The sequence below is a fragment of the Salinactinospora qingdaonensis genome, assembly GCF_039539445.1.
Classification (GTDB): domain Bacteria; phylum Actinomycetota; class Actinomycetes; order Streptosporangiales; family Streptosporangiaceae; genus Salinactinospora; species Salinactinospora qingdaonensis.
Genome location: NZ_BAABDD010000001.1, coordinates 346,030 through 461,372, shown reverse-complemented (window position 1 = coordinate 461,372; position 115,343 = coordinate 346,030). Strand labels below are relative to the sequence as shown.

The following is a 115,343-nucleotide window of genomic DNA, read 5'->3' as shown; positions in this document are numbered from 1 at the left end:
GGTCAACGGTGTGGGGATCGCCGTCGTCGCCCCCGGTTCCTGTTCACTGACGTCGCCCCTTGGCGGAGCCGCCGCAGACCGCTCGATCTCGTGGCGCAGTACCTGTTCATGCAGCCGGCCCAGCGCGGGCGAGGGGTCCACCCCCAACTCGTCGCGTTGACGCTGCTGGAAGTCGCGGTAGACGCGTAGCGCTTCGGACTGGCGGCCGGTCAGCGACAGTGCCCGCATGAGCTGGCCGTGCGGACGTTCCCGTAGCGGGTGAGCCGCCACCACGGCGCCGAGTTCGCTTACGGCCCGCTCTGGCTCCCCTGCTGCCAGCAGCGCCTCGCACCGCTCCTCGCGAGCAGCGCGCCGGAGCTCCTCCAGGCGCACCGCCGCAGCTTGCGCGAACGACTCTGCGAACTCGGCGTAGGCCGGGCCGCGCCACAATGTCAACGCCGCGTTGAAAGTCTCGGCCGCCGCAGTGGGAGTCTCGGCCAGCAGGGCGCGTGCCCGCTCGATCGCAGCTTCGAAGCGCCGTGCGTCGACCGTCTCGGGGGCTACGGGGAGGGCGTAGCCCGGCGGCTGGGTCACCACGAGTTCACAGGCCGGGGCGAGCAGGCTACGTAGTCGCGATACCTGGGTGTGCAGGGCGTGCTGCGCCCGCCGCGGGGGATCGTCCTCCCACACGGCCGTGATGAGGTCGTCGGCGGGCACCACACGTCCGTCCCCTACCAGTAGCCGAACGAGCAGGGCTCGTTGCCGACGGCTCGGCACAGGCACCCGCACACCGTCGCGGGTGATCTCCAACGCGCCGAGCACGCGGAACTCGAACATGGCCGTTCTCCTGGATCAACCGACTCTAGCCAGCTTAGTCCGGCGAGTTCGCCCGTTCCCACTCGACAGCCGTGGCTGCGCCGCCCGCTCCACCCCCATGGTCGCGCCGTGGTTCAGGTGTCTGCCCCGCAGCCTTGGTGCCTACTGCGACGGTTCATTGTGGGACAGCGCCGGCGGCCTTTCGGGAAGGCCGCCGCCATCGTGACTCGACTGGAGGGTCAGTACACGCAGGGGAGTTGGCTCAGCTTCTGCTGGGTTCCGGTGTCGGTGCCTCCGGGGCCTGACGCGCTCACCCACCACCTCACCGACTCGCCGAACGGCAGCCCGCCGACTGTGGCGCTCCACACTCCGGGCTCAGCACCCGTACTCATTGGCTGCTGGCCACTCGCCGACGCTGACTCCCAATTCACCACCACCGACGTCGCGCCCATGCTCGTCTGCGCCGAGACGCTCATGGTCCAGGGGCCGCCGCACCCCTGCGAGACGTCTTCAGCCGTGGCCCCGAGCACCGACACCGGCGCCTCAACCGTGGCCGATTCCGATACGGACCCGCTCACGCCGTCGTCAAGCGGCTCCTCACTCGTGGGCGATGGGGGCTCTTCGGGAGCTGCTACCTGGCCCCCAGGAGGCGAGCCGGGGGTATTCTCCCGAGCGGGAGTGGAAGGGGCTGAGGTTTCGGCCGCACTCGCTCCGGCTACTGTCGAGGATTCGCTAGCTCCCGCCGGGGACGGTGCCGGCTCCCCAGCCGAGGACACCGAAGGCGCCGCTATCGGATCCAACGGCGCGACGTAGGACCTCCACAACCCCGGCAGGAGGAGCAGTCCACCGATCAGCATGAGCAGTAGCCCGCCGACGGTCACGAACATCGCGATCGTCGAGTAGCTGCCACCGCCGCCCAGCCCCGCCTGCACGGGAAAACCATCCCGGTCGTAGGTGCCCGCCTTCTCCGCGAACTCGCTGTTGTGGCCGGCCAACCCCGTATCGCTGGTGCTGGACATGAGCTGCTCGTACAGTTCCGGCGGTGCCGCTACGAGAGGCAGCGCGTTGAGGAGAGACGCCGGGGTGAGGAGGGCACCGCGCTGCTCCTCACAACGCCGGCACGACTTCAGGTGCCGGTTGATGCGCTTACGCCACAGCGGCGTGAACTCGCCATCCCAGTCAGCGAGCAAGGTGCGCAACTCCGGGCAGTCCTTACCGCGGGTGCGGGCCACCAGTAGGGTTCCCAACGCACGCTCTAGTTGGGCGCGGGCCGTGGCTGCGACCGCGTTGGCCTGCTTGGCGGGAACCCCCAGCACTCCCGCCAGTTCGGTGCCGCTCAACTCGTGACGCAGCGTCAAGTCGATGACCTCACGTTCGCGCGGGTTGAGCCCGGCCATCGCCGCGCGCACCAGGGTGCGAACCTCCTCGCGGTGGAGGCCGCGTTCGGGGGTCTCCTGAGATTCGTCGGTCATCTCCGGTATTTCCTCTAACGAGGCGGCGAAGCGAGAGCGGCGGCGCAACACCCGGTGACACTGAGATCGGGCGATTGCGTACAGCCACGGCCGCAGCGCATCGGGGTTCCGGAGACGACCCACACGTTCTCCAGCGATGATGAACGTGTCGTGGACGGCGTCGGCTGCCGCCTCGTAGTCGTCGAGCAGTCTCAAGCAGTAGTCGTGGAGACGGTCCGCATAGTAGCGGTAGGCTTCCGCCAACCCGTGTGGCTCTCCCGCGAGCATCGCGTCCACGATCTCAGCGTCCCGCATACGCCGAACCTAGCCTCGCCACTGGATAGTGGTCAGTGCCGATTGGGTAACAACATCTTGGGTCCGGTCCCCTGTCGGCCCGTGGCCGGCAGGGGCGGTGACACCCCGTGAGCTTCTCAGTCGAGAAGCGCGTCGTCGTGGTCCTCGCGGCGCCGAAAGATCCAGAAGGCGGCCCCGCCGCAGATCACCAGTCCGGCGCCGCCTACGAACAGAAAGGCTGCTCCAGGACCGGTCACCGGCAGGCCCTGGAGACCGTCTTTACCGTCGGGCGTGGTGGTGCCGTCCTCGGGAGTGCGCTCGTCATCCGGAGTGGGTTCGTCGGAGGGTTCATCTGAAGGCTCGTCGGAGGGTTCGTCGGAGGGTTCATCTGAAGGCTTATCTGAAGGCTCGTCGGAGGGTTCGTCGGAGGGTTCATCTGAAGGCTTATCTGAAGGCTCGTCGGAGGGTTCGTCGGAGGGTTCATCTGAAGGCTCATCTGAAGGCTCGTCGGAGGGCTCATCCGAGGGCTCGTCGGACGGTTCCTCCGAAGGCTCCTCGGACGGCCAGAAGGTAGGCCAGTCAGTGGGGAAATCGGTAGGGAAGTCGGTAGGCAGGTCCGTGGGGAGATCGGTGGGAAAGTCCGTCGGCGGGTCGGGAGGGCAGTAGCCGGGAGTCTCAAACCAGCAGCCGTCCTCGACGAGATCGTCCGGCATGGGCAGTTCCTCGACGGGAACATCCGCGAGGCCCGAGTCTTCGCCCGAGGGTTCGGGACCGCTGGGAACGTCCGTGGGGATATCGATCGACGGGTTACCGCCCAGGCCGCCGGGGCCGGGAAAGTCCTCCCCGATGGGCCAGGAGGGGGAGGCAGCGGCCGGCACAGCGGTCAGCGGGCTCAGCAGGGTGGAAGTGGCGCACAGCGCGGAAAGGGCGATGGCGCGGGAGGTGAACTTACGCACGAGTGCTCCTCGGTGTGGACGGTTGTTGCGCGTACACCTGTAAGAGCCACCGACCCTGCCGGGGACAACGATTTTTCGCCGAAAAATTTCCACCGGCTCTCTAATCCCCGTTGACCAGCGAATAAGCGCTATTTCGGCCCAGGGGCCCCGCTTCCAGCCATAAGCATGGAGCTGCCCGCTCCGCAGGGGAGTGCCCGGCTCACTGGTGGGAGTGAGAAACAGGGTGCAGACGGTGCCCGGCACGGAGTCCAAAGCGCCGGGCCGGCTGTGCGAGGCGCCGGCGGTGAAAGGGGAGCGCTGGCCGACATCGCCGCCCAGCTACACGCCCTTTGGAGCACGCCGCCGATGGTGTGGTTCGGGGCTCGCCTTCCGTGCTTCGGTGGGAGGTCGCTGTTGTCGTCGCACGCCCCAAAGTCCTGGTGGCGCGCGCTTGGCCGGGACGGCACAGGAGGTACCGTCCCGGCCGATGACCGCTCTGCCGTGAGGAACCGGCCGTGTCGCTAGAGGATGGAGTCCAGCGCGTCGAACCAGTCCTCGGCGATCTTCTCGTTACCGGAGTCGTTGGGGTGCACCCCGTCGTAGGTGTCGGTGGCAGTGTCGAAACCGGTCCACTGGTCCACCACCACGACCGGGGACTGCGTCGTGCTCTCGGCGGCTGCCCAGTCGGGGATGGCGGCGTTGAGCTCCTGAACACCTTGGGCACAGGTCGAGCAGCTCTGCGCGGAGTCCATCGGGATGATCTGGGCCACCAGGATCGTCATGTTCGGGTTATTCGCCCGCATCTGGGCCACCAGCGTGCTGTAGGCATCCAGGATGGTCTGCGTGTCCACCGCACTCCAGACATCGTTGGTGCCGAAGTGCATCATGACGATGTCGGGATTGGTCTGGTCGAGCCAGCCCACCAGTTGTCCCTGGTTGGCGACGTTGGTCACCAGCGCGCCCCCGTGGCCCTCGTTGTCGCCGTCGTGAGCGACACCACAGCCCTGTTCGGGCAGGCTGCCTACGAAGTCGATGTTGGTGTAGCCACTGTTTTGCAGCTCCTGCCAGAGCAGCGCGCGCCAGCAACCGGGAGAGCCGGTGATGGAGTCGCCCAACGGCATGATCCGGGTGGCGGTGTCACCCCCGTCGTCTCCGCCGTCATCGCCTCCGTCGTCTCCACCATCGTCACCTCCGTCGTCTCCGCCGTTGGCGAAGGTGCAACTGACATCGGCGGGTGCGGTGTTGGAGCCGGAGTAGGTCGCCTGGAACCCCAGCGATGCGCTGCTGCCTGGGGCGACCTCGCTGTTCCAGCCGGCGCTCGTCGCGGTCACCTCCTGGCCGTCCTGGGTCACCGAACCGTTCCATGGGTTGGTGATCTGCTGGTCGCCGGGGAAGGTCCAGGTGACTGTCCAGTCAGAGCCGCTGGCGTCGCCGGCGTTGGTGACAGTGACCTGGGCGGTAAAGCCGCTGCCCCAATCGTTGGTCACCGTGTAGTCGGCCTCGCACTGGGCCGCCGCCGAGGCCGCCGGGGTATACAGCAGGCCGGCGCCGAGCGAGAGAACGGCCACTGCCGCTAACCGGCCGAACCCCGCTGCGGCCCATCCGGATTTTTCGCGCATCCATCTCTCCTTGCGAAAGATTTGCTGGGGGATGATGAGAGCCCTATTGGGAGCGCTCCCAAAGCTTGGCAATAATAGCGATTGAAAGTCTGTGTGTAAAGGATTACGGCGATATTCCGCTGTTTCTTATTGTGCAACTTATAGCTGCTGCTGACGGGGATTTTTCGACAGCGCGGCTTTTGAGCACCGACAAACGACGCGCTTCACTGGGGTGTCATCGCCACCCGCGGCCAGATTTCTCACCACCCGTTGCCGGGGCCGGCGCCACCTCTGCCGCAGGCGGCTACCGCCCTTAGCTCAAGGCGAGCGCCGCCGAGGCTTCCGCCACCCAACTCGCCTCCGGCACGGCCAGAGCCGCTCGGCTGTCTCAGGAACCGGAAGCGGGCGCCGTGTCACCGGTGCAGCGCAGCGTCATCGCCGCGCACAAGTGCCCCGAGCACAACCGTGGCACCATGCTCCGCCCAGACAGCAGCCCCGACAGATCACCCGCGGCAAAGGCATCACCTGCGCCCACCGGTTCGATCACCTCGACCTGTGGGGAGGCCACGTGGCTGCGCGCATCCGCCTCGAAGCCAGTGGCGCCGAACTCGGCGTCCTTGACCACTAACTGGGCCACGTCAGGCAGGAGCCCGCGGATCTCATCGACGGTCGTGGTTGCCCAGAGAGTCTCGGCCTCGTCGCGCCCCACGAGTACCACGTCGGCGGATCGAGCCAACTCCAGCAACCGTTCTGGCGCCCGTGGGCCCGGACTCACTCCCGCGCGGCCACAGTTTCGGGCGGTAGTTGACGTCGAAGCTCACCAACGGCCCGCTGTCGTGGCGCTCCAGCAGCAGCAGGTCCAGTGGCGCGGCGCACTCCCGCGACAGCACGGGGGGACAACCGATGGGACACCGCAGAACCGTCGGCTGGCGCAGGCCGGCCCGATATTTCGGATCACCGGTTGATCAGGCGGAGGAGTCCCTACCGTACATCGGCCCCCTTGGTGACCGGGCACCGCCGCCACGACAGCACCGCGTGCGACCGCTGCGAGGCCGGCTGATGATTTGACGCCGCAACGAAAGCATCGCATCGGCCACCGGGAATCTGGCACTTTGCTTGTTATGGGAGAGAAACACAGTGAGATGCAACATCTTCTCCTGGCTAGCGCCGAAATCTTCGTTCCCGCAACCGCAGAGGAAACCTATTCCGTGGTGAGCGACCTTCCTCGCAGTGGGGAGTGGAGCCCGGAATGCGTAGGCGGGGAGTGGGTTCTGGGCGAACCCGCAGCGGTGGGGTCGGTTTTCCGCGGCGAGAATGTGCGCAAGGAGGATGTGGTCTCCTGGGCGCCGGTGGTACGCGGTAGGTGGCACACCGAATCCGAGGTGATCGTCGCCGATCCCGGGCGTAGTTTCCACTGGGCGATGCGCACCAATTCAGGGGAAAAGCAGGACAGCGTGTGGGCCTTCGAGCTCGAGCCCGCCCAGGGCGGATGCGTGCTTACCCACCATTTCCGTATGGGCAGGGCCACCGAAGGAATTCTGAATATCACGGCCGAGATGGACGAAGCGCAGAAGCAGCGCTTTTTTCGCGAGTGGAACGTCAAGATCGAGCAAGATCTCGAAAGCACGCTCCACCGCATTAGAGATGTGATCGTCAACGACCGGACAGCGCGCCCCCAGCTTCCGTAACCATTTCTGACACCGGAGCCCCACCCGTCGTCTCAAGCAGTGTGAGAAGGGCAGGAACATGCTATTGCAGCGCCTTGGCAACAAAGGAATTCGCTTGGGAACGGTCTTCGACCGTGTGGCCGCCCGCCACCCGTCGAACGTTGTCATCCTCGATCACGATCTCGATGTCGCTCCGGAGCGCAACCGTCGACTGACCGCGGCTGAGGTGGCCGACCTGGTAGCCGATCTGGCTTCCCGACTATGGGCCGCGAAGGTGCGCCCGGGAGAGCGCGTGGTGGTCTACAAGTCCGACGGCTTCGACATCTCGCTCTTGGCCTGTGCCGTGGCCCGCATCGGCGCCGTGCCGGTGATGCTGTCCCCCAAGCTCGACGGGGAGTCGGTCACCGAACTGCTGCGCCGAGCGACCCCGGCGTACTTCCTGACCGACCAGGCCAAGCTTGACAACGAACTCACGGACACGGTCTTCCAGATCGCTGAAAAGGTGCTGCTGGCCTCCGGAGACCACCCCGACGCCCTCCCGATGCACGCCCTCGCCGGAGCCCAGCGCGTCGACCCCATCACGATGCCGGCCAACCACCCAACCTTGGTGACGCACACCTCCGGCACCACCGGCCTGCCGAAGCTGGCGGTGCACACCGGCTACAGCCTCATGGCACGCTACCGCCCGCAAGCCTCCGCGGTCGCCCTCGTACGCAAGCGCGAGACAGTGGCCATGCACGTGTCCTTCGTCCACTCCAGGGTCGTCAGCGCCATGACCATCGCCCTGTCCCGCGGCTTCCCACTTTTGGTCCTCAGAGACTCCGACCCCGAGAACGTCGCGGAGCTGTTCGCCCGGTTTCGCCCAGGCATCATCGAGGCTCACCCCAACTCGTTCATGGAGTGGGAGCAGCTCACCGAGGACTCCCGCCGCCCCCTTGCTCACGTGAAGTACTTCTCCAGTACGTTCGACGCCATCCATCCGCGCACCGTGCACCGTCTCCTGCACGCCAGTAACCGCCAGATGCCGCTGTTCGCCCAGTTGTACGGCCAGAGCGAGACCGGGCCCATCGTTGCCTCCTCCTTCACCCGAAGCCAGCTCCCGGAGTCCAATGGGCGTCGGGTTGGTGTTCCCTTCCCGGGGATGACCGATGTGCGTGTCGTCAGCCGCAACGGCGCCCCGCCCTCGGAGTCCAACCCTGGATATATCGAGGTGCGTAGCGACGGTCGGGCGATCACCTTCCTAGGGGAGCCCGAGCGCTACGCCAAGCAAGTTACCGAGGACGGCTGGTGGCGTATGGGCGACGTAGGCTATCGAGACCGGTGGGGGCGCCTTTACCTGCTCGATCGCGAGGTCGACGTGATCGAGGGGTTCGGTTCCACCCTGGCCACTGAGGACACGCTGCTGGCCCGCCTTCCCGAGCTCACCGAGGTGATCATCGTTCGGGGGGCGGACGGTACCCCGGTCCCCGTGGTAAGCACCCACGACGACACGCCGCTGGACACCACCGCCTGGCAGCGTGCCACACGGGAGCTCCCCCCCATGGCCGAGCCCGTGCAGTGGCGGATCGACGACCTGCCCCATACGGCCACCACTAAGATCAAGCGGCTCGAACTCGCTCGTGTGCTGGCTGAGAACGGTCACGGGACAGCGGGGCACGCTCTTCGTTCCCAATCCTGACCTCTCCCCACACCCGCCCCCACCATGGGGGCGGGCCCGTACCGCATCCCCATCGCCGGTCCCCTGAGCAGGAGAGTACAGTCATGCGCGCCGCCTACATCGAGCAGCTCGGCCCACCGGAGGCCATCCGCTGTGGTGAGCTTCCCGCGCCACGCCCGGGGCCTACCGACGTGTTGGTGGATGTTTCAGTCACCACCGTCAACCACGTGGACACCTTCGTACGGTCCGGGCTCTTCCGCACCCCCACCCCTTTCCCGTTCGTCATCGGGCGAGACGCGGTCGGCACCGTTGCCGAAGTCGGTCCAGGCGTGTCCGGGTTCGCCGTCGGTGACCGGGTGTGGTGCAACAGTCTCGGGCACGGTGGCCGGCAGGGAGCAGCGGCAGAGCGGGCCGTGGTCCCGGCGGAGCGGCTCTATCATCTGCCGGCGGGGGTTGGTCCCGTGGAGGCAGTGGCCACGGTGCATCCGGCCGCCACGGCCTATCTGGCCCTGTTCGTCCACTGTCGGCTCACTCCCGGAGAAACGGTGGTCGTCACCGGCGCCGCCGGCAACGTCGGCAGCGCGCTAACCGTACTCGCGGCCCAGGCGGGGGCCCGGGTGGTCGCCGTCGCCGCCGCGCGTGACGCCCAGTATTGTCGTAGGCTGGGCGCGGCCCACGCCCTCGACTACCGTGACGCTCGTCTGTGGGACGAGCTGTCCGAGAAGTGTCCGCAGGGGGCCGCCCTCTACCTTGATGCCGCCGGTGTCAACAATCTCGAGATGGCCGTCGACCTACTTGCCCGGCGCGGCAGAATCGTCCTGCTCGCCGGGGCCCGGAGCCGTCCTGTCCTGCCGGTGGGGGCGCTGTACATGAAGGATTGCCAGGTAGGCGGATTCGTCATCTCCCACGCTGCGAGCGCTGACCTCGCCGAGGCCGCGGCCGTCATCAACCGCCTACTCGCAACCGGGCGGCTCCGCCCGCGGAGCACCGAGACACTCCCGCTGAGCGCCGCGGCCCAGGCTCATCGCCTAGTCGAGAGCGGTAAGGCCAGCGGCAGACGTCTGGTGCTCCACATCGGAACTCAGGAGTAGGGGCCGTGGCTTCGCTCCACGGCAACGGGGGCCAGCCCGCCCGCGATCTGGGGGCACTAGCCGGGTTTAGGGATACCCATCTCCCGGAACCGCGCGTTGGCCTCGCGGATGTAGCGAGTCTGGGAGGCGATGTCTCCGCGTGCCCCGTAGATCTCGGCCATCGTGTGGCAGATGAGGGCATAGCACCGCGGATCGTTCAGGTGCTCACCGAGGTCCAGCGCGGCGATTCCCTTCTCGTGGGCGGTCTCGACGTCGCCGGCACGCAGCAGGGCCGCGGCCAGATCCCGCAACAAATGAGCCTGACCGTTGAGGTCCGAGCCGTCGCAGACGAACTCGAACGCACGGGTGTAGGCATCGACAGCGCCGCGGAAGTCCCCACGCGCCCCACACAGCTCGGCTCTGCGACGCCAGAGATGTGCAGACAGGTCCCAGTGAGAGGGATCACGAGCTGTCTGTTGGGCACAGTCGAGGTCAGATTCGGCGCCGTTCAGGTCGCCGAGCTCGATCCGTATGCGGGCCAGGTGGAAGAGCACCTGGACTTGGCTCTCGTTGTCACGGGCGTCGCGAAGCGCTTTCAACGCCTGCGAGTCGAGGTCCAGTGCCTGCCACAGCTCGCCCCACATGCGCTTCTCCACAGCGTAAGCGGCCAGCGCCAGGCCGCGCCCGTGGTCATCGCCGATCTGGGCGAAGATTTCGATGGCTCTGTGGAAGAGCTCGCTGGCGGGCCTGCCAGTATGGTTGTGTAACTGGCCCAGACCGCACAGCAGTGCGGCTTCCCCTCGCTGGTCACCGGCACGTCGTACCACCTCCAACGCCTTCTCATGGGTCTCGCGCCAGTCCTTGATCTGGCTGTTGTATAGGAAGAACTGGGCGCACGACGTCGCGAGGTTCCAGGCCAGCTCGCTCAGGCCGTAGTCGGCCGCCTGCCTCACAGCGCTGATGAGGGGGCGGCGCTCTGTCAGGTACCAGTTGACCGGTGAGTTCAGCAGTGCCGCCACATCTGCCGGATCTGGTGACCAGAGCGGGAATTCCGATCGCACCATATCGGCCTCGCGCCCTGTGCTCCGGCGCCTGGCTTCCCTGGCCAGGAAGAGCCAGCCGCCCAGGCACCGTTGCAGCACGGTGCGGCGGTCGGACTCAGTCTCTTCCGCCAGTGCACGTTCCCGGGCGTAGAGCCGCACGAGGTCGTTCATCCGGTACCGCATCTGGCCGAGATCGTCCTCGCATGCGATCTCCACCAAGTGGGCGTCTAAGAGTTCCTGTAGCAGATCGTTGCCGCTTAGCGAGTCGGTATCCAGGAGCGCGCACACGGTCCATTCCGGTAGGTCGGGCATGTCGACCAGTCCCAGTAGCCGGAACAGGCGGGCCGATTCCGGTCTGAGCGCGCCATAGCTGAGGGCGAAGTTGGCGGCTAGGTTCACCTCGCCACAGCTCAGCTCGGCCAGTCGGCGCTGCTCGTTGGCCAAACGTCGGGTGAGGTTCGCAACGCTTTGTCCGGGGCGGACGGTGATCCGGGCTGCGGCGATCCGCAGCGCCAGGGGGAGACCGTCGCATAGCGCGGCGAGTTCCCCCAGCGCGGCGTCGTCCATGCCGCAGGCCGTGGTTCGTAGTTCCAGGACAGACTTGAGAAGGTCGATCGCCTCGCCACGGTTCAGCGTCGACAGGTGCAGATGGCTTACTCCATGGGTGACGGCGAGCCCCTCAAGGGCGTTGCGACTGGTGATCAGCACCGCACTCCCCGGTTCGGAGGAGAGCAGCGGTCGGATTTGCTCAGAGCTGTGGACGTTGTCCAGCAACATCAAGATCCGTCGTCGCGATAGTTCGGCGTGGAAGAGGCTCTCTTGCTCCTTGAGCTCGGTCGGGATGAGCTCTCCCGAGATGCCGAGCGCGCGCAGGAACGTGTGGAGGACGTCCGAAGCGGACAGAGGGGTCGCCCCCTCGGTGAAGCTACACATGTCGATGTAGAGCTGACCGTCGGGGAAGCGCTTGGCGACCTGATGCGTCCAGTTCAGGGCCAGTGCCGTCTTGCCAACGCCGCCCATCCCCGTGATGACGATCCTGGGGGTGATGTTCAGTTTCGTGCGCAGCTCGAACTCTTGGTGTAGCCGGCTGAGTTCGTCGTCGCGCCCGCGGAATCCCACAGGAGGTGGCGGGAGCTGTTGTGGGATGGTCCCACTACCCGTGCCCTGTGAAACGGTGCCGGTTCCGGTGCTTTCCCAGCTCAGGGGTGCACTCTCTACAGAGTAGGCGGGCAGGGCGCGGGGCGGGGGGACGGCGGCGCCGCGCAGGATCATCCCATGAGTTTCTTGGAGCTCGGCCCCCGGATCGATCCCCAGCTCCTCAGCCAGCAGTTTCCGGGTTTCGCTGAAGACCGCCAGTGCCTCGCTGCGCTGCCCCATCCCGTAGAACGCACGCATCAGCAGCGCACGCAGATGCTCTTGATAGGGCTCGTGGTCCACCAGGAGCGTCAGCTCGTTGACGGCATCCTGGTACCAACCCTGCTCGATCTCCAGTTCGAGGCACTCCTCCTGAACCGAAGCGCGCCACCGTTCGATGCGAGCCGCCTCGGACCGCAGCATCAGGCTAGAGAGGTCGCCCAAGGTGGTGCCTCGCCACAGGGCGATGGCCGAGCGTAGGTGGCGCACGGCATCTTCGTCACAGGAGGCGCTGCGGGCGGCGCGGGCCTTGTTGATCCGCTGTTCGGCAAGCCGCAAATCGGTCGTCACCGATGCGGCCTGGAGAGTGTAGCCCGCCGGGGTAGTCGCGATCAGGGAGTTCTTGGGAGCGTACAGCTCTTTACGCAACGAAGAGACGCATATGGCCAGTTGGTTGCGTGCCGTCTGTGGTGGGTTGCCCGACCAGACAGCATCGATAAGGCTGTCAGCAGCCACTGGACGTCCGAGATTGAGTGCAAGTAGGGCCATGACCGTGCGTTCGCGCTCGGAGCGCAGTGGGACCATGTCATTGCCGACGAAGATTTCAAGTGGTCCCAGAAGGTTGACCTTGTGCTCCATATATCGATCTCTATATATTACGAGAGTAGGGACCTGCCTAGGTTTTGCGCTTTTCTTCTGGTTCGGGGCGTCTTTTTTCTATCAGAAGAAGTGTGAGAAGTCGACATAATTGTCGTTGCTGCTTGTGAAGATAGCTTCTTTGCTGGTGAGGGATGTTTTAAGCGGTCAGTCGAAATCTTTGCCCCTTGTTCGGCTTCTCGTCGTCGGTACGTGCGTACCGAGCGCTGGGTGCGCTTGGGACACGGCGGTTCACCTGGTGCGTGTCTGTAGCAGGGCAGATTAGGATTTCGGGGGCTCTCGGGGGTATCGCGGCAGGTTTACCCTCACACTCGGCCGCTTTTAGAGTCACATAGCCGAGTGCGAGATTTCTTGATCATGGCAGATACTATCGCAACAAATAAGATGATCTTCAGATGGGGGAGCGGTCAGGGGCGGCCGCAAGGGCGTCATCGGAAACGAGCCACGGATCGGAACGTGGCTACCCATCCGAGAGCACAGCTCACATCACTGCGGCGTCGGATGTGAGGTTTGCCCGAACATCCCCCACAGGGCGGAGGCACCTACCGCTGTGCCTTTCCTGCCCCTGTTGGAGAGTTCGGTCACCTCCTCCGGGCCGTGTTGGTACCCCTGACTTCCAGGCAAGAAATCGACAAGAAATCTGGGAGAAACAGGCACGAATTATTTTTGTCGGTGGATGGTGTGTGCAGTGGCCCCAGCAATACTTCCGAGGCCCAGTGATTGTGTATTTCGATTTCGAACTATGTTTCCATGTCGAGAGATTCGATAGTATTGGGTGTATCAATTTAACAGGAATTAAAATTTCAAAATCGACATGATTTGTAATATATTTCCCTTTTGGTTTTGCGTGTTTTCTGTTTTAATTTTAGGGTGGCAACGTCCCCTTCGATTTTATTGTACGTTTCGTAGGTACTGCCTCTTGTTGGGAATATCGAAAACAAAGTGGAGGGGTGTCATTTTAAATAAAATATGAACCTCTGTTGCGAGATTTTTCGATTATATTTTTGATGGTTCGAGAGATTCGTGGAGAGTGTTTCCTTATTTTTTATTGGCTTCCTTTATTGGTGTATGGGCTTCGGAGTCCTCTTGAGAAAGAGGGGGCTCTAGGTAAGTCACTGCGGCTGTGAGGATCGTTATGAATGTCACAGGCGAAAAACTGAACCGGAGGCGGTTGATGAAATCCCCCCGCTCCTTGTCCGCTACGACCGAGGGCGCCGCCAGAGCACAGCCCTCTGAGAGCGCACTGCTTTGGATGCTGCCCGCCCAGCAGCAACCAGAGTGGTCCGACCATCCACGGATCTCCCACGTACGTGACGAGCTTTCCCGCCTGCCTGGTCTGGTGGGGTTCCAAGCCGTGCTGCGACTCAAAACGATCCTCGCCGAAGTGGCCAGGGGCGAGCGCCTCGTCATTCAAGCTGGTGACTGTGCCGAGGACTTCGCCGACTGCGGTTCCGAAGCCATCGCCGCCAAGAGTGAGCTGCTCGCCGGTCTCGCGGCCACCATGTCTGCGGGCTCGGATATGCCAGTCACTCCCGTCGGACGTATCGCCGGCCAGTTCGCCAAGCCGCGCTCGCGCCCCACGGAGCACTACGACGGGATCGAGCTGCCCGTCTACCGCGGGCACATGGTCAACAGTCCTCTTCCCGACCCGCGGTCGCGTCGCCCCGATCCCAACCGACTACTGCTGGGCCACCGCGCCGCCCGCCACGCCGCTGCTGCTATCGAGGCTTCCGCCGTAGCGCAAGAGGAGGTGTGGACCAGTCACGAGGCCCTCCTGCTCGATTACGAAATCCCGATGCTGAGGTGTTCCTCCGACGGCAGGACTTTCCTGGCCTCGACCCACTGGCCCTGGGTCGGTAACCGTACTCGGCAGTTGGACCACGCCCACGTCGCACTCCTGTCGAGCGTAGCCAACCCCGTCGCCTGCAAGATCGGCCCCACCACCGCCCCAAGCGAGCTACTGGAGCTGTGCGAGCGCCTTGATCCACAGCGCGAACCGGGACGACTCACCCTCATCTCCCGCATGGGGGCCGACCTGGTCGGCGACCGGCTGCCGCCCTTGGTCGAAGCGGTCGCCGAGGCGGGGCATCCCGTCGTGTGGCTGTGCGACCCCATGCATGGAAACACACTTAGCTGCCCGACCGGGCACAAGACCCGTTTCGTCACCGCGGTGATCCGTGAGGCGAACAGATTCCAGGACGTGCTCGCGGCGAGGAACGCCGTAGCCGGCGGCCTCCACCTGGAGACGACCCCAGAGCCGGTGACTGAGTGCGTCGTGGACAGCGACCGTCTTGCTCTGGTGCCTGAGCGCTATACGACGCACTGTGACCCCCGGCTCAACCCTGAGCAGGCATTGACCGTGGCCTCGGTGTGGCGTCTGGCGGGGGCGCCTTCCCACCACCGGCGGTTCCTGACAGTGGGTACGGCCGAGGCGTCGACGGACCGGTGAGACGTCCCTGGCCACGAGCCAGGATTTCGAGAGGAGCCGCATGATGCACAACCGAGGGATCGCGGGCACGACAACTCTGGTGACCGGCGCGGCGGGTGGCATCGGCACAGCCGTTGTGCAGACGTTGGCCGGTCTGGGCGCCACCGTGGCCGCTGTCGACCATGATGCCGAGCGACTGCACGAAACAGCGAAGAGCATGGCCGACGACGGTCTGGCCACCCTGCCCTACCCCGCCGATGTGACCGACAGCGCAAACGTCAACGACACCGTTGCCCGCGTGGAGCGTGAGCTGGGGCCCATCCAGCATCTCGTCAACGCCGCCGGAGTGTTACTGCCCCGGAAGGTTTGCGACCTCACCGACGAGGAGTGGGCTGCCATGTTCGCGGTGAACACCACCGGTGTCTTCTTCACGTCACGTGCCGTGCTCGCCCGAATGACGCAGCGTTCGTCGGGCTCGATGGTGACTGTGGCCTCCAACGCCGCCGGCACGGCCCGCACGGAAATGGCCGCCTACGCCGCGTCCAAGGCCGCCGCTACGGCGTTTACCAAGTGTCTGGGCCTAGAGGCGGCCCACCACGGCATTCGCTGCAACGTCGTGGCACCGGGATCGACTGACACCCCCATGCTGTCCTCGCTGTGGGGAGACTCTCGGGAGGCGGGCGAGCGGGTGTCGATCGAGGGGGCTCCTGAGGCATACAGAGTCGGGATTCCGCTGCGTAAGCTCGCGACCCCCTCCGATGTGGCCGAGGCGGTCGCCTTCCTCCTCTCCGACCAGGCATCCCACATCACCATGCAAGACCTGATCGTCGACGGCGGTGCCACACTCGGTGCCTGAACAGGAAACGGGGTCAACAGTGACAGGAATACCCGAGATCGTCCCTCATCCGATGCCCACGGCGGAGGGGCTACCCGGCAACATCGCCACCTGGAAGGCCGATCCGCGTCGGGCTGTCCTCCTAATCCACGACATGCAGCGCTACTTCCTCAGGCCGTTTCCCGTCGCCCGTTCTCCCCTCACCGAGTTGACGCACAACAGCGTCCGGCTGCGTGACCGCTGCGCGCAACTGGGGATACCCGTGGCCTACACTGCCCAGCCCGGTGCCATGTCCAGTGCCGAGCGGGGATTGCTCAAGGACTTCTGGGGCCCCGGGATGACGGCCTCCACACACGATCGCCAGATCATTGAGCCCTTGGCACCGGCAGCAGAGGACTGGAACCTCACCAAGTGGCGCTACAGCGCCTTCTTCCGCACCGGGCTGCTGGAGCGCATGCGCGAGGCCGGGCGCGACCAGCTCCTGGTGTGCGGAGTGTACGCACATGTGGGAATCCTCGCGACCGCACTGGACGCCTACACTAACGACATCCAGCCGTTCCTGGCTGCTGACGCCATCGCCGACTTTACTCCCGAGTACCACCGGATGGCGATCGAGTACACAGCACAAAGATGCGCGGTCGTCGCCACCACCGATGAGCTACTCGCCCAGGTCTGTGCAGCCAAAGGGAGTGCCGCCTGATGGCCGATCGCGAGCTCCAGCCCGGCCTGGACCTGATAGAGCGACTCGTGGGAGAAGACCCGCCGCCGTTTGCGCTGCTCAACCGGCCTGAGAGCAGTGGAGCTGACCGTATCGAGGTCCTGCTCGGCGACGTGACGACTACGGACCTCATCGGTGCGATCCCGCTACCAGCCGAGGAGGACACCGTTGCGGAGGGCGGTACGCCACGCCAAGACGTTCTAGTCCTCATCCCCTTCCGCCAGCTCGCGGAGCGCGGTGACCCATGCCCCGACGACGGGACGCCACTGCTGACCATGCGGGTGCGCGAGCAGGCAACACTGGACGTCTCCACCGTGCTACCACGGCTGCCCGACCCCGCGATCCGGCTAGACAACGCCCACTTCGACGTCTCCGACGAGGACTACGCCGCGATCGTGAGCAGAATCGTCGCTGACGAGATCGGGACCGGAGAGGGAGCCAACTTCGTCCTCAAACGTTCCTTCACTGCCGACATCACCGGTTACTCGCCCCAGAGCGCACTCGGTTTCTTCCGTCGCCTGATGAGACGGGAGACCGGCGCCTACTGGACGTTCATCGTCCACACCGGTGAACGCACCCTGGTCGGTGCCAGCCCCGAGCGCCATGTCAGCCTCAGCGGGGGCACCGCGGTGATGAACCCGATCAGTGGAACCTACCGTTACCCCCCGGCCGGCCCCTCGTTGTCGGGCCTCCTGGAGTTCCTCGCCGACCCCAAGGAGACCGACGAACTCTACATGGTCGTCGATGAGGAGCTGAAGACGATGGCCCGCGTGTGCAGTGCCGGGGGACATCTCGTTGGGCCCTACCTCAAAGAGATGGCCCGGCTGGCCCACACCGAGTACTTCATCGAAGGGCGTACCGACCGCGACGTTCGGGAGATCCTGCGGGAGACGATGTTCGCGCCCACCGTGACGGGTAGCCCTGTGGAGAGCGCCTACCGGGTTATCTCGCGCTACGAGCCGCAGGGGCGCGGCTACTACAGCGGTGTGATGGCGTTACTCGGTCGCGGCCCCACGGGGGAGCGCACCATGGATTCCGCCATCCTCATCCGTACCGCCGATATCGAGCGCTCCGGGCGGCTCCGCATCGGGGTGGGCGCCACCTTGGTTCGCCATTCCGACCCCGCCTCGGAGGTGGAGGAGACGCGGGCGAAAACCTCGGGACTGCTCGCAGCCCTGGAATCCGACGAGCCCAGAGCCCTCGGAAGGCATCCCGAGGTCGTCCGTGCCTTGGCCACACGCAACCTTGGCCTGTCGACCTTTTGGCGGGAGAGTGCAACGGACCGGAACAGCCCCGAGTCCTCGCTCCTCGGCCTACGTATCCTTGTGGTGGACGCCGAGGACGCCTTCACCGCCATGCTTGGCCACCAGTTGCGCTCCCTTGGACCAGCCGTAACCGTGTGTCGCTACGACGAGCCCCATGACTTCGAGGCCTACGATCTGGTTGTCATGGGGCCGGGACCCGGTGACCCTCAGGCGAGCGAGTCCCCTAAGATCGCCCGTCTGCGCTCCGACCTCTGCCAGTTGTTGGGAGGCGACCGCCCCTTCCTCGCCGTGTGCCTGAGCCACCAGATCCTCAGCAGCCTTCTCGGCCTGCCGGTGGTGCGCAAGGAGACGCCTAACCAGGGGCTGCGAGAAGAGATCGATCTGTTCGGAAGGCGCGAGCAGGTGGGGTTTTACAATACCTTCGCCGCCGTGGCCGAAACCGACACCATCACCGGCCCCACCGGCAGGGTGGAGGTCAGCCGTAACCCGGAAACCGGGGAAGTATACGCCCTGGGCGGGCCCGGGTTCCGCAGCGCGCAGTTCCACCCGGAGTCGGTGCTGACCTCGGACGGTGTGCGGATCATTCGCGACATGCTCACCGATCTGCTCCCTGTCTCGGCGCTGTCGTCACCGTGAGTCGACGGTGCCCCCGTGCCGGCTCCGCTCCTCTTCCAGCGGAGGCTGCGCGGGGGCATCACCGGGGTGACTCCAGGACACGCCCTGGTCTGCTGGCGTTGGTCCACATCGAGCGCACCCGGTATGCGCATGTGGTGCGATCAGCGGTGTTACGAACGCCGGCGGAGCGCTGTTCTCCCCGCCAAATCAGGGGGCTCTCCGAGCGCTCTTTTCCCTTACGTCGCGACGCCGTGGTGCTCCTCTGCCCGGAAGTCACGTCCGGAGCAGCCGGCGACGTGGCGAGACTGTCGCTGAGCTGCTTCAGCGTGGACTCTCAGACGTCGCTGTTCACGCACACGTTGGCCTCGGTAGAGTCGCGGTTTGGAGCTCGGGCGCCACCGTGCCGCCACGTCGTTGGCCTATGCCCTCCTGGGAGCTCGCTGCTAGGGCTTTGCGTTGGCAGTGGTGCTGTCGTCGCTGCTCGACACGGCCAACATCAGGCGGGGCGACCTCTACAGGAACGCCGATTCGGCGCTGTGGCCGGTCGATGAGGCCCGCCGTTCGTAGTCCCCAAAGTCGCGGCAGCAACATCAGTACCCAATAAGTTTTATAAATCGGAAGAAAAGCAGCAGAAAATCTACGCTCCGTAGCCTCTTACTCGGTTCGCCGGAGCGGCGACCGAGGCGACCAGTAAGAGGTAGGAGAAATGCTCGAACACGTTTTCCCATCCGTCACCTCCGGCTCTACCTTCCTTCTCAGCGCCGCGGCCCTTGCGGCCAGGCGCGGCGACCGGGGCTGGTGACCAATCCCGTCCCCGCGTTACCCACGCCGCGACACCCCCGGTGCACGCCGTCACATAGTGGCAACTGGGACGGTCGCACGGCCCGGGGGCGCTCTACCTCCTCGGGGCCAGTAGCGGAAACCGCCAGAGCTTCGCCACATGGTGGCGCTACCTGCGGCGGTCATCTCCAGCACGTACCTTTCCTCGAGCCAAGGAGACCCCCATGACCACCGTGGACTCCCCAACCACCGCGATCTTTCCGGCCGCTGAAGGGGCGCGCTGGCCACCCACCACACCCTCACCTCCCCTCGCGAGGGCCTGGACCGGTTCCCCGTCCCATCTCCCAGCCCACTACGGCAGTACCGCCACCGTGCTCGCGCTGGACGCCGTGGCGCTGTCCCGGGCCCATTTCGCGGTTTCCCCGATGAGCGAGCTTCTCGCCATAATCGCCCGCCACGCCGGCGCACTCGGCCCCACTGCGGCCCGTGCCTACCGTAGGTCCGGTTCACGCTTCACGTCGGCGGACACCATGGTGCTACGCGGGCTGCTCGGTGCCCTACGAAGGACGCGGTGGTCGATGGCCGACCTGCTCTCCCCGAGCCTGCTGGACCGATCCGGTCCCCTTGACCTGGACGAGGAACTGAAAGCGCTCCGCGTTCGGATGCTGGGCGGGGACGCCCCCGGCCAGCATCCGCTCCCGGTCGATCATGCCTCCGCGGTACTCGCCGCGCTTCGCACGGCCTTTGCCGCATGGCTCGCCGACGACTGGTCGGTGGTGCGTAGGACACTCGAAGATGACGTGGTCCACCGCGCTCACGTGCTAGCCCGGCGAGGCACGGCCCATCTTCTCGACACCCTTCACGAGAACGTGCACTACGCTGATCAGCGGCTGTACGTGAAACCGCCCTCTCGATGCGGGTCCGCTTCCCACTTTGCCTGGCCTGCCGAGCGCGCGGTGGACAGACTACTGCTCGTGCCCAGCACGGTGGTCCCCCATCCCACCGTGCTGGGAGGGGACGACACGCCGATGCTGTGCTATCCCGTATCGGCGGGCTATGCCCAAAGCCAGGAGTGCGCTGGGGAGGAGATTCGCCCGGCCGCGGAGCTGATGGGTCGCGCCCGCTCCAACGCGCTGGCCGCTATCGGTACTGGCTGTAGCACGACAGAACTGGCCGAGCGGTTGGGGGTGGGCCCGGCCACCGCCTCCAGCCACGCCGCCACGTTGCGCCGGGCCGGCCTGCTGGCCACACGTCGTCGAGGCAAGCGGGTGGAGCACCGGTTAACCGAGCTCGGCGTACGGTTGCTTGAGGCCAACCGCTCCTGAGCTGCTGATACCCACCCCATTACGACGATGGGAAACGCCCGGAAAGCGCAGAGAGGGACAAATCACAGTCAGGCGAAACATCGGCCAAGGAAGGGCAGCTTCCCGTTTGGGGGCAGGTCACAGAGAGCGGTAAGCGCATCGAATTGTTGGTGCTGACCACCGGGCCAGCCGGCTGTCCTCTGTAGCTGCCGAGCAGGAGCAACGGGAGTGCTGGATTCTCCTGAGCGGATAAGCGGAGAAGACGAGGGCAAGCGCGCTAGGCGAAGCAAAACATCGAGGCGTACTTTATCCTTTACAATAGGTAAAGAGTGGGACGCTGCGCGGAACATGCCTGGTGTCCGTATCGGCGATAGGTCCATCTGGAAAGACCGCAACTTTCGGGCCATGTACAGCTCGGTTTTATGGCGCTCCGGTATTTACCAGCATCTTTTATTTCGACGACCCATGTTTCGATGAGTTTCGTTGGCCAGCGCCGTGTCTTTTCAGGGCCGCGTCGGAAGCATCGTGTCGCGAGACGGGTTGGGACTCTTCTCACCTTTCATTCCAGCTCCTCCTGAGCCGCTGTAGGGGTAACTCGCTGGCCTGTGGAGGTATGGCATGGAGGGAAAGAGTAAAAGTCCCGGTTTTCTCGTGGCTGACGGGGCCTGGATGTACTGACCGATCCGGTTGCTTTGTCGTGATGCTTGTCAACACACGCGAACCACACCCGCAGGAAGGTTCTGGATGTCAGACAGTACGGAGTCGACTCGCCAGTCACGGGGGAGTGCGGCCCCACCCACCGCTTCCGCTGCGCACCAGCGTGGTCTACCCTCCACGTTCGTACTGGCGCTGGGAACGTTTGCGGTAGGCACGGACGCGTTCGTCCTTGCCGGCTTCCTGCCGTCGATGGCCGAAACGTTGCAGGTCCCCGAGGCCGCGGCCGGGCAGTCGGTGACGATCTTCGCGATCGCCTACGCCGTTCTCGCCCCTGTGATCGCCACTCTTACCGCACAACTTGAGCGCAGGACCCTGCTGGTCGCCGCGTTGGGGCTGCTCGCCCTGGCAAACGTAGGATCGGCGCTCGCACCTAATTTGACCATGCTGCTCGTCACCCGTGTGATCGCCGCGGCCGGCGCCGCAGCTTACACACCTAACGCCGGTGCGGTCGCCGCCATCTTGGTGCGTCCTGAGCTGCGTGGGCGTGCCCTGGCGGTTGTTGTCGGAGGATTGACGATCGCCACCGCTCTTGGTGTCCCCTTGGGAAGCCTGGCGGGTCAATGGTTCGGATGGCGCACTGCGTTGGGTCTGGTGGCGGCGTTGTGCCTGCTTGCAGCCGGAGGCGTGTTCGCGATCATGCCGCGGTTGCCGGGGAACCCGCGGGTACCGTTGCGGGAGCGCCTCTCGGTGCTCGGCCGGCCGGCCGTGCTCGCCGTGCTCCCTCTCACAGCGCTGGGTATGGGCGCCAGCTACACCGTCTATGCCTACAGCGTCCCGGTGATGAACGCTGTCGGCGTCCCCACCGTCTCGGTGGCGGCCATGCTGTTCCTGTATGGCTTGGGCGCTGTGGTGGGCAACCTCCTCGCCGGGGTTGGCACCGACCGTTGGGGAGCGGTGCGGATGCTCACCCTCGCCTATCTGGCAATGACCGCCTCACTCGCCGTACTCGCCTGGATTTCGACCATCGGCGGTGTTCCTATGTACGTGGTGGGGGTTCTGGTTCTGGTATGGGGTGGGAGTAGCTGGTCGCAGACCCCGCCCCAGCAGCACCGCCTCATAGCGGCTGCTCCGGACAACTCCTCGCTGGTCGTTTCGTTGAACTCCTCAGCCATCTACCTGGGGATTGGCCTAGGGACCGGCTTTGGGGGCCTCGCCCTGAACTCGGGACCCACAGCCGCCTACATCCTTGGCGCGGTCATAGCCGCGGGTGCTGCGATCTTCCTCGGGGTAACTTCCCGCAGGTAGTTTCCACGGCGGCTCGGGCATCTCCGAGCCGCCGGCTTAGTTTCGTTTCCACCTCTTGTCTGAAACAGCCCTTTCCGTTGCCTCATGGCTCGATGGGGAGCACCGGTTGCCAGGCGGCCGTGACGGCTTTTCCCAGCCCATCAAGCTTGAAAAGCAAGAAAAAATCAGGAAGAAATGTCCTTGGCCTAGTTTTGGCATTGGATCGTGCGTACAGCGCTATCAAACAAGGTCACGGAAAGGCGAGTCTGCGGTGAATCGCGAAAATCTCCCCCAAGTTTTCATGTAACGGTAAGAGTGAGATCGCTTTCCGGGAGGGGCAACGCTCGCCCAGGTTATCTTGTCGCTACCGAGAACTGGGCAGATCTTCGACCGTACGGTCGCTACAAGTGCTGCGCAGAGCCGGAGGGATGCAATTCATGGCCATCGTGACGGGTTCTCGCCGTTTAGGTGGACGTTGGATTTCGCACTGGACTCCCGAAGACGTAGCCTTTTGGTGCGCTACGGGCAAGCAGGTGGCGAATCGTAACCTGTGGTCGTCGATTTTCGCCGATCGTATCCGTGGGCTACCGCGAGGCCGACGAACTCACCGACACCGACGGCTACGTCGAAGTCCACCCCGACACCGCCCAACGCCCCGGCCTAACCGAGGGCGATTGGGCGCGGGCGATCTCTCGGCGCTGCACCACCACCGCCCGCGTGCGTCACAGCCCCCGCCCGCCTAGACACCGTCTTCCTGTCGTTTCACTACGGCGGGGATCAAAGCGCCAACCTGCTCACCAACCCGGCACTCGACCCCGCTAGCCGCATGCCCGAATTCAAGGTCAGCGCGGTGCGGCTCGAACCCAACGCCCCTGCGGAAAAAGCGGGGGAGCCCTGTTGCGATCCCGTCGACGTCAATAAGTAGCTCCACTCCACGACCTCATCCGACCCTCCGGTTCCGGGGCCTCGGGTGGTTGTGGGGTTGCGACACCGGAAGTTCCCGGTGGCCACAGGTGATGGCAGCGGCCCTGCTAACCGCTCCGCGCAGCGGTCCCACGAGCAGTTTGACAGGAGGCATCACCGTGCCCGCTGATGGCCAACGAAACGAGCAGGCACCGCGAGGCGCCTGCCAGCAGCAAACAGCCCTGCCCGCCGCTGGACACGGTGCCCGCCGGATCGTGGTCGTCGGGCACGGCATGGTCGGTTCCCGATTCGCCGAGGAAGTGGTGCGCCGCGATCCCGGGGGGCAGCGGGTGCGGGTGACTGTGGTCGGCGCTGAGCCCGAACCCGCCTACAACCGTATCCTCATGCCCGAGCTGTTGTCGGGGCGGTTGGAGGCCGAGGAATTGCGCCTGCCCGGCGGTGAGGCTCCGGCGGTGACCGTGCGCACCGCCACTGCCGCCACTGCGATCGATGCGCGTGCCCGCCGGGTGAGTCTTAGCGACGGCGACGCGCTCGACTATGACGAGTTGGTGCTGGCTACGGGGGCGCGGGCCACGCTGCCGCCGGTGCCTGGACTGGCCCAGGAGGGGGGTCAGCCTGCCCCGGGGGTGGCGACGTTGCGTGACATGGCCGACTGCCGTCGGGTGCTCTCGGCGGCGCGGCCCGGCGCGCCGATGGTGGTGCTGGGCGGGGGATTGCTGGGTTTGGAGACGGCGCGGGCGCTGACCGAGCGGGGCGCGCGGGTGAGCGTGGTCGAGTCCGCCCCCTGGATCATGCGCCGTCAGCTCGACCGAGCAGCCGCCCAGATCCTCACCGAACTTTACGCACGCTTCGGCATCGAGGTGTACTGTAGCCGCAAGGCCAACCGCTGGATTCCCGGTACCGGCCTGGAACTGGATGACACCTCCGTTCTCGCGGCCGAGGCCGTGATCGTCACCGCTGGGGTAAGCCCCGACACTGAACTTGCCGAGAAGGCCGGGGTCGAGGTGGCAGATGGCGTTCTCGTCGATGATCGACTCAGCACCAGCCGGCCACGTATCCACGCCATCGGTGACTGTGCCCAGCACAAGGACGGCGGCGCGGGTCTGGTGCAGCCGGGCTGGGAGCAGGCTGCGGTCCTGGCCGACCTGCTGACCGGCACCGCCCCCAACGCCCGCTACACCGGCGTACGTACGGTCACTCGGCTCAAAGCCGACGGTATCGAGCTCACCACCATGGGAGAGATCGAGGAAGAAGCCACAGAGCACAGCGTGACGGTCAATGACTCACGGGGTGGTCGTTACGCCAAGCTGACCCTCCGCGCCGACCGAGTAGCCGGCGCTGTGCTGCTCGGCTTCCCTCAGACGGCGCCGGAGGTGTGCCGGCTTTTCGAGACCGGCGCTCCGGTTCCCGATGACAAGCTCGTACTGTTGCTGAACCCGCCTGGGGGGAGCCAGCACATCCATGAGGACTCCGCTGATCCGCTGGTGTGCCAATGCAATACCGTCACCCGTTCGGAGATCGAAGCGGCGTGGCGCGACGGGGCACGCACGCGCATCGCGATCGCTGAACGTACCCGTGCTACGACCGGCTGCGGTGGCTGCGCTCGCGATATCGAGACCCTGATGTCGACATGGTAGCCCCAGCAGCGCGAGTCCCAACCCAGCCGGTGAAGGCAGCGACTCCCCGCTTCTCCCCACGAGGGAACCCTTATACGGGGAACCGATGCCGGCTGCGTGAGGGTGTGGAGCGCACTGGGGGCGCTGGTTTCGACAAGCGGCCACCGTCGTTCGAGGGGCGCGAGCCGCCCCGGGGAGCGCCACCCCGTGCCACTCCACCGGCGTGAGACCCTCCAGGCTATGGCAGGTAATGGGCATGGTCGCCGCCCCCTCACGTTCATCAGCCAGGGCCGGCCTCGGTGGCCTCCCCGGCTGGTACGAGCTCCCGCTCTGGGGTGGTGCGGTCCAGCAGCGCCCGCATGGCAGCGTCGGCGGCGGCCTCGTCGCCGCCCGCGATCGCGTCGATCACCGCTGCGTGGCTGGGCAGCGCCTCATCTTGGCCCGCTGCCTCGCTCGGGTGTTGCTGGTGCGACAACCCGGCGGCGAGGAAGACGTCCATGCGGCTGAACATTTCGTTGTGGGTCGCCGCGAGGAGGGTACGGTGCCAGGCCAGTTCCGCCCGCGCGGCGGCTTCGGGGGAGGCGTCGGCGGCTTCTCGCACCGCCCGCAACGCTGCGCGCAGTTCGCCCACGTCGCTGTCGGTCCGTCGCCGCGCCGCCAGCCGGGCGGCAGCCGGTTCCACGGCCATCCGTAGTTCGGATAGGTCCCGGAAGAAGGTGCCCGCGGCGCCGGTGGCGAGCTGCCAGCCCAGCACGTCAGGGTCGAGCAGGTTCCACTGCGACCGTTCCCGCACAAACGTTCCCCGTTTCTGCCGGGAGTCGACCAGGCCCTTGGCCGCCAACACCTTCAGTGCCTCTCGTAGCGCGGTGAGGCTAAGGTCCAGTTCCTCGCTCAGTGCTGTGAGGTCGATCGTCGCACCTTCGGCGATCTCCCCTGACACGATCCGGGAACCGAGGAGCTGCACGATCTGGCCGTGTACCCCGCGCCCGACGTAGGCTGCCATCGCGTTGTCCGTCCTTAAGCTCGTCGCGGTTGGCCCGCCGCTGCGGCTGTTTCGAGGACACCGGGGAACGGCGCCGCTGTGCCCTCGACGGGGCGGGCCTGCTGTTGACCGTCCGGTAAGTGTGCGACCGTGATACAGGTCACGTCAATATTAAAACCTAATTAAACTAATAATTATTGGGCTGTGAGTCGGTGTGGAAAACGCGGAAAAGGGTCGCGTCGCCGCCGGCCGATCACTACCCGTCTCGCCTGCCCGCACGCGACGTCAACGACGTCAGCCACGTGACAGCGCGGCTGACGTCTGAGGGAGTGACGATGCCGACGAGCCTGCCGTCGTCGATGACCAGCCAGCGCTGATCAGGACTTGGTTCAAGGCGGTCGAGGAGGTCCGCCAACGGCTCGTCGGGGCTCACCGTGATGCTGTCGTCGAGCGGGAGCATCACGTCCGCCACTGTGGTCGAGGAGCGGTTCGCCACTGCCACGTCCTGGATCTGCGCCACGGTCACCAGTCCCACCGCGGTAGTCCCATCCTCAGTGACCGGAAACGCCGAATGCCGGTACCTGAACAACGGGCCATAGAGGAAATCCGCGATCGTGGTGCCGGCAGGCGCCATGACGGGGTCGGGGGTCATCGCCTCCCGGACCGTTACGCCGGCCAGCATGTTGCGCACCTGCACCTGCCGGCCTTCGCTCGTGGCAACGGCGATGAGGAAGCTTCCGATGAGGGCGATCCATATTCCGCTCAGCGTGGCTCCCCGCAGGAACACGTAAAGCCCAAGTAGCACCAGAAACCACCCGAGGAAACGCCCAGCCGTGGTCGCGCCGACGGCGGCGCGGACCCGGTCCCCGGTGCGCCACCACAACAGCGCGCGCAGCAACCGGCCACCGTCAAGCGGTGCGGCGGGAATGACGTTGAATACCGCCACTACAACGTTGATCGCAGCGAGCCAGGCCACCGCCTCGACATCCAGCCCAACCGCCGACACCAGGCTTAGCAGCCACGCCACAACGGCGAACAGCATCCCCAGCAGGAAGCTGACAGCCGGACCCACCCCCGCGATCCGTAGCTCGGCACCCGGGGTAGGCGCCTCGTCTCGCATCCGGGCGACGCCGCCCAGGAGCCATAAGGTGATCCCGTCGACGACAACCCCGTTGCGGCGGGCCACAATGGCGTGGGCGAGCTCGTGGGCCAGCAACGAGGCGAAGAATACGACAGCGGTGGCGATTCCCACGCCCCAGTAGAGCCAGGCCGGACGATCGGGGTAGACACTGGGCAGCCGCCCCTCCGCCAATCCGAAGACGATGATGGCGAAGATGACCAGAACGCTCCAGTTGAGCCCCACCCGTATTCCGGCGACACGCCCCAGCGAGAACGTCTCCTGCACGGCGCCCACCTTCTTGGGCAGTTACCCCACGGTCATTACCCCGGTACCGCTACCCACCGCCCCTGCGCGTACACAGCCCCACCCCCACCGCCCGCTGCGCCGGCAACGGCGGTCACGCCGCCATTGGAAGCGGGCCGGCATCGACCGTCACCCGCGTGTCCAGCCACCGAGCCCGGCCCCGTCCTCGACCCCAGGCGGGGACCGCGCCTATCCTTCGCCAGAAGATGTTTTCGTCCCGTTTCGAGACCAGCGGCGCTTCCTCTCCGTTACGCACCGCGACCCCAATCTTTCCCGTTGTCCTGCCCGTGTCGCCCCGTAGGGCGGCCCCAGCAACAGAAAATCCCTCATGAGTCATGATCCCCTCGCCAATAGCGGCAGCGATGGCTACACACCTCCCCTGATCAGCGCGGACACTCCCACACCGGCGCGCATCTACGACTACCTGCTCGGAGGTAAGGACAACTTCGCCGTCGATCGCGATGCGGCGCGTGCGCTTGAGCAGCACGCCCCCCACTCCCGGGCGCTGGCGCGCGAGAACCGTCGGTTCCTGGAACGTGTGGTGCGCTACCTCGTGGCCGAGGCGGGTATCCGCCAGATCATCGATTTGGGATCGGGATTGCCCACTCAGGACAACGTGCACCAGATCGCCCAACGCCACGCCCCCGAGACCCGCGTCGTCTACGTCGACCACGATCCGATCGTGCTCGCCCATAGCCAAGCCCTGCTGGCGGAAAACGATCGCACCGCCGTGATCACCGCCGACATCGCCGAATCCGAGCGCATCCGCAGCCATCCCGAAACTCGGGCGCTCATCGACTTCACCCAGCCATGGGCACTGCTGTGCATGGCGCTGTTCCACTTCGTCGAGGACCCTTCCGACATCGTTGCGGCCTTCCGCGCGCACATGCCCTCCGGCAGTTTCCTGGCGCTCTCGCACGGTACTCACGAGAGCACCGAACCCGAGGACGTCGATAACGTGAAGCGGGTCTACCAGAGCACCACCTCCTCGCTGCTGCTGCGCACCCCAGCCGAGATTGCCGCGATCTTCACCGGGTTTGAACTGGTCGACCCCGGTCTGGTCCCGGTCATGGAGTGGCGCTCCGATAGCGAGCCGCTCCGGTTCGACAGTGCCGGCGGTTACGGGGGCGTCGCGGTGCTGCCATGAGCCCTGCCCGCGTTTTTCGCCCCGGTGGTGGCCGCCGGGGCGAAAAACGGCGGTGTCTGCGGTCCACTAGGACGTTTGTGCGATGCGCGGAATATCTCCGACCGAGCTGTGGACACCCCCTTGCGCCGTCAACTCCGCCGCGAGCACGCTATTGAACGTGAGTGTGCGCGAGTATGACTACGACCTGATCGTCATCGGCTCGGGACCCAGCGGACAGAAAGCGGCCGTCGCCGCTGCCAAGCTCGGCAAACGTGTTGCCGTCGTCGACCGCCACGACATGGTGGGCGGCGTGTGCGCCAACACAGGCACCATCCCGTCCAAGACACTACGCGAAGCTGTGCTCTACCTGACCGGGATGCATCAGCGCGACCTCTACGGCGCCAGCTACCGTGTCAAGCACGACATCACCATCTCCGATCTCCTCGCCCGTACCCGCCACGTGGTCGACCGCGAGGTGCAGGTGGTGCGCTCCCAACTCCTACGCAACAACATCGAGCTCGTCACCGGCGCTGCACGGTTCGTCGACCCGCATACCGTGGCCGTCGAAGGGCCGCGGGGCGAACGCATCTCGCTGAGCGCCGGCAACATCGTGGTTGCCAGTGGCAGCCGTCCCGCCCGGCCACAGCAGGTCGACTTCGACGAGGCGCGCGTACTCGACTCTGACGAGGTCCTGCGTCTCGAAGAGGTCCCCTCCTCCCTTGTGGTGGTGGGGGCCGGCGTCATCGGTATCGAGTACGCTTCCCTTTTCGCCGCCTTGGGAACTCGGGTCACCGTCGTCGAGCAACGTGAGCGCATGCTCGATTTCTGCGACCCGGAGATCGTGGAGTCGCTCAAGTTCCACTTGCGCGACCTCGCAGTGACCTTCCGATTCGGCGAGAAAGTCATGGACGTGGCCGTCTCCGAACACGCCACGGTCACCACCCTGGTCAGCGGTAAGCGCATCCTCGCCGACGCCGTCCTCTACTCGGCCGGACGCCAGGGCATGACCGAAGAGCTGGACCTGGAAAAGGCCGGTCTGGAAGCCGACGGCCGCGGCCGTCTCGCAGTCGACGAGCACTACCGCACCTCGGTAGAGCACATCTATGCGGTGGGCGATGTCATCGGGTTCCCGGCGCTGGCGGCCACCTCCATGGAGCAGGGACGGCTCGCCGCCTACCACGCTTTCGCGGAGCCCACCAACGAGATGACGGGGCTACAGCCGATCGGGATCTACACCATCCCCGAGGTCTCCTACTGCGGCGCCACCGAGGCCGAGCTGACCTCCTCGGCCGTGCCCTACGAGGTGGGGATCTCCCGCTACCGCGAACTCGCGCGCGGCCAGATCGTCGGTGACTCCTACGGCATGCTCAAGCTGCTGGTCTCCACCGATGACCGCAAGCTGTTGGGGGTGCACGTCTTCGGTACCGGGGCCACTGATCTGGTCCACATCGGTCAGGCCGTGATGGGGTGCGGCGGGACCGTCGACTACCTCGTCGACGCCGTTTTCAACTATCCGACGCTGTCGGAGGCGTACAAAGTCGCAGCTCTGGACGCTACCAACAAGATCCGCGCCCTGGAGCGGTTCGAGCTCTGAGCCCAGCAGGCCGGCCCGCTTTCGGCGGCCACGGGCCGGACCACACGATACCTGTGGCCGGACCCCGACAAGCGGGGGCCGGCCACCGGCTGGCGCAACGGTTTGTGGAGATGCTGGGACCTCTCCGGTACGGCTGGGCCGTCTCGAAGCGTGTCCCTTGGTTCGTTAGCTAGCCGAGCAGCTCAGCGACGGTGTTTCGTTGGTGCCCGAGGCGGTGAATCCGAACGAGGTGCTCTGTCCGGCGCTGACGTCACCGTTGTAGCTCTTGTTGGTGGTGGTGATGTCCGAGCCGCTGCTGGTGACGTTGGCGTTCCACAGCGAGTTGATGCTCTCGCCGTTGGTGAACGTCCAGTCCACCTGCCAGCCGCTGATGTCTGAATCACCGGCGGTGACCGTGATCTCGGCCTGGAAGCCGCTGCCCCACTGGTTCACGAGCGAGTACTCGGCCGAGCAGCCACCCGCCGGCGGGGTAGTGGGGTCGTCGGTCGGCTCGTCGGTGGGCTCATCCGTCGGCTCATCCGTCGGCTCGTCGGTGGGGTCGTCAGTGGGGTCGTCGGTGGGGGTGGGGTCGACGCCGTCGTAGACGGATGCCTCCACGGCGGTCTCGTCGATGCCGTTGGCGCCGTAGAAGATCCGCTCACCCCACGAGGTGAGGCTGTTGGCGTTAAAGTCGTTGACCATGTCCAGGTAGTCGACTCCGCCGCTGTTACCGCTCCACGACCAGCCGATGTAGCCCACGCCCAGGGACTCGGCGTTGGACATGATCGCGTCTTCGGCGGGGTCGCCGTCGGAGTGGTTGTGGCCGAACTCGCCGATCATGATCGGCAGTCCTCGGTCGACGAAGCTGTTGAGGTAGCTGCTGACCGCGGAGGCGGTGTCGAAGACCCCGTACATGTGGATGGACAACATCGTGTTGCCGGTCGGGTCGCTGTTGTAGACCGTCTCGGCGTTGTCGCGCATGGTGTAGGACCAGTCCTGGCCCCAGTTGGGCGCGTCGACGACGAGCGTGTGCTCGAAGCCGGCGTCACGCAGCCGGTTGATCGCATCCGAGGTGTCGCTGGCCCACGAGGAGTAGGTGGCCTCGTCGTTGCCGTAGGGCTCGTTGCCGATGTTGATCAGGATGTACTCTTCTTCGCCCTCGATCGCGCTCTGGATGCTCTCCCAGTAGTCGACGGCCTGGTCCAACGTCGCGGCTTCGCTCTCCTCGCCGTAGCCGGTCGTGTCGTGGACCTCAAGGACGCAGATCAGTTGGTTGGCCTTGCACTCTGAGACCACGTTGGCGACGTCGCTGGCGTCGTTGCGGGTCCAGCGGTCGCCGCTGCTCAGTACCACCCGAACGGTGTTCGCGCCGTGGGATTTGATGCCGGCGAACGCATCGGTCTCATTCGGGAACCACGTGTGAGGGTGGCTCACGCCCCGCATGATGAACTCATTGCTATTGGCGTCGTAGAGACGCCCGTTCTCCACATAGAAGCCGGTCGCAGCCTGCGCAGGCTGGACGAAGGCAAACATCGAGAGCAGGAGAGCGAACAGTGTCGTTCCCGCTATCGCGAATCTTGTTTTCATGCTTAACCTCAGCGAAGAATTATCGAATCGAAGGGGGGATATGCGGGCGGGATAGTTGTAGTCGCCCGACAACGAAACCTGAGGCGCCGCTGCCATAGTAGATTAAATGTGGCTAGCAACACAACCGGTTAAGTTAATTCAGTCGCCAGGTCGCGTCGTAGGGAATCGGCCAGCTCAGAGCGGGTAAACCATGATCTCGCCCCATGATCGTCCCCTCGGCCCGCCCTGCCGGTCCCGAGCCCGGAATCGCCGGTTAGTGACAGCGGGCAATGTCGGCTTCACGATCGCTGCGGCCCGCCCCCGGTGTGCCGACCGTGTCACCCCACTTTTGCGTGATCCCACCTCTAATGGGCCAACTCCGCGCATAACCGGGCCGCGAATCGCGTATTGGGCCCCGGGCCACGGGGCGTGGCGCGCGGGTCGGGCGCCTGCGTCTTGGCCACGATGGGCACAGCGGCGCCCGATATCGCCTCGTAGCCATCCCGACACCGAGCCGCACATCGACACGGGGACGGCACCCCTTGCTCTCCCGGCGCGGGTACAGGAGACTGCGACCGGTCGTGCCCATTGGAGCTCGCGACTACCCGCTCCGAGAACACCGCCGCAGCGGGCACTCTCGCTGCTGCCCGCGCCTGACCTTCGCCGCCCCGTACTCACCCGCTGGTGGGGGACACGTCCTGTGGCCCAGAGCGCCTAGGGGCGGGCCGGCTGGGGCATTTCCAGTACCGCTGCCCCGCTGACCCGGTCGGCAGCCAGATCGGCGAGGGCCTGGTCGGCCCGATCGAAAGCGTAAGGGCTGACCGTCACCTGAACGCCGTACTCGACGGCTAGCGCGAGGAACTCCCGACCGTCAAAACGAGTGTTGGCCGTTACGCTGCGCACTGTGCGCTCGTGAAATATGTGACGCTGATAGTTGAGTTCGGGGATGTCGCTGAGATGGATACCCGCGATCGCCAGCGTCCCCCCGCGGTCCAGCGCGCGCAGCGCCACCGGTACCAGCGTGCCCACCGGTGCGAACAGGATCGCGGCGTCCAGAGCCTCGGGAGGAGCGTCATAGGCCCCCGTTGCCGAGGCGCACCCCAGCTCACGGGCGAGTTCCCGAGCCTGCTGCGAGCGTGTCATCACATGAACCGTCGCACCCTGCGCAAGAGCCACCTGCGCGGCGAGGTGCGCCGAAGCGCCGAAGCCGTAGATTCCCAGCGTGCCACCTTGCGGTAGTTCAGCGCGTCGCAGGGCCCGATACCCGATGATCCCGGCGCACAGCAGCGGGGCGAGCGGGCCGGCCGGGCCGCTCTCGGGCAGCGGGTAGACATAGTCCTCGTAGGCGGTCAGGTACTCGGCGAAACCGCCGTCGGTGTCCCATCCCGTGTAGGTCGATGACGGGCACAGGTTCTCCGCGCCTCGCTGACAGTACCGGCAGTGGCCGCAGGTAGAGCGGAGCCAGGCCACCCCCACCCGCGCCTGCTCCTCGAAAGCCGTGGCGTCTGGGCCGCTGGTGACGATGCGGCCGACCACCTCGTGGCCGGGAACCGTCCCCGGCCATCGCGGCGCCAGATCGCCTTCGGCCAGGTGGAGATCCGTCCGGCACACCGCGCACGTCTCCACACGGATCAGCACCTCACCGGGGCCCGGCTTGGGAACCGGGCGCCGTACCATGCGCAGCGGCCGTTCCGCGATCGGCGCTGGGCGTTCGACAATCCACGCGCTCATCTGCTCGGGAATCGCGCTCACACTCCCCACCTCACCACATCATCCCCGGTCGTTCCAGGGGCTCCAGGGCGGATACGGCGCATGGGGCCAGGTGTGGCCACCGTCGGGGCCAACGTCGAACCACGTTGGGACTTTAGCCTCTCACCTGGGGGGATGTGGTACGGCACTGTGAGAGTGCGAATCGAGGAGGGCGAACCCAGATGGCATTGCTATCCCAGACCACGGTCTACGCCTGCTCCTGCGGCGGTCAGGGGGCGGCGGGGCCGTTGTACGTCCTCGTGGTGGACGCGGCACCCGAACCCCCGTATGTCCACGTCACGGGCGAACTGGATCTGGCGACAGCCGACGAACTCGCCGATGAGCTGATCGGCGTCATCGAGCGGCACGGCCCCGACACCGTCGTCGACCTCTCCGGAGTCACCTTCTGCGACGCCCGAGGTCTTGCCGCCTTGGTCAGAGTGGCCAACCACGCTGAGAACGCGGGGGGCCGGCTTGTGATCGCTTCCCTCTCACCCTGCGTGGCGCGGTTGCTCAGACTCACGGGCCTGGCTTGGCGCTTCACCCAAGGGCGGGAGCGCTCCGTCACCGGTCTGCCGCCCCAGCGTGGTTTGCCCATGCCCGAGGAGCGCAACCGGCCTGGTGCCGGCAGTCGGGACTGACGGTCTACGAGGCGCCGTACTGTGCCGGCCGCGGCCCATCCCGTGCGCGTGGCTGCGGCCAGGGCGCTGCGGCGTGCCGTTCCGCGGTGCCAGCGGGGATCAGCCAGCCCCGCCGACACCGCGGGCGGCGTCACTTGACGGAACCGGCCGACAGACCGGAGACGATGTGACGCTGCACCAGCACGAACGCGACGATGACCGGGAGCGAGATGGTCAGCGAGGCCGCCATCAGCTCGTTCCACATCACGTCGACCTGGCTGCGGTAGAGCTTCAGACCGATCGAGAGGGTGCGGGTCTCGGTGTCGGTGAGCACCGAGGCGAACAGCACCTCTCCCCAAGCGGTGATGAACGCGAACACCCCGACGGCGAGCAGGCCTGGACGGGCGACCGGCAGGATCACCCGCACCAGTGCTCCGACCCGGCTGGTGCCGTCGATCATCGCGGCTTCCTCCAGCTCCTTGGGGATGGCGCTGAGGTAGCCCGACAGCATCCAGATCGAGAATGGCAGGGCGAACGTCAGGTAGGTGATGATCAGCCCGAGGTAGGACCCGGTGAACTGGATACCGAGGATATCTTCGAGCTGCACGAAGATCAGAAACAGCGGCAGCAGGAACAGGATGCCGGGAAACATCTGCGTCGACAGCACCGTCATACTGAAGACGCGCTCGCCGCGGAACCGCATCCGGGCGAGTGGGTAGGCAGCCAGCACCGCGAAGATCAACGCGAAGAACGTCGCTGTCAGGGTGACGAAGAGGCTGTTGCCCAGGTAACGCGCCAGGGGAATAGTCGACCACATGTCGATGTAGGGCGCGAAGGTGATTTCCTCAGGGACCCACAGGAACCTTCCGCGCACGTCCGCCAACGGCTTGATCGAGGTCAGCACGAGGACGTACAGCGGCATGAGGGTGAACAGGGTCAAAAAGATCAGCGTGAGCCGGCGGAACCACCGGAAACCGGTTGTCTCAGTCATTGGCACGTCCCTTGGGCAGGACCATCCGGATGTAGATCGCCGAAGCGACGAGTAGAACCAGGAGCAGCAGCACGCTCATGGCGGCCCCCAGCCCGAAGTTCCACTTGACGAAGGAATGTTCGTAGATGAGGGGGGAGATCAACCGTGCGCTCTCTGGCGAGGTATCACCGAACAGCAGGTACGGGATATTGAACTCGTTGAAACTCCACAATCCCATGACCAGGAGCACGATGGCGTTGGCCGGTCGCACCATGGGCAAGGTGATGCTGGTGAACTGTTTCCACGTCGAGGCACCGTCGATGGCGGCGGCTTCGTACATGTCTCCCGGGATGCTTTGCAACGCGGCGAGCAGCATCAGGAATGCGAACGGCCACAGCCGCCACACCGACACGATCACGAGGACCCAGAAGGAGTTCTCGCCGATCAGCCAGAAGGGCCGGTCGTCCAGTAGTCCCAGGTCTTCGACGATCAACCGGTTGATCATGCCGTCGCGCTGGTTGAACATGAAGGCCCAGATAATGGCGGCCACATAGACCGGGAGCGCGTAGGGCACCAGGAACAAGGTGCGCAGGATGCCCCGCCCTCGGAAATTGGTGTTCAGCGCGACCGCGGCTGCGATCCCCAGAACCCACGACAGTCCAACTGCCAGGGTGGTGTAGACCGCGGTACGGAAGAGGCTTTCGAACAGGGCGCTGCCGATGGGACCGCTGGGGTCGAGCCCTTGGGCGAAGTTGTCCAGCCCAACGAACGGGGCTGTGGTCCATCGGCGGATGGTGAGCTGCGTCAGGGAGATGAACGCGATGTAGATCCCCAAAATCATGGGGATGATGTGGATGAGCAGCTCCATCACTGCCGCGGGCAGCACCATCCCGTAGGGGAGGAAAGAGTCGCGACGCCGGCGCCGTTTGGGCACGGCGTCATCATCGGGTGCGGCAGGTGGGGCCGCTATATCCGCTCTGGGCGGCGGTTTTTGGGTGGTCGACATCAAAGCCTCCATAGGAAGGCCGCCCCGCCAGTGGGCGGGGCGGCCGGGGAGTACCTAGTTCGCTGCGGGCATCTGAGACTCGGCCTCCTCCAGAACGGAGCGGACCGCGTCCTCATCGATTTCCGTGCCGGTGGCGGCGTCTGCGAACAGGGCGGCGATCTGCCCGCCCAGCGTCGTCTCCATCTCACCCACCTGCGGGATCAGCGGCATCGGCGCGGCGTGCTCGCTGAGGATCGTCTGGAAGGTCTGCATGGAGTCGGTCTGGAACGCCTCGTCCTCGTAGGCATCGTTGGCGATGGGCAGCGTCTGGAACTCCTGGGCCAGGTAGGTCTGCTCCTCGGCACTGGTCAGGTGCTCGACGAGTTGCAGCGCGCCCTCCTGGTTGTCGGTGTTGTTGAAGACGCTGATGTTGATGCCGGCGGCGTGGCTCTGGATCGGCTCGCCGGGCAGCGGGTCGAACATCGGGACCTGGGCGATCTCGTAGTCCTCGAAACCGCGCGAGGCCAGGGTGGTCCGCGAGCTGCCCTGGGTGATGATCATGGCAGCTTTGCCGTCGGCGAACTGGCTGACCGACTGCGTGCCGTCGGTGTATTCGGCGTTGCTGGGCGAGACGATCTCGTGCTCGGTCATCAGCTCAACCCAGTGCTGCACGGCCGTGACCTGCGGGTCGGAAGCGAAGGTCGGGCCGTCGTCCCAGAGTTGACCCCCCTGCTGCTGGCCCAGAACAAAGGCCATGTGCGAGTTCTGCCGCTCGCTGCCGGCCTCCATCGTGAAGCCCCACTGGTCGATCTCGCCGTCGTCGTCGGTGTCCTTGGTCAGCTCCTGGCCGACCTCGATGAACTCCTCCCACGTCGAGGGAGGCTCCTCGATGCCGGCCTCCTCGAACAGGGTGGGATTGTAGAGCAGCGCGTAGGACAGGCCGTAGAGCGGGACCGAGGTCGGGGCCTCACCCGGGACACCGCCTGTGGCGTAGCTGCTTTGCAGGAACTTGTCCTGACCGCCGACGGCCTCCAGGGCGTCGCCCTCGAACGGCACGAACGCGCCGGTTTCCTGGAGGCTGGGCGCCCAGGTGTTGCCGATGTTCAGGACGTCGGGAGAGTCGCCGCTGCTCACCGCGGTAAGGATGCGGTTGTACAGCTCGCCCCACGGGATCACCTCGAGTTCGACCTCAATGCCGGTCTCCTCGGTGAAGCGGTCCAGTGAGGGCGTGAGGACCTCCTCGTCCTCCGCGATGCTCGCCGCCTGGTTACTGGCCCAGTAGGTGAGCGTCTGCTGCCCCTCGTCGCCGCCGCCGGAGTCACCGCCGTCGGAGGAGCCGCCGCAGGCGGTCAGCGCCGCGGCGAGTCCAAAGGCGGTGCAGGCGGACAGTGCTGCTTTGGCGGGGATCTTCACGACCATCTCCCGTTTCTCGTTGTGGTCATGTGAGCCTGCCGTCTTCTTCGTCGATGACAGGAACGATTAACTTGGCCATAAGGCCGTGACAAGCCGTTTCGCGCGATGGCTGTACTTCGTGGGGCTGATCGCGCGACGGACCCAGAGATCGTCTGGTGTCCGCCGCCCGACTACTAAACCGGTTTACCGCGAGAGTGTAGGAGAAATCTCTCAAGATCAGGAGAGGGATTTACGCAGTCGTTACTCGGTGGACTCTCGCACACGGAGTTCGGCTGTTAGGACGGTGGACGCTGGAGCCTCCTGACCTTTGAGCATGTCCAGGAGAATCCGGGCCGCCGAACTTCCCAACGCACGGTGCCTGCTGCGGATCGTCGTCAGCGGAGGCGACGTGAAGGAAGCCAAGGCTATGTCATCAAACCCTGCCACAGCCACATCGGCTGGGATCGCCAGTCCCGAGTCCGACAGCGCCGAGTAGCCGCCGATGGCCATCAGGTCGCTGCCATAAAAGATTGCTGTTGGACGTTCTGGCAGGTCAAGTAGGCGCTGAGTGGCCTTGGCGCCGCCGGCGATCGTGTAGAAGCCATGTTCCACCGGCCCCGGCTCCACCCCAAGATCGCGCAGCGCTTTCTCCCAATGTCGGCGGCGCTGCAATGCGTGCAGCATGTAGGGATCGCCCTGCACGTGGGCCACGTGGCGGTGGCCAGCGTCAAAGAACCGTTGCACCAGCGTCCGGATCGCGTCTTCGGCGTCGTAGGTGATGGTGGGAAAGTCGGAATAACCGCTTGGAGCACCGACCACCACGGCCGGAGCGCCCATCCGGCTGAGCATCTCGCAGCGGTCATCGTTGACCCGCGGGTCGGTGATCAGGAACCCATCGACGAAACGGTCGTTGAACAGCCGTTCGTAGGTCGTGGCCTCGGTGCGGGCATCGGGCACGAACCGGATCACCGTCGCGTGTTCCTCGCCTGAAAGTACCGATTCGATACCGGAGAGGAACGAGGCAAAGAATGCGTCAAAGTCGAGGACATCGGGGGAGCGGCGGACCACGAGCCCGATCGTGCCCAGCGGCTTACCGTTGAGCGCCCGAGCGGCATAACTCGGGCTCCAGCCCAAGTCCACCGCTGCCTGGCGGATACGCTCCCTGGTCTCCGGGCTCACCCCGGTGCCACTGTTCAGAGCCCGCGACACCGCGCCCTTGGTCACCCCAGCGCGACTTGCCACGTCGCTGATGGTGGGGCGCTTGCGTCCCGTTCTCCCTGCGGTCATCGGCCTCGCGACGCGGACCCACCGCCCTTAGGCGAGGGCAAGCGCCGCACCTCCTCACAAAAACTAGAGGATCTGTCGTTCCTCAACGGGGTGTCCCTCCGTCACGGTGAGTCCTGTGGTGTCCGCGGATGGCGTTACGCAACCTGGTTGCCCAACGCCATCGGGTTGTGGTCCCCGGCGCGGCACGCGCCCACGGACCCGGGAGAGTACACCCACTCCATCTTCACGTTGTGCGGCGGCCGGCTCACAAGACGCTGCTGCCGCTGCGCGGCGTGCGCAGACATTACCCGCCGCCTTGCGGGGCCCTACCGAGCTCACCGGCTCTCTCGCCGAGGCCGACCTTCGAGTGTGCGGCAGGTCACGCTCGTCGAGTGCCCGCGGGCCACCTCCACGGCAGTGACACCACCCCCGCTGTCACCATTGTCTCCACCGCGCCAGAGCGAAGATAAGTTCCTTGCTGAGCTGGTATCAGACCGCAACGCAAGACCTCCGAGAGGGAACGGCAGGGGGACAGTCAGGTCGGGGCGGACGGCCGTGGTCTCTCCCCACACGGGAGAAGCCCCCAAGAAGACAGATGGTAGTCCGCCGCTGGCTCTTCTCCGGTAGTCGGGAGCGGCCACCCTCACGGCCGGCCCTTCCGGTGGCCGTTTCCGTCGTCGCAGGCGGTCATTTCCCAGCCGCGCTCCGGTTCAGCCTGAGAGGCGACTGCCAGACGCTACGGCACTGGAGGAGGGGGAGACCATGCGGATGTTCCATGCAGGGTTCCGGAGGGAAATGTCCCGGCTATGCCCGCTCGGTATGTGGTAGCCGCGGGGTGCCAAGCGGCCGGCCCTTCCGGTGGCCGACCCGCCCCAACGGCTTCCCCGCGCCGCAGGGGCCACCATCGCCGCACAGTCCCCACCGGATCCGACAGCGGCTCCCGTTGCGGCGCCTGCGACGAGACAACGCACCAAGCCTTCACCGGCGCTAGCGCCCACAAGGCCACGGCGCTGCCGTACCAGGCCTGTCCGGGGCTGGAGTAATGGGTGCTTTTCGGGCTTTCTCGCTCGTCTGCCCCCAGACGACGGTTCCCCAGGCAACCGCCCGAGCCACGCGCTGCCGTCAGCGACCTATGTCGACCTACTTCGGGTACGGCGAGCTCAGCGGCTCCGCACAGGTGCGGGTCTCCTCCTACGGTGGCCTCTCAGGGGCGCGGCGTCGTCTAACCGTTGCCTGGACGCCGCGCCACAGCAGAGCCAGGTGTTCTCCCGACGCTGCTACGAGGCCGCCTGCGCTCTCCTTGAATCCGTCGCCGGCTCACTGCTTGGTGACGTGCTCTGGGCGTACGAACAGCACGACCCGCCGCTCGTCGGGCGAGGCCCAGGGGTAGACCTCCTCATCGATGTACTTCTTGGCCATCTTGTTGATGAAAGCGTTGTCGGTGTCGTCCTCGATTTTTTCGACCCTGCCCCGGATCTCCAGGTAGCGGTAGGGGTTGTCGGGGTCGTGCGCCGACAACGCGATCCGGCTGTCACGCTGGATGTTGCGGTACTTCTGCCGGGCCGGTGTCTGGCTGAACTTCACGAACTCGCCATCCCAGTCGACCCACACCGGATTCGACTGCGGCTCGCCGTTGGGGCCGATCGTGCTCACGTGAGCGAAGATGAGCTTGTTGAGAATGTCCTCGCGGTCCTGCGGAATGACAGACATGGCGGCCCTTTCCTCAACTGTGCGTCCTCGGCTCACCGGCGACTCTCGCACCTTCACCGCAGGTCGCCGGCCGTCTCACCCCCTGGCTACCCGCCTGAAGCCGCCGAACACGCGCCATTTTCGACCGGCGCTCGCCGCGGCGGGGCCGCTCACCCGCCCCCAGAAAAATCGGTTGCCCATCCGCTTATCCTTAGTAGCTGTATGGGAATCCCACATGCGACGTCCTCCCCCTTCACCGAACTCCGCGATCGCCTTCCTGAGCTGATGCCGCGCGACCGGCACCGGCTCCGTCGGCGTATCGACGGAGCGCACAAGGTCCGCAACGCTGCCAAGCGCGAGGCCATCGCCACCGAGATCGCCGCCGAGATCGATAAGGCTCACGTGCGGCTACAGCGTCGCCGGGACGCCGCACCCCCGATCAGTTACCCCGCCTCGCTGCCGGTCAGCCAGCGTAAGGACGACATCGCCGCGGCTGTGCGCGATCACCAGGTGGTGATCGTGGCCGGTGAGACCGGTTCGGGAAAGACCACCCAGCTTCCCAAAATCTGTCTCGAGCTGGGCCGGGGGATTTTGGGCACGGTCGGTCACACCCAGCCTCGACGACTGGCCGCACGTACGGTGGCCGAGCGCATCGCCGAGGAGCTCGACACGCCGCTAGGCGAGGCCGTCGGCTACAAGGTGCGCTTCACCGACCACTCCTCCGACGACACGCTCGTCAAACTCATGACCGACGGCATCTTGCTCGCCGAGATGCAGCAGGACCGGATGCTGCGCGACTACGACACCCTGATCATCGACGAGGCCCACGAGCGCAGTCTCAACATCGACTTCCTGCTCGGCTACATCAAGCGGCTCCTGCCCAAACGCCCCGACCTCAAGGTCATCATCACCTCTGCCACCATCGACCCTGAGCGGTTCTCCCGCCACTTCGGTGACGCGCCGATCGTGGAGGTCTCGGGCCGCACCTACCCGGTGGAAGTCCGTTACCGGCCCCTCGCCCCCGAGCCAGGCGACACCGGCGACACCGAAGAGGAGGACGACGGTGGCAAGGCACAACCCCAAGCCTCCCCTGAACGGGACCAGACCCAGGCCATCTGCGAGGCCGTCGACGAACTCAGCGCCGAAGGCCCCGGCGATATCCTGGTCTTCCTCAGCGGCGAGCGTGAAATCCGTGACACTGCCGATGCGCTGGAGAAACACCTGGGCACCGGTGATCACGCCCCTGAAGTGCTGCCCCTGTTCGCCCGGCTTTCCGCAGCCGAGCAGCATCGCGTCTTCCAGCCCCACCGCGGGCGCCGTATCGTCCTGGCCACCAACGTGGCCGAGACGTCGCTGACCGTTCCCGGTATCAAGTACGTCGTCGACCCGGGCACGGCCCGGATCTCGCGCTACAGCCACCGCACCAAGGTGCAGCGCCTGCCCATCGAACCCATCTCGCAGGCATCGGCCAACCAGCGCAAGGGGCGCTGCGGACGGGTCTCGGAAGGTGTGTGCATCCGGCTCTACTCCGAGGCCGACTTCCTGGCGCGTCCGGAATTCACCGATCCCGAGATCCTGCGCACCAACCTGGCCTCGGTCATTTTGCAGATGGCTGCGCTGGGGCTGGGCGACGTCGCCGCCTTCCCCTTCGTCGACGGTCCCGACCGTCGACAGATCAAAGACGGCGTGCAGTTGCTGCGCGAGCTCGGCGCTCTCAACCCCGACGAGACCGACGAGCGCAAACGCCTCCCGCCGATCGGGAACAAGCTCGCCCAGTTGCCCGTCGACCCGCGGCTGGGCCGCATGGTGCTGGAAGCCGAAACCAACGGCTGTGTACGCGAGGTCATGATCATCGCCGCCGCGCTGTCCATCCAGGACCCGCGCGAGCGCCCCGTGGAACACCAGCAGGCGGCAACAGAGAAGCATGCCCGGTTCGTCGAGAAGGACTCCGACTTCCTGTCCTATCTCAACCTGTGGTCCTACCTACAGGAGCAGCAGCGAGCCCTTTCAGGCAATCAGTTCCGCAAGCTGTGCAAGAGCGAATTCCTGAACTACCTGCGGGTGCGCGAGTGGCAGGACATCTACAGCCAGCTCAAGCAGGTGGCCAAGAGCCTGGGGATCACGCTCAACACCGCCACCCCCGACCCTCGCGGCATCCACACCGCGCTGCTCTCCGGCCTGCTGTCCCACATCGGCCTCAAAGACCCCGAGAAGCACGAATACCTGGGCGCGCGCGGCGCCCGGTTCGCGATCTTTCCCGGCTCGTCGTTGTTCAAGAAACAGCCGCGCTGGGTGATGGCCGCCGAGCTGGTCGAGACCTCGCGGCTGTGGGGGCGCATCGTGGCGCGCATCGAGCCGGAATGGGCCGAACACCTCGCCCAACACCTGGTGAAGCGCTCCTACAGCGAACCGCACTGGGAGCGTGACGCCGGCGCCGTCATGGCCTACGAGAAGGTCACCCTCTACGGGGTGCCCATCGTTGCCCAGCGCAAAGTCAACTACGGCAGCATCGACCCCGAGCTGTCGCGCGAGCTGTTCATCCGCCACGCCCTCGTCGAGGGAGACTGGCGGACCCACCACAAATTCTTCCACGCCAACCGGCAACTGTTGGAGGAGGTGGCCGACCTTGAGCACCGTGCCCGGCGCCGCGACATCCTCGTTGACGACGAGGCGCTCTTCGCCTTCTACGACGAGCGCGTCGGCGCTGAGGTCGTCTCGGCCCGCCACTTCGACTCGTGGTGGAAACGAGTCCGCTCCCGTCAGCCCGATCTGCTCAACTTCGAAAAGTCGATGCTCATCAACGAGCAGGCCGAGCAGGTCACCGAGAGCGACTACCCCAACCAGTGGCGCCAAGGCGAGCTGACCTTCCCTCTCACCTACCAGTTTGAACCCGGTACCGAGGCCGATGGCGTGACGGTCCACATTCCCGTAGCCGTGCTCAACCAGGTCAGCCCGGAGGGCTTCGACTGGCAGATCCCGGGCCTGCGTGAAGAGCTCGTCACCGCCCTCATCAGATCGCTGCCGAAACGAGTGCGCACCGCCTTCGTGCCCGTACCCGACCACGCTCGCCAGGTCCTGGGCCGTATCACCCCTGGCACGGAGCCACTGCTCGACGCGCTCAGTCGCGAACTCGGCCACATGGGCGGCGTCCGCATTGCGCGCGAGGACTGGCAGGTGGCCAAAGTCCCCGACCATCTGCGCATGACCTTCCGGGCCGTCGACGACGCCGGAACAACGCTAGCCGAGGACAAGGACCTCGACGCGCTCAAACGCAAGCTCAAACCCCGCCTGCGCGAGGCGATCTCGGCTGAGGCCGCCGGCATCGAAAGAGACGGGCTGACCTCGTGGGATTTCGGCCATCTGGAACAGACCTTCCAGCGTCCGGCCGCCGGCAACGCCGTCAAGGGCTACCCGGCGTTGATCGACGAGGGCGACAGCGTAGCCGTGCGCATCCTCGACACCGAAGCCGAGCAGCGCCGCGCCATGTGGCAGGGCACCCGCCGGCTCCTGCTGCTGAGCATCCCCTCGCCGGTGGCCGCCGTCCAGCGCGGGCTGCGCAACCCTGACAAGCTCGCCTTGGGCAGCAACCCTCACGGCAGTGTCGACAAACTCCTCGACGACTGTCTGACGTGCGCTGCCGACAAGCTCATGGCCCAGGCGGGCGCTCCTGTCTGGGACGGCGAGGCTTTCGCCAAGCTCCGCGACGCCGTCCGCGCCGACCTTGGTGACACCCTCGCCGACATCGTCGCCGTCGTGGTACGCATCTTGGCTGCCGGCCACGAAACCGAGCGCGCCCTCAAAGGCACGACCAGTCTGACGGTCCTGCCATCCCTCACCGATATCCAGGGACAGCTTTCCACCCTGCTCGCCCCCGGTTTCGTCACCGCTACCGGCGCCGAGCGCCTTGCGCACCTGCCGCGCTACCTCAACGCCATCCAGCGTCGGCTGGCCAAGCTCCCCGAGAACCCGCGCCGCGACCAGGTCGAGATGGCCAGAGTCCACCGTATGAGTCAGGACTACGACGCGCTGTGCGCCACCCTGCCGCCCGGGCGCCGCGACGATGCCGACGTCGTGGCCGTCCGGTGGATGCTGGAAGAGTTTCGGGTCAGTTGCTTCGCCCAGGAGCTGGGGACCGCTTACCCCGTTTCCGAGAAGCGTATCCGGAAAGCGATCGAGCAGATCAAGAGCTGAGCCCCCTTTTCGCTATACCCTTTCTGACCAGCATTTTTCTTCTTCTTAGTTGGGAGTTCGGCGCTCCTCAACCGGTTGTTTCGCGATGACCGTGCGGCCCAGCGCACCGTATACCTCCTTGCGCCCCGTAGCGGAAGGGGAGTTGGGCCGTGATGAATATTGCTCTCCAAATCGGTGAACTTATCCGCGCGCGGCCAGCGGATAAGGCTAATGTCCTGGTCATTGGTTCCGTTTCCATGGCGGTGGGCCGGGGGCGCCACGGCCAACAGTGCAGCTCACAGCTATAACTGCTGTATACAGCGTTTTCGTTTTGGTCGAAGGGGGGTGCGCCATCGCTCTTTCTGCTAAAGTTCGTGTCGATTCGTTGGCGTTTGGCTGTCTTGACGACGGTTTTGTGACAATCAGCCCGCCTTACCCCTAGGTCACTGGCATGATTGTCATGGCAAGCCATCGACGCGGCCGCATCAGGTACGACTCGCAGCGCGACCAGCCGGGCACACCCGTGCACCCGCGAAGCGAGTCACATCGTGCGTTGCCCGGCCGCGCATGTCCCTGTGCGCTGTGGCCGGGTCAGATCCCGTGCCACGCGCGGGACTCGCCCTTCTTGGTGAAGTCGTTCCGACTTGAGGAGATCCGCTGTGGCGCAGGCGCCATCATCGGCCAATCGTGCTGACCATCCACTGGAGCACATGATGACCACAGAAAATGTGACTGCGCCCACCGGTGGCCGGTTGCGCCGGGTACTGGAGTGGATGGGGCTCACCCGTCCGCGTCAGGATCCGTCCCCCTCGCCGGCTCCGGTTCCTCCGCAGCAGGAGGAGCCGGTCGCCGAGGACCCGGCTCCGGCCGGCGCAGCGCCCACGGTCACGGCTGAGGCCACTCGAAACCAGGTGAGAGAGCAGGATCTTCTCACCGTCACACTGGCCAACATGGCCATGCGCGACCTCACCATGGTGGAGTCGCTGCTCGACATCGTCGAACAGTTGGAGGGCGAAACCGAAGACCCTACCCTGCTGGAACAGCTCTTCCGCATTGACAACCTCGCCACCCGCATGAGACGCAACGGCGAGAACCTGCTGGTCCTCGCGGGTCAGGACACCGGAGACCCCTCCATGGAGCCGGTGCCAATGCTGGATGTGGCGCGGGCGGCGATCTCGGAGATCACCGACTACGAGCGAATCCAGGTCGGCCACCTCCCGGAGAAGGCACTCGCCGGCGCAGTCGTCGACGACGTCAGCCACCTCCTCGCCGAACTCTTGGACAATGCCACCGCCAAATCCCCCGACCACGCTCAAGTGGTTGTCAGCGCCCAGCCCATGAGTGGCGAGCGCCTGTTGATCACGGTCGAGGACGAGGGGATCGGTATTCCCAAGCCGCAGATCGACCAGCTCAATGCCAGGCTCTCCGGCACCCCCGTGCTTGACGACCAGGTAGTCCGCCACATGGGGCTCTACGTGGTCAGTCGGATCGCCCACCGCCATGGCCTTGAGGTCCAACTTGAGCCGCGAGCCTTCCGGGGCACCAGCGCCCACGTCGTCATCCCTGCCCGCTTGCTCAGCGACTCCGTAGCCCCAGCAGCGCCAGCGGACCCCCCAGCGCAGCCGGAGGCCCGGCCGGCACCGAAGGCCTCGGCTCCCCGAACCGAGAAAGCCCCGACGACTCGATCGGCTCCCAGCACCGTGCCCAGTTCGCAGCCCTCCCGCCCGTCATCCAGCCCCGCTTCCCCCACTGCGGAGTCCTCGGCCGATGGCTCCGCTGCCTCGGTCACCTCTGCGGGGCTGCCTCGACGAAGCGCCAACCGCAGCAACTCGCCGATGCAGGCATTTGAATCCCCTGACGACGAGGGGAGAGAGGAGCCACAGGACGCTGAGAGTAAAGCCGAACGTATCCGTTCCGACCTCGACGGCTTCCTTTCAGGCGAGCGCGAGGCGACGAGCGACGACGACTAGCCGGGTGAGCCCGCAAGAGCACACATGTGCCCGGCTCCGCCGCGGCGCCGGGCTGCCGGCATCATCCGGAGTGGCCAACGTCTGGTCGGCTTAGCCAGCCGTGACCCAAGATCTAACGAGAAGCTGGATTAACATGACCAACCGGTTGAGTGAGAGTGCGGAGAACTTCGCCTGGCTCATCTCCAACTTCGTCGACGAGGTGCCCGGCGCCGAACACGCCGTTGTCGTCTCCGCCGACGGCTTGCTTCTGACTGCCTCGCGCGATTTTCCCGAAGAGGCTGCCGAGCAACTCAGCGCGATCGCCAGTGGATTGCAAAGCCTGGCTGAAGGCGGCGCGAAGCTGTTCGCCAAAGGCGAGTGCGAACAGCTCATCGTCCGCATGCGCCATGGCCATCTGTTCGTCATGTCGATCAGCGACGGATCCTGCCTCGCGGTGCTTTCGTCCAATGATGCCGACATGAAGATCGTCGCTTACCAGATGACGCTGCTGGTAGAAAATGCCGGGCACGTCCTCACGCCGCAGTTGCGTTCCGAACTGCGTGAGGTTATCGCACGCTGATCCGGTAGCTCTGGCAAGCCGGAGCTGTGACTGACGAAGAGGTTGCAACTGCAATGAGCTACCGCAGAAAGCGGCGTTCTCGTATCCGTCCGTACACCTTTACGGGCGGGCGGACACGATCGCGTCATCCGCTGATGGTGCAGACGCTGGTATCCACGGCTGATCCAGCGGCCCAGCCGCCCCGAAATCTCATGCCCGAGTCCGAACGCATCCTGAGTCTGTGTCGGGAGACGCGCTCGGTGGCTGAGATCTCCGCGGAACTGAAGATCCCGTTGGGCGTCACTCAGGTCCTGCTCAGCGACCTGGCCGATCAGGGCCTCGTCTACATCCACCCCACCATCACCGGACACAGTCCGTCGGAAAATCAGGTTCTGGAGAGGGCGCTCCGTGGGCTCGAACGACTCTTCCAATGACACATTCTCGAAGATGTCGACCAAGATCGTCATCGCCGGCGGCTTCGGCGCCGGCAAGACGACCCTGGTCAGGTCCGTCTCCGAAATTGAGCCGGTCACCACAGAGGCGCTCATGACCGACGCGAGCGCCGCACACGACGACATCACCGAAACACCGTCCAAGACCACCACCACCGTGGCCATGGACTTCGGTCGGCTAACCCTGGACCAACAGCTCATCATGTACATGTTCGGAACCCCCGGCCAAGCCCGGTTCTGGTTCATGTGGGATGACCTGGTCCGTGGCGCTGTCGGGGCGGTCATCGTCGCCGACCCGCGCAGGCTGGCCGACTGCTTCGACGCCGTCGACTACTTTGAACAACACAGCCGCATCCCCTACGTCGTGGGGCTGAACAAGTTCGACGGCAACCTCGACTACACACCTGAACAGGTTCGCGAGGCGCTAGAGATCAGCCCCGAGGTCCCGATCCTGCCGTTTGACGCACGCAACCGGCTCGAATCCGGAAACGTGCTCAAGGACTTGTTGACCCACGCTTTGGCCTATGAGAAGAGCGACGCCGAACCCGTGGGATGAGCCAATCGGGGCTGGCCACCAACGGCCCGGGGACACCTACGCCGCTGCCAGTCACCTCGCCGCAAGACGCGCCGGATGTAACTGAAGCGACCGGCCAAGGCCCAGCAAGGCGTAGAGTAACCGAGTGCCCGGACGTCACGACGCCCGGGCACTCGTTCGTGTGCCCTCCCGTCCTTGGGGAGGCCACGTGACCAGGCGCAGCGAAGCTGAGGAATGGATGGCCATGGCGCGACGACTCCTGTGGATCGGCAGCTACACCCCCGACTCCGAACCCGCCGGCGACGGGGCGGGCCTGCAACGGGTGTGGCTTGACCAGCAAACCGGAGAGCTGGCTGACGGTGGTACCGCCGCTGCCGTCAGTGGCCCCTCCTTCCTGGCCTCGCCCGCCCACGGTCGCCTGCTCTATGCTGTCAACGAGAAGGGGGCGGGCGGCCTCACTGGCTTCGCCGTCGACGACCAGGCCCAGGTGCGCCATCTCGCCACCGTTGCCACTGATGGCAAATCCCCCTGCCACGTGCTCGTCCACCCCGAAGGACGACACGCGATCACCGCCAACTACGCCGACGGCGCCGTATCGGTCCACCCGCTCGGCGTCGACGGGGCCCCTGCGGCGCCGGCGCGACTGCTCACCCACACCGGCAGTGGCCCCAACCCCCAGCGACAGGAAGGCCCTCATGCCCACAATGTCGCTATCGCCCCCGGCGGGCACCACCTCCTCGTCGCCGACCTCGGCACCGACGAACTGCGCCGCTACACGTTCGCTCCGCACGCCGTCGACCCCGTGACCGACGCCGGCGTCGCCGCCAAACTGGAACCGGGAACCGGGCCGCGCCACATCGCGGTCCACCCCAGCGGGCACTTGTTCGTCGCCGGCGAGCTCGACTCCCAGGTCCACGTCTTGCGCTGGGACGAGACAGCGGCCACCGCCACTTTTGTGACTGCGCTACCCGCCACGGCCGGCGACGCCGCCACTAATTTCCCCTCCGAAATCGCGCTGGCCAACGGTGGTCGGTTCCTGCACGTGGCCAACCGCGGCGCCGACACCATCGCCACCTTCGGGGTTGGCGACGACGGCGCCACCCTCACCCTGCTCGGCGAGACGCCCACGGGCGGCGCGTGTCCGCGCCACTTCGCCCGGGTCGGCGATCACCTGGTGGTGGCCAATCAGGATTCGGGCACCCTCAACGTGCTCACGGCCGATCCCGCCGCCGGCGGCGTGCCCCGCGACAGCGGTCACCGGTTGGCCGTGCCCAGCGCAGCCTGCGTCCTGCCCGCTCCCTGACGGCACCGCCCCGCTTTCCCCGTCCCAGCCGGCCCACCGACGGCGGCAGGGGTGGTGGTCTGTGTGCCCAGCTCACCGCCCCCGCCGCACCGCCGTACCCCGGCGATGCAGCACAATGACTCCGGTAGAGATGTGTGTGCGGCAGCGGCAAGGGCCGCTGCCGCCTTCCTCCCCGCTGGAACGGGACCCACGGAAGGAATCCTGATGACCGGAGTTCCCGAGCCGCCCCCGCGGCGCTCGCGTGGCCTCACCGCGCGCGACGCCGCGCTCGTCGCACTGTTCGCCGCCCTCATCGCCGCGCTCAGTATGCCGGTGGCGATCCCGGTTGGGCCGGTGCCCATCACCCTGCAAACGCTGGGCATCATGCTCGCCCCCAGCATCCTCGGCGCTAAGCGCGGCGCCCTCGCGGTCGTGACCTTTCTGGCGTTGACCGCGGCCGGGCTGCCGCTGCTGCCCGGCGGGCGCGGCGGGATCGCCCCCTTCTTGGGGCCCACGGCCGGCTACATGATCGGCTGGATTCTGGGCGCTCTCGTCATCGGCGTGCTCGTCGACCGGACGCTGCCCCGCTACCGGTTCTGGCTGGGGACGCTCTACAACCTCATCGGCGGTATCGGGGTCATCTACCTCGTCGGTGTTCCCTGGAGCGCGGTCGTCCTCGGCGACGCTCTGCTCGCCACGCTCGTCAGCGCGACCGTGTTTCTGCCCGGAGACCTGGCTAAAGCTCTCATCGCAGCCGGGATAGCGGCTGGCGTCCACCGTGCCTACCCGGTCCCTCCGGCTGGGCGTCCCCGCGGGAGCGCCACCGACACCGCCGGCGCCCCGCCCCGCTGACCGGGCGGCTTCCACCCGGGGCGCCCCGACGAACGGAAACCATACGCACGCCCATGTTGCAGTTGGACAGTGTCACTCACGCCTACGACGGCCGCACCGTGCTCCGCGACATCAGTGTCGACCTCAGCGAGCACCGCATCGGGCTGATCGGTGCCAACGGCTCCGGAAAGTCCACGCTGGCGCGTACCCTCAACGGTCTTGTGCTGCCCGACTCCGGCCGCGTCCTCGTCGACGGCATCGACACCCGGCGCGCCCCTCGCCGGGTGCGGCGCACGGTGGGGTTCGTCTTCTCCGACGCCGATACACAGATCATCATGCCAACGGTGGCCGAAGACATCGCGCTGGGATTGCGCGGGCGGGGGGTGGCCCGTGCCGATATCGACGCCCGGGTGGCTGAGACCCTGCGGCGCTACGGCTTGGCCGATCACGCCGACCACCCGGCGCACCTGCTGTCGGGCGGGCAGAAGCAACTGCTGGCGCTGGCCGCCGTTTTGGTCACCGAACCCGACATCCTGGTCTGCGACGAGCCCACGACGCTGCTCGACCTGCGCAACACCGAGATGATCACCCGGACGCTGCGTGCGCTGCCGCAGCAGCTCATCCTGCTCACCCACCACCTGGCCACCCTCGCCGACTTCGATCGGGTGCTCGTTATCGACGAGGGGCGTATCGTTTTTGACGGCGCGCCCGCACCCGCTATCGACTTCTACACCGCCCTGATGCGCTCGGCCCCCGCGGGGGAAGCAGCCGGGAGTGCCGAGTGAACACCCTCGGCCTCTATGCGCCCGGCGACACCCCGCTCCACCGACTGCCGGCGGGGGTGAAGCTGGCGACTCTGGCCGTCGCCGTGTTCGCTGTGGTGCTCCTTGGCCAGATCTGGGTAGCGCTCACGGCCTGCTGCCTCGCCGTCGTGCTCTACGCCCTCGGCGGGCTCGCCGTGCCCCACCTGTGGCGCACCGTGCGCCCACTCCTGCCGTTCCTGCTGCTGATCGCCGTTTTTCAGGTGACAACCGCGGGGTGGGAGGTGGCGTTACGAGTCTGCGCGCAACTCACGTTCGCGGTGCTGCTCGCCGGACTGCTCACGCTCACCACCCGGGTCAGCGCCATGCTGGCCCTGTTCGAACGGCTGTTGCGACCACTGCGGTTGGTGGGTGGCGACCCGGAGCGCGCCGCCCTCGTCCTCGCGCTCACAGTGCGCGCCATCCCCATGGTCGCCACCGCCGTGGCCGCCTCCCGCGCGGCCTACACCGCCCGTGGCCTGCGCCGCTCCCCCCACCGAATGGTCGTTCCCGTCATCGTCGGTCTCATTCGCTCCGCTGAGGCCATGGGGGAGGCCATGGTCGCCCGAGGCATCGACTGAGGCCGGCGCCGCCGAATCGGCCGAAGGGTCCAACCGCACCACACGCTCCTCCAGCCGCGCCCGCTCGGCGGCGAAGACCAACATGTGGGAACGTAGCGCGTCAGCTCCGCTGGTGCGCACCAGCCCCGGATCTCCCGCGGCAACAGCCGGCAGGAACGAGGCCAGGAGCCCGCCGTCGCCCCCGCCGTGCCCCGATCCCGACCGGCCGCCGGCCGTGGCCACGTCGATCGTCTCTGTGGTGTCGGAGTGGAAGTCGTAGTGGGTGATGCGGGAACCGTCGCAATACAGTTCGCCGTGGGTGCCATAGATCGCCGTTTCGCGCGGGCGCGCCCGGTTGAACGCGGCCACTGTGAAGGTCGCGGTGACGCCACCGGTGAACTCCAGCATCACCACCTGGTGATCGACGACATCGTTGTCGCAGCGGTAGACACACCGCCCGTAGGGTCCCTCCCGGAGGGCACGTGTGACCGTCTCCGGGGTCGGCTCGGGGGTGAGCACGGTCAGCGGCCAGCCGGTACGTCCCTGTGCCAGGAAACGGCCGTAGATGCGTGGCGCCGAGTAGGAGCACTCTGGTTCCACATCGCAGTCCAGGCAGCGCTCGCCCGCCCCCGGCGGAGCCTGTTCGGGCCGGAAGTGGCGCAACGAACCAAAGGATGACACCGCCACCGCCTCCCTGCCCACGATGTGGCGCAGCCAGTCGAGATCGTGGCAGGACTTCGCCATAAGCATCGGCGCGGCCTCAGCCGTGCGCCGCCAGTTGCCCCGCACGTAGGAGTGCGCGTAGTGCCAGAAACCGATGGGTTCGACATGGTCGACGCTGACGATCTCACCGATGCGGCCCGAGGCCACGATCTCGCTGATCACGCGCGTGTAGTCGGTGTAGCGCAGCACATGGCACACTCCCAGCAGGACCCCGTTACGCTCGGCCGCGGCCACGATCTGCGCGCATTCCTCCGGGGTCTGGGCCAGGGGTTTTTCCACCAGCAGGTGGTAGCCGCGGTCCGCCAACGCCAAGGCGGGAGCGAGGTGGGCGTCATCGAGGGTGCACACCAGCGCGGCGTCGGCCAGCCGAGGCAGCGCCGCTGCTGCCCTCCAGTCCTCGAAACGCAACTCGGGGGGTACGCCGTGGGCTTCAGCCACCGGTTCCCGGTACTCCGGGCGGGGCTCGGCCACGGCCACCACCTCGGCGGTGTCGGGATGGCGCCGAATCCATTCGGCATAGCCGCCGCCGCGCGATCCTGTGCCCACGATCATGACTTTCACCGGCGACATCGTTGCCTCCCGCCTTTGATGCTCGGTGCCGCTCGTCTGCTCCGCTCTGGTTGATTCTCCCTTGTGGCCAGCGCCGTTGAGTGGCAAAACCGACTATCGGAACCCGCCGGCCGACAGTCCCTCGACGATGCGACGCTGAAACACCAGCACCAGCACGATCAGCGGCAGGGTGACGATGACCCCCGCGGCCATCTGCGAGCCAAAGGGCTGCTGAAACTCGCTGTCACCGGCGAACTTGGCGAGTGCGACCGTGACCGGGTTCGACGCCAGCGTGATGGAGACAACGCTGGAGATCAGGTATTCGTTCCACGCTGCGAGGAACACCAGCAGTGCTGTCGTGGCCAGCCCTGGCGTAGCCAGCGGGAGCACGACGCGCGAGAACGCGCGCAGCGTCCCGCAGCCGTCCACGCGCGCCGCCTCTTCCAACTCCCACGGCATCTCGCGGAAGAACGTGGTCAGGATGAAGATCGCCAGAGGAAGCGCAAAGCTGATGTTGGGTACCACCATCGCCTGGTATTCGTCGATCCACCCCCACCCGCTGAAGAGTTGGTACAGCGGTGTCACGATCGCCACGCCGGGAAACATCGAACACGCCAGGATCAGGCCCAGGACCAGATCGCGCCCGCGGAAACGCAACCGGGCCAGTGCGTATCCCGAGAAAACCGCGATGGCCATCGTCACCACTGTCGTGGACCCGGCGATGATGAGACTGTTGCGCACGGCGTAGCCGAAGTCGTTCGCGCCGCCCAGGACGCCCCGGTAGTTGACCAGGCTCACCTCCTCGGGCCACAGGCCGTTGGAGGTGATCTCTCCCGGCCCTTTCAAGCTGGAGACGAACATCCAGTAGAAGGGCGCCAGACAGTACAGCACGAGCAGCACCATCCCGAGAGCGATCACCCACGACTCCCAGGACCAGCGCCGCCGTCGGCGGCCACGCCGCTGGTCATGCCTGGCCCCCGAGGTGCTCTCACGCCGTTGGGGCGCGGTCTCGACAGCGGTCATCGCGTTCCCCCCGCCCGAACTCCGGCGAAAACGTTCGTTCCCATGGCCCGGATGAGCAAGAAAGCGCACAGGAACACGAACAGGAAGGTCAGCGTCGACAGCGCTCCGCCATAGCCCTGCTTGAGTTCACCGGTAGCGGTGCGCACCACCAGCGTTGAAAGGGTGTCGGTGTTGTTGGCGCCGCCGGTGAGGATCTGTGGCAGGTCGTACATGCGCAGCGCATCCAACGCGCGAAACAGCACTGCCACCACCAGCGCCGGTTTGACCAGGGGCAAGGTGATCGAGACCAGCCGTCGCCACGCCGAGGCACCGTCCATGGCCGCCGCTTCGTAGAGGTGAGCGGGGATGGTCTGCAATCCGGCGAGGATGAGCAGCGCCACAAAGGGTGCGGTTTTCCACACTTCGGCGACGATGATCGACCATTTCGCCGGCCATTCGGCACCGCCCCACACGATCTCGGTGCCCAACAGCGCGTTGACGACACCACCGGGCTGCAACATCCATCCCCACATGACCGCACTCACCGCGGTCGGCAGCGCCCAGGGCAGCAGGACAGCCACACGCACCACCCCGCGCCCTCGGAAGGCCCGGTGCATGACCAAGGCCATGGCCAAACCCAGCGCTGTCTCAAACGCCACACTGACCACGGTGAAGAAGGCGGTGTTTCCCACTGCGGCCCAAAACGCCTCGCGCTCGAACCCGACAAGCGCCCGAGCGTAGTTGGCCACGCCGATGAACTCTGGGGCCCTGCCGATCGGGTCGTTGAAGAACGAACGGAAGACGGCTGAGGCGACGGGGTAGACCACCACGGTGCCCAGGGCGACGAGGGCCGGCGCCAGCAGGACGACCGCCAGCCGTCGCTCACCCCTGCGCTCGCCGGCCGGCTGCCTCTCGCGCCCCCTCATCGACCTTGCACCACTCGATTCAGTTCCGCGTGCATGCCGCTGATGGCCTCCTCGACCGTCGCCTCGCCGCTCATCGCGGCGTAGGCGTGCTGTTGAACGGCGTTGGTGACATCGTTGTAGCGCGGCGTCACCGGCCGTGGGCGAGTACGTTCCAGCCCCGCACGCATGGGAGCCAGATAGGGGGCGTGGCGCAGGATCTCGGGGTCGGTGAACAGTTCGGTACGCGCCATGGGCGTGCTGGTCGCGGTCAGCCACTCCCGCATGACGGCTTCGCTTTGCAGGAACTCGATGAACCGCAGCGCCTCAGCCTTGTGGTCGCTGTAGGCCGACAATCCGAGATTGTTGCCGCCGAGTGTGCCTGTGCCCGGCCCGCCGGGACCGGGTAACGCGGCCACGTCGAACCGCCCCTGGACCACCGACTCCTCGCCGGGGGCGTTCATCAGCGGGTAGGCGAAGGCCCAGTTGCGCATGAACAGCAATTCACCGCGCTGGAACGCCAGACGGGTCAGGTCCTCGTTGTAGGTGAGCGCGGCGTGGGGAATGTGTCCGCGCTCCCTCGCCTCGACCAGAAACCGCAGGCCCCGTCGAGCCTGCGGCGAGTTCACGGTCACCGTGCCATCGGCACCGATGACACGCCCGCCCGCCGAGGCGATGGCCTCGACCACTGCGACGGTGAGCCCCTCGTAACGCATGTACTGGCCGGCGTAACAGTCCATGGCCTCGCGTTTGGCGATCGCGCAGGCCTCGAGCAACTCCTGCCAGGTAGTCGGTGGCTTCTCGACCAGGTCGCTGCGGTAGAACAGCAGCCCCGTCCCGGTAGCGAACGGCGCTGCGTAGAGGCGACCGTTCCACCGCCCCGTCGCAGCGGCGGCGTCGAGGATCTCGGGTCCGGCGAAGCGCTGCGCCTCCAACGGCTCTAGCCAGCCGCGCGCCGCGAACTCCGCAGTCCACACTGCGTCGACGTAGAGCACGTCGTAACGGCCAGTGCGCGCCTGGAGGTCTTGCACCATGGCCCTTCGCTGCTGGTCGGCTTCGGTAGCCAGCGCCACGTAGCGCACCGGGGAGCCAGGGCGTGTCGTGTTGTAGCGCTCGACGAGCCGCCCCAGATCGCCGCCGCTGGCGCGGGTCGCTGCGAACGTCACGATCGCGCTGTCGTTGCCGCCCGGCAAGCTTCCCGCACACCCGCTTGCCACGAACACCGCGCACGCGGCGAGCGCAATCGCGCCACGAAGCGAGCGAGAAACCGAACTGCCCATACTCCCCTCCGCAGCAGCGTTGCTACTGATAGTGAGCACATCGAACAAGAGTCAACCCACAGGTGTCAATCACGTTATGTGCCGCTACGACTCCATAAGCATGATCTGGGCAGCTTAAATCGTGCTCCCCAAGTGGCCATAGCAGCGCGACGCGACGACCTGTTTTATAGATTTATCTATCTTTGGTGTTGTTTGTCTATATTTATCTCCTTTGGAGCTTTATTGAAGCTCATTTCTCTTATGGGTAGATATTCTTGATAGGGCTGATGCGGAGATCGTGCTGGGTGCCGGCTTTTCTCGTCGCCCGGCCCCTCCGTGAGGCACCTGCTATGCCAAAGCGATCGAGGGAGCACAGCCAGCGCCATGTCGCATTTCGGATCGCCTCCATGGCTCGTCAGTTGTATCGCTCTCGTCGCAGCAACGGCATTGCTCCTCGCGTTGACCGCCGCGCTGCGGGAGCCGATGCCCGGAAAAAGACCCGCCGCGGCCCCGACTCCAGGCCCTTCGCCTAGTACCGTGCCTGCGCCCGCTACCCCCTCCACCGCTCCCGGAGCGCTTACGCCGCTGTTGCCGCTGCGTCCGGCGCTGCCGGCTGCGCAGCGCGAGAGCCTACACGCCGCCCTTGAGGATTACCTCGCTGAAGTCGAAGGGCGGCTAGCCATCTCGGTACACGACCTCAGCACCGGTGCCACCTTCACTCACAACCTCAGTCGCCGTTTCATCACCGGCAGTTTGGTCAAACTCAACATCCTGCTCGTGCTGCTCCTACAGGCCCAAGACGAGGGGCGCACCCTCACGGAGGAAGAGCGCTCGCTGGCCACGCGCATGATCCGCTATAGCGACAACAACGTCACCGATGTCCTCTACGCGCGCATCGGGTTCGGCGCCGGGCTCAGCGAGGGCAACGAGCGGTTCGGGCTCAGTGGCACAGTTCCAGGGCAGGCCAACGTTTGGGGGGCGACCACCACCACAGCCAGCGACCAGATCCGGCTGCTACGGGCCGTTTTCACCGAAGCCAGCCCCTTGTCGGTGGACGCGCGCCGCTATGTGGCACAGCTCCTCGGCTCCGTGGCGCCCGAACAGGCATGGGGAGTCTCGGTTGCGGCCGGGGGCAACGGCCATGCCCAACTCAAGAACGGTTGGGTGCCTCGCGACAGCGACGGCGGGCGCTGGGCGATCAACAGCGCCGGTCACGTCCGCAACGGCGATCACACCTACCTCATCGCCGTACTGTCCGACCACCATCTCGCCTACGGCGACGGCGTGACCTGCGTCGAGGAAGTCGTGGCCAGGGTAGTCCACACGTTGGAGAGCGCGGCTGAGCTGTCTGTTCCCTCAGGCCAGGGGCGCGCTGAAGCGCCTTGGCCGGGCGGGAGCTGAGCCGTTCGGCTCCCGCCCATGGCGCGCCGGTCCTACCTTAGGTGCGCGGCCCGCCGGCGATGTAGAGAACCTGGCCCGAGACGAATCCGGCCTCCTCGTCGGTGAAGAAGGCGATGGCCGCGGCGACGTCCTCGGGACGGCCGACCCGGCGCACGGGGATGTTGGCGGCAGCGGCGTTTTTGAAGTCCTCGTAGTCCATACCGACCCGTTCGGCGGTAGCCCGGGTCATGTCGGTGATGATGAAGCCGGGAGCCACGGCGTTGGCGGTGACACCGAACTTGCCCAGTTCGATCGCGAGGGTCTTGGTGAGGCCCTGCAATCCTGCCTTGGCCGTCGAGTAGTTGGCCTGCCCCCGGTTGCCCAGCGCGGAGTTGCTGGAGAGGTTGACGATCCGCCCCCACCCCTCCTTGGTCATGTAGCCCTGCACGGCCCGACTCATCAGGAAGGCACCGCGCAGGTGGACCTGCATCACGGTGTCCCAGTCATCTTCGCTCATCTTGAACAGCAAGTTGTCGCGCAGGACCCCCGCGTTGTTGACCAGGATGGTCGGCGGGCCAAGCCGTTCGGCGACCGTTGATACCGCGGTTTCGACCTGCTCGGAGTCACTGACATCAGCGCCGAGTCCGATCGCCGTGCCCCCTTCGGCGGTGATCGTCTTCGCGGTGGCCTCGGCGTCGGCCTCGTTCAGGTCGACAACGGCTACGGCATGCCCTTTCGCGGCCAGTTTCCGTGCAGTCGTCGCGCCGATGCCACGGGCGCCTCCGGTGACGATCGCGACACGGGGCGGCTGAGACATATCTACCTCCGGTTAATGCTGCGGAACACCTGTGAGGTGATCCTATCCACTACATACCGACCAGAAGGTACGTGGGGCTCCGGTGGCCTCGGAGCCGATGGAGAGAAAAGCGCCTACCCCACCGTGGCGGGGTAGGCGCCGCGCAAAACTTGGCTGAGTACCGGCTTTCCGCGCATGGGAAGTAGTGAGCCACCTCAGTCGACCGCACAATGGGTGATCCCGGTCGGATTCGGCATGGCCGTGACCTCTCCACCGGGTGCTCACCCGATTGCCACCGGGTGCTTACCGCCAGGGGCGACGCTAGTAGCGACGGTTCCCCTGGAATCCGGGCGAGAGGAGCACGGCGCGCGATGTCGGTCCCCACAACTCCCGCTCCACCACACCAGACCTCCGTGGCCGACTTCGGGACGCGGCTGCCATGATCGTCGTCGCTCATCGCGGTGCCTCCGCCTACGCTCCAGAGAACACGCTGTCGGCCATGTGCGAAGCGCGACGCCGCGGTGCCGACATGGCCGAGCTCGACGTCCGCCAAACCGCCGATGGCGAGTTCGTCGTCATGCACGACCCCACCCTGCGGCGTACCACCGACGCGCCCGAGCGTTTTCCCGAACGTCGCCCGTGGCGGGTCGCCGACTTCACCTTGGCGGAGATCCAGACATTGGAGGCTGGGTCTTGGTACAGCCCCGAATTCGCCGGTGAACCCGTACCCACGCTGCGCGAGGCGCTACAGACGCTGAAGGCCAATGGACTGGGGGCGCTGGTGGAGCTCAAAGTCGATCGTAAAGACCCGCTGGCGGCACGGCGCATGGCAAGATGCTTGGCCGAGGACCCCCACTGGAATCGCACCTCGGGCGAGCGTCCCCGTTTGATCGTGCAAAGCTTCGACTGGGTGACGATGCGCGAGCTCGGTCGGGGGTTCCCCGAAACGCCTGTGGCCGTGTTGGGAATGGCGCGGCGACGTTACGGGCTGCGTCGGGTCGCCCGCTACGCTGCCCAGGTACACCCTCACTACCTGCGCGTGTCGGAGCCCTACGTGCGTGCGGCCCACACGCACGGGTTGGCTGTCTTCAGTTGGACCGTCAACACCGCTGCCGCGATCCGCCGAGTCATCGGCAATGGGGTCGACGGCGTCATCTCCGACTATCCCGATCGGGTGGCCGAGCACATGGCGGTAGCAGCCTGATACCGCGCTGGCCCCACGTTCCCCACTCTGGGACGTAGCTCACGTTATAAATCGGTCATCCGGTTATAAACCGCCTCTTCCTTGTTGGTGTTTGTAGGTCGCGTTCGGATTTGTTCGTGGCTTCACCAGACCATAGGCCGTTGATGTTCTACTATTGATTGCAAGAGGCGCATGCACGTGCATCCGGGTCTTGCATCTGCATGGTCCAGAGCGAAATACTGGTCCTTGCGTGCCCAGACCAGAAAAGCGATCGAGACGACTGCAAGGGGATCGCGGTGACCGGACATTCAGCCCAGCAACCGGTGGGGAGGGCATCGGCGTGGGGATGGACGTCCTACGCCGCTGTCGCCCCTGACTCTCCGCACTCTTCCTGGTGGCTGCCTGCCTTGCGGCACGGCTCGCTGCGCTGGGACGCCCATCCTGGCTGCGCGAGCCATGAGAGCGCCGTCTGGTCCTTGGGGTTTGATCGTGGGGCGGTGAAGCTGGCCCGCGATCGCACCGCGGTCGTGCTGCGCGACTGGGGGATGTCACGTTTGGTGGGCGACGTGGAACTGGTCGTGTCCGAACTGGTGACCAATGCCTTGCGCCACGGTGGCGCGGGTATGTTGGATGCGCCAGACTGTGAAAACGTTATTCAATTGAGCATGATGCGTCGTGGGAGCGAATTGATCTGCGCCGTGCGCGACGCCAGCGACCGCCTGCCAACCCTTCGGGAACCGGATTTCATGGCCGAGTCGGGGCGTGGGCTGCACCTGGTATCGTGCTTCAGCCGTGACTGGGGCGCTGTGCCGACGGCACCGGTGGGCAAGTTCGTGTGGGCTCTGTTCGCCTGACACCGAATCCGAGTACATCGCGAGAACGAGAAAACGAACGGATGTCCTCGCCGAGGCGACCTGACCTCCGCTATTTCACCCTTGCGCGGTCATCGCGTCGGGGCGTACTCGTATGCCGGATCAATCCCGTTGTCGGCTATATCGTGGTAGACCCGCAGACAAGCGCCATTGAGACGGGCCCAGGGGAGGGGAACCCGAGTGGGCATGAGATTTAGAGGGTGGGGAGGCTGTAGCGGTGAGTGTCATTCAACCTGATCCGGACAGCGGCCCGACAGTAAGGCGGATTCTGCTCGGATACCAGTTGCGCAAGCTCCGGGAGCTGAAGGGCATCTCACGTGCGGACGCCGGATTCAAGATCCGTGGCTCCGAGTCCAAGATCAGCCGGCTTGAGTTGGGCCGTGTCGGTTTCAAGCTCCGCGACGTCGAAGATTTACTGACCCTCTACGGCGTCACCGAAGGTGAGCTGCGCGAGACGCTGATCACCATGGCCAAGGAGTCCAACAAGCCAGGATGGTGGCAGCAGTACGGCGACGCTCTACCATCGTGGTTTCAGTCCTATGTGGGCTTGGAGGAGGCCGCCACACGCATCCGTACCTACGAGGCGCAGTACGTCTCCGGCCTGCTCCAGACAGAGGACTACGCCCGGGCGGTCATCAGCGGTGCCGACGACATCCGCAAGAAGGGGGAAGTCGAGGATCGGGTGGCTGTGCGTATGCAGCGCCAGCGCCGTATCGTCGAGTACTCCAACGTCAAGCTGTGGGCCATTATGGATGAGGCGGCGGTACGCCGGCCTATCGGCAGCGTCGAGACCATGAAGGGCCAACTCGCCCATCTGCGGGAGCTGTGCTCACTGCCCAACGTCACGCTCCAGATCATCCCTTTCAACGCCGGCGCCCACGCAGCAGAGGCGGGCGCGTTCACGATCCTGCGCTACCCGGAGTACGACCTCGCCGACATCGTCTACCTGGAACAGCTCACTGGCGCGCTCTACCTGGACAAGCGCGAAGAGGTCGACGCCTACATGATGGCTATGGAGCGGCTGAGTGTGGTGGCAGAAGAACCCTCGCACACTCCCGACAAGCTCACTCAACTGATCGACGAGCTGTAGCACCAGGTCCTCGCACCGTCTTTCAAGCGAAGGGCCCAAGACGTGTAGCTCAGCGGTGTGGATGAGGAGGAGCCCCACCCCCCGATCGCAGTGGAGCTCCCCGACAAAAGCGACCACGTGCCGGTCTTGGGGGTACCGGCCGCTGGCCGCGGCCTTAGCCCAAGAGGTTGTCGAAGTCGCCGTCCTTGGCGCCGAGAATCAGCGCGTTGATCTCGGCCTGGGTGTAGATCAGGGCCGGACCGTCGGGGAACCGGGAGTTGCGCACGGCGATGCCCCCATCGTCGAGCTTGGCCATCTCCACGCAGTTGCCCTTCGAGTTGCTACGCCTGCTCTTCTGCCAGCTGACGTTCTCCAGCTTCGCTGCCGCAATGCCGTTGTAGGCGCTCATGGAGGCTCCTTAACTGTTTCAACCATCGGCGCATAGGGCACATGTCGCTGCACTCGCGAATGCACATGCATTAGCACCGTACTTTGGCCAGGATAGCGCACGTGCATCAGAAGATGCTGAGAATCACCCCTTGCCAACCCCCCGATCCACCGATGCAAACCCTCAATCGGGATTGCCCTCAAGGACTCGCGCTTGCCGCGCCACCGCTCGTTGGCGCTGAAGCAGCAGGTCAGACGAGTACCATGACGCTAACCCGCCGTAGTGCGCCGTAGTGCGCCGACTTCGCGTGAAAAACGGCGTTTACTGCGACGCTCGGCCCGGCCTCCACGTTCCGGCCCCCTCGCCCCTCTGTTCATCTGAGACGCTGCGGCCTCCTCAGGCACGGAAAGCGGGCACGGGGCCCATCCACCGGGCTTTGTAGGCTGCTGAGTTCACAAACCCACACACAGGAAGGAGTGACGCCCTGAGAAGGACTCTCCTGTCGGAGGCGGCCCCGGCCGGTGGAGCGAGCCTCCCGCCTGCCCGCGCCGGTAGCACAATCCCGGCTCGTTAAGGCCGAGAGGACAGCAATATGGTGCTGTTTCCACGCATGTACGCTTGGTTCTCGCCTTTTCTTCACCCCTGACCGAAGAGGCGCAGATGGCCTGCCCCTAACTCCGGTTCTGGCATGCCGCCTTGGGAACCTCCCAATCAGGGCCCTGCTCCAAAGCAGCCCATGCCCGCTCACGGGCCCGTTGGCCCTCCGCAGCCCACCGGCCCTTGGCAAACCACCCCTCCACCCGTGTCACCGCGGCATGGCACCGGACGCACAGTCGGGATCGTCCTGGCGATCGTCTCCGTTGTCGCCGTCTTGATCATCGGTGGCACCGCCACCGTTGTGCTGTTGGTGCCACAACCGCTCCTGCACGCCCCTGTAGCGCCGTGCTCGGAGCCGGCCGAGACCGTCAGCGGTGACCACCACGGCGGCGATCTCGGATACGACGGCTACGCCACCTGCAAGTGGCGACTCACCGCCAGTGACGCAGGCAGCGACGAGAGTTTCCGCCTCGAAGTCGAGTACGAGACCATCACCGAATCCGTCGGCGGCGCACAGCCCACAGAGCTGGCACGCTTCCTAACCCGGTGGTACGACGACTCCTATCGCGAGACCTACGGTGGCTACGAGGTCCCCACCTTGACCCAGATCGAGGACGCCGGGGACGAGGCGTACTACGTTTACCGCCGCTACGAGGGGGAGTCCTACGAAAGCGCCAGCGCCTACGTCTTCACCCGCAAGGGCAACGTGGTGATCACTGTTAGCGCCCTCAGCGACTCCGGTTCGACAGCGCCCCCGGAGTCCCAACTACGCCCAGTGGTCGAGGCCATGAACGGCCAAGCTCTCGACCAACTCGCTTTCGAGCAGGCTTAGGCTCTGTTTTTTGGGACGGGCGGCCAGAACTGGCGGTGGAACAAGCGGGGGAGCGCCTCCGCCGTCGCCCCGTGGGCCGCCGAGATCGCGCAGCGATCGAGGCACGAGGGGATGAAGAACACCTCCACGGCCCCGCACCCCAGCCGTCCGTACAACAGGACCTGGTCGTGCCAGCCGCACCCGTGGCGTTGGTTCAGTTCAGCTCGGCGAACCGCTCGACGTCATTGGTGCGGCCGGCGACGATCACAATGTCGCCCTTCTTGGGGACAGTCTCCGCTGTGGCGTAGGTGAACTGCTCGCCGTGGCGCTTGATACACACCACCGTGATCCCGTGGCTCGACCGCACCCCCGTCTCACCCAGCTTGCGTCCGATGATCTCGCGCGGTGCGCGTGTCTTGCCTAGCGCGAAGTCCTGCTCGATCTCGACGTAGTCCAGCATCCGTCCCGACACCAGATGCGCCACTCGCTCGCCCATGTCGTGCTCGGGCAGCACCACATGGTGGCAGCCGATCTGTTGCAGGATTCGGCCGTGCCTACGGCTGATGGCCTTGCCCCAGATGTGGGGAACCCCCATATCAACCAGCAGCGACGTGGTCAGGATCGACTCCTCCAAGTGACTCCCTATAGCCACGACCGCTCGTGTGAACTCGTTGGCGCCGATCTGGCGCAGCGCCTCGTCGTCGGTGGAGTCAGCCGTGACCGTATGGGTCAGGGTTTCAGCGTAGGCCTGCACCAGGCGTGGGTTGCTGTCCAGGCCCAGCACCTCCCAGCCGTGCGTCATCAGCTCCATAGCCAGCGAGCTGCCGAACCGGCCAAGACCGATCACGAGCACCCGCTTGTCATGAGACCTATTCCGTTGTGTTGCCATGTCTCCTCGCGATCTCAACCGATGATCGGCCGAGCTTCGGCCAGATCGTAGCGGCGGGTTCGTTCACGCAGTGCCAGCGCCGAAGCGAAGGTGATGGGACCGATCCGCCCGGCGAACATCAACACGACCAGGAATAGTTGTGCACTGTCCGGCAGATCGGCGGTGATTCCTGTCGACAGCCCCACCACTCCGGATGCCGATACCACCTCGAACAGTACAGAAGTCATGCCGAAGGGCGTGATGATCAGCAGGATGACCGTAACGACTACCACTACTGTCATTGTCAGGAACGTCAGGCTCAGCGCCTGGCGGATAGCGCTGGAGGACAGCCGTCGCCCATAGGCGTGCACGTGCGGGTGGCCGCGGATCTCAGCCCACACCACCAACCAGATGACCGCGAACGTGGCTACTTTGATCCCACCGGCGGTGCCTCCGCTGCCCCCACCTACGAACATCAACATGATGACGGCCAGCAAGGTCGGGTCGCGCATGGCTCCCACGTCGATGACGTTGAAGCCTCCGCTGCGCGGCATGATGCCGTGAAAGGAGCCGGCCAGGACCTTGTCGGCCCACCCCATCTCGCCCAACGTGGCCGGATTCGTCCACTCCAGCGCCGTCACCACGACCATACCCCCCACGAACAGGAGGGCGGTGGTGTGCACAGTGAGTTTGGTGTGCAGTGTCCAGCGTCTTGGCGCGGTGAGGTGGCGGCGCAGTTCGAGCAGGACCGGGAACCCCAGCCCGCCGAGGATCGTCGCCATAGCGACCGGAATCAGGATCACCGGGTCGTCGGCGAAGCGGGTCATGCTGTCGGAGTACAGCGACAGTCCGGCGTTGTTGAACGCCGAAACCGCATGGAACATCCCGCTGTAGAGCGCCGTCGGCGCAGCGATGTCGTGCACCAGCCACATGCGCGGGATCAGGATGAGTGCCACGATCGCCTCACAGGCCAGACTCGTGGCGGTGATCCGTCCGACGATGCCACGGACCTCGCCCACGTAGGGCGCCCGCGTCTCCGTCTGCACGTTGAGCTGCATCCGCAGCCCGAATCGGCGGATGACCACCGTACCCAGCAGTGAGGCCAACGTCATGATTCCCAAGCCGCCGGCCTGGATCAAGCACAAGATCACGACCTCGCCGAACGGCGACCAGTAGGCGCCGGTATCGACCACCGTCAGCCCCACCACGAACAACGCTGACGTCGAGGTGAACAGGGCGTCGATGAACGACGCTGCTTCGGGGTCGGACCGTGAGACCGGTAAGAGCAGTATTCCGGTACCGAGCAGGTCGGCCACACCGAACACAGTGATCAACAACCGGGCGGGCCGTGCCCATCCTCGGGACAGCCGCATCTGCCTCTCAGGGCCCGCACGCCGCGCCCGCAGCGTCTGCATCACCCTGCTATAGCGCTGCCGCGCTCTGCCGAGCATCCTTCTGTCTGCCATCCCGCGTTCCGTGGTCGCCACGCCAGTCGCAGCGGTTGCACTAGCGCCCACGGCAACGGTAGTGCCGTCGGCGCTGTCGAGCGAATCGTCCTGCGAAAACACTCGATCGAGTGACGAACGAGCCTACTGGGCTGCCGGTTTCAGCGGCACAACGGGCACGTCAGAAGAAGGAATCCCCGTGGTTGACCAGTGTTTCGTGCCGGGGTGCGTCAGGTCAGTCGATGCTGCCACCGGAGTCGGCGCGCAGCTTGGGAGCGCCCAACTTGCGGTAATGGGCATTGCGCACGCCGAGGATGGCCGCGGCGATCACGGTGGCGATGAGTGAGGCGATGAGCACACCGCCCTTGGCGTTGGCGAGCTCCTCAGGGTTGGTGGCGAACGACAACTCGCTGATCAGCAGAGACACCGTGAAGCCGATTCCTGCCAGCGCTGCCATACCTGTGATGTCGATCCAGCGCAGGGAGGGATTGAGTTCGGCGGTCGTGACCTTGGTGGTGATCCAAGAGCCCCCGAGGATACCGACGATCTTGCCTCCCACCAGGCCGAAGATCACCCCCAGCGCCACAGTGTCGCTGAAGATGCTCGCCGCGCTTCCAAAGACCACACCAGCCGACATCAGGGAGAAGATCGGCAGGGCCACAGCCGAGGACCATGGCCGCAACATGTGCTCCACCCGGTGACTGGGGTCTTCGGACTCGCCTGGCTGCTTGACGGTGCGCATGAGGAGCCCCATGGCTACCCCGGCGATGGTCGCGTGGACACCACTGGCGTGCACCAGGGTCCAGATGACGCAGGCGAGCGGGACGTAGACCACCCAGTTGGGCAGCGCGGAGCGGTTCAGTGAGGCGGCCAGCCCCCGCCCTTGCTGGAGGTAGCCAAACACCGCCAGGAGGGCGATGGCTCCCAACATCGGCATGAAGGACAGGTGGTCGGTGTAGAAGACCGCGATCACGATGATGGCGCCGAGATCGTCGACGATGGCCAGCGTCAGCAGGAACGTACGCAACGCCGGCGGCAGATGCCGCCCGACCACGGCCAAGATGGCGACGGCGAAAGCGATGTCGGTGGCCATGGGGATGCCCCACCCGTACAGGGCGGCCTCGCCCTGGCCGAGGTTGAAGGCGACGTAGATGGCCGCGGGCACTACCATGCCGCAGATGGCCGCGACGATCGGCAGCATAGCGCGGCGCGGGTTGCGCAGCTCCCCGCGTACGAACTCCTGCTTGAGCTCGTTACCGACCACGAAGAAGAAGACCGCAAGCAGCGCGTCGGCCGCCCATTCCTCCACGGACAGGTGCAGGTGCAGCGCCTCAGGGCCGAACTCGAAGGTGCGGATTTCTTCGTAGACGTCCCCGAAGGCGGAGTTGGCCCACACCAAAGCGACGACCGCTCCGATGATGAGGATGAAACCGGAGACGACGTCCTGACGCAGCCAGTTGCCGATGCGGTTTATACCGCCCGCGTTCGCCATGCTTGTGTGCCCCCGAAGGTGTATATGGTCGTCCGTCACCGCCGACCAGACTTCCCGGCACACCGTTACTTCCCTGGCAGCGGGCGAGCGTTAGGTAACCCGTTGGTGGGAATCAGCGTGTCACTATGCCAGCCGGGTGGGCGGTTTGTCCAAGGTCTACCGGATCGGTGCGGAGGGCATGATACGCACCCCCCGCCTTAGAGCCCCAACGAATCGGCTCCAACGGAAAGATCCGTGATCTCGGTCACTGGTGGCGTGCGCCCTCGTGGTTGATGTGGCCGGCTGGTTCCAGTTGCAAAGTCGAGTGCTCGACGTCGAAGTGTCCGGACAGGCACATGTGGAGTTCATCGAGCATGCGTCCGGTGTCACGAAGCAGTTCTTCCTCGACCACCACGTGGGCGCTTAGGACCGGCATCCCCGAGGTGATCGTCCAGGCGTGTAGGTCGTGCACGTCGAGCACGCCGTTTTGGGAGAGGATGTGGCTGCGGACCTCGTCGAGGTCGACCTCGCGGGGCACGGCCTCCAGCAGCACGTGGACGGCTTCGCGCAGCAGGTTCCAGGCACGCGGCACGATGAAGAGCGCGATCCCCAGGGAGACGATGGAGTCGGCTTGGCGCCAGTCTGTGAGCCAGATGACCACGGCGGCGACGATAACCCCCAGCGACGACACGGTGTCACCGAGAACCTCCAGGTAGGCGCCGCGCAGGTTGAGGCTCTCGCGCTGGCCCGTGCGCAGCAGCACAAGACCACCGATGTTGACGGCCAGCCCGATAGCAGCGACCACCAGCATCGTCGGTCCGGTCACCGGCTGGGGCGTGAACAGGCGCTGGATCGCCTCATAGGCGATGTAGACGCACAGTCCGAACAAAAGCAAGGCGTTACCGGCGGCGGCGAGGATCTCGGCGCGCTGAAGCCCGAACGTGCGCTTGGAGCACGAGGGGCGGGAAGCCATCCACACTGCCAGCAGTGCGGCCACGATGCCGAAGGCGTCGGCGGCCATATGGCCGGCGTCGGCGAGCAGGGCCAGGCTGCCCGCGAGGAGGCCCCCGACGATCTGCGCCACCATCACCCCAACGGTCAACAGCAAGACGATGATGAGTTTGCCCCGGTGGGCGCTTGCCGCGGTGGCATGCCCGTGCCCGTGGTCAACCCCCATGAAGCCTCCTTGGCGCGATCGGCCGTTCGTAGTGTCGGTGCTGCTCGGCGCGCGTCGATGGAGGACGGCGCGAGGACCGGCCCAGTAATAGTTCAGCTTCTACTGTTTATACAGTCTGGAGTGTCTATACAGCAAACCCTGTACAATGGTTTTCATGTTAACTCTCGACCAACGCCGCTATGCGATCCAGCGCCTTGGCCGGGCGCTTGCCGATCCCACCCGATGCCGGCTGCTGCTGGCGCTCTTGGACGGCCCCGCCTACCCTGCCCAACTGGCCGAACAGCTTGGTCTTACCCGGCAAAACGTCTCCAATCACCTGGCCTGCCTGCGGGAATGCGGTCTCGTGGCCACCCGGGCGCGTGGCCGTCAGGTCAGCTACGAGCTCATCGACGACACGCTGGCTCACGCGCTCGACGATCTGCTGCGCGTGGTTTGGGGAACGGCCGCCGAGCATGTACCCCCGGGCGAGGAGGTCCCCGTACGCCCCGGGTGAGCGCTTCGCTGCGTACCTAGGCGCCTTACCAGGGCGCCGTGCCTGCCCCGTGTGGTCTGGCCGCCGCGCTGCTCCCCTCCTCCCCGCTCGTGGCAGTGGCCCCCTCAGGGTGTCTGTAGGGGAGCCTCGTCCCCGTCCTGGGGCTCTTCTGATTCCAGAAAACGACACAGCGCCTCGGCCGCCGTAGCCAGCCCCCGCAGCGTGTCCGCGTCGAGCTGGGCCAACAGCGCGTAGTGTCGCTGCCCGGCCCCCCAGAACTCCGCGACCACTCGTCGGCCCTCCTCGGTGAGCCCGACGCGCCGCACCCGTCGGTCCTCAGGGGCCTCCCACCGGTGCACTAATCCTCGGGCCATGAGCCGGTCGACGATCCCGGTCAACGTGGCGACCCCGGTGCCCAACCCCTCAGCCAGCTCGTTTGACGACAGATCCCCGTCGAGTCCCAGCAGCATCAAGGCCTTGAGTTGCTGAATGGTCAGGGTCGTTGTCAACAGCGGTAGCGAGCGGTTGCGCGCGAAGAGCCTGATCTTGCGCTCCTCCAACTCTCTGATGCGTTGCAGGAGCTCGTCCTTCTCGTCGGTGTTCACGTCGTCCTTCGCTGTCCCTGACATGTCACTGACACCACCCTGACAAATCACTGATAAGCATCATCCCGCCGTGAAAGTCAGCATTACACGAAGTATCGTGAATTTCGCGTGCCCGGCAGAGCCACACGGCCCCGTGCCCCCGCCCGTGTGGCCAGTACAAGCCATCGACCGCTCACCGCAGCGGTGCCGCAATGAGCGCGATTGAACTCGTCGAGGAGCACCACACCCATGTCCAGATTGGCCAAGCTGAGCCTTGGCAACCGGGCGCTGATCCTGCTGATCACGCTTGCGTCGATCGTCTTCGGCCTGATCGCCACCGGTTCGGCCAAACGCGAGCTCATGCCGTCCCTTGAGTTGCCTATGGCAATGGTGGGCGCCCAGTACCAAGGCGCCTCCCCCGAGGTCGTCGAGAACGAGGTCACCGAACCCCTAGAGCAGGCGGTCAAGGGCGTCTCCGGCGTCACCGACTACACCTCCACCTCCTCCAACGGGTCTGCCCAGGTGCAGGTCGAGTTCGACTACGGGGACAACACCGACGACGTCGTACGGTCCTTGCAGCAGGCCGTCGACCAAGTGCGGCCGACGCTGCCCGATGACGTGGAAACCTACGTCCAAGCTTTCAGTACCAGCGATATCCCCGTCGTGGTGCTGTCGGCCGGCACCGACGACGGCGACGCCCAGTCCCTGGCCGACCCGCTGGAAGAGCAGGTCGTCCCAGAGCTGGAATCGATCGACGGTGTACGCGCGGCCCAGGTCAGCGGCGTACGCGAGTCCACGGTCACCGTGACCCCCGATGAGGACGAGCTAGAGGACGAGGGACTCACCGCCAACGACGTCACCAGCGCCCTGCAAGCCAGCGGCGCGCTGCTGCCCGGAGGCGACATCACCCAGGACGAGCGCTCCCTGACCGTCACCACCGGCGGGCAGTTGCAGTCCCTAGACGACGTGCGCAACATCTGGCTGACCCCCAGCGGGAGCGCGGCAGCGGTCCCGAGCGGGGCGGCTGCGGCCCAGGCCGGCGTGCCGGCAGCCGAGGCCCAGGAACCCGAGCCCGTCAAGCTCTCCGAGGTCGCCGAGGTTGAGCTGCGGCCCGACGAGCGCAGCAGCATCACCCGCACCAACGGTCAGCCCAGCCTGGGCATCTCCATCTTCAGCACTCCCGAGGGCAACACGGTCGAGATCTCCGAGGCGGTCGAGGAGCGACTGAGCGAACTGGAGCCGCTGCTCGGTGAGAACGCCGAGATCAGCGTGATCTTCGATCAGGCTCCCTTCATCAACGAGTCCATCGTCGCCATGGCCGAAGAGGGCGGGCTGGGCCTGATCTTCGCGGTGTTGGTCATCCTCGTCTTCTTGCTCTCGGTCCGCTCCACCCTGGTGACAGCGGTCTCCATCCCGGTGTCGCTGCTGATCGCAATGCTGGGTGTGCAGGCGCTTGACTACTCCCTCAACATTCTCACGCTCGGTGCGCTGACCGTGGCCGTCGGCCGGGTGGTCGACGACTCGATCGTGGTGCTGGAAAACATCAAGCGCCACATGAACTACGGCGAGGAGAAGTTCACCGCCGTTTTCCAGGGCGTGCGCGAGGTGGCCGCGGCCGTCACATCGGCCACGCTGATCACCATCGCCGTGTTCGCTCCCATGGCCTTCGTCGGCGGGCAGGTGGGCGAGCTCTTCGCTCCCTTCGCCCTGACCGTCAGCGCCGCATTGGCCGCCTCACTGCTGGTCTCGCTGACGATCATCCCGGTTCTGGCCTACTGGTTCATGCGGCCCCGGGTGGTGCCGCCTGAGGACGTGGAACGGGTCAAGGCCGAAGAGAACCAGCGCGAGCTGCGCACACCGCTGCAACGCGCCTACTTGCCGATCATCCGCTGGACCACTCGGCACCGGGTCATCACGCTGACTGCGGCCCTCGCCCTTCTCCTCGGCACGGGGCTCATCACTCCCTTGGTGCAGACCAACTTCCTCGGCAACCAGGGGCAGAACACGTTCTCCGTCACCCAGGAACTACCCGTGGGTTCTTCTATGGCCAAGGCCGATGAAGAGGCGGCCAAGGTCGAAGCGGAACTCGCCGATCTGTCGTGGGTGGAGAACTACCAGGCGTCCTTTGGCGGTGGCGGCCTCAACGCCATGTTCGGTATGGGCGGTGGCGCCGACAGCATCAGCTACACCCTGACCACCGACCCCGACGGTGACCAGCAGGAGTACGAGGAACGGCTCCGCGAGATCCTCAACGGGGTCGATACCGACGCCCAGCCGCGCCTGCAAAGCGCCGGCGGCGGCTCGACCCTGGAGGTCGAACTCCGGGCCGACGACACGGCGACCCTCCAAGAGGCCACCGAACTCGTCGAGGACACCGTCAGCGACATCCCCGGCGCGGCCGAGGTGCGCAACAACCTCGCCGCCGAGCAGCCCGCCCTGGAAGTCCAAGTCGACGCCGAGCAGGCCGCGGAAGAGGGACTGACCGAAGCCCAGATCGGCCAGGCCGTCAGCCAAGCCTTCCGAGGTGCAAATGTGGGAAGCGTCACAATCGATGAGACCCAGCGCGATCTTGTCGTGCGCGCCACCGAGCGCCCTGACAGTGTCGAGCAGTTGGAGAACCTGGACATCACCGGCCCGACCGGTACGGTGGAGCTCTCGGAGGTCGCCGACGTCGAAGAGGTGCAGCAGCCGCCCCAGCTCACCCGCAGCGGCGGCGTACGCAGCGCCATCGTCTCGGCTACCCCCACCGCTGAGGATTTGGGATCGGTCACCGCGGAGTTGACGACAGCGCTCAACGAGCTCGACCTGCCCGAGGGCGCCACCGCCACCATCGGTGGTACCAGCTCCGAGCAGGCCGAAGCGTTCATGCAGTTGGGCTTGGCGATGCTGGCGGCGATCGTGATCGTCTACCTCATCATGGTTGCGACCTTCAAGAGCCTGATGCAGCCGTTGATCCTGCTGGTGTCCATCCCCTTCGCCGCAACCGGTGCCCTTGGCCTGCTGCTGCTGACGGGCACACCGCTGGGCGTGCCGGCCCTGATCGGGCTGCTGATGCTCATCGGCATCGTGGTCACCAACGCCGTCGTGCTCATCGACCTGGTCAACCAGTACCGTGTCGAAGGCATGGAGCTACGAGCCGCCGTCGTCGAAGGCTCCCGGCACCGGTTGCGTCCGGTGATCATGACCGCGCTGGCCACCATCGGGGCGCTGACCCCCATGGCACTGGGGATCACCGGCGGGGGCGCGTTCATCTCGCAGCCATTGGCGATCGTGGTGATCGGTGGCCTGTTCACCTCCACACTGCTGACGCTCATTCTGGTGCCCGTGCTCTACACCATGACCGAAAGCGTCAGGGAGCGCGGCGCACGCCGTCGAGAGGAGCGCCGGACGGCCAAGATCGAGGCCGAGCGCGCCAAGCGCGACAGCGGCGCCGAGGATGCCTCAGAAAAGGAGACTGAGCAGGTCTAGGGCATCGGGAGGTCGGCCGTAACCGCCAAGGCGCCGCGCCCGCTCGTGTTCATCGCGCGAGGGCGCGGCGCCTCCGTCGTTTGCGGGGAATCCGGTGTCTCAGTTTCCACCGAGATGGCGCTGCCTGGAGCGCCGATTTGTTATACCGCGCCTATGGCAGGCAAGCTGCCACCTATGGATCCCATGAACACGGAACTCGACGAGCTCGTCCGCGAGGAGCTCGGCGAGGAGCCGTCCCAAGAAGCGAAGGACTACGCCCGCGAGCTGTACGAGAAGTACCGGTTGCCCCAGACCGACACAGTCGAAGATGCAGCGCAGTCATCCACCTCCGAGGAGGAGACCTAGTGCATGGGCATTCGCCCATTGTCTACGTGGTGACGACACGTGCCACACGCTTGACGACCGGGGTCTCCCCGCGCGGGGGACCCCTCGTCATGCCGGTGCCACCGCACAGGAGTTGAGGTGAAGCGGTTTGACACCGGAACCAGCGGCACCGCGAACCGTCACACTGCGGGGTTAAGCCGGGGGTGCCGTGACCCGGCGGCTCCGTCAGGCTTCGGTATCGGTGCTGCCCGACTCCCAGGTGAGTTCAAACCACACCAATTGGCCCAAGCCGTCGCCGCGCGGCTCGGCTCCCCACTTCGCAGCCAGCGCCTCGACCAGATCCAGACCTCGTCCGTGCTCGCTGACATCGTAGGGGTCCTTGTGCTGGGCCTTGGGGAGCTCGCCACCGCCCAGATCGCGCACCTCCACTCGGGCCCACCCCGCGGTGACGTAGATGCCGACTTCGAACTTGCCACCGGGTGCGCCCGAAGCGCTGTGAGTCAGCGCATTCGTGGCGATCTCACTGGTCAGTAACGTCGCTGTGGTGGCCTTTGGCGAGCCGTCCAGGTGTCGTTCGACGAACCGGCGGGCATAGGAGATCTGGTTGGCCAACCCCGGGAACCTGCGCCGCGCAGCGCGTTCACGGGTCTCAGGTGGGGGAAGGGGGCGCTCTTCCATCTGATTCCTAGCAAAGGAACTCTGGCCATCGGGCCAGGGGGGAATCATTTCCTGGTTCTTGCTGCTTTGCCGTTCTTCCATGTCCATGGTGGGTGGCACGGGCTCGCCGCACTCCCCACAGGTCGCAGCGGCGGTTCCCGCGCCCGCCGCTGCCACGCCCCTCACCTCCATATCCTCAGCACGCGAGGGCGGGGGAGACGTGACGGAGGCTATCGGGTGGGCGGCGGAGTACGTGGAGTTGTTCGCGCGGGGAGCAGGTACCGGTGGCTGCTTCCGGTCCTGAAGACGCGCGATGGGCAAGTCGGGCACGTGAGATCACTCCCAGCGACGTGCCTTGTCGAATCGGCTTGGGCCGCGATGGAGGTCGGCTGTGACCTGCCGTTAGACGTCCGATGCCTTGAAGGTCACGGCGTTGTGGAAACGGCGGGTCGCGTCTTGGGTGACAGGGTGCGGTTACGCGGATTTGGCTTCGCGGCTATGAGGTTTTTATCCACGATCAGGATACGCCGGTTGACTTCTGGTGAAACGGGTGGGGGCGCAGGTTCTTCTATAACTGTGGATAACCAGTCGAAAAGCTCCCCGTGCCCGGCCGTGGCGCGCCACGATCGGGAGCTTCCCCGCCATACGGCTGGTGGGATCTCCTGACGTCTACCGTGTGTCACCAGCCATAGCGCCACGCCATGTCACCATTGCACACCTAAAGAAACGGTAACGTTACCTAAAGTGGTTCCTAGGCATGTGTGCTCGGAAATTGTCGACGCATTCACTATGGATTTACCGATTTGAGCCGCTAATTCGGCAGGGTTTTGGCTGTTTGGCGGGTTTTGCCCGCTGAGCGTCTGGCCCTCGCGCGGGGCCCCGCGATTGAGCCACGCGCTGTGGCCGTTCCCCGCCCACGACAGGAGGAACAGTGCCTGATTCCGCGTCCCCCCGCCGGATACTGCCGTTGATCAGCCACCCCGGTGGCCGTTCCCGTGCCACCTGCCGCTTCCGCTGCGGCGACGCATGTTTCCACGAAGCCCCCAACACCAGCGAGAACACCTACTTCGGTGACATCTTCTCCGGTGTCCTGTCGCGCCGTAACGCGCTGCGGGCCGGCGCTGTCGGCGCCGGGGTCTCCGCTGTAGGGGTCAGTGGCGCCTTCACCCCGGCCCTCGCCGACTCCTGGTGGCACGGCAAGAAGGGTCACGGCCGCGGACGCTCCCCGCGGTTGCGTTTCCACAGCGTGGACGCCAACACCGATGACGCCGTCACCGTACCCAAGCACTACGACCACCGCGTCGTCGTCCGTTGGGGAGACCCGGTCACCCCCGACGCCCCCGACTTCGACTTCGAGAACCAGACCGCCGAAGCCCAAGAGAAGCAGTTCGGCTACAACTGCGACTACGTCGCCTTCACCGAAATGGGCAACCGTCGCGGACTCCTCTGGGTCAACCACGAGTACACCAACGAGACGCTGATGTTTCCCGGCTACACCGACGGCAACGAGGCGGATCTGGAGCAGATCAAGATCGCCATGGCCGCTCACGGTGGCTCGATCGTGGAGCTGCGCCGCATCTGGAACAGCGGCGCCTGGCGGCTCGTTACCTGGGGGTGGCGCTACTTCAACCGCCGTATCACCGTGAACACCCCCATGGAGCTGAGCGGGCCCGCCGCCGGCGACGCCCTGCTGCGTACCGAGGCCGACCCCGACGGTGTCGAGGTGCGCGGCATGCTCAACAACTGCGCCGGTGGCATGACCCCCTGGGGGACTATCCTCACCTGTGAGGAGAACTTCCACCAGTATTTCGTCGGTGGCGAGGGCGCTCCCGAGGACGCCAAGCCCGCGCTGTCGCGCTACGGTGTTCCCACCAGCGGCGACACCCGCTCCGGCAACCGCCGCTTCGACCGCGTCGACGAGCGTTTCGACCTGTCGAAGCACCCCAACGAAGCCAACCGTTTCGGCTACGTGGTCGAGGTCGACCCCTTCAATCCCCACTCCAAGCCCCGCAAGCGCACCATGCTCGGCCGGTTCAAGCACGAGGGCGCCAACGTCCGCCTGGCCAAGGACCGCCGTGTGGTCGTCTACATGGGTGACGACGAGCGCTTCGACTACATCTACAAGTTCGTCAGCGACAAGAAGATGCGCTGGGGCTCGCGCCGCACTAACGAGGGGCTGCTCGACTCCGGCACACTCTACGTCGCCAAGCTCACCGGCAACAGCCCCGCTGAGGAGTTCGACGGCTCGGGGGCGCTGCCCGCTGACGGCGAGTTCGACGGCTCGGGCGTGTGGATTCCGCTGTGCAGCGACAAGGAAAGCTTCGTCGACGGTTTCACCGTCGCCGAGGTCCTCGTCCACACCCGGCTGGCCGCTGACGCGGTGGGCGCCACCAAGATGGACCGGCCTGAGGACATGGAGGCCAGCCCCGTCACCGGCAAGGTCTACTGCGCGCTGACCAACAACACCGCCCGCTCGCCCGAGCAGGCCGACGAGGCCAACCCCCGCGCCAACAACAAGTTCGGCCACATCCTCGAAATCGTCGAGGAGGGCAACGACGCCGCCGCCACCGACTTCGGCTGGTCGGTGCCGATCGTCTGCGGCAACCCCGACGACCCCAGCACCTACTTCGCCGGCTACGACAAGGACAAGGTCGTTGCCATCTCCTGCCCCGACAACCTGACCTTCGACGGCGACGGCAACCTGTGGATCTCCACCGACGGCCAGCCCGGCACCCTCGACAGCAACGACGCGCTGCACGCGGTGCCCGTCGAGGGCAAACACCGCGGTGAAATCAAGACCTTCGCCACGGTCCCGCAGGGCGCCGAGTGCTGTGGTCCCTTCATCACCGAGGACCAGAAAACCGTCTTCATCGCCCCCCAGCACCCCGGCGACGGCGGTTCCCTCGACAACCCGCAGAGCACCTGGCCCGACGGCAAGTACTACCCTCGCCCGTCGGTGGTGTCGATCTGGCACACCCGCGGCCGGGACGTGGGCCACGCCTAACCCCCTCGCGGCCACCAACCGCTGCCCCTCGCGAGTGCGGGGACGCCCACCGGCATCCCCGCACTCGCCCTCTCCCGTCACGATCGGCGGCGGCCGGAGGAAAGCGCGCACGTGAGATGAGTTCCACGGCGGGAGAGACCGATCCCCCTCCCACGGGGCCAGCACCGGCGCCCCCCGTGCCGACGACTCCCGCTACCACGGCGCTGCCCTACCGCGAGGGCGGGCGAGCGCTGCCCGAGGTCTTACCGATCCTGGGGAACACCATCGGTAACGACTAGCCGCTCCCCCGCCCAGCGCACCGTCTCGTGTCAGCGCATCGCGCCCCGGCACGACCCACATCGACAGCACCATCTGTCACCACCCCAGCGGCCAGTGGCCCTCGGCCCTGATCCGCGGCGCTCACGACGAGTGACGGTGTTTCCCACCCGAGGGCACCGGGGTACACCCTCCGCGTGATGCAGCCGGAACCATCGCTCCCAGTTCCGTCCACTCGCCGTGCCTCCGCGTGCCGCCTTCGGCAACTTTCTGAAGTTGAACCATCACCCAGAATCGTCTTCTCTCGGCGTCTTCCCCGCGGCGGTATCCCCTGGCCGGCGCTGACTCCCCCTCGGCGCCGACGCCGGTGACGATCGCGCTCGTCGCCACCCCCACACGAGCTGCCAAGCCCCGATGGGGCGGCAGGAACGGGAGCGGGATGCCCTTGTCCACCCGACCTTTGAGCCGGCGGGGTTCGACTGTCCTCCACCGTCGCCCGCCCTCATCGTCTTTCACCGCGGCCACGCACCGTTTACCTCTGCGGGGCCCCTCAAGCGCGCAGCCCCTGCCGCACCACTCCACCTCTCACAGCTCCGCCGGGAGCCCGCACCAACGTGTCCGGCTCCTCGCCCCACCGCGGCTCCCGCACGCTCGCGATACCCCCAGTACCAGCCGCAACGTAAGGAGAAAAGCCTCCGCGAAGCCACCCCGGCCCACCACGCATCTGCCGTACTGGGCCTCACAGCCGCGCCCGTCATGGCATCGTCGTCGTTAGCCCACTCTCCGCCACGCATGCCGCGACCTTTAGGCACGGGAGGACCGAGCATGCGACAGCCACCCCGTAGCGGTGACCGTTCCGCCCCCTCAACCTCCGCGCCCGCCGTGAAGAGGCCCCCGATGAATCCCCCCACGCACCACATCTTCCCCCGCCGCCGAAGCGGCGACCAGCCTCCCACCCCCCGACGCTGGTCGACGGCGCTTCGCGCCGCCCTGCGACAGCGCCGCGTCGTCGCCGGCCTGGCCACGATCGCGTTCCTGTGCGCTACAGCCTGGCTGGGCCCCCTGCTATCCCCCTGGGGATTCACTGAGCTCGACTACACGGCCTTTTTGCGGCCCCCCTCCTCGCAGCACTGGTTCGGCACCGACGCCACCGGCCGTGACCTCTACGTCACCACCATGGTCGGCCTGCGCAAATCCATCGTCATCGGCCTCCTCGTAGCTATCCTGTCCACCGCGATCGCCGCCACCGTCGGCTCTCTCGCCGGATACTTCCTAGGCTTGCCCGACAGGACCCTCATGTGGCTCACCGACCTGATGCTGGTGCTGCCCGCCTTCCTGGTCCTGGCGATCCTCTCCCCAGCCATCCGCGACAGCGGCTGGATCGGCTTCGTCCTCCTCCTCGCCGCCTTCATGTGGATGGTCACCGCCAAGATGGTGCGCGGCATGACCGTCTCGCTCACCCAACGCGAGTACGTGCTCGCCGCCCGCTACATGGGCGCTTCGGCTCCCCGCATCATCGTCAGCCACATCCTCCCCAACATGTCCTCGCTGCTCATCGTCGACGCGACGATCAACGTCAGTACCGCCATCATCGCCGAAACCTCCCTGTCCTACTTCGGCTTCGGCCTGCGCCCCCCTGATGTCTCCCTCGGCTCCCTCATCGCCGCCGGCGCCGGTCAAGCCCTCACCCATCCCTGGACCTTCGTGTTCTGCACCGGCTTGCTCATCCTCCTCGTACTGGCGGTCAACCTCGTCGGCGGCGGGCTACGCGACGCCCTCGCCCCGGGAACGCGACCACCCCGAGCCTAGGAAAGCCACCGATGCCCGACAGCAACGCACATCCGCGCCCTGACCAGGACGACACACGGCCACCCCACCCCCATCACGGGGACCGCGCACCCGTCCTCGACGTCACCGACCTGCGGGTCACCTTCCCACGCCCCGCCCCAGCCCCCGACATGGCGGTCCTGCGCGGCCTCGACTACGCCCTGTACCGCGGCGAGGTCCTGGGCATCGTCGGCGAGTCCGGATCGGGCAAATCGGTGGCGGCACTGGCCACCATGGGACTCCTTCCCGACCACGCCACCGTGTCGGGCTCAGTGCGCCTCAACGGCCAGCAACTACTCGGCCTCGACGAACGCACTATGGCCACCAAGCGCGGCAGCGCGATCTCCATGGTGTTCCAAGACCCGATGACAGCCCTGACCCCGATCCACACCATCGGCGAACACATCACCGAAGCCGTGCGCACCCACCACCCCGACCTTGGCCGCCACAGCGCCACTGACCGTGCCATACGACTTCTGGAGCTCGTCGGCGTCCCCGACGCGGCCCGCCGCAGTCGAACCTTCCCCCACGAGTGCTCCGGCGGCATGCGTCAGCGCGTCATGATCGCCATCGCCATCGCCAACAACCCCGACGTCATCATCTGCGACGAGCCCACCACAGCCCTCGACCCCACTATCCAGGCCCAGATCCTGGAAACCCTCAAAACCGTCCGCCGCGAGACCGGTGCCGCCATCCTCATCATCAGCCACGACCTCGGCGTGATCGCCGGCCTCGCCGACCGTGTCCTCGTCATGTACGCCGGACGGGCCGTCGAGTCCGGCACCGTCGACGAGGTCTATTACCACAGCCGTATGCCCTACACGATGGGGCTGCTCGCCTCTGCCCCGAACACGACCACCCCCCACCGCGCCGCCCTCAGCCCCATCCCCGGCACGCCTCCCTCCCCAGCGGCTCTCCCACCCGGCTGCCCCTTCTCCCCCCGGTGCCCCATTGCCGTCGACGAATGCGCCACCGGCGAACCCCAACTCCTGCCCACCGCCGCCCCCACCCACCGCGCGGCCTGCCTGCGCGCCTCCCACATCGCCGCCCACGGCTGGTCCGACATCGACCTTTACCCACCCCCCGCCACCGGCCCCAGCCACCCCGCAGCACCGCCCCGCTCCCAGCGCCCCACCGTGCTGGGCGTCGATAACCTCACCAAACACCACCCGCTCCGCGGTCCCACAGCACTCAGTCGCCGCAGCGGCACCATACGCGCCATCGACAACGTCTCCTTCGACATCCGCGAACGCGAAACCCTCGCGCTCGTCGGTGAGTCCGGCTGCGGTAAAACCAGCACCCTCATGGAGATCCTCGAACTCCATCCCCCAGAGCAGGGCCGCATCACAGCCCTCGGCGAAGACACCGCCGCCCTCTCCAGGCGGCAACGCTTCGCCCTGCGCCGCGACCTCCAGGTCGTCTTTCAAGACCCCACTGCCTCACTCGACCCCCGCATGCCCGTGTTCGACCTCATCGCCGAACCCCTACGCATCCACCGCCGCCCCACAGCACAGGTGGCACCGCGCGTACGCGAACTCCTCGCCCTGGTCGACCTGCCCCCCGACCTCGCCCCCCGCCACCCCCGCGAACTCTCCGGGGGGCAGCGCCAGCGCGTCGCCATCGCGCGCGCCCTCGCCCTCAACCCAAAACTGCTCCTCCTCGACGAGCCCCTCTCGGCCCTAGACACTTCCGTCCAAGCCGGCGTCATCAATCTGCTCACCCGGCTACAGCGCCAGTTGGCCCTGTCCTACCTGTTCGTCGCCCACGACCTGGCGGTCATCCGCCACGTCGCCGACCGGATCGCCGTGATGTACCTCGGCGCGCTCGTAGAACTGGGAACGGCCACCGCCGTCTACACCCGACCGGCCCACCCCTACACGCGCGCGCTGCTCTCCGCCGTCCCCATGGCCGACCCCAACCGGGAACGCACCCGCTCTCGCCTGCTACTCATCGGCGATCCCCCCAGCCCCACCCACCTCCCGACGGGGTGCCGGTTCCGGCCTCGCTGTCCCCTCTTCGCCACCCTCACCGAACCCCAGCGAGCCCCCTGCCGGACCACCGAGCCCCCCATGACTTCGCTCCACGACGATGATCACGCCACCGCCTGCCACTACCCCCAGCCCTCACCCGCCACGTGAGTCCGCCCCGGCTCAAACACGCCACACAAGGAGGACGTCCCATGTCCACCGCACGCGCCGCCTCCCTGGTGACGCCCACGCTGACATTGGCGCTGCTCCTCACCGCGTGCAGCCTCACCGGCGGCCACCCGGCCGGCCACCCGGCCGGCGACCCACCCGACCTCGCCGATATCCCCGCCATCGACATCAACGCCAACGACCGCAGCCACACACGCCAAGGCGGGACACTCAACTGGGCGATCGCCCACTGGGGCGGCCAGTTCCAGGCACACCACACCCAAGGCAACCTAGCCGGCCAGGCCCACATCCTCGGCGCCCTCCTGCCCCGCGCCCACACCTTCGACGCGCAGGGCACCCCCGCTCCCAACACCGCCTACGTCGAGCGGACCACCCTCAGCCACGACGGCACCCGCCTCACCTACCACCTCAACCCCGCCGCCACCTGGTCCACCGGCCAGCCCATCACCTGGAATGACTACCGAGCCACCGCTGAACTGCTCAGCACCCCCACCCCCGGCGACTTCGCCACCGGCGGGGCACGGCAAGGCTACGACCGTATCGACCGCATCCTCCCCGGCCACGACGACTACGAGTTCACCCTCGTCTTCTCAGAGCCCTACAGCGAATGGCCCCGACTGTTCGAATTCGTCTACCCGGCCCGCTACATGAGCGACGCCGACGCCTTCAACCACGGCTACCGCGACCGCATCCCCGTCACCGCCGGCCCCTTCAAAGTCGACCACATCGACCCCGCCGCCAAGACCCTCACCCTCGTCCGTGACAACACCTGGTGGGGCACACCCGCCAAACTCGACCGCATCGTCTTCCACACCATGGACCGTGCCGCCATGCCCGGCGCCTTCCTCAACGGCGAGATCGACACCTTCTATCTAGGCCACAACGCATCCGCCTACGAGCGCGTACATGGCCACGAGGGCACCCACGTCACCCGGGCCATCGACAACGGCTACCGCATGATCCAACTCAACGCCGCAAGTCCCGCACTCGCCGATATCGACGTCCGCCGCGCCATCACATACGGCATCGACCGCTCCGTGCTGGCCGACATCTCCCTGCGCCCTATCGATTGGCCCGGCGACCCCACCGTCAACCGGCTCATCCGCTCAAGCCAACCCCACTTCCACGACAACTCCGGCGACTACGGCCACCAAGACCTCGACAAGGCCCGCCGGCTCCTGCGCCGGGCCGGATGGCGGGCCACAAAGGGCACCGACTACCGCCATAACGTCCACGGTGACGAGCTGTCGCTGCGCTACCTCATCCCCGCCGGGCCGGCGATCACCGAGCACGAGGCCACGGCTGTGCAGCACATGCTGGCCGAGATCGGCGTCAAAATCGAAATCGAAACGGTTCCCCTGGACGCCTACCTCAACGACCACCTCCAACGCGGCGACTTCGCCCTCACCTCACTGTCCCTGACCGGCACCACCCCCTACGCCGGCTCCTACCACACCGTCTACGGCGGCCCTTTCGGCCACGACGACAGCGGTGCCCCACACTGGGCCGACAACCACGCCCACCTCTCATCCGCACAGATCAATGACACGTTCCGCCGGATGGCCGCCGAAACCACCCCGAAGCTCTACTACGACCTCGCCAACACCATCGACCGAGCCCTCTGGGACCAGGCCACCTCCATCCCCTTCCTCCAGCGCCCAGGCACCTGGGCGGTACGCGACGATCTCGCCAACTTCGGCGCCTTCGGACTCGCCTCGATCGACTACGCCGACATCGCCTATCTGCACTAACCGCGATCCCGCCTCGAACCGGCGCAACACGCCCAGGCGCGCCCGCGACACCGGATAACTGGGCATACCAAGGGTTGAAGTGGGAAAATCCGTTTCGTAACGGGAATGCGTGTAGGGAGGGGGACATGGATCTCCTCACCTCCTGGCTCGCCGGGATCGCCGCCTGGCTCGTTTTAAACACCATCGGCTCGGTCGTCATCGTCGAATACGCGCCGGCTGAACAGTTGCAGAACTTCGCGTCCTCGGTTGCCTGGAACGGCACGGCCGGCTTTATCGCCTACCTACTGACCGCCGTGGTCGCCGCGCTGGTGCACCGCCGACCCGAGCGACAACGTCTCGGCCGCAACGCGCTCGCCGCGCTCGGCGCCCCAGTGGTGGGAACACTCGGCAACGCGGCCGTTCTCCTGTTCACCCCCGGAGCCCAGTGGGGCGTCTTCTGGTCCTGGTCTGTCATCGCCCTCGCCGGCGCCGTGGTCGGCTGGCTCCTCACCCGCTGGATGCGGGCCTGAAAGGCAGGCTTCGCACTCGTCGGCCACAGTGCCGCCCCGAGACCCTTGGCGGCTCCCACACCACCGACCAGCGTCCCTGGTCAGCCTGCGCCGGTCGTTACGACGGTTGGAGGGGGACCGTCGGCTCAGCGCAGGGGCGCGACACTGGTCGGTGCGGCGAAACCAGCGGCGACCTCCGCGGCCAACTCCAGATACGCCTGCCGGGTCGCCGGTCGCAGCCGATCTAACTCCACCGCCCCGCCCTCTTCCAGATGCCCGTCGTAGGGCACGCGCACGACACCGCGGCACCGTCCGGCGAAGTGCTCTTCCAGTTGCTCGAGGTCGATGTGGCCGCGTTTGGACACACGCGAGATCACCACGACCGCGTTCTTGGCCAGCGGGGCGTGGCCATGGGCCTCCAGCCAATCCAGTGTGGCCGAGGCGCTGCGCGAGCCGTCAACCGAAGGCGGGCTCACCAGCACCATCTGGTCGGCGAGGTCGAGGATGGCACTCATCGCCGAGTGCAGCATGCCGGTCCCGCAGTCAGTGACACACACCGAGTAGAACCGCTCCACGATATCGGCGGTGGCGCGGTAGTCACGGTCGCTGAACGCCTCACTGGCGGCCGGGTCCACATCGGATGCGAGAAATTCCAGCCGAGAGGGGGCTTGGCTCGTGTAGGCACGCACGTCGGCGTAGCGGTGCAGGCGCTCCCGCGCGCGCAGCAGGTCCCGCACCGTCAACTCGCCGCGCAACTCTTGCGGCAGCCGCTCGGTCAACGTTCCCCGATCGGGGTTGGCATCGACCGCGATGACCCGATCCCCCCGCCGGTCGGCCAGCACCGCTCCCAACCCCACCGTGGTGGTGGTCTTGCCGACCCCGCCTTTCAAACTCAACACCGCCACCCGATGGTGGCCACCGTTCACGTGGGTGCGAATCCGCGACACCAATTCCTTGTGTCGAACATCGGCAGGTGATTCCCCGGGGTTGATCCATCCGCGGGAAAGCCGGAACAGCAGCCGCCGCCACCCGCTCGCTGGTGGCGCTTTGGTGTTACGCAGCAACGCTTCCCACGTCAAGTCCTCCGTACGTCCGGGCCGCCATGCCGCCGGTTCCGCAGCGGCGTCCGGTTTCGGCTGCCGGCCCGAGTCGTGTGCAACATCCTGAGGAGAAGACACCAGAGAAAGCTTTCTAGATTCGCGATGTGTTCCGAGCGACTACCCAGGGTGGTCATCTCACGTACGGCACATCCTAGGAGTCGGCTCGAGCGGTTACGCACGGAGGTTTTGACGCGACCGCGGGTACCCGTCCGGTGGGGGAGTCCTCCCGCTTGCGCGGGTCAATCCTGTGGCGGTCGCCCGGCCCCCTCATAGATCGACATCCAGTAGGCGTTCAGCGTCACCTCTTGTACCGGGTCACCGGCGTGCACCATCCGACCGTTCCCGATGTACATTCCCACGTGCGAGGGGGGCGGCTGGTAGGACAGCGTATGGAAGAAAAGGAGATCTCCCGGCTGGAACTGGTGGTCATCGACGGGATCTAGCGCTTTGATCTGGGTCCAGGTCGTTCGGGGGATGCTCACACCGGCGGTGCGCCAGGCGGCCTGCACCAGGCTCGAACAGTCCCACAAGTCGGGGCCGTTGGCGCCCAGCAGATATCGATCTCCCTTCTGCTGTAAGGCGAACGCGATCGCTGTTGCGGCGTCTCCCGTTCCTTCGACCTCTCCGCTCCAGGCCCCGGTCAGGTTGAAGTCCGCCTCTTTGGGAACGGCGGGCCGGTCGTGCGCCGTCCACGTCTCACCATCGCATTCGGGACCTTCGATCAGGCACACCATTTCGCGTACACCGTCGTTGAACTCGTCGCTCAGGCTCATGTTCGCCACCGCTGTGATGACCCCTGCCGCGACGAGGACAGCCACAGCGGTCTCGGTGACAGACGCACCACTGTCATCCCCGGCATTGCGAGGCCGGAGTCGTGAGAAAGCGTTCATGGACACAAGCTGACTCCTTTAGTGAGGGGCGAGAAGTCGCTAGGTACGGCGTAGGTTACTGGACAGGCACATCCTCAACCGGCTCGAACCCGGGAATCTCCACCGTCACCTCGGTGACATCCTCCGGAATCGAATACATGGACCAGTAGGTGACCTCCTCATTGGGGCCGACCACGGCAGCGAACTCGGGGGGTTTAGTGTCACCGGAGCACAGGCAGTGGGTCTCGGTGTCCATCAGCGGGTGGAATCTTTTCTCCTCCTGCTTGTCGAAGAGGGTGACTCCGCTGAACGAGGGGCCGGTATAGAAATACGTCCGTCCGATCAGACTGCCGGTGGTGATGTTCTGGTTACCGCTGTTGGCTAAAGTCCAGACCAGCGAAGTTGCCTCTCCCGATTCGGCGCGGGTTATTTCGTTGATCCTTACACTTCCACCGGCAGTATTCCCGCTGTTGCTGTTGGCTTGACCGAGTGTGGCGAGTTCCGTCGCCGAGTTCGCTGTCGGTGTGTTTATTAAAGCAAAAAATGTCAGCGCACAAGCGCCTAAGGCGAACTGTCGTCTCAGTGGTCTATCCTTCTCTTTGGAGTCATTTCTCGAATTTCACGGTCACGCGCCGGTTCTTGGCGCGCCCTTTCTCTGAGTCATTGCTTGCCACCGGTTGGCTTGAGCCGTGCCCAGCAACCTCATAGTTGATCCCGTCGCGTTTTATTAGCTCCTTTAGTTTTTTGCTGACGGACTTCGCTCGGGCTTCGGATAGCGGAATGTTGATTTCGTCGACCCCTTTATTGTCGGTGTGTCCGTCGATTTCTACAGTAGTGGCCCCCGAGGAATCTATTTCTTTGGCGACTCGTTCCAGGGTTTGGTTTGCTTTGTCAGTAAGACTTGACTCTTCGAAGTCGAATAGGACATCGGACGAGAGCATAATAGCGATTTCTTCTCCGGTCTCTGCCCGTCCAGTGGAGTCTGAGATTTTATCGGTAAATGATCGAATTTCTACGATCTGGGGGTTTGCGAGCTCTTGTTTAGGTGGCGTTCCCTGGCTTTCGCCGATGGGTATATCGAGCAGCGGTGGCGTTATTGGGGTTATTACGGAAATTTTCTCTAAATTTTCAGGTGGCGCCGGGAAAGCGATCCATATATCCAGCGTCTGTCCGGGGGATATGTTGGCCGAGTCTCGCCAATCGCTGCAATAGCAACTTCCGTTGCTTAACTCTAGAGGGTGATAACGCTTTCTATTTTTGAGGTCAAGGAGAGTGACGTTTTTTGCCGTTCCTGCTTTGCCGCCTGAGCTCAGGGCGTTCAGGAATAAGATTCCATTGTTGCTTTTGTTGGTTATTCCGAGGTCAAGTCGGAGGATATTTGGTGTTCTCCGTTCCAGTCGATAGACCTCAACACTTAGTTGCTTTCCGGCTGTTGTGGATGTGGTTAGCGAATTTGCAAGCGACTCAGGGGATTGATCATCCGCTGCTTCGTCAGGCGGAACCTGAGATGAAGATGCAGTCGAAGGTTCGCCATTAGGTTGCGGTGTCTCACTATCTGAAATAACGCAGCCAGACAGTAGCAGTATGGCCAGGAAGGCCGGCAGCTGAAATAAAGAATAATTTTTTACTATCTTCTCTGGTCTTTTTTTGGGAGGGGTGACATTCACTGCTCTTCCTCTCATATTTTCCGTTTTGTGTCAGTGTCCTCATGGCTTCTGGTTTATCTTTCCAGCGTTATGATTAAGCCAATTATGGGGATGTGGAAGGTTCGGCTGGCGGGCTCACTGAAGGGCTGGGTTCCTCATAAGGGGTTCCGTTGAACAAGTACTCACCCTCCTTGTCGGTGAGTGTGACATCGATGACCGAGCGAGCTGCGGCCAACGAATTGATCGCCACACCATCGCAGGATTTCGTCTCACCGACGAACCACCCATTGCATTCCTCAGGAAGCTCCAACGTAGCTATCGCCGCCGCGTTGCCGACATGCTCGGCTTCGCCTTCGTCGTCACAGGCGGTGTCGTTCCAGTGCTGGCTTCCGTCATCCGCCAACTCTGCTTGGCAGGCTGACCCTCGCACCTCGACCCGAACCGTATGCCCGTACAGTCCCATGCTGTCGTCGCTGGCCCTGATGTCGGTGAGTACCGCGCCGTTGGCCTCCGCGTACTCCTCCGCGCGCCGTTCACCCGTCACCGGATCCCAGCGGGCCATCACATAACCGCCGGTGTACAGCCCTTCAGCAGCCTCGTCCTTCATGACGCTGACGGCGGCTATCGCCGCCGCATCCGCTGCCGTTTGCGCCCGCGAGCGCATGGTGTTGGCATCCCCGATCCTCAAGAACAGCAGAACCAGAGCGAGAAGTGACAGTGTCAGGCTGAAGAGGAGAAGCAAGGTGGCTTGCCCGTCCTCTTCACGCCTAAATTCTCTACGAAACATATGTTTACCGCGGATCCGGAAAAATTATCGGAACCCGATTACGGAGCCGGGGCGTTGCCACCGCCACCGCCGTCTCCTGCGCCATTGCCCCCGCCACCGCTCAGTGCCTGGTCAACACCATTCTGAATCGCATCGCTGATCTGATCTTGTAGCCCCAACCCGAACACCAGGCTGGCGATCAGGCCGACCAAGATCACTACTGCGGCGTATTCGAGCATGCTCGCGCCCTGGTCAGGGTGGTTTTCTAGGGCCGTGCGGCGGGATGTGAGGAAGTTGTGCAGCTTGTTCATGATTTGCTCCCTGTTTGCTGAGGGGAAGGGCGAGCTATCAGCGGCCTTGCTGGCGACGGTAACAATCTACGGATTGCTCCGTCTCTAGAAAAGAGTCTGCTGGGTTGTCCACGCCAGAGGTGGCCCTAACTGGGTGAATGGCACTGTATGTCTGCAATTTCGTCGAATGCTGTTGACGAATTGTTATCCACACTGTGGATTCTCCGGTGCCTGGGACAACAGCGCTCGTGGTGCTGGGGAACCGCCCGGTTCACCGTGTGCGCTGCCGCTACGGGGAAACGCCAAGCAACGGAACATCGTTCAGCCTCCCAGCAATACGCCGAGGTTGAGATCGGTGCCCAAGAACAGCGCACCGGTGACGAGGATGAGCAGCCCGGGCAGCATCGTCGCTGCCGTGACCGCTGTAACGCGGGGGTTCACCCGTTGGGCCTTCCGCCGCAGGTACTGGGCGTCCTGGCGACGCATGTCCTGGCTAATCTCCATCAGAGCTTGTGACAACGGCGCACCCAACTCTTCGGCCTGCTGGATGGCAGTGACGAACTTGTTCAGCGCGTCATTGCGATTGCGTCGCCGCAGCGCATCAAATGCTTCGCGTCGCGGGGTGCCCAGCTCCATCTGCCGCAACGCGATGCGGAACTCGTCAGAAAGCGCTCCCGGCATGGCGGTGGCCACCCGCTCCAGCGACGAGCGAAACGCCATGCCGGCGCCAACGGTTACCGCCAGGACATCCAAGAAATCCGGCAGTTGAGACTGGATCGCGTCTTGGCGTTCGCGTCCCTTCACGAACAGGTCGAGGTCGGTGAGGGTGGCGAACGCCGCCACAATCAACGCGAGAAAGGGGGCGCCGTTGAGGTAGACCAGCAACGCCCCAATGCCGTAGATCAGGACCTCGCCGACCTTGCGGCGCACGTAGCGTTCGACTGTGAGGTTGTCGGGGCGTCCAGCGGCCTCGATACGGCGCTTGATCCGCTCGTTTTGGCGTTGCCCAAGTAGCTCCATCACGGATCGCCCCAACGGGGTGCCCAAAAGTTCCGTGAACCGGTGCAGGATGAAGGTTCGGTTCGCGGTGGAGCCCGACGGGCGAGGCGGTTCAATCTCCAACGCGACGTGGCTCTTGGCGGTCGCCAGATGGAATCCCCACACCCCCAGCACCACGACCAGTGCCGCGCCCGCGCTCAAGGCGACGAGCAGCAGGTACGGGCCGATGTCAGGGGGGATGAACAGGGGGGCGGGCATCGGTTCCTCCAGCGGCGGCGGCCGAGGATCGAGGGGCGATCCTCGGCTGGGGTTGTCAGAAGTCGATCCTGGTGATCCTGCGCACGAGCACTAAGCCGAAGATGAACAGCAGAGCCGATAGGCCCAGGACAAGCTGTCCCGCCAAACTCGCGGTCATGTTGCGCAGGATGTCAGGCAGGATCGCGTTGATCAGGAAGAGTGCCCCGACCCCCATGAGGCCGAGCGCCCACGTGGTGCTCGTGGTCTCGGTGAGGATGGTGCGTACCTCACGACGGGTCTCCTTACGGTTCTCCAAAGTCTCGGAGATGTTGCGCAGACTGGTCACCAGCGACCCGCCGGCCCTGGAAGCGACGAGGAGCGTGCTGGTCAACACGCCGAGTTCCCGGGAGGGCATCCGTTTCGACAGGTCGTTTAGGGCCGTCTCGAAAGGCTGGCCCACCTTCATGGCTTGTGCGAGCCGGCGCATCTCCGAGCCCGCGGGATCGTCGAGCTCGTCTGCGGCCATGTCGATGGCGGTGGGCAGCGCCAACCCGGCAGAGGTCGCGTTCGACAGCACACGCGCGAGTTCGGGGAGTTGGCCGGTGAACTCCTCCCGCCGCCGCTCCTCTTGGCGGCGCAGGTAAGAGAAGAAGAGCCAACCGACGCCCACCGCTGCGGCGATACCGAACACCGGCGCCAGAATCTGCCACACGAAGATCACGGCGAGCACTGCGGCGGCCACCATGGCCACCACGAACGTCGATACGCGCACCTCCACGCCCGAGCGGGCGATGCGTCGACTGAGCCGGCGTCCTAGTTCGGTGCGGTGGAGGGCGACGTCGAGCCGCGCCAATGGTGTGCGGGCGCGGCGCTCGACCTCATCCAGAGCGCTGCGGGCGACGAGCATGCGGCGTTGCTCCGCTCCCGCGGTCAGTTCGTAGAGGCCCCAGATAGCCACGGCGAGCACGAGGGTCGTGCCCACGAGCACACCGGCCATGAGGAGGTTCACCGCGCCTCCCGGATGCTGTCGGAGCCTTCGTCGCTGACGCCGAAGGAAGCGGGGATGGTTTCACCGGCGTGGTAGACACGTTCGGCGATGTTGCGTGGTAGCGGGTGGGGCTGGAACTCGCCGCGCACAACCCGGTCCGGGCTCAGTGGTTGGGTGCGGAACTCCAGGACCTGTTGGAGCCGGAACTGTTCGCGCCGGTGTGAGGCGACGACAGCGATTTCACTGACGCGCCGGGAACCGTCGGCCCAGCGTCCTAGGTGAACGATGACGTCCACCGCGTTGTTGACCTGGTCGCGTACGGCCTCAAAGGGGATCTTCACCTCGCTCATCGTCGCCAGTGTCTGCAACCGGTACATGGCGTCGTCGGCGGAGTTGGCGTGCACCGTTACCAGCGAGCCGTCATGGCCGGTGTTCATGGCTTGCAGCATGTCAAGGGTTTCCGCCCCACGAACCTCACCGACGATGATGCGGTCGGGGCGCATGCGTAGCGCATTGCGCACAAGGTCGCGGATGGAGACGTCTCCCTGGCCCTCGATGTTGGGGGGCCGCGACTCCAGCCGGATCACGTGCTCTTGAAGGAGTTGCAGCTCCGCTGAGTCCTCGATGGTAACGATGCGTTCGTCAGCGGGCAGGAAGCCGGAGAGCGCGTTGAGGAACGTGGTCTTACCGGTTCCGGTTCCCCCTGAGACCACCACGTTGCAGCGCGCCCGAACCAGCGAGGCCAGCAGGATGCCGGTGGCGGTGTCGAGGCTGCCGAGCTCCACCAGCTCCTCGATCCGGTAGGGGCGGGGGAACCGGCGGATGGTCAGGATAGGGCCGGACAGCGACAGTGGCGGAATGATGACGTTGACGCGCTCACCGGTGGGCATCCGGGCGTCCACCATCGGACTGGACTCGTCCACTCGCCGGTTCACTTGCGAGACGATGCGGTCGATCGTTTGGTAGAGCTGCTCTTCGCTGGCGAAGGTGGTGTCGATGCGTTCCACGCGCCCCTTGCGCTCGATGTAGACGTGGTCGGGCCCGTTCACCATGATCTCGGTGACGGACTCGTCGGCCAGGAGGGGCTCCAACACGCCGAGTCCAAGCGCCTCGTCGACCACTCGCCGGATGAGGTTGCCTCGTTCTCGGTCGCTGAGCACAGGGCCTTCCCGCGAGAGGATGTGCCCGACGACCTTTTCGAGCCGGATACGGCGCTGGGTGAGGCTGAGGAGGGCCAGGTCGTCGAGGTTGATCTCGTCGAGCAAGCGCTGGCGCCAGTGGGCGATACTGCCGCGGTCGGGGCGCTGTTCCGCCTGGTTGTCTGCGTCGATACGGTCTTTGAGTCCCATGGGGCGCTACAGTCCTTACACGTTGGGCATGTCGACGCGGCGGGTGATGGAGATGCCGAGATCGGCGGCGGAGAACAGGATCGGCAGCCCCACCGAGACTTGGGTGTAGTAACCGCCGGAGTCGTTGGGTGCGCTGCGGATGCTGGCGTCTTCCAGCCAGTCCGGAAGAGCGTCCCGGGCTACGGTTTCCGCGGCGGCCGTCCCTTGCGATCCTGCCACGCGCGCCCCGGCGCGGGCTGCCGACTCCACCCGCTCGATGGCCACGAACGCCAGGAACGCCTCAATGGCCAGCACCGCCGTCAGCAGCAGGAGAGGGAAGTAGGCAGCGAACTCCAGCAGCTGTGACCCTCGGTCGTCGCGCCGACTCGTATCGTGGTTGTGTCGTGGACCGGCCCAGGCGCTGGTGCCGCAGAGGGGGTCGGTGCGTGGATGCCCCGATAGCCTCATCTCACGCCTCCGGATAGATCCGTGACTCGCCGGTGACGTCCAGCGGCCCCGCGGTTCCCGGCAGGACAAGGGGCATCGCTATGCTCACCCGCACGTACTGCGCGTCGTCGTGGGGAGTGATAGTAAGAGCGAAGGTACTGGAGTCGTCCCATGGCGCGCGTACCCGCTTTTTGGCCTCTTCGATGATGCGTTCCTGGTTGTCGGGGGTGACTGCGGCCTGCCGCGCGCCTTCGGCGGCGGCGTGGCTGGCATACATCGCAGTGATTCCCAGCAGCAGCACTTGCCACACCGTGAGTAGTGCCAGCAGCAGCAGTGGCACCAAGGCGGCGAACTCCGTGATGGCGGCCCCACGGTCGTCCCGACTGTGCCGGCTGCGCCGCGGCCCCGTCGAGGTGGAGCCGCTGGGGGGAGTTCCTACTGCGCCTAAGGCGGGCTCGTTCGTGTGGTCGCCTCCGTCCCCGGCTTCGGTCGCCTCGGCCGAGGTGGGCTCTTCCAGCATCCCCAGTTCCGCGGCGGTGCGGTTGAACGCGCGCCGCAGTGACTCGTCGGTGACCCGGTTGGGGTCGCCGGTGTTCTCCCCCTCCTCCAGCGCTCGATAGTTCGCGGGGATCGTGGTTTTCAGCAGCGGCACGCCCAGGAGTTTGCGGGCGAATTCGGGCTGGATCTCGTTGCGTCGACTGTGCCGGACCAGCACACCGGTGACGTCGTGCGGCTTGCGGATCTGGAGCCGTTCCCACATGGCCAGCAGCCGCTGGGCGCCGCGCACGGCGGGCAGGTCGGGGGTGAGGGTGACCAGGGTGGTGTCGGCCAACTCCACAGCCATGGCTGTGGCCTCGTTCATGGTGGAACCGCAGTCGACGATGACGAGTTCGTAACGCGAGCGTAGCGAGCCGAGCACCTGCCGTGCGGCGCGCGCCGTCACGTCCTCGCCGCGTTCTCCCTGGTCTGGTGAGAGCAGGATGTGGGGGCCGTCAGGGTGCACGTAGAGCGTGTCGGCGAGCATCGCCGCGCTGATGTCGTCGGCGGCCTCGACGAGATCGACGATGCTGCGCCGATGCTTGAGGTCGAGGAAGCTGGTCAGGTCGCCGGTTTGCAGGTCGAGATCGACCAGACAGACCACGCGTTTGGCTCGGGCGGCGGCCATCGCTAGGTGCACCGCCATGGTCGTGGTGCCCACGCCGCCTTTAGCTCCGCTCAGCGCCACGATCGATCCGCGCTGACCCGTCACGGGCAGGTCCAGCGAAGCGGCTTCCAGGTGGCGGCGCAGTGTGCGCGACCAGTCGGCGGCGTTGCTGACCCGAGCCCGTAGCTCCTCCAGGGTGGCCTCGGTGGAGACCACACCGCGCGCCCCCGCCTCCATGGCTCCGGTGAAGGTGTCAGGGGTGATCTCGCTGACGACCAGGATGACCGCGAGCTGGGGATGGTTGCGCGACAGGTCACGGATGAGGTCCAGGACCGGGAGGGGACCGAGGTCCTCGTGGATTACGACCACGTCGAGGCCGGGGAGTTGGGCCACGGTCTCCACGACTTCGCGCGACGATCGATGGGCGCTCACCACATCGGCCTCGGCGAGTTCGTCGAAGCGGGTGTTGAGTGACGCCTCCAGCTCAGCCGTGGGCGTGCCCAAGAGGATGCGGTAGTTCACGGGGTACCTCCCGCACCGGTGTCGCCTCCGGAGGCGGGCTCTTCAAGGTTGGTGTCGGAGCAGAATCGCTCTATGCCCGGATCGCCGCCTCCGCGCTGGCTGACCAGTGCCAGGCGAAGTTTGCCGGAGAACGCCTCGGAGTAGGTCAGCCGTAGCGCGTCAGTCGCGTTCAGCCGGAACGTCACCGGAACGACGCCGGATGCCTGGCCGGTGTTGGCGTCGACCTGGTCTTGGATCTCACCGATCTCCAGGACCTGCACCTCGGTCAGTACCCGGATAGCGCACGCCGGCTGGTTCCCGGAAGCGCTGTAGGTGCCGTAGATGTCGACGATGGAGCCCTGGTGCACCTTGCCGGCCACGCCGGTTTCCGCGTCGACCATGATGGCGATCTCGCGCTCTCCCGTCTCCAGCGTCGGAGCGGGGATCAGCATGCTGGTCTGGAGCATCGATCCGGCTTTGAGGGGGGTGGCCGCAACGATTTCCTCGGTGCCCGGCTCCGCGCCGACTTCTGCGAGGTCGGTGATGAAGGTCTCGGAGAAGAAACCGGCCGGTACCTGCGTGGCCTCCACCATGTCGCTGGTGACGGGCTCGTAGGCTGCAACGTCTTGGGTCAGCCGCATGACGGTGCGGTACTCGCCGAGTCTGCTCTGCACGGAGTTGACATAGGACAAGACAGAGAAGAACACCGCGATAGCGCCGATGCCGGCCACGATCATCAACACTACGCCGCGCCGCTGTCGGGGATTCATACTTTTCCGTTTCTAGGGGGAGCCGGCCTGGACGAGGGGTTGAGCGGCTGTTGCGCCGGATGTCCGTTGGGTGCCATAGGTAGCGAGTTCGGGGGTGAGGCTCCGCCACCCAGGGGGCCTCTCCGAGGTGGTGGCGTCGGCGCTTCGGGGGCAGAGTTTTCGTTGCTCGGGCCCTCGTGGGGCGGGGGAGGGCTCGGGGACGAACCGGGGTGGGACTCGGCCTTTGCGGCGGTGGCCGCTGAAAGGGTCGCGGGGGAGGGGGGTAGGTCTCGAGCGCGCGAATAGGAGGGCGGACGCCCTACCGGTGTGGAGTTGACTGCGCCGCAGAAGGGACAGTAGGTCGCGGTGACCTGCTCGCTGCACCACGCGCAGCTTGTGGGGCGGATGGAGTTGACCACGTAGGTGAGGGCTTGTGGGTGCGCGCTGAACGCCACGAACTCCACATATTTCGTCGACCCCCAGTAGGTAGTCCCGAGCGGTTGCTCGGAGAGGGCGCGCACGGCGACCGGGCGTAGCGAGGGAGACACCAGGGATTCAAACGCCGAGGTGTCGACCTCGGCGGGAGCGGCCCACAACATCTGCACGGGGTCGGTGGGACGGGCGGGCAGGTTGGCGGCTACGTCGCCTTTGCGTAGTCGCCCCACACGTGGCACGGGAGCGCAGAAGGCCAGGAAGGACACTCCAGGGGCGTAGGAGCCCATGTGTTGGCGCACGGATGTGGGCAGGGTCTCCAGGTTGCTGACCCTTCTCAGCCAGGCGCCGCCAACCATGTGCTTGGGGAGCTCCTCAGCCAGGGCAGCGACCATACCGGCCGGCAGGTAGGGGGAGAGGTAGGCGAGTTGGTCGGCCAGCAGCGAGATGGTCAACGGGGCCAGATCGACGCCGACGGCGGCAATGTGGTCGGTGCGCAATGTGCCTCGGGCGAATTGAATGGCACGCCACGCCGCCTCTGATTGCCATTTCGGGTAGAGTGCAACGATTTTGCGTCCCGCCGCCATCTGGCCACGGGAGAAATCGACAAAATCTCCCCACTCTTGGGTTAAATCGTCACCACGCATCCCGAAACGCCAGGCCTGGGCATCTCCGAGATGCCCGGTGCCGGGGATGTCGGCGAGCAGGGCGACAGTGCTCACCGAGCGAGGGCGTGCGCTGGTCACGATGCAAGCTCCCTCGGGGTAGGCGCTTGATGTGGATGGGAATGGCAGGCGCTACGCGCTACCCACTCGCCGAATAGCTATCTGAAGTCGTATCGTAACGAATTCCGTCAAGTACAGCGGTAGGTGGGTACGGTTGGGGCGGAAAATACGCATGGTGCTCATGTCCGTTTTCAGGTGCTTCTGTGCCTGACGTCGCTCGCTGGTCGGACCCTGCTTTCCAGCATGGCGCATGGGCTGGCCCCGTGCCCACCCGTGGGCTCCCATCCCACACGGAACGACCACAAGGGGTATGCCGGAGCGCCGTCGTGACCCTTTTGTTGCCTCGCCGCAGCACGCTCCCGTCGCTGCGTCGTCCTCTTGTCTTGTAGCTAGGGGACACAACAAAGGCGCACCGGCCGAGGGCCGATGCGCCTTCCACGTGGGGTGAGTGAGGGGACTTGAACCCCCGACTCCCAGGACCACAACCTGGTGCTCTGCCGACTGAGCTACACCCACCACGACCGCAGGGTCGCCATAACGCGCCTTACCTGGCTAACGCTGTCAGCGCCCGCGCTCTTTCACGATTCTAGCGGCTTTCCGGGAGTGCTTTGCTCATTTTCTGCCGACATGGCTTCCGAGTCGTCCACCACACCGCTGCCGCCGGCGACGATGTCGGCGGCGATCCCCCGCGCGGTCGCGCTGTCGGGGCCGGGCGGGGCCACGAAGGCCGCTGCTCGGTAGTAGCGCAGCTCCTGGATGCTCTCGGTGATGTCGGCGAGGGCACGGTGGCCGCCGTTCTTACTGGGGCTGGCGAAGTACACTCGCGGATACCAGCGGCGCAGCAACTCTTTGATGCTGGAGACATCCACCATGCGGTAGTGCAGGTGTTCATCGATGCGAGGCATGTCACGTGCCAGGAACATGCGATCGGTCGCGATCGAGTTTCCGCACAAGGGGGCCTTTTTGGGGTCGGGCACGAAACGTTTGATGTGCTCAAGCACACTGTCCTCGGCCTCAGACAGCGTGACGCCCTTGTCGAGTACCTCCAGCAGCCCGGACTCGGTGTGCATCTGCGTGACGAACTCGCCCATCTGGTCCAGAGCCGCCTGCGGCGGTTTGATGACCACATCGATGCCCTCGTCGAGCTGGTTGAGGTCGCCATCAGTGATCAGACAGGCGAGTTCGATCAGCGCGTCTTGTTTGAGATCGAGCCCCGTCATCTCACAGTCGATCCACACCAGATTGTCGTTCATAGTGGCCAGCTTAGGACTTCTTACTGGTAAAACAGGAGGTTGCGATAGGAATGTGTCCACTCTGGGGCGGATCTGAACTTCGGGGCGCCGTTTCCCGGGGCCAGCCGATCAGCGGCACACCCAGGGGTAACGTCTCCCACTGACACTGCTGTTCCAGGACCCCTCCCATCCTCGGGATCGACGACGTCATCTATCCGGTGAAGCGGTGCTCCACGAAGTACCGCGGCGGGAGCCGCGCGCTCGTTCTGGCTACAGCGCTACCGCTAAGCCGTTCTCCCCGAGGGGGTGTCCGCATAGACGAGGTCTCGTGCGGTCCAGGCCGCCGCTCCGAGGGGACTACAGGAGTACCGGCACGTAGATCCCGAACCACTCACCCATGAAGTCATAGACACCGGCGAGCTGAACGAATCCTGCCACGACCAGCAGGGTGACGATGAGTAGGAGGAACAGGAAACACCCCATGCACCCGCGACACCCCCCTTTCTTCTTGGGCGGCGGCACCGGATAGGGGGATGGCCCCATGGGGCGTCCCCACTGGTCCCGGCCACCGCCCATAGGTGGCTGCCCCGGGTAGCCCTGATGGCCAGGGGCATTCACCTGGGGAGGGGGCTGCGCTCCCGGCGGGTAGTGCCCGTGCTGGCCTCCGGGGTAGGGGGCCGGTTGTCGATTGTCGCGGCGTTTTTGCTGCCGAGGGCGCTGCTGTGGAGGTGGCTGCTGTGGGGGATAGTGCTGGTACCCCGGTGGGGGTGGCGGCGTCGGCCCGTAACCCTGCTGAGGTCCCGAGGGGGGCAGGTAAGGCTGGGGCGGTGGATAGTAGGGAGGGTGCTGTGGCCCTGAGGGGGCTGCTGGAGGCGCGGGGGGAGGAGCGGGATGACCGCCCGAGCCGCCTTGCGCCGGTGGGGGCGGGGAGCCCGCTCCCGGGGTTTGCTGGCCCGCCTGGCCGGGGGAACCTGAGGGGTCCGGCGGAGGTGGGGCGGCGGCCTGGCGCCTCTCGGCATCGCGGCGTTCCTGCTCCTCGCGGGCTTGGCGCTCGCGGCGCTGTTCCTCCTGTTGGCGCGCCTGCCGTTCCGCGTTGCGTTTCGCTTCCTCTTCGGCTTTCTCCGCTGCCCTGCGCCGTTGTTCCTCCTGGCGCTGCTTGCGATCCTCGGCGAGATCGGAACGGTAGTCCTGTAACCCTTCTCGGAGGTCGCCGAGGAACTTGTTGATCTTGGAGCCGGCCTGCTGATCCTTCGGCTCCGCGTCGCCGGAGCCGGCCGCGGCAGTGAACATCGGCTCGTTGGGATCGAACACAGCCGTTTTCGGCGTGTCCTGGGAAATGTCGTCGGAGGGCGAGACCTGGGGGTCGATCCGTGTGGTGGCGTCGGTGAGTTCGGAGGTGGGGGCGTCGTCTTCTGGGGGGTCGATGCGCATGGTGGCGGGGTCGTCGTTGGCGACCGGTGAGCCGACCTGTGTGGGGGCTTCGCGCGCGCTGTCGCTGAGGTCGGAGGTGGGGGTCTCGCCACTGAGGTCGGAGGTGGGGGCGTCATCCGGGCTCTCACCCTGCCTGCTGAGGCCGTCTGTCTCCGCCGTGGGCGCCGCATGTTCCTGACTGCTTAGCTGCGCGCCGAGATCGGTGGTCGGCTGTTCAGCGTCTGCGCCCGTCACGTCCGGTGCGGACGTTTTTCCGGTCAGTTCCGCCAATGAGCGGACGTGGCGCGTCCACTCCGTTCCATTCCACCAACGAACCTGGTCGGCGTCACCGTGCGGATCCGCGTACCAGCCTGGCTCGATCGATCCACCCATGGCGGACAGACTAAAGGGTTCCCCGGCCTTGGACGACCATTGGCCGTTCGTTCCTCGCAGTGGACTCGGCAGGGTCGGATTCTGGCCACCACGTGCTCACCGGCTCGTGAGGTTGTTTCGGGGCAGTTGGCTGCTCCAGCGTGGGAACCACCTCTTCCGGCGCAGGGAGCGGGGAGGCGGGGCGCTGGCGGGGGATGGGCAGTTCGAGCATTGCCTCCGGATTGATCGCTCCAGGGTCCTGCGCTCGTGCTCCCGGTACCTGGGAGTGGCCGAAGTGTCCCCCCTGCGACCACAGCCGTTGACTCGCGCGGTCACGCTGAGGGGTGGTTTCGCCGCCAGTGGGGCGTCCCGCCGGCCAACGGCGTGGGATGTGCCAGGAATCCAGCCAAGCCATGATCGTTTCCAGTCCGAGGAGCCGGTCGTTGGTGAAGGGGAGCTGTGCGGACCCCACGACCCGGATGAGGACGCAGACCCGCCCCTCCAGCGCGCGGTCGACGCCCTCGGATTGCAGTTGACCTGTCGCCGCCGCTGTGGCGGGCAACAGTTGTGCGACTTCGCCAGTCAGGGGGTTCCATACGAGGTGGGCACTGTGCCCGGCCGCTATGAGCCACTCGGCCGCGGCCCGGGCGGTCAACGCAGCGGGATCGGAACCGGTTGTCTGCCACACGGCGCGTGGAGCGCCCCCTTTGAGGGCGCCTCCGGTGGGGGTGCCGTGGACTCGTTCGGCGTTGGGCAACCACGCTTTGGCCATGGCGGCCACCTCTCAGCGATTTCACATGATTTCCGTCCCCCCTGAGTACGCGAATGCGCCCGTTAAGTCCATAGGTGTCACTGAATGAGGAAGGACGATCTGTCTGTCTGGTCGCATGAATCCGGATACCCATGGGAATCGCCTGGTGGCACGTGGCCAGGGTCGGTCACGTGCCACCAGGGACGGCGGGAGGGCGGCTTCCCTTCGGCTTACTCCCCGGACGAGCCGGTTACGCGGTTGATTCGTAGTGCGAAGGAGTCCAGAAAGATGTCGTCGATCTCGGTGGGGTCGTCGGTGGTGTAGGCGGCGCCGCCGGTGATCTCGGCAACTTGGCGCAGCGGTTCGGGGTCGATCTCGGGGCCGAACGAGATGGAGATGACAGAGACGGGTCGGTCCGTTCGGTGCTCTTCTTCCAGTGTCTCTAGCAGTTCTTCCAGTGAGATGCTGGTGGCGTCGTCGTTGTTGCCGTCGGTGAGGACCAGGACCGTGTTCACGCGGTCGGCTTTGTAGGTGCGGGCCATCTCGCGGTAGGCGGCGAGGATGGAGTCGTAGAGCCCGGTGTCGCCCGTGGGCTTGGGTTGGGCCTGCGCCAGGGCGTTGATGAGGACCTCTTGCTGCGTGCCGTTCTCAAGCTCGGTGTTGAGTGCGCGTGGCGGCACGCGCTCGCGGTAGTCCCGGTCGCCGTCGAGCTTGACGGAGAACTCCCATAGGCCCAGTTCGGCGTTTGGGGGGAACATCTTCGTTCCTTCGATCGCCGCCTTTGAGGTCACGCCCATCCGGGTCAGACCGGTTCCCGGAACGGGTTCAGCCATCGATCCCGAGATATCAAGGATGGTCAACATTCGGGATTTCAGCTTGAGCTGGTTCCATGCCGTCACCAACTCCTCGATGTCCTTCTCGCTCGGGGTGGGAAAGCCCTGTGGGGCCTGCTCCTGGAAACCGAGACGGTCGCTCAGCACGTTGGCGTCGGCCTCTCCCGCGCTGGAGCGGAACCCTTCGGCCATGATTCTGGCCTGGGCCTCAGACGTGGATAGCCGTTCCCGGAAAGCATCGGCGGCCAGGGAGAGCAGGGGCTCCTCGGTGCGCACGATGTAGGGGTAGTCCAGTGCGTAGGTGCCGCTGTCGGGATAGTGCACCTTCGCCGGCGTGTCGGGGTGCTGGGAGCTGTAGCGCCAGGCCGCCTGCTCTGGAAGGACCAGCACGGTCTCGCTCGCGTCACCGCCGAGGGTGGTGAACGCCGTCGATTCGTCCTCGGCTACGTTTTTTTGCAGTGATTGCAGGGCCGCGATGAGCGTGGCCTGGTTTTCCTGGGCGTTACCGATCGCCTCTTTCACCAGTGCTAGAGATGCCAGTCCTGAGGAGCTGCGCAGCGGGTCGATCAACTGTACGTCGTAGCCGGCGTTCCTTTCCGCCGCGGCAGCCAGGAGCGCTTTCCATGACAGGGGCGGTTCGCCTGCGTCGTTGTCCTCTGCGGCGTCGTCGGCTGGGCTCTGGCTCGCCTGGCCCGCGCCGGCGTTGGCCGGTTGGGTCAACACCAGCGGAGAGGTGGCTACCGATGTCCCGGTGGTGGTGATGGTGGCCTCTGGTGCGTCGCGGGTGACGATGGAGGGCCATAGCGAAGAGTCGGGAATCCACACGTGAGAGTCGGTATCGCCCATGGTGGGGCCGGTCCCGGTGATGCCGTAGGTGATGTTGGCCGATTCCACTCCCCGCACTGCGACGTGGACGCACCGGCCTTCCACGCCGTGCTTCTCGGCGTTGAAGTCGTCGGCGATCCGGGTGAGTACCGGCGCGATGTCCGGTGCAGCGGCGACGTCCAACGCGACGTCTTGGCCGCCGCAGCCACCTTGTCGGTCGATCAGTACCCAGCCGGTTACTCCCAGGCCGAGCAGAATCGCGAAGGCGGCTGCGAATGCGGCGATCGCACCGCCTTTGCCGCGGCGTCGGCGAAGCTGGGCGCGTCGGCGCCGGGAGTGATCCTCATCTGCGGAGTATCCGCGGTGGCGTGCCAAGGTGTCCTCACGGGGAGATGGTTACCGAAGAGTTCAGTCGCAGAACGGTACTCAACTCGCACGTGTGAATAAAGAGTGACGCAGGTGCTCGAACGTCCCCGGGGCGGGAGGGACGACGTCGAGTTCTGGACTTGATGGCCGATGGAATTGGGGATTTCCGTTATGTGGAAACTGGGGGAGGGGGTGGGGTGGGGCAGGATGTTGAGTGATCCGTGCTCAAATCGTGATCTTGAGGGGTTCGCCCGCCAGTGCTCCTCCTGTCGATAGCCACGAACCGCGTTGCCTGACGATGCGCTCCGCCGCTTCCGGCGAGCCCGAGCGCTGTTGTGGCTGGATTGTGGGCGATGGGGAGAGTGTGCCGCCCCGGCGCGTCACCTCGCTGCGGCGTTGTGCGGCTGCTCTGATACGTGGCGGGGGAGGGGTGGGCAGGACGGGACTCGTGTGAAACCGGCCCACCCCGGCGTCACTCGGTGTCGGGGCTCGTTAAACTGCCGATATTGGTCGCCGGGCTACGTGCACCGTATTTTCGTTGGGCTGCCAGGCCAGTGTCCGTCAGTCGGGCGGGGTGACCAATCCCGATGTCGGGATACCGCGTTTCGGTTCTCGCGAGGGAGTGGACGATCCGAAACATATCCCCATTGTAGCTCTGTGTGATTATGTGAATTCATAGAGTGGTGTTATGCATAAGCTGAACTCTCGCCGGGGGGCTCCCGGCTCGACCGGCACCGTTGTGCTGGGCTCGCTCTGTTTCGGCGCAGCTTTCGCCTACGTCGCGGTCGTGGGGCTCTCTTTGGTGGCTCTGCCTGAAGAGCCGCTGGCGACTGAGCAGCTCAGCACTATGAGTGGCGTCAGCCAATTCTCGCGTGCCCCCGTGGCTTCCCTCAGCGTTACCGTCGACGACGGAGAGCGGACCTACCAGCAGACCCTCACCTGTAGCGGTGCTCCCGAGCGCGACCCGGCCGCCTGCTCCGCTCTCGCTGACAGTGTCCGGGGCGAGCGGGCCGGCAGCCCCTTCGACGAGGTTCCCCCTGGCGCGATCTGCACCGACACCAGTTACGGCCCCGAGCGCGCCACCATCACCGGTGTGTGGAACGGGCAACGAATCGACACCGAACTCTCCCGCCAAGGCTCTTGTGAGGAGGCCCGATGGCAGCGGCTGACCTCTCTCACCCGGCCGTTGGAGTGACACGCACCCCCGCTCGGCAGCCGAGGCGAGCGCAGACATGAGCGTCATCGAGATCTCCGATGGCGATGACGAGCGGCTCGCCGACTACATGCGCCTGCGCGACGTCAATCTGCGCAAGCGCCTCGAAACTGAGCACGGGCTTTTCATGGCCGAGGGGGAAAAGGTCATCCGCAGGGCGCTACGCGCCGGCTATCTGCCCCGCTCACTGCTGCTTACCCGGCGGCGTATAGCGACACTGGGCGATGTGGTCGAGGCTGTCGACGCCCCCACCTATCTCGTCACCGAGGAGACGGCTCGTCGCACTGTTGGCTTCGACCTGCACCGGGGGGCGCTGGCATCGTTTCACCGTCGCGCGTTGCCCGATGTCGTCACGGTGCTGCGCGGTGCCCGGAACGTGGTGGTGCTGGAGGACGTCGTCGACCACACCAACGTTGGCGCTATCTTCCGTAGCGCCGCAGGGCTGGGGGTCGACGCTGTCGTGCTCGCCCCCCGGTGTGCCGATCCGCTGTACCGTCGCGCTGTCAAAGTGTCGATGGGTGCGGTGTTCACCCTGCCCTATGCCCGGTTGACGGATTGGTACGCCGGGCTGCGCACGCTGCGCGAGCAGGGGTTCACCCTCTTGGCGTTGACGCCAGACCCCACCGCCCCGACTCTGGGCCGCTCGCTGGCTACCGCCGGCCCCGACAACCGGCATGCGCTGCTGTTGGGAACTGAGGGCGATGGGCTCTCCTCGCGCTGGTTGAGTTGGGCCGACGTGTGCGTGCGCATTCCCATGGCCCAACGTGAAGTCGATTCGCTCAATGTCACCGCCGCAGCCGCGATCGCCTGTTATGAGCTGGCTCAGGCCGGGGGCTGATCTGGCTCTCGCTCACCGGTGAGGGCCTGCGCGACGGCCACGAAGTTCCAGGCTCCGGGCAGCACCGTCCAGGTGCGCGCGGTGATCTCGCGGTGGATCTCGCCGTCGTTGCTCGCCGTTACCGGCTCGCCGAAGACCGACACGGTGCGCGCGCGGCGCCGGTGGACGTCGATCTCTAAGGGGTGGGTCCCTCGGTGCACCCGGATGGCGTGCGCCGTGCGCCGCCAGAAGCCACGCGAGCGCGACACCACGAGGCTGATGTCGCCGTCGTCGGGGCGGGCGTCCGGATCGAGGGTGCCGGCGCCACCGCCGACGAATCGGCCGTTGGCCAACCCCACCAGCAGTGTCTTGTGGTGCGCCCCGATCACCACGTCGCCGTCGGCCTCGACCCGCAGCCGGTAGCCCTGGGCCGCCCAGCCGGCAATGAGACCGCCGACGGGGAAACTCATCGGCCCCAGCGCCTGCTTCCAGCGGGCGGCTTGCAGCGTGGAGTCGGCCCCCACCCCCAGATGCACGGCGTTGACCGTGACCTCCCCGGCGTCGTCGACGAAGAGGTCCATCGGCCGAGACAGGCCGTTGAGAAACGTCGCCGCGGCTCGTTGCGGAGCCAGCGGGATGTCCATGCCTCGGGCGAAGTCGTTGCCTGTCCCTAACGGGATCAGGCCAATGGTGCGTTCGGCCAGCTCTGAGCGCCGGTACAGTGCGTTAACGACGGCGTGCAGGCTGCCGTCGCCTCCCGCCACAATCACGGTGCTGTAACCCCGCTCCAGGAGTTTGTCCAGGTCTGCGGCGTTTCCTGCGGAGACGACCTCCACCGCGTCGGTGCCCGACACGGCCAGTTCCGCGACGGCGGCCCTGAGTTGGGCATCCTCATTGGTTCCGGCCTGGGAGTTGCTGATCACCTGGATACCACCGGAATGCCTTCGGCCCTCGGAGGCGGGAGGAGTGGGAGGCGTAGGCATGTCGTCACCTTCTGCGTGCTGGCGGTTGGGTCGACGGTGGGTGCCGGCCGGGACTGGCCTGCCTGTCACCCCCGTTGCCGGCTGGGAGCGCGCCGCGACGGCGAGCAGCAGAGCATCGGTGCAGTTGGTCGAGTTGGAGCCCGAGCGCCCTCAGCCGACGCCAGGAGAACTGATCTGGGACGGTAGGGATTCCCGTCCGAGCGGCGGTGCAGCCGGAATTCCGCCACCAGGAGCCGGAAAAATCCTCTCGACATTGCCTTGAGGGTGCAGGAGGGCCGCATCGGAGGGGCCGATCGGCTGCCGACGCCTCGGTGGAGCCGGTTCCGGCCGCGGGACGGCGGGCTCCATTGGCCATTGTGTCCTTGCGCGACGGGCTACGCGGTATCGGCCCCCCGCCTGCCGTGGTGCCGGGGAGCCGCGGCGGCACCTGGTAGCTTCTCTCTCGCGCGAGGTCGGTGAGCATCGGAAAAAGGGGGCGGATCGGCGCCCGCCCGCCTGGACGCGCTCGACGGCGCCGGCATCCGAGCCAACCGGCAGTGAAGGAGGCGGGACATGACGGGGTGGATTCTGGTGCCCTGGAGCTATAACAGGGACAACGCGCCGGAGGGGCTCGCGGTGGAGGTCTACGACGGCGAGGGAGAGCCGTCGGTGGACCTCTCCGAGGTCGTCTTCTACGTCGTGCCTTACGCGCGTCCGGCGGCGATGAGGTTGCTGGCTCGCATGCCCCATGTACGGGTAGTGCAGGTACTGACCGCCGGATACGAGACCGTTTTGCCCCTGCTGCCGGAGACCGCCGACCTTTACAACGGACGTGGCCTGCACGACGCCAGCACGGCCGAACACGCAGTGGCGCTCATGCTCGCCGCCCAGCGCGAACTGCCTCGATGGGGCGCCGATCAGGAGCGCCACGTCTGGCAGCCCCACTTCACTCGTTCCCTCGCCGACAGTCGGGTGCTCATCGTCGGCTACGGCAGTATCGGCGCGGCGATCGAGGCGCGGTTGCGCCCCTTCGAGGTCGAGGTCCTCCGATTGGCGCGCCGGCCTCGCCCTGAGGCGGGGGTGCACGGTATCGACGAGCTGCACTCCCTGCTGCCCGCCGCTGACATCGTGGTCATCGCCACGCCGCAAACCCCACAGACACAGGCACTCGTCGGGGGGCCGGAGTTGCGGCTGTTGCCCGACGACGCGCTCGTGGTCAACGTGGGGCGCGGGCCGGTGCTCGACACCGGCGCCTTGCTAGAGCAGCGTGGGCGGGTACGCGCAGCTCTCGATGTGACCGACCCCGAGCCGCTGCCCGCCGATCACCCGCTGTGGCAGGCGCCGGGTGTGTTGATTACTCCCCACATCGCCGGGGGATCGGCGACTTTCTACCCGCGTGCTCGGCGGTTCGTCGACGCCCAGTTGCGTCGGTGGGTCGCCGGTGAGCCGCTAGTCAACCGCGTAACTCCCTGACCGGCTTTGGCAGCGAAGTGCGCAAGTGCGGCTAAGTGGTGCAAGAACGCGGCCGTGGACCGACCCCTGTTGTCTCCTAGGAAGCGTTCCGACCGGTCACCGTGAACTGCGGGGCGCCGCGTGCCCCTGGGGTTTCGGTCCGATCGCGGAGCACACTGGAGATATGCGTATCGCGGTGGTTCCCGACGGCGAGGGTGGGGGACGCCTGTGCGAACTCGGCTCCGACGCGGTTTCGCCAGGCGACTTCTGGCACGTCAGCGATCTCGCGGGAGTCATCGCCGACTACGAGGCACACAGCGCTGAGCCGCCACGGTGGGTATGGAGCGCAACCGAGGACGTCTACCCACCGTTAGTGGAGCACATGCTGCGCGTTGGCCGTTGCCACGATGTGACCCTAGTCGAGGCGTTGCTGCTGGGCTATGAGGGGCACTTCGGTCAGGGGCGGTCGCTGGGAGCGGCGTGGGCCCGGCTGCACGGCCGCGAGGCGCCAGTGGAGCCCGGTCATCGGGAGGCTATGGTGGCCCCGCGCCCTCCCATGCTCTTCACCCCTGACCGGTCGCTGCTGCCGGCCGGTGTCGATCAACTGGCCGCGCTGGTCGAGGTCCACGCCGATCAACTGCGGCGCATCGCCTCAGTCGAGCACCCCGAACGGTTTGCGCTGTTGGCGGCGGTGGAGTCAGCGGGAGCCTTAACGGCTGTGGAGATGAGCAACGATGGTGTCCCCTGGCGCGCCGATGTCCACGACGAGTTGCTCACCCAGCATTTGGGGCCGCGCCCGCTCGGCGGGGGACGTCCCCCGGTGCTGGTTGAGTTGGAGGAGCGGATCAACGAGGCGTTCGGCCTCGGCCGTAGCGTCAATCCTGACTCTCCCGCTCAGGTGCTTGAGGCGTTCCAGGAGATCGGGTATCCGCTGCCCTCCACACGCTCCTGGGTGCTCAGCCGGGTCGACCACCCCGTCGTGCCGCTGCTGCTGCGCTACAAGGAACTGTCGCGCCTGTACACCTCTCACGGCTGGGCATGGCTGGAACGGTGGGTGCGTCACGGCCGGTTCCGCCCCGATTATGTGGTGGGCGGTGTCGTTTCAGGGCGGTGGGCCACGCGGGGCGGCGGCGCCCAGCAGATCCCCAAGCTGGTGCGGCGAGCGGTTATCGCCGACCCCGGGTGGCGGCTTGTCACCGTCGACGCCGGCCAGCTCGAACCCCGCATTCTGGCTGCTGTGTCTGGAGACCGTAGGTTGGCTGAGGCAGCCGCCGACAGCGACCTCTACACGTGGTTAGCCGGAGCCTTCGGCGGGGATCGCGACCGCGCCAAACTCGCCGTCTTGGCGGCTATGTACGGGCAACGAGAGGGTGACGCCGCCGCCTCGCTGCGCACGATGCGCCGGTTTTTCCCGCGCGCGATGGAGTATCTGGACAATGCTGCCCGCGCGGGCAAGCAGGGGCGTTTAGTGCGTTCCTGGCTGGGCCGTACCTGCCCGCCGCCTTCGCCGCTGTGGCAGCGTTCCGGCGGCGCCTCTCCGCGGCAGCCGCCGTCCGCGCATGGGGTCCCCAGCCGGGCCGTTGCGGAACGTGGCCGATTCACCCGCAACTTCGTCATCCAGGCCACTGCCGCGGAGTGGGCTCTGGTCTTCATGGCCGGGGTCCGGCGTCGACTCAGCGAGATCGAGGCCTCCCCGGCGGCGCCGCAGTTAGTTTTCTTTCAACACGATGAACTCGTGCTTCATGTGCCCCAAACTCTGGTCAGCGAGACCGTGGCTGCCCTTCGGGAAGCGGAGCTGGAAACGAGGAGACTGCTTTTTGGTCGCGTTGACCTGCGTTTCCCGCTCGATATTGCGATCGTTGAATGCTATGCCGACGCATAAGGGCACAATGTCGGTATTATTCCTAAAGCAATCTTTAGTCGGGTATGTCAGCCTCGTGGGTTACTTGAAACCTGCACACTTTGCACTCATGCTTATACCCGACGTTGTCCAGGGTCGGGAAGGTGAGGTTGGACGGTGCGACACCATCGTCTGTCGGCGTGCGCGGGGACAACGGTCGTCTTCGCTGTGGCTTTCTCCGCTGTGGGAGCTCCGGCATGGGCGGAGCCGACGCCCAACGTCCAGGAGCGTCCTCCTGTCAACGCCTACGGCCTTCCTGCCGATACCGCCTCACCTACTCCGAAAAGCACTGCCGATCCTCGCCAGAGGAGCGCACCCCCCGTGGCTGACAAGGCAGCGCTGCGGGACGAGGTCAAGGTGGCTCCCTTCCGCGAGGCGCGTTCCCGAGAGTACTTCGCTGCCGCCAGTACCGCTCTGTCGCGCGAGACGGTGCGCAAAGTCCGTGAACTTTCCGCTGTCGCCGCCGTCGAGGTGGTGGACGCGGCCAGTGTGCGTATCGCCGGCGTCCCTACCGCTGTCCTGGGAGTGAACCCCTCGACGTTTCGCAACTACGCTCCCCGGCCTTCGGCTACCTCTGATGAGATCTGGCAGGGCATCGCTGCGGGGCGGATCGCGCTCTCGGAGGATGTGGGTAAGCAGCGCGAGCTGCAACTGGGGACCGATGTCACCGTCGCCGGCGGCAAAGGCGAGGTCGACAAGCAGGTATGGACGCACGCGACCTCCGGTGTCGCCGGGATCGACGCGCTCATCTCCCGCAGCGCTGCGGCCGAGCTTGGCTTCCCCCGCGGCAACGGGATCATCGTCTCGGCTCCCGATGCCGATGTGTGGGAGCTCGGAGAGCAGTTGGCCGATGTTCTCGGCCCCGATGTGGGGTTGCAGGTGCTCGCGGAGCAGCCGCAACCGCGTCCCCAACAGTCGGCGGGCGAGGCAGTCGCCGACTCCACGCTGGAGACGATGATCTCCGCGGCCAAGTCCAAAATCGGCCAGCCTTATGTCTGGGGAGCCGAAGGCCCGGACTCCTTCGACTGCTCGGGATTGGTCCAGTGGGCGTTCGCTCAGGCCGGGGTCTCGGTGCCGCGCGTGACCCACAACCAGTGGTGGGCGGGCGAACACATCGACTACGCCGAGGCGCGCAGAGGCGACCTGCTCTTTTGGCGCACCGACCCCACCGCCCCCGACTACATCTCCCACGTCGCCATCTATCTGGGGGACGGCAGGATGCTGGAGGCGCCCGGATCGGGTGACGTCGTCAAGATCACCAACGTGCGTCTCGCCAATATGGCCGGCGCCGTGCGCGTACACATCGACCGTTAGGCGCTCCACGGCGCTGCGACCGTCACGCGCCCCGACTCCCGACCTCGAGGCGCGGGCGGTCCGTACACAGGACGGAGGGGCCGCGCCGCGCCGACGCGACCCCTCCTTATCCGCGGCAGGTCCAACCGGGAGGGGCGGGCTGGGCCGTTCGCGGGGGGAGACGGGGCGTTTCACTGAGGGAGGGGGTGCCAGCGAAACGGGCCCCGCATAAGGCTTGATCATCGAAGTATTCGATTATCGGACGCCGCCTTTGCTGCGGGAACACACGAGGGTCCGCGTCAAGGTAAGCAGCGTATGAGCGTTTTCGCAAGGCCGGTGGCAGGCAAAACTGCGCTCTCTTGCGCTTCAAAGTAGCTGAAACGTCACGCTATTATGGCAAATCAGTCATGATCTCGGTGGCTGCACGCTCTTCGAGCGTCGCGTGCCGTGCGCCGCTGTGGGAGGCGAACTGTCCACAGGCTTCCGGGGCCATGGCCGCCCCCGCGGTGGCCCCACCGGTCGCGGGGCCCTCCCAGTAACGCGGGCACGCTCGTTTCGCCGGCTACCTCCGAAGGTACTGGTAGCACCCGCGGCTATCGGCCGCGGGAGAGGGGCGCTGGCAGCGACATCCCTCGCCTGAGTGAGTCTGTGGCCTGGGCGTGGCTGCGGCCGACCAGCCGGCGATCCTCCAGGGTACGCAGGATGCAATGACTGATGAAACGGCGTGCACTCTCAGTTCACAGGCCGGGCGGCGATGGTGACGGGCGCCCTCGCGCAGCCGCTCCCAGCTCCCGGGGTCCTCGATCGAGGGGCGGGCAGCGTGTGCTCGCGGCCTCCGCACACCCCGGCGGGAAGGGCCATGTATCCCCTGATGGCAAGTGATGAGGCTGGTTGGGAAACCGATCGGCTTTCCGGGAGTCCAGCTCTGGCTTCACCGGGGCCAAGGGGCGGTCTGTGAAGCAGGAACCAGGGCAATCTCGCGACGAAGCACCGCGGCCGGCCAAGAGCTGGGGGAACCTTTTGACGGAGAAATGTTCCCACCACAATCGCACGCTCAGGGAGAACGTGGCGCAAACCAAGATTCCCTCCTCATGGCGCTTTTAGGTATTTTCTGCTGTTCACAGGTTTTTCATAGTTTTGCCGGCCAGCATGTCGTTGCGCGTTTCCAGCGCCGTTCGCGTCCCCCGCGCGTCCGGCGAACCGGACCGCGCTCCCGCCCAGCTTTTCCGAGGCGGCGAGCACGCGCCCCGCCCAAGGGGAAGTCGGCATAAGCTCGGTATCGCAGTGACCGGCCGTGATCGCCATAGGCATCAGGTGCGGGCAGGGCGCCACCATCGCCCACGGAAGCATTCAGGGGCCCACCCGCCTGCCACGACGAACGCACCAGTGCGCCGACACCACTCAGACCACACGAGAAGGAGGGAAGGGCTTCCTCCCCGCCTGCGGGTCGAGGTCGTTGCCCCGGATATTCGATGACCGACACCGCCCACACCCCCGAGCTGAGGCCGGCACACCGCCGGCTCCATGCCCCAGCTCCCCGTCCCATCGCGGAGCGCTGATGGAGTCGGCCACCGCTGTCTTGCTGCGCGGCCTTGCCGATGACGCCGGTCTGTTGCCGCCGGCACAGTTGACGATGCCCGCAGCACTTGACCGCCACCGCTCCGATCAGGCTCGCGGCCATCCCATGCTCACGAACCGCTTGCTGTGCCCCTTGAGCAGATGGCGGGAGCTACAGTCCTGCCTGCTTGAGATCGACCGGATCGACGTGGGCGTCATCCTCGACACTGACGATGGACGCGCCGGTATGGTCGACATCGCCGACGCGCGGGTGCGCCTCACGCATTACGAGGCCCGTGCCAGCGCCGTCGATGCTGGGCAAGCCGTCCGCTTCTTGCGCAAAACCCGTGGGCAGCCGCACTCTGCCCAGTCAGCGCTGCCGGTCTACCTTGAACTCGACCACACAGGCGACTGGCCCGCCACGGTCGCGCAGCTCAGCGGCGCCTCCCCGTTAGGGGTCACGCTCCGCTGCGACGGTCCCCCCACCGCTTCGGAGTCACCTCTCCCCTCGGACCGTGACGTCGCCGACTTTGTCGCCGCCTGCGTGGCCCACAGTGTCCCCTTCCGGGCCGTGGCCGCCTCCCGTTGCGCCGCTCGCTATACCGACCCCGCCACTCGGGAAGTGTGGCACGGCTATCTCAATCTGCTGCTGGCCACTGCTGTCGCGGTGGCGGGCGGCGACACTGCCGAGGTCGCCCACGCCTTAGCCATCGACGACGCCGCCCAGCTTGCTCTTCGGCTCCGGAAGCTGGACAAATCCGTCGCGGTGCGCGTCAGGCAACTGTTCGCCGGATACGGTGCCTGCGACACCCATCAGCCCGTTTACGAGGCCCAGCGGCTCGGAATGGCCGAGACTATTACTTAGCGGGCACTCTGGGGCCAACAGCAGCGGACTCTCGTCGCCCCGAAGGCGGTGCGCCGTCACCACAAAACGTTGCCGTTGCGATACGCGAGGAGGATCGTGGCAAGCTGGCTACCTGGAGCCGACGAATCGGGGTTCGGCGCCGACAACCTGCCTTACGGGATCTTCTCCCGTCCTGGAGACGCTCCCCGCGTTGGCGTGCGCATCGGCGATTTTGTCCTCGATCTCGCCGCTGCGTTAGGTGATCCCGAGTTCTTCGCCTCCTCGCTCATCCCCTTCATGGCGCGCGGCTCCACCGCATGGCGAGCCACCCGCGCCAAGGTCGGCGGCATGCTCACCGCAGGGGCACCCCAGGCCACAGTCCGCCCCCACCTTCTCCCGCTGGACAGCGTCACACTGTGGGCTCCTTTCGAGGTCGCGGACTATATCGACTTCTCCTGCTCGTTGGAGCATGCCACCAACCTCGGTCAGATCCTGCGTCCTGACAGCGCCGGGTTGCCCGCCAACTGGCGTCACCTGCCCGTGGCCCACCACGGCCGGTCCGGCACGGTTGTGGCCTCGGGCACGGAGGTGACGCGCCCTTACGGACAACTCCGCGCGCCAGGGGAGACGTATCCGCGTTTCGGCCCTAGCACCAGCCTTGATCTCGGAGCGGCACTGGGCTTCGTCGTCGGCGCGCCCACCCCGCTGGGACGGCCGGTTCCCGTTTCTGAGTTCGCCGAGCACGTCTTCGGTGTGGTGCTCGTCAACGACTGGAGGGCCCACGATGTCCAGGCCTGGGAGAGCGGGCCGCTTGGACCGTTCCTGGCGACGTCATTCGCGACGTCGATCTCGCCTTGGGTCGTGCCCCTTGACGCTTTGGGCGCCGCTCGGTTCGCCGGCCGCCAGCAAGCTCCCCTCCCAATGCCGCACCTGCGGCGAGTAGCCGACTGGGGGCTCGATATCGCCTTGGAGGTCCGTCTCAACGGCGAGGTAGTCTCTCGCCCGCCCTACGCAGCCGTGTACTGGACGCCCGATCAAATGTTGGCCCACCTGACCAGCAACGGGGCCGCGCTGCGTTCGGGGGACCTCTACGCCTCGGGCACGGTCTCCGGAGCGCGCCCGGACCAGCGCGGGTCACTGCTGGAGTTGTCCTGGGGTGGGGCCGAACCAGTGGGGCTGACCGACGGTTCGACCCGCAGCTTCCTGGCCGACGGCGACACCGTGACTCTTTCAGGGTGGGCGCGGGGGATGGCCGGGGGCGCGATCTCGCTCGGTGAGGTCGTGGGAACCGTCCGCGCGGTCGCGTAGTGAGCCACGCGGGACCGTGCTGATCGCACCCCCGGCGGGTCCGCCCTCATCCTCTTGCGCGCGGACCCGTCTCCCCAGGAGCCGGGCCGCCGCTCAGAGCCGGTGATGCAGCCTCGCCAAGGCAGGGCCGCAGCACCATGGCGGGGGACGCTGCCCCTGCGCGGCTCCGGTCGCCCGCCGTCTTGGCGCCCCGCGCTTCACGCGCGCTTCAGGGACACGCTGTGTTCGTCTCGGCACAACCCTGACAGGTGTCTTCGCTGCCGGCCACGTTCGGGGTGTTTCGCTGCCGTCTTAGGGTGTCTCGCCGGCAGGCTCGTTACAGGCGCAACCAGCCACTGAGGGTGCTCGGTAGTTGGGCGCTGCCTTGCCACGACGGCTGCTGGAACTGGTTCGTCTCCTGCCAGGAGGGCTGCTGGACCGTGCCGGTGTCGTTGGTCGAGTCGTCGCTTGGGTTGACGCCCTCGGCCATCCGGGTCAGCTCGGCGCTGCCCCAGTGGTTGGGGTCCAGGTACACGCCTACGCCGACGCCCTCACGTTGCAGCCAGAACAACTGGCCCGTGGCCGGCGACAGGTACCCCTCGGAGTCGTTCACCTCGATCGGCCGTAGCGAGCCGGTCAGGTCGGGATAGTACGTGTCGCGCAGCGCTGCGAGGTCGGTCAGGTCCTCGTTTCGCATGACCGTCATCTTCGCCAGCGAGGAGCCGTCCGCCCTCAGCCACGCGATGAAGGTCGTGCGGCTACCGTCGCGCTCACTGCGGCTCTCGGCCTGAATCCCATGTTCGTCCAGGTCTTCGGGCAGGTAGGTCACGGCGAATCCGTCCACCGTGTAGGTGTCCCCGTCCCGCACGATCGTCTGCTGATGGGGCTGTTGCTGGCCGGCTGTGGCGGCTGTGGCACTCGGGAGGCCGATCCCGGCCATGCAGGCGGCGGTGACGGCTCCCGCCAGCGCAACTCCTCGCAGATGTGGCCTACGCATACTCACCTCTTCGCGTGATTGCTTCTCATCGTCACGGCGGCACCAGCAGTGATGCCGCCACGACAACAAAAATCTCACATAGAGTATTCACTAAATCTCTTTCTGTTACTAGTGTCGTGTGGTCCCGCCTGAAGTCACCGGTATTTGTCCGGCATCGCACCGTTTTCCCTATGGGCACCGGCGACTTGACCACCTGACACGCCGTGGTAACCGTTCGCGATCATCCTGATTGGTCAGTGAAGCCACTCGTTGGGAGTGCCATGCTCACCCGACTCGGTGCCCTTGCCGCCCTTGTCGCCGTTCTCACGTTCTTGGCCGGCACAGTCGGTATCCCCGGCTCCGCCGCCTCCCGCGAAAACCGCACTTCCGACGAGCACGCCGTACCACGTAAAGGACCCTCTCCCGTGATCGATGTCGCCCATCGCGGCGCCTCCGCCTATGCCCCCGAGAACACCCTCGCCGCGATCGACGAGGCCCAAGCGCGAGGGGCGACCGCAGTCGAAGTCGACGTGCAGCGCACGCGAGACGGTCAGCTCGTCCTCATCCACGACACCACGTTGGCGCGCACCACCGATGTTGAGGAGGTCTTTCCAGATCGGGCTCCCTACAACGTCGGCGACTTCACCCTGACCGAAATCCGTCGCCTTGACGCCGGCGCGTGGTTCGACGCCGGCTATGCCGGTGAACGTGTTCCCACGCTCCAGCAGGGACTCGACCGGCTCCGCGGGCACGGGCTGAACCTGCTGTTGGAAGTGAAGTCGCCCCAGCTCTACGACGGAATCGAGACCGACATCGCCGAGGTCCTTTGGCGCAACCGGTGGTGGCTCACCCCGGCGGGGCAGGGCTACCCGCCGCGCCTGACCGTGCAGAGCTTCGACTGGGCGGCTATGGAACTCTCCCACAGCCTGTTGCCGGATGTGCCTCACGGCTTGCTCGGGAAGGTCCCCGCTGCGGAGATTCCCACCTACGCCCGGTGGGCCGACCAGATTAACCCCAGTCACACCGACATCGACGCCGGCTATGTCGAAGCCGTTCACGCGGCGGGGATGCGGACGTTCGTCTACACTGTCAACGACCCAGCCGACATGCGCACCGCTATCGACCGTGGGGTTGACGGCATCATCTCCGACCGGCCCGATGTCGCGCGCAAGATCATCGAGGAGCTCGCTGCGCTCCCGTGAGCTCCCCGACGCGCGCCGTCTCCGCTGGAACCCGCTTCCGCTCAGGGGCGTCCCGGCACTCCCGGGCGCTGCTGCCAGGGGTGCGGTCCCGTCAACGGACGGTACTCCACGCCGGCCGCGTCAAGACGTTCGAGGTGTGACCGCAGCCGTGGCAAAAACTCCGTGAAGTCGCGCTCTCGGGGGCTCCACACCGTTTCAGCGAACGCCGAGAGGCGGGGAAACACCATGAAGTCCACGGTTCGTGGCGAGTCCATGTGCTCGGTCCACACATTGGCCTGGGCGCCGATGACGTGGCGGGCCTCCTCGTGGCTGAGTTCGGTCGGTATCGGCTCGGCGGCGTAGACATCGGCGAGCGACAGCACCGGACCGACCGGGATGGGTTCCTCTGATGAGGCCGACTGTCGGTAGTCCAGATAGGAGGTCTGCGTCGGGCACATCACAACGGTGTGTCCCGCTCGCGCCGCTGCGATTCCGCCCGCGGGGCCGCGCCAGGAGGCCACGGCCGCACCGGGGGCGAGTCCACCATCGAGGATCTCGTCCCATCCGAGGAGTTTGCGCCCGCGGGCGGTGAAGTAACTGTCGAATTGGCGGATGAACCAGCTTTGCAGCTCGTCCTCATCGGTCAGGCCTTCGGCGCGGATGCGTTGCTGGGCCAAGGAACTGGCCCGCCACTGTCCTTTGGGGCACTCGTCGCCGCCGATGCAGATGTACTCGCTGGGGAACACCTCCATCACCTCGTCGAAGACGTTTCGGTAGAACTCCAGCGTGGCGTCGGAGACGTTGAGAACGTCCTCGATGACGCCCCATGTTCGGCCGACTGCTATCTGGCCGGATTCGCCCAGTTCGGGGTAGGCGGCGATCGCTGCCTGCGAGTGGCCGGGGATGTCGATTTCGGGGACGACGGTGATGTGGCGTTGTGCTGCGTAG

The 115,343-nt window shown here is 65.9% G+C and carries 90 protein-coding genes, 1 tRNA gene and 3 pseudogenes (2 of these 94 only partly in view); 45 read left to right on the top strand and 49 right to left on the bottom strand.

The window, feature by feature from the left end:
* The 5 genes from ABD848_RS01920 to ABD848_RS01900 all read right to left on the bottom strand — a co-directional run.
* A protein-coding gene (locus ABD848_RS01920) for a BTAD domain-containing putative transcriptional regulator (RefSeq protein ID WP_344966590.1) crosses the window boundary here: on the bottom strand, window positions 1–816 show its 5' end (the start). The gene continues 2,157 nt to the left of window position 1, outside the view; the window shows 816 of its 2,973 coding nt (coding positions 1–816); the start codon lies at window positions 814–816; the stop codon falls past the left edge of the window.
* Between the two features lie 218 nt (window positions 817–1,034).
* Window positions 1,035–2,561, bottom strand: a complete 1,527-nt coding sequence (locus ABD848_RS01915) for a sigma-70 family RNA polymerase sigma factor (protein ID WP_344966588.1) — start codon at window positions 2,559–2,561, stop codon at window positions 1,035–1,037.
* A gap of 116 nt (window positions 2,562–2,677) precedes the next feature.
* Window positions 2,678–3,496 carry a PT domain-containing protein gene (locus tag ABD848_RS01910; RefSeq protein ID WP_344966587.1) on the bottom strand — a complete coding sequence of 273 codons (819 nt, stop codon included), beginning with the start codon at window positions 3,494–3,496 and terminating at the stop codon, window positions 2,678–2,680.
* A 500-nt stretch (window positions 3,497–3,996) separates the two neighbouring features.
* Window positions 3,997–5,094, bottom strand: a complete 1,098-nt coding sequence (locus ABD848_RS01905) for a cellulose binding domain-containing protein (protein WP_344966585.1) — start codon at window positions 5,092–5,094, stop codon at window positions 3,997–3,999.
* A 367-nt stretch (window positions 5,095–5,461) separates the two neighbouring features.
* Window positions 5,462–5,848, bottom strand: a complete 387-nt coding sequence (locus ABD848_RS01900) for a PfkB family carbohydrate kinase (RefSeq protein ID WP_344966583.1) — start codon at window positions 5,846–5,848, stop codon at window positions 5,462–5,464.
* Window positions 5,849–6,194: 346 nt separating this feature from the next.
* Here ABD848_RS01900 and ABD848_RS01895 point away from each other — a divergent pair, with 346 nt between their 5' ends.
* The 3 genes from ABD848_RS01895 (at window position 6,195) to ABD848_RS01885 (ending at window position 9,488) form a co-directional block, all read left to right on the top strand.
* A complete protein-coding gene (locus ABD848_RS01895; RefSeq protein ID WP_344966581.1) occupies window positions 6,195–6,761 on the top strand; it encodes an SRPBCC family protein in 567 nt (188 codons plus the stop codon).
* 58 nt (window positions 6,762–6,819) lie between these two features.
* On the top strand, window positions 6,820–8,418 hold the full coding sequence (locus ABD848_RS01890; RefSeq protein ID WP_344966579.1) for a class I adenylate-forming enzyme family protein: 1,599 nt from the start codon (window positions 6,820–6,822) through the stop codon (window positions 8,416–8,418).
* A gap of 83 nt (window positions 8,419–8,501) precedes the next feature.
* Window positions 8,502–9,488, top strand: coding sequence for an NADPH:quinone reductase (locus ABD848_RS01885; protein ID WP_344966577.1), 987 nt, complete (start codon window positions 8,502–8,504; stop codon window positions 9,486–9,488).
* Between the two features lie 56 nt (window positions 9,489–9,544).
* Here ABD848_RS01885 and ABD848_RS01880 read toward each other — a convergent pair whose 3' ends face one another.
* Complete coding sequence (locus ABD848_RS01880) at window positions 9,545–12,502, bottom strand: AfsR/SARP family transcriptional regulator (protein WP_344966575.1); 2,958 nt, start codon at window positions 12,500–12,502, stop codon at window positions 9,545–9,547.
* Between the two features lie 1,210 nt (window positions 12,503–13,712).
* Between ABD848_RS01880 and ABD848_RS01875 the strand changes: the two genes are divergently transcribed.
* The 8 genes and pseudogenes from ABD848_RS01875 to ABD848_RS01840 all read left to right on the top strand — a co-directional run bounded on the left by ABD848_RS01875 (window position 13,713) and on the right by ABD848_RS01840 (window position 24,967).
* Complete coding sequence (locus tag ABD848_RS01875; RefSeq protein WP_344966573.1) at window positions 13,713–14,969, top strand: 3-deoxy-7-phosphoheptulonate synthase; 1,257 nt, start codon at window positions 13,713–13,715, stop codon at window positions 14,967–14,969.
* Window positions 14,970–15,009: 40 nt separating this feature from the next.
* On the top strand, window positions 15,010–15,804 hold the full coding sequence (locus tag ABD848_RS01870) for a 2,3-dihydro-2,3-dihydroxybenzoate dehydrogenase (protein WP_344966571.1): 795 nt from the start codon (window positions 15,010–15,012) through the stop codon (window positions 15,802–15,804).
* A 19-nt stretch (window positions 15,805–15,823) separates the two neighbouring features.
* On the top strand, window positions 15,824–16,483 hold the full coding sequence (locus ABD848_RS01865) for an isochorismatase family protein (protein WP_344966570.1): 660 nt from the start codon (window positions 15,824–15,826) through the stop codon (window positions 16,481–16,483).
* Window positions 16,483–18,402, top strand: coding sequence for an anthranilate synthase family protein (locus tag ABD848_RS01860; RefSeq protein WP_344966568.1), 1,920 nt, complete (start codon window positions 16,483–16,485; stop codon window positions 18,400–18,402). Before ABD848_RS01865 ends, ABD848_RS01860 begins: the two co-directional genes overlap by 1 nt.
* A gap of 983 nt (window positions 18,403–19,385) precedes the next feature.
* Window positions 19,386–20,486 (top strand): helix-turn-helix domain-containing protein, encoded by a 1,101-nt coding sequence (locus tag ABD848_RS01855; RefSeq protein WP_344966566.1) that lies wholly within the window; start codon window positions 19,386–19,388, stop codon window positions 20,484–20,486.
* 723 nt (window positions 20,487–21,209) lie between these two features.
* The gene (locus ABD848_RS01850) at window positions 21,210–22,427 is read left to right on the top strand and encodes an MFS transporter (protein WP_344966564.1); all 1,218 of its coding nucleotides are present in this window, start codon (window positions 21,210–21,212) and stop codon (window positions 22,425–22,427) included.
* 519 nt (window positions 22,428–22,946) lie between these two features.
* Window positions 22,947–23,331 (top strand): annotated as a pseudogene (locus ABD848_RS01845) (molybdopterin dinucleotide binding domain-containing protein).
* A gap of 220 nt (window positions 23,332–23,551) precedes the next feature.
* Window positions 23,552–24,967, top strand: a complete 1,416-nt coding sequence (locus ABD848_RS01840; RefSeq protein ID WP_344966729.1) for an FAD-dependent oxidoreductase — start codon at window positions 23,552–23,554, stop codon at window positions 24,965–24,967.
* 259 nt (window positions 24,968–25,226) lie between these two features.
* Here ABD848_RS01840 and ABD848_RS01835 read toward each other — a convergent pair whose 3' ends face one another.
* Window positions 25,227–25,949: a FadR/GntR family transcriptional regulator gene (locus ABD848_RS01835; protein WP_344966562.1), complete on the bottom strand. Its 723-nt coding sequence runs from the start codon at window positions 25,947–25,949 to the stop codon at window positions 25,227–25,229.
* A 235-nt stretch (window positions 25,950–26,184) separates the two neighbouring features.
* The gene (locus tag ABD848_RS01830; RefSeq protein WP_344966561.1) at window positions 26,185–27,333 is read right to left on the bottom strand and encodes a site-2 protease family protein; all 1,149 of its coding nucleotides are present in this window, start codon (window positions 27,331–27,333) and stop codon (window positions 26,185–26,187) included.
* 346 nt (window positions 27,334–27,679) lie between these two features.
* Between ABD848_RS01830 and ABD848_RS01825 the strand changes: the two genes are divergently transcribed.
* Entirely contained in the window at window positions 27,680–28,498 is an 819-nt protein-coding gene (locus tag ABD848_RS01825) for an SAM-dependent methyltransferase (protein WP_344966559.1), read from the top strand.
* Window positions 28,499–28,655: 157 nt separating this feature from the next.
* Window positions 28,656–30,071: a Si-specific NAD(P)(+) transhydrogenase gene (gene sthA, locus ABD848_RS01820; protein ID WP_344966557.1), complete on the top strand. Its 1,416-nt coding sequence runs from the start codon at window positions 28,656–28,658 to the stop codon at window positions 30,069–30,071.
* Window positions 30,072–30,236: 165 nt separating this feature from the next.
* Here sthA and ABD848_RS01815 read toward each other — a convergent pair whose 3' ends face one another.
* On the bottom strand, window positions 30,237–31,637 hold the full coding sequence (locus tag ABD848_RS01815) for a cellulase family glycosylhydrolase (RefSeq protein ID WP_344966555.1): 1,401 nt from the start codon (window positions 31,635–31,637) through the stop codon (window positions 30,237–30,239).
* Between the two features lie 693 nt (window positions 31,638–32,330).
* Window positions 32,331–33,368: a zinc-dependent alcohol dehydrogenase family protein gene (locus tag ABD848_RS01810; protein WP_425567378.1), complete on the bottom strand. Its 1,038-nt coding sequence runs from the start codon at window positions 33,366–33,368 to the stop codon at window positions 32,331–32,333.
* 179 nt (window positions 33,369–33,547) lie between these two features.
* Between ABD848_RS01810 and ABD848_RS01805 the strand changes: the two genes are divergently transcribed.
* Entirely contained in the window at window positions 33,548–34,006 is a 459-nt protein-coding gene (locus ABD848_RS01805) for an STAS domain-containing protein (RefSeq protein ID WP_344966553.1), read from the top strand.
* A 130-nt stretch (window positions 34,007–34,136) separates the two neighbouring features.
* Here ABD848_RS01805 and ABD848_RS01800 read toward each other — a convergent pair whose 3' ends face one another.
* From ABD848_RS01800 to ABD848_RS01780, 5 genes are all read right to left on the bottom strand, one after another.
* On the bottom strand, window positions 34,137–34,976 hold the full coding sequence (locus tag ABD848_RS01800) for a carbohydrate ABC transporter permease (protein ID WP_344966551.1): 840 nt from the start codon (window positions 34,974–34,976) through the stop codon (window positions 34,137–34,139).
* Window positions 34,969–35,961 (bottom strand): carbohydrate ABC transporter permease, encoded by a 993-nt coding sequence (locus ABD848_RS01795; RefSeq protein ID WP_344966549.1) that lies wholly within the window; start codon window positions 35,959–35,961, stop codon window positions 34,969–34,971. The genes ABD848_RS01800 and ABD848_RS01795 overlap by 8 nt, the downstream gene beginning before the upstream one ends.
* A gap of 54 nt (window positions 35,962–36,015) precedes the next feature.
* Window positions 36,016–37,359, bottom strand: a complete 1,344-nt coding sequence (locus tag ABD848_RS01790; RefSeq protein WP_344966547.1) for an ABC transporter substrate-binding protein — start codon at window positions 37,357–37,359, stop codon at window positions 36,016–36,018.
* 234 nt (window positions 37,360–37,593) lie between these two features.
* Window positions 37,594–38,574: a LacI family DNA-binding transcriptional regulator gene (locus tag ABD848_RS01785; protein WP_344966545.1), complete on the bottom strand. Its 981-nt coding sequence runs from the start codon at window positions 38,572–38,574 to the stop codon at window positions 37,594–37,596.
* Between the two features lie 1,341 nt (window positions 38,575–39,915).
* Window positions 39,916–40,308, bottom strand: a complete 393-nt coding sequence (locus ABD848_RS01780) for a PPOX class F420-dependent oxidoreductase (RefSeq protein WP_344966543.1) — start codon at window positions 40,306–40,308, stop codon at window positions 39,916–39,918.
* Between the two features lie 201 nt (window positions 40,309–40,509).
* Here ABD848_RS01780 and hrpA point away from each other — a divergent pair, with 201 nt between their 5' ends.
* From hrpA to ABD848_RS01735, 9 genes are all read left to right on the top strand, one after another.
* Complete coding sequence (gene hrpA, locus ABD848_RS01775; RefSeq protein WP_344966541.1) at window positions 40,510–44,478, top strand: ATP-dependent RNA helicase HrpA; 3,969 nt, start codon at window positions 40,510–40,512, stop codon at window positions 44,476–44,478.
* A gap of 692 nt (window positions 44,479–45,170) precedes the next feature.
* Window positions 45,171–46,427, top strand: a complete 1,257-nt coding sequence (locus ABD848_RS01770) for a sensor histidine kinase (protein ID WP_344966539.1) — start codon at window positions 45,171–45,173, stop codon at window positions 46,425–46,427.
* A gap of 133 nt (window positions 46,428–46,560) precedes the next feature.
* Window positions 46,561–46,986 (top strand): roadblock/LC7 domain-containing protein, encoded by a 426-nt coding sequence (locus tag ABD848_RS01765; RefSeq protein WP_344966538.1) that lies wholly within the window; start codon window positions 46,561–46,563, stop codon window positions 46,984–46,986.
* A 134-nt stretch (window positions 46,987–47,120) separates the two neighbouring features.
* Complete coding sequence (locus ABD848_RS01760) at window positions 47,121–47,399, top strand: DUF742 domain-containing protein (protein ID WP_344966536.1); 279 nt, start codon at window positions 47,121–47,123, stop codon at window positions 47,397–47,399.
* A gap of 13 nt (window positions 47,400–47,412) precedes the next feature.
* Entirely contained in the window at window positions 47,413–47,973 is a 561-nt protein-coding gene (locus ABD848_RS01755) for a GTP-binding protein (RefSeq protein WP_344966534.1), read from the top strand.
* Window positions 47,974–48,160: 187 nt separating this feature from the next.
* Window positions 48,161–49,255: a lactonase family protein gene (locus ABD848_RS01750; RefSeq protein WP_344966532.1), complete on the top strand. Its 1,095-nt coding sequence runs from the start codon at window positions 48,161–48,163 to the stop codon at window positions 49,253–49,255.
* 204 nt (window positions 49,256–49,459) lie between these two features.
* Complete coding sequence (locus ABD848_RS01745; RefSeq protein WP_344966530.1) at window positions 49,460–50,086, top strand: biotin transporter BioY; 627 nt, start codon at window positions 49,460–49,462, stop codon at window positions 50,084–50,086.
* Between the two features lie 53 nt (window positions 50,087–50,139).
* Complete coding sequence (locus tag ABD848_RS01740) at window positions 50,140–50,850, top strand: energy-coupling factor ABC transporter ATP-binding protein (RefSeq protein ID WP_344966528.1); 711 nt, start codon at window positions 50,140–50,142, stop codon at window positions 50,848–50,850.
* The gene (locus ABD848_RS01735; RefSeq protein WP_344966526.1) at window positions 50,847–51,446 is read left to right on the top strand and encodes an energy-coupling factor transporter transmembrane component T family protein; all 600 of its coding nucleotides are present in this window, start codon (window positions 50,847–50,849) and stop codon (window positions 51,444–51,446) included. The genes ABD848_RS01740 and ABD848_RS01735 overlap by 4 nt, the downstream gene beginning before the upstream one ends.
* Window positions 51,447–51,689: 243 nt before the next feature.
* On the opposite strand, the pseudogene ABD848_RS01730 reads toward ABD848_RS01735, so the two are convergent.
* From ABD848_RS01730 to ABD848_RS01715, 4 genes and pseudogenes are all read right to left on the bottom strand, one after another.
* Window positions 51,690–52,700 (bottom strand): annotated as a pseudogene (locus ABD848_RS01730) (Gfo/Idh/MocA family protein); the annotation flags it as partial.
* A gap of 111 nt (window positions 52,701–52,811) precedes the next feature.
* Window positions 52,812–53,720 (bottom strand): carbohydrate ABC transporter permease, encoded by a 909-nt coding sequence (locus ABD848_RS01725; protein ID WP_344966524.1) that lies wholly within the window; start codon window positions 53,718–53,720, stop codon window positions 52,812–52,814.
* Window positions 53,717–54,625: a carbohydrate ABC transporter permease gene (locus ABD848_RS01720; protein WP_344966522.1), complete on the bottom strand. Its 909-nt coding sequence runs from the start codon at window positions 54,623–54,625 to the stop codon at window positions 53,717–53,719. The genes ABD848_RS01725 and ABD848_RS01720 overlap by 4 nt, the downstream gene beginning before the upstream one ends.
* Entirely contained in the window at window positions 54,622–55,767 is a 1,146-nt protein-coding gene (locus ABD848_RS01715) for an ABC transporter substrate-binding protein (RefSeq protein ID WP_344966520.1), read from the bottom strand. The genes ABD848_RS01720 and ABD848_RS01715 overlap by 4 nt, the downstream gene beginning before the upstream one ends.
* Before the next feature lie 630 nt (window positions 55,768–56,397).
* Here ABD848_RS01715 and ABD848_RS01710 point away from each other — a divergent pair.
* Window positions 56,398–57,261, top strand: coding sequence for a serine hydrolase (locus tag ABD848_RS01710; protein WP_344966518.1), 864 nt, complete (start codon window positions 56,398–56,400; stop codon window positions 57,259–57,261).
* Between the two features lie 37 nt (window positions 57,262–57,298).
* Here ABD848_RS01710 and fabG read toward each other — a convergent pair whose 3' ends face one another.
* Window positions 57,299–58,057, bottom strand: coding sequence for a 3-oxoacyl-ACP reductase FabG (gene fabG, locus ABD848_RS01705; protein WP_344966516.1), 759 nt, complete (start codon window positions 58,055–58,057; stop codon window positions 57,299–57,301).
* Window positions 58,058–58,475: 418 nt separating this feature from the next.
* On the opposite strand from fabG, the gene ABD848_RS01700 reads away from it, so the two are divergent.
* From ABD848_RS01700 to ABD848_RS01690, 3 genes are all read left to right on the top strand, one after another.
* Window positions 58,476–59,240 (top strand): glycerophosphodiester phosphodiesterase, encoded by a 765-nt coding sequence (locus ABD848_RS01700; protein ID WP_344966514.1) that lies wholly within the window; start codon window positions 58,476–58,478, stop codon window positions 59,238–59,240.
* A 476-nt stretch (window positions 59,241–59,716) separates the two neighbouring features.
* Complete coding sequence (locus ABD848_RS01695) at window positions 59,717–60,073, top strand: ATP-binding protein (protein ID WP_344966512.1); 357 nt, start codon at window positions 59,717–59,719, stop codon at window positions 60,071–60,073.
* A 235-nt stretch (window positions 60,074–60,308) separates the two neighbouring features.
* Window positions 60,309–61,181 (top strand): helix-turn-helix domain-containing protein, encoded by an 873-nt coding sequence (locus ABD848_RS01690; protein WP_344966510.1) that lies wholly within the window; start codon window positions 60,309–60,311, stop codon window positions 61,179–61,181.
* 154 nt (window positions 61,182–61,335) lie between these two features.
* On the opposite strand, the gene ABD848_RS01685 is transcribed toward ABD848_RS01690, so the two are convergent.
* Window positions 61,336–61,569 (bottom strand): DUF397 domain-containing protein, encoded by a 234-nt coding sequence (locus ABD848_RS01685; RefSeq protein WP_344966509.1) that lies wholly within the window; start codon window positions 61,567–61,569, stop codon window positions 61,336–61,338.
* Between the two features lie 781 nt (window positions 61,570–62,350).
* On the opposite strand from ABD848_RS01685, the gene ABD848_RS01680 reads away from it, so the two are divergent.
* Window positions 62,351–62,977 (top strand): hypothetical protein, encoded by a 627-nt coding sequence (locus tag ABD848_RS01680; protein WP_344966507.1) that lies wholly within the window; start codon window positions 62,351–62,353, stop codon window positions 62,975–62,977.
* 193 nt (window positions 62,978–63,170) lie between these two features.
* Here ABD848_RS01680 and ABD848_RS01675 read toward each other — a convergent pair whose 3' ends face one another.
* From ABD848_RS01675 to ABD848_RS01660, 4 genes are all read right to left on the bottom strand, one after another.
* Window positions 63,171–63,845, bottom strand: coding sequence for a potassium channel family protein (locus tag ABD848_RS01675; RefSeq protein ID WP_344966505.1), 675 nt, complete (start codon window positions 63,843–63,845; stop codon window positions 63,171–63,173).
* A gap of 14 nt (window positions 63,846–63,859) precedes the next feature.
* Window positions 63,860–65,290: a TrkH family potassium uptake protein gene (locus ABD848_RS01670; protein ID WP_425567377.1), complete on the bottom strand. Its 1,431-nt coding sequence runs from the start codon at window positions 65,288–65,290 to the stop codon at window positions 63,860–63,862.
* A 214-nt stretch (window positions 65,291–65,504) separates the two neighbouring features.
* Window positions 65,505–66,761 (bottom strand): Na+/H+ antiporter NhaA, encoded by a 1,257-nt coding sequence (gene nhaA, locus ABD848_RS01665; protein ID WP_344966503.1) that lies wholly within the window; start codon window positions 66,759–66,761, stop codon window positions 65,505–65,507.
* Window positions 66,762–67,005: 244 nt separating this feature from the next.
* Window positions 67,006–67,917: a cation diffusion facilitator family transporter gene (locus tag ABD848_RS01660; RefSeq protein ID WP_344966501.1), complete on the bottom strand. Its 912-nt coding sequence runs from the start codon at window positions 67,915–67,917 to the stop codon at window positions 67,006–67,008.
* A gap of 145 nt (window positions 67,918–68,062) precedes the next feature.
* Between ABD848_RS01660 and cmtR the strand changes: the two genes are divergently transcribed.
* Window positions 68,063–68,410: a Cd(II)/Pb(II)-sensing metalloregulatory transcriptional regulator CmtR gene (gene cmtR, locus ABD848_RS01655; protein ID WP_344966499.1), complete on the top strand. Its 348-nt coding sequence runs from the start codon at window positions 68,063–68,065 to the stop codon at window positions 68,408–68,410.
* A 104-nt stretch (window positions 68,411–68,514) separates the two neighbouring features.
* Here cmtR and ABD848_RS01650 read toward each other — a convergent pair whose 3' ends face one another.
* Window positions 68,515–69,018, bottom strand: coding sequence for a MarR family winged helix-turn-helix transcriptional regulator (locus ABD848_RS01650; protein WP_344966497.1), 504 nt, complete (start codon window positions 69,016–69,018; stop codon window positions 68,515–68,517).
* Window positions 69,019–69,222: 204 nt separating this feature from the next.
* Between ABD848_RS01650 and ABD848_RS01645 the strand changes: the two genes are divergently transcribed.
* Window positions 69,223–72,441 (top strand): efflux RND transporter permease subunit, encoded by a 3,219-nt coding sequence (locus ABD848_RS01645; RefSeq protein WP_344966495.1) that lies wholly within the window; start codon window positions 69,223–69,225, stop codon window positions 72,439–72,441.
* 174 nt (window positions 72,442–72,615) lie between these two features.
* Window positions 72,616–72,786: a hypothetical protein gene (locus ABD848_RS01640; protein ID WP_344966494.1), complete on the top strand. Its 171-nt coding sequence runs from the start codon at window positions 72,616–72,618 to the stop codon at window positions 72,784–72,786.
* A 204-nt stretch (window positions 72,787–72,990) separates the two neighbouring features.
* On the opposite strand, the gene ABD848_RS01635 is transcribed toward ABD848_RS01640, so the two are convergent.
* Entirely contained in the window at window positions 72,991–73,443 is a 453-nt protein-coding gene (locus ABD848_RS01635; RefSeq protein WP_344966492.1) for an ATP-binding protein, read from the bottom strand.
* 910 nt (window positions 73,444–74,353) lie between these two features.
* Between ABD848_RS01635 and ABD848_RS01630 the strand changes: the two genes are divergently transcribed.
* The 6 genes from ABD848_RS01630 (at window position 74,354) to ABD848_RS01605 (ending at window position 82,924) form a co-directional block, all read left to right on the top strand.
* Window positions 74,354–76,426, top strand: coding sequence for a PhoX family protein (locus ABD848_RS01630; protein WP_344966490.1), 2,073 nt, complete (start codon window positions 74,354–74,356; stop codon window positions 76,424–76,426).
* A 116-nt stretch (window positions 76,427–76,542) separates the two neighbouring features.
* Complete coding sequence (locus ABD848_RS01625; protein WP_344966488.1) at window positions 76,543–76,704, top strand: hypothetical protein; 162 nt, start codon at window positions 76,543–76,545, stop codon at window positions 76,702–76,704.
* 874 nt (window positions 76,705–77,578) lie between these two features.
* A complete protein-coding gene (locus ABD848_RS01620) occupies window positions 77,579–78,490 on the top strand; it encodes an ABC transporter permease (RefSeq protein ID WP_344966486.1) in 912 nt (303 codons plus the stop codon).
* Between the two features lie 11 nt (window positions 78,491–78,501).
* Complete coding sequence (locus ABD848_RS01615) at window positions 78,502–80,646, top strand: dipeptide ABC transporter ATP-binding protein (protein WP_344966484.1); 2,145 nt, start codon at window positions 78,502–78,504, stop codon at window positions 80,644–80,646.
* A 41-nt stretch (window positions 80,647–80,687) separates the two neighbouring features.
* Window positions 80,688–82,415, top strand: a complete 1,728-nt coding sequence (locus ABD848_RS01610; protein WP_344966482.1) for an ABC transporter family substrate-binding protein — start codon at window positions 80,688–80,690, stop codon at window positions 82,413–82,415.
* 125 nt (window positions 82,416–82,540) lie between these two features.
* On the top strand, window positions 82,541–82,924 hold the full coding sequence (locus tag ABD848_RS01605; RefSeq protein ID WP_344966480.1) for a hypothetical protein: 384 nt from the start codon (window positions 82,541–82,543) through the stop codon (window positions 82,922–82,924).
* A gap of 125 nt (window positions 82,925–83,049) precedes the next feature.
* Here the strand turns inward: ABD848_RS01605 and ABD848_RS01600 are convergent, their stop codons facing one another.
* The 19 genes and pseudogenes from ABD848_RS01600 to ABD848_RS01515 form a co-directional block, all read right to left on the bottom strand.
* Entirely contained in the window at window positions 83,050–83,850 is an 801-nt protein-coding gene (locus ABD848_RS01600) for a MinD/ParA family ATP-binding protein (RefSeq protein ID WP_344966478.1), read from the bottom strand.
* A 392-nt stretch (window positions 83,851–84,242) separates the two neighbouring features.
* Window positions 84,243–84,893: a C40 family peptidase gene (locus ABD848_RS01595; RefSeq protein WP_344966723.1), complete on the bottom strand. Its 651-nt coding sequence runs from the start codon at window positions 84,891–84,893 to the stop codon at window positions 84,243–84,245.
* A 55-nt stretch (window positions 84,894–84,948) separates the two neighbouring features.
* Complete coding sequence (locus ABD848_RS01590; RefSeq protein ID WP_344966476.1) at window positions 84,949–85,128, bottom strand: hypothetical protein; 180 nt, start codon at window positions 85,126–85,128, stop codon at window positions 84,949–84,951.
* A gap of 349 nt (window positions 85,129–85,477) precedes the next feature.
* On the bottom strand, window positions 85,478–86,539 hold the full coding sequence (locus ABD848_RS01585; RefSeq protein WP_344966474.1) for an OmpA family protein: 1,062 nt from the start codon (window positions 86,537–86,539) through the stop codon (window positions 85,478–85,480).
* A gap of 82 nt (window positions 86,540–86,621) precedes the next feature.
* Window positions 86,622–87,305 (bottom strand): pilus assembly protein TadG-related protein, encoded by a 684-nt coding sequence (locus ABD848_RS01580; RefSeq protein ID WP_344966472.1) that lies wholly within the window; start codon window positions 87,303–87,305, stop codon window positions 86,622–86,624.
* 38 nt (window positions 87,306–87,343) lie between these two features.
* Window positions 87,344–87,595 carry a hypothetical protein gene (locus ABD848_RS01575; RefSeq protein ID WP_344966470.1) on the bottom strand — a complete coding sequence of 84 codons (252 nt, stop codon included), beginning with the start codon at window positions 87,593–87,595 and terminating at the stop codon, window positions 87,344–87,346.
* A 300-nt stretch (window positions 87,596–87,895) separates the two neighbouring features.
* Window positions 87,896–88,831, bottom strand: a complete 936-nt coding sequence (locus tag ABD848_RS01570; RefSeq protein ID WP_344966468.1) for a type II secretion system F family protein — start codon at window positions 88,829–88,831, stop codon at window positions 87,896–87,898.
* 55 nt (window positions 88,832–88,886) lie between these two features.
* Entirely contained in the window at window positions 88,887–89,807 is a 921-nt protein-coding gene (locus ABD848_RS01565; RefSeq protein ID WP_344966721.1) for a type II secretion system F family protein, read from the bottom strand.
* 8 nt (window positions 89,808–89,815) lie between these two features.
* Entirely contained in the window at window positions 89,816–91,147 is a 1,332-nt protein-coding gene (locus tag ABD848_RS01560; RefSeq protein ID WP_344966466.1) for a CpaF family protein, read from the bottom strand.
* 15 nt (window positions 91,148–91,162) lie between these two features.
* A complete protein-coding gene (locus ABD848_RS01555) occupies window positions 91,163–91,594 on the bottom strand; it encodes a TadE/TadG family type IV pilus assembly protein (protein WP_344966464.1) in 432 nt (143 codons plus the stop codon).
* Window position 91,595: 1 nt separating this feature from the next.
* Complete coding sequence (locus ABD848_RS01550; RefSeq protein ID WP_344966462.1) at window positions 91,596–93,239, bottom strand: AAA family ATPase; 1,644 nt, start codon at window positions 93,237–93,239, stop codon at window positions 91,596–91,598.
* Window positions 93,236–93,988: a Flp pilus assembly protein CpaB gene (gene cpaB, locus ABD848_RS01545; RefSeq protein WP_344966460.1), complete on the bottom strand. Its 753-nt coding sequence runs from the start codon at window positions 93,986–93,988 to the stop codon at window positions 93,236–93,238. The genes ABD848_RS01550 and cpaB overlap by 4 nt, the downstream gene beginning before the upstream one ends.
* Window positions 93,985–95,145 (bottom strand): hypothetical protein, encoded by a 1,161-nt coding sequence (locus ABD848_RS01540; RefSeq protein WP_344966459.1) that lies wholly within the window; start codon window positions 95,143–95,145, stop codon window positions 93,985–93,987. Before ABD848_RS01540 ends, cpaB begins: the two co-directional genes overlap by 4 nt.
* A 419-nt stretch (window positions 95,146–95,564) precedes the next feature.
* Window positions 95,565–95,640: transfer RNA gene (locus ABD848_RS01535), tRNA-His, on the bottom strand.
* Between the two features lie 62 nt (window positions 95,641–95,702).
* A complete protein-coding gene (orn, locus tag ABD848_RS01530; protein WP_344966457.1) occupies window positions 95,703–96,377 on the bottom strand; it encodes an oligoribonuclease in 675 nt (224 codons plus the stop codon).
* Window positions 96,378–96,713: 336 nt separating this feature from the next.
* Window positions 96,714–98,021 (bottom strand): hypothetical protein, encoded by a 1,308-nt coding sequence (locus ABD848_RS01525; protein ID WP_344966455.1) that lies wholly within the window; start codon window positions 98,019–98,021, stop codon window positions 96,714–96,716.
* 48 nt (window positions 98,022–98,069) lie between these two features.
* Window positions 98,070–98,159, bottom strand: a pseudogene (locus ABD848_RS24950) (DUF2510 domain-containing protein); the annotation flags it as partial.
* A 10-nt stretch (window positions 98,160–98,169) separates the two neighbouring features.
* Window positions 98,170–98,910 carry a hypothetical protein gene (locus ABD848_RS01520; protein WP_344966454.1) on the bottom strand — a complete coding sequence of 247 codons (741 nt, stop codon included), beginning with the start codon at window positions 98,908–98,910 and terminating at the stop codon, window positions 98,170–98,172.
* A gap of 209 nt (window positions 98,911–99,119) precedes the next feature.
* Window positions 99,120–100,922: a substrate-binding domain-containing protein gene (locus tag ABD848_RS01515; protein ID WP_344966452.1), complete on the bottom strand. Its 1,803-nt coding sequence runs from the start codon at window positions 100,920–100,922 to the stop codon at window positions 99,120–99,122.
* Between the two features lie 679 nt (window positions 100,923–101,601).
* Here ABD848_RS01515 and ABD848_RS01510 point away from each other — a divergent pair.
* Together ABD848_RS01510 and ABD848_RS01505 are read left to right on the top strand one after the other, a co-directional pair.
* Window positions 101,602–102,108 carry a subtilase-type protease inhibitor gene (locus ABD848_RS01510; protein ID WP_344966450.1) on the top strand — a complete coding sequence of 169 codons (507 nt, stop codon included), beginning with the start codon at window positions 101,602–101,604 and terminating at the stop codon, window positions 102,106–102,108.
* 37 nt (window positions 102,109–102,145) lie between these two features.
* A complete protein-coding gene (locus ABD848_RS01505) occupies window positions 102,146–102,964 on the top strand; it encodes a TrmH family RNA methyltransferase (protein ID WP_344966448.1) in 819 nt (272 codons plus the stop codon).
* Here the strand turns inward: ABD848_RS01505 and ABD848_RS01500 are convergent.
* The gene (locus ABD848_RS01500) at window positions 102,949–103,926 is read right to left on the bottom strand and encodes a diacylglycerol/lipid kinase family protein (RefSeq protein WP_344966446.1); all 978 of its coding nucleotides are present in this window, start codon (window positions 103,924–103,926) and stop codon (window positions 102,949–102,951) included. The two genes, ABD848_RS01505 and ABD848_RS01500, sit on opposite strands and share 16 nt — an antisense overlap.
* Window positions 103,927–104,478: 552 nt before the next feature.
* On the opposite strand from ABD848_RS01500, the gene ABD848_RS01495 reads away from it, so the two are divergent.
* The 5 genes from ABD848_RS01495 (at window position 104,479) to ABD848_RS01475 (ending at window position 112,259) form a co-directional block, all read left to right on the top strand.
* Entirely contained in the window at window positions 104,479–105,378 is a 900-nt protein-coding gene (locus ABD848_RS01495) for a 2-hydroxyacid dehydrogenase (protein ID WP_344966444.1), read from the top strand.
* A 163-nt stretch (window positions 105,379–105,541) separates the two neighbouring features.
* Complete coding sequence (locus ABD848_RS01490; RefSeq protein WP_344966442.1) at window positions 105,542–107,239, top strand: bifunctional 3'-5' exonuclease/DNA polymerase; 1,698 nt, start codon at window positions 105,542–105,544, stop codon at window positions 107,237–107,239.
* Window positions 107,240–107,578: 339 nt separating this feature from the next.
* A complete protein-coding gene (locus tag ABD848_RS01485) occupies window positions 107,579–108,571 on the top strand; it encodes a C40 family peptidase (protein ID WP_425567376.1) in 993 nt (330 codons plus the stop codon).
* Window positions 108,572–110,108: 1,537 nt separating this feature from the next.
* Window positions 110,109–110,972 (top strand): hypothetical protein, encoded by an 864-nt coding sequence (locus tag ABD848_RS01480; RefSeq protein ID WP_344966440.1) that lies wholly within the window; start codon window positions 110,109–110,111, stop codon window positions 110,970–110,972.
* A 93-nt stretch (window positions 110,973–111,065) separates the two neighbouring features.
* Window positions 111,066–112,259: a fumarylacetoacetate hydrolase family protein gene (locus tag ABD848_RS01475; RefSeq protein WP_425567385.1), complete on the top strand. Its 1,194-nt coding sequence runs from the start codon at window positions 111,066–111,068 to the stop codon at window positions 112,257–112,259.
* A gap of 316 nt (window positions 112,260–112,575) precedes the next feature.
* On the opposite strand, the gene ABD848_RS01470 is transcribed toward ABD848_RS01475, so the two are convergent.
* Window positions 112,576–113,235 carry a hypothetical protein gene (locus ABD848_RS01470; RefSeq protein WP_344966436.1) on the bottom strand — a complete coding sequence of 220 codons (660 nt, stop codon included), beginning with the start codon at window positions 113,233–113,235 and terminating at the stop codon, window positions 112,576–112,578.
* A 260-nt stretch (window positions 113,236–113,495) separates the two neighbouring features.
* Here ABD848_RS01470 and ABD848_RS01465 point away from each other — a divergent pair, with 260 nt between their 5' ends.
* The gene (locus tag ABD848_RS01465) at window positions 113,496–114,416 is read left to right on the top strand and encodes a glycerophosphodiester phosphodiesterase (protein ID WP_344966434.1); all 921 of its coding nucleotides are present in this window, start codon (window positions 113,496–113,498) and stop codon (window positions 114,414–114,416) included.
* Between the two features lie 41 nt (window positions 114,417–114,457).
* Here the strand turns inward: ABD848_RS01465 and ABD848_RS01460 are convergent, their stop codons facing one another.
* Window positions 114,458–115,343, bottom strand: the 3' portion of a protein-coding gene (locus ABD848_RS01460) for a beta-N-acetylhexosaminidase (protein WP_344966432.1). The gene runs 701 nt beyond the window's last position; the window shows 886 of its 1,587 coding nt (coding positions 702–1,587); its start codon lies off the right edge, out of view; it ends in the stop codon at window positions 114,458–114,460.

Bases quoted from the DNA above. Each gene is read 5' to 3' on its own strand.
- ABD848_RS01915 (WP_344966588.1), bottom strand. From the start codon at position 2,561: ATGCGGGACGCTGAGATCGTGGACGCGATGCTCGCGGGAGAGCCACAC.
- ABD848_RS01905 (WP_344966585.1), bottom strand. From the start codon at position 5,094: ATGCGCGAAAAATCCGGATGGGCCGCAGCGGGGTTCGGCCGGTTAGCG.
- ABD848_RS01895 (WP_344966581.1), top strand. From the start codon at position 6,195: ATGGGAGAGAAACACAGTGAGATGCAACATCTTCTCCTGGCTAGCGCC.
- ABD848_RS01890 (WP_344966579.1), top strand. From the start codon at position 6,820: ATGCTATTGCAGCGCCTTGGCAACAAAGGAATTCGCTTGGGAACGGTC.
- ABD848_RS01885 (WP_344966577.1), top strand. From the start codon at position 8,502: ATGCGCGCCGCCTACATCGAGCAGCTCGGCCCACCGGAGGCCATCCGC.
- ABD848_RS01880 (WP_344966575.1), bottom strand. From the start codon at position 12,502: ATGGAGCACAAGGTCAACCTTCTGGGACCACTTGAAATCTTCGTCGGC.
- ABD848_RS01870 (WP_344966571.1), top strand. From the start codon at position 15,010: ATGATGCACAACCGAGGGATCGCGGGCACGACAACTCTGGTGACCGGC.
- ABD848_RS01860 (WP_344966568.1), top strand. From the start codon at position 16,483: ATGGCCGATCGCGAGCTCCAGCCCGGCCTGGACCTGATAGAGCGACTC.
- ABD848_RS01855 (WP_344966566.1), top strand. From the start codon at position 19,386: ATGACCACCGTGGACTCCCCAACCACCGCGATCTTTCCGGCCGCTGAA.
- ABD848_RS01850 (WP_344966564.1), top strand. From the start codon at position 21,210: ATGTCAGACAGTACGGAGTCGACTCGCCAGTCACGGGGGAGTGCGGCC.
- ABD848_RS01835 (WP_344966562.1), bottom strand. From the start codon at position 25,949: ATGGCAGCCTACGTCGGGCGCGGGGTACACGGCCAGATCGTGCAGCTC.
- ABD848_RS01825 (WP_344966559.1), top strand. From the start codon at position 27,680: ATGAGTCATGATCCCCTCGCCAATAGCGGCAGCGATGGCTACACACCT.
- ABD848_RS01815 (WP_344966555.1), bottom strand. From the start codon at position 31,637: ATGAAAACAAGATTCGCGATAGCGGGAACGACACTGTTCGCTCTCCTG.
- ABD848_RS01805 (WP_344966553.1), top strand. From the start codon at position 33,548: ATGGCATTGCTATCCCAGACCACGGTCTACGCCTGCTCCTGCGGCGGT.
- ABD848_RS01800 (WP_344966551.1), bottom strand. From the start codon at position 34,976: ATGACTGAGACAACCGGTTTCCGGTGGTTCCGCCGGCTCACGCTGATC.
- ABD848_RS01795 (WP_344966549.1), bottom strand. From the start codon at position 35,961: ATGTCGACCACCCAAAAACCGCCGCCCAGAGCGGATATAGCGGCCCCA.
- ABD848_RS01790 (WP_344966547.1), bottom strand. From the start codon at position 37,359: ATGGTCGTGAAGATCCCCGCCAAAGCAGCACTGTCCGCCTGCACCGCC.
- ABD848_RS01780 (WP_344966543.1), bottom strand. From the start codon at position 40,308: ATGTCTGTCATTCCGCAGGACCGCGAGGACATTCTCAACAAGCTCATC.
- hrpA (WP_344966541.1), top strand. From the start codon at position 40,510: ATGGGAATCCCACATGCGACGTCCTCCCCCTTCACCGAACTCCGCGAT.
- ABD848_RS01770 (WP_344966539.1), top strand. From the start codon at position 45,171: ATGACCACAGAAAATGTGACTGCGCCCACCGGTGGCCGGTTGCGCCGG.
- ABD848_RS01765 (WP_344966538.1), top strand. From the start codon at position 46,561: ATGACCAACCGGTTGAGTGAGAGTGCGGAGAACTTCGCCTGGCTCATC.
- ABD848_RS01760 (WP_344966536.1), top strand. From the start codon at position 47,121: ATGGTGCAGACGCTGGTATCCACGGCTGATCCAGCGGCCCAGCCGCCC.
- ABD848_RS01755 (WP_344966534.1), top strand. From the start codon at position 47,413: ATGTCGACCAAGATCGTCATCGCCGGCGGCTTCGGCGCCGGCAAGACG.
- ABD848_RS01745 (WP_344966530.1), top strand. From the start codon at position 49,460: ATGACCGGAGTTCCCGAGCCGCCCCCGCGGCGCTCGCGTGGCCTCACC.
- ABD848_RS01740 (WP_344966528.1), top strand. From the start codon at position 50,140: ATGTTGCAGTTGGACAGTGTCACTCACGCCTACGACGGCCGCACCGTG.
- ABD848_RS01725 (WP_344966524.1), bottom strand. From the start codon at position 53,720: ATGACCGCTGTCGAGACCGCGCCCCAACGGCGTGAGAGCACCTCGGGG.
- ABD848_RS01720 (WP_344966522.1), bottom strand. From the start codon at position 54,625: ATGAGGGGGCGCGAGAGGCAGCCGGCCGGCGAGCGCAGGGGTGAGCGA.
- fabG (WP_344966516.1), bottom strand. From the start codon at position 58,057: ATGTCTCAGCCGCCCCGTGTCGCGATCGTCACCGGAGGCGCCCGTGGC.
- ABD848_RS01700 (WP_344966514.1), top strand. From the start codon at position 58,476: ATGATCGTCGTCGCTCATCGCGGTGCCTCCGCCTACGCTCCAGAGAAC.
- ABD848_RS01685 (WP_344966509.1), bottom strand. From the start codon at position 61,569: ATGAGCGCCTACAACGGCATTGCGGCAGCGAAGCTGGAGAACGTCAGC.
- ABD848_RS01675 (WP_344966505.1), bottom strand. From the start codon at position 63,845: ATGGCAACACAACGGAATAGGTCTCATGACAAGCGGGTGCTCGTGATC.
- ABD848_RS01670 (WP_425567377.1), bottom strand. From the start codon at position 65,290: ATGGCAGACAGAAGGATGCTCGGCAGAGCGCGGCAGCGCTATAGCAGG.
- nhaA (WP_344966503.1), bottom strand. From the start codon at position 66,761: ATGGCGAACGCGGGCGGTATAAACCGCATCGGCAACTGGCTGCGTCAG.
- ABD848_RS01660 (WP_344966501.1), bottom strand. From the start codon at position 67,917: ATGGGGGTTGACCACGGGCACGGGCATGCCACCGCGGCAAGCGCCCAC.
- cmtR (WP_344966499.1), top strand. From the start codon at position 68,063: ATGGTTTTCATGTTAACTCTCGACCAACGCCGCTATGCGATCCAGCGC.
- ABD848_RS01650 (WP_344966497.1), bottom strand. From the start codon at position 69,018: ATGTCAGGGACAGCGAAGGACGACGTGAACACCGACGAGAAGGACGAG.
- ABD848_RS01645 (WP_344966495.1), top strand. From the start codon at position 69,223: ATGTCCAGATTGGCCAAGCTGAGCCTTGGCAACCGGGCGCTGATCCTG.
- ABD848_RS01640 (WP_344966494.1), top strand. From the start codon at position 72,616: ATGGATCCCATGAACACGGAACTCGACGAGCTCGTCCGCGAGGAGCTC.
- ABD848_RS01635 (WP_344966492.1), bottom strand. From the start codon at position 73,443: ATGGAAGAGCGCCCCCTTCCCCCACCTGAGACCCGTGAACGCGCTGCG.
- ABD848_RS01625 (WP_344966488.1), top strand. From the start codon at position 76,543: ATGAGTTCCACGGCGGGAGAGACCGATCCCCCTCCCACGGGGCCAGCA.
- ABD848_RS01620 (WP_344966486.1), top strand. From the start codon at position 77,579: ATGAATCCCCCCACGCACCACATCTTCCCCCGCCGCCGAAGCGGCGAC.
- ABD848_RS01615 (WP_344966484.1), top strand. From the start codon at position 78,502: ATGCCCGACAGCAACGCACATCCGCGCCCTGACCAGGACGACACACGG.
- ABD848_RS01610 (WP_344966482.1), top strand. From the start codon at position 80,688: ATGTCCACCGCACGCGCCGCCTCCCTGGTGACGCCCACGCTGACATTG.
- ABD848_RS01605 (WP_344966480.1), top strand. From the start codon at position 82,541: ATGGATCTCCTCACCTCCTGGCTCGCCGGGATCGCCGCCTGGCTCGTT.
- ABD848_RS01595 (WP_344966723.1), bottom strand. From the start codon at position 84,893: ATGAACGCTTTCTCACGACTCCGGCCTCGCAATGCCGGGGATGACAGT.
- ABD848_RS01590 (WP_344966476.1), bottom strand. From the start codon at position 85,128: ATGGACACCGAGACCCACTGCCTGTGCTCCGGTGACACTAAACCCCCC.
- ABD848_RS01580 (WP_344966472.1), bottom strand. From the start codon at position 87,305: ATGTTTCGTAGAGAATTTAGGCGTGAAGAGGACGGGCAAGCCACCTTG.
- ABD848_RS01575 (WP_344966470.1), bottom strand. From the start codon at position 87,595: ATGAACAAGCTGCACAACTTCCTCACATCCCGCCGCACGGCCCTAGAA.
- ABD848_RS01570 (WP_344966468.1), bottom strand. From the start codon at position 88,831: ATGCCCGCCCCCCTGTTCATCCCCCCTGACATCGGCCCGTACCTGCTG.
- ABD848_RS01565 (WP_344966721.1), bottom strand. From the start codon at position 89,807: ATGGCCGGTGTGCTCGTGGGCACGACCCTCGTGCTCGCCGTGGCTATC.
- ABD848_RS01560 (WP_344966466.1), bottom strand. From the start codon at position 91,147: ATGGGACTCAAAGACCGTATCGACGCAGACAACCAGGCGGAACAGCGC.
- ABD848_RS01555 (WP_344966464.1), bottom strand. From the start codon at position 91,594: ATGAGGCTATCGGGGCATCCACGCACCGACCCCCTCTGCGGCACCAGC.
- cpaB (WP_344966460.1), bottom strand. From the start codon at position 93,988: ATGAATCCCCGACAGCGGCGCGGCGTAGTGTTGATGATCGTGGCCGGC.
- orn (WP_344966457.1), bottom strand. From the start codon at position 96,377: ATGAACGACAATCTGGTGTGGATCGACTGTGAGATGACGGGGCTCGAT.
- ABD848_RS01520 (WP_344966454.1), bottom strand. From the start codon at position 98,910: ATGGCCAAAGCGTGGTTGCCCAACGCCGAACGAGTCCACGGCACCCCC.
- ABD848_RS01510 (WP_344966450.1), top strand. From the start codon at position 101,602: ATGCATAAGCTGAACTCTCGCCGGGGGGCTCCCGGCTCGACCGGCACC.
- ABD848_RS01505 (WP_344966448.1), top strand. From the start codon at position 102,146: ATGAGCGTCATCGAGATCTCCGATGGCGATGACGAGCGGCTCGCCGAC.
- ABD848_RS01500 (WP_344966446.1), bottom strand. From the start codon at position 103,926: ATGCCTACGCCTCCCACTCCTCCCGCCTCCGAGGGCCGAAGGCATTCC.
- ABD848_RS01495 (WP_344966444.1), top strand. From the start codon at position 104,479: ATGACGGGGTGGATTCTGGTGCCCTGGAGCTATAACAGGGACAACGCG.
- ABD848_RS01490 (WP_344966442.1), top strand. From the start codon at position 105,542: ATGCGTATCGCGGTGGTTCCCGACGGCGAGGGTGGGGGACGCCTGTGC.
- ABD848_RS01480 (WP_344966440.1), top strand. From the start codon at position 110,109: ATGGAGTCGGCCACCGCTGTCTTGCTGCGCGGCCTTGCCGATGACGCC.
- ABD848_RS01470 (WP_344966436.1), bottom strand. From the start codon at position 113,235: ATGCGTAGGCCACATCTGCGAGGAGTTGCGCTGGCGGGAGCCGTCACC.
- ABD848_RS01465 (WP_344966434.1), top strand. From the start codon at position 113,496: ATGCTCACCCGACTCGGTGCCCTTGCCGCCCTTGTCGCCGTTCTCACG.